The sequence below is a fragment of the Phycisphaerales bacterium genome, from assembly GCA_020852515.1.
Classification (GTDB): Bacteria; Planctomycetota; Phycisphaerae; order Phycisphaerales; family UBA5793; genus UBA5793.
The window spans coordinates 115,343-230,685 of the sequence record JADZAS010000016.1 but is presented as its reverse complement, the minus strand read 5'-3'; the positions used below and the strand labels follow the sequence as shown (position 1 = coordinate 230,685).

The 115,343-nt window shown below is 65.3% G+C and carries 93 protein-coding genes and 1 tRNA gene (2 of these 94 running past the window's edge); 44 read left to right on the top strand and 50 right to left on the bottom strand.

Features of this window, described 5'->3' with window-relative positions; translation table 11 throughout:
- Positions 1–887: the 3' portion of a hypothetical protein gene (locus tag IT430_12760; protein ID MCC6908807.1), read on the top strand. The gene continues 742 nt to the left of window position 1, outside the view; the window shows 887 of its 1,629 coding nt (coding positions 743–1,629); its start codon lies beyond the left edge, outside the window; it ends in the stop codon at positions 885–887.
- Between the two features lie 56 nt (positions 888–943).
- Positions 944–4,918: a hypothetical protein gene (locus IT430_12755; protein ID MCC6908806.1), complete on the top strand. Its 3,975-nt coding sequence runs from the start codon at positions 944–946 to the stop codon at positions 4,916–4,918.
- A gap of 87 nt (positions 4,919–5,005) precedes the next feature.
- Here the strand turns inward: IT430_12755 and IT430_12750 are convergent, their stop codons facing one another.
- Together IT430_12750 and IT430_12745 are read right to left on the bottom strand one after the other, a co-directional pair.
- Entirely contained in the window at positions 5,006–9,379 is a 4,374-nt protein-coding gene (locus tag IT430_12750; GenBank protein ID MCC6908805.1) for a hypothetical protein, read from the bottom strand.
- On the bottom strand, positions 9,376–11,022 hold the full coding sequence (locus IT430_12745) for an acyl-CoA carboxylase subunit beta (GenBank protein MCC6908804.1): 1,647 nt from the start codon (positions 11,020–11,022) through the stop codon (positions 9,376–9,378). Before IT430_12745 ends, IT430_12750 begins: the two co-directional genes overlap by 4 nt.
- Before the next feature lie 376 nt (positions 11,023–11,398).
- Between IT430_12745 and IT430_12740 the strand changes: the two genes are divergently transcribed.
- Positions 11,399–11,728 (top strand): hypothetical protein, encoded by a 330-nt coding sequence (locus IT430_12740; GenBank protein MCC6908803.1) that lies wholly within the window; start codon positions 11,399–11,401, stop codon positions 11,726–11,728.
- A 9-nt stretch (positions 11,729–11,737) separates the two neighbouring features.
- Here the strand turns inward: IT430_12740 and IT430_12735 are convergent, their stop codons facing one another.
- A complete protein-coding gene (locus IT430_12735; protein ID MCC6908802.1) occupies positions 11,738–13,324 on the bottom strand; it encodes a hypothetical protein in 1,587 nt (528 codons plus the stop codon).
- Between the two features lie 312 nt (positions 13,325–13,636).
- On the opposite strand from IT430_12735, the gene IT430_12730 reads away from it, so the two are divergent.
- Complete coding sequence (locus IT430_12730; protein MCC6908801.1) at positions 13,637–14,152, top strand: ferritin-like domain-containing protein; 516 nt, start codon at positions 13,637–13,639, stop codon at positions 14,150–14,152.
- 356 nt (positions 14,153–14,508) lie between these two features.
- Here the strand turns inward: IT430_12730 and IT430_12725 are convergent, their stop codons facing one another.
- A complete protein-coding gene (locus tag IT430_12725) occupies positions 14,509–14,841 on the bottom strand; it encodes a hypothetical protein (protein MCC6908800.1) in 333 nt (110 codons plus the stop codon).
- Between the two features lie 105 nt (positions 14,842–14,946).
- Positions 14,947–16,041, bottom strand: a complete 1,095-nt coding sequence (locus IT430_12720) for an SDR family oxidoreductase (protein ID MCC6908799.1) — start codon at positions 16,039–16,041, stop codon at positions 14,947–14,949.
- A 412-nt stretch (positions 16,042–16,453) separates the two neighbouring features.
- On the opposite strand from IT430_12720, the gene IT430_12715 reads away from it, so the two are divergent.
- Positions 16,454–16,855, top strand: a complete 402-nt coding sequence (locus tag IT430_12715) for a DoxX family protein (GenBank protein MCC6908798.1) — start codon at positions 16,454–16,456, stop codon at positions 16,853–16,855.
- Here IT430_12715 and IT430_12710 read toward each other — a convergent pair.
- Positions 16,845–16,994 carry a hypothetical protein gene (locus IT430_12710; protein MCC6908797.1) on the bottom strand — a complete coding sequence of 50 codons (150 nt, stop codon included), beginning with the start codon at positions 16,992–16,994 and terminating at the stop codon, positions 16,845–16,847. The two genes, IT430_12715 and IT430_12710, sit on opposite strands and share 11 nt — an antisense overlap.
- 865 nt (positions 16,995–17,859) lie before the next feature.
- A tRNA-Val gene (locus IT430_12705) sits at positions 17,860–17,933 on the bottom strand.
- Positions 17,934–18,091: 158 nt separating this feature from the next.
- Between IT430_12705 and pruA the strand changes: the two genes are divergently transcribed.
- The 3 genes from pruA (at position 18,092) to IT430_12690 (ending at position 21,850) form a co-directional block, all read left to right on the top strand.
- Positions 18,092–19,720, top strand: a complete 1,629-nt coding sequence (gene pruA, locus IT430_12700) for an L-glutamate gamma-semialdehyde dehydrogenase (GenBank protein ID MCC6908796.1) — start codon at positions 18,092–18,094, stop codon at positions 19,718–19,720.
- A gap of 580 nt (positions 19,721–20,300) precedes the next feature.
- Complete coding sequence (locus IT430_12695; protein MCC6908795.1) at positions 20,301–20,795, top strand: hypothetical protein; 495 nt, start codon at positions 20,301–20,303, stop codon at positions 20,793–20,795.
- Between the two features lie 845 nt (positions 20,796–21,640).
- A complete protein-coding gene (locus IT430_12690) occupies positions 21,641–21,850 on the top strand; it encodes a hypothetical protein (GenBank protein ID MCC6908794.1) in 210 nt (69 codons plus the stop codon).
- Here IT430_12690 and IT430_12685 read toward each other — a convergent pair.
- A complete protein-coding gene (locus IT430_12685; protein ID MCC6908793.1) occupies positions 21,847–22,167 on the bottom strand; it encodes a twin-arginine translocase TatA/TatE family subunit in 321 nt (106 codons plus the stop codon). The two genes, IT430_12690 and IT430_12685, sit on opposite strands and share 4 nt — an antisense overlap.
- Before the next feature lie 233 nt (positions 22,168–22,400).
- Here IT430_12685 and IT430_12680 point away from each other — a divergent pair, with 233 nt between their 5' ends.
- Both IT430_12680 and IT430_12675 read left to right on the top strand, forming a co-directional pair.
- Positions 22,401–23,261, top strand: coding sequence for a hypothetical protein (locus IT430_12680; protein ID MCC6908792.1), 861 nt, complete (start codon positions 22,401–22,403; stop codon positions 23,259–23,261).
- Positions 23,262–23,316: 55 nt separating this feature from the next.
- On the top strand, positions 23,317–24,078 hold the full coding sequence (locus IT430_12675) for a hypothetical protein (protein ID MCC6908791.1): 762 nt from the start codon (positions 23,317–23,319) through the stop codon (positions 24,076–24,078).
- A 42-nt stretch (positions 24,079–24,120) separates the two neighbouring features.
- On the opposite strand, the gene IT430_12670 is transcribed toward IT430_12675, so the two are convergent.
- Positions 24,121–25,146, bottom strand: coding sequence for an NAD(P)-dependent glycerol-3-phosphate dehydrogenase (locus IT430_12670; protein ID MCC6908790.1), 1,026 nt, complete (start codon positions 25,144–25,146; stop codon positions 24,121–24,123).
- 140 nt (positions 25,147–25,286) lie between these two features.
- Between IT430_12670 and IT430_12665 the strand changes: the two genes are divergently transcribed.
- Positions 25,287–25,763: a hypothetical protein gene (locus IT430_12665; GenBank protein MCC6908789.1), complete on the top strand. Its 477-nt coding sequence runs from the start codon at positions 25,287–25,289 to the stop codon at positions 25,761–25,763.
- A gap of 14 nt (positions 25,764–25,777) precedes the next feature.
- Here IT430_12665 and IT430_12660 read toward each other — a convergent pair whose 3' ends face one another.
- Positions 25,778–25,981 (bottom strand): hypothetical protein, encoded by a 204-nt coding sequence (locus IT430_12660; protein MCC6908788.1) that lies wholly within the window; start codon positions 25,979–25,981, stop codon positions 25,778–25,780.
- Between the two features lie 226 nt (positions 25,982–26,207).
- Here IT430_12660 and IT430_12655 point away from each other — a divergent pair, with 226 nt between their 5' ends.
- The 8 genes from IT430_12655 to phoU all read left to right on the top strand — a co-directional run bounded on the left by IT430_12655 (position 26,208) and on the right by phoU (position 35,310).
- The gene (locus tag IT430_12655; protein ID MCC6908787.1) at positions 26,208–27,965 is read left to right on the top strand and encodes a Na/Pi cotransporter family protein; all 1,758 of its coding nucleotides are present in this window, start codon (positions 26,208–26,210) and stop codon (positions 27,963–27,965) included.
- Positions 27,966–28,067: 102 nt separating this feature from the next.
- Positions 28,068–28,757, top strand: coding sequence for a response regulator transcription factor (locus IT430_12650; GenBank protein MCC6908786.1), 690 nt, complete (start codon positions 28,068–28,070; stop codon positions 28,755–28,757).
- A gap of 4 nt (positions 28,758–28,761) precedes the next feature.
- Positions 28,762–30,189, top strand: coding sequence for a PAS domain-containing protein (locus tag IT430_12645; GenBank protein ID MCC6908785.1), 1,428 nt, complete (start codon positions 28,762–28,764; stop codon positions 30,187–30,189).
- Between the two features lie 128 nt (positions 30,190–30,317).
- A complete protein-coding gene (pstS, locus tag IT430_12640) occupies positions 30,318–31,424 on the top strand; it encodes a phosphate ABC transporter substrate-binding protein PstS (GenBank protein ID MCC6908784.1) in 1,107 nt (368 codons plus the stop codon).
- A 250-nt stretch (positions 31,425–31,674) separates the two neighbouring features.
- Positions 31,675–32,667, top strand: coding sequence for a phosphate ABC transporter permease subunit PstC (gene pstC, locus IT430_12635; GenBank protein ID MCC6908783.1), 993 nt, complete (start codon positions 31,675–31,677; stop codon positions 32,665–32,667).
- Positions 32,668–32,692: 25 nt separating this feature from the next.
- Positions 32,693–33,598, top strand: coding sequence for a phosphate ABC transporter permease PstA (pstA, locus tag IT430_12630; protein MCC6908782.1), 906 nt, complete (start codon positions 32,693–32,695; stop codon positions 33,596–33,598).
- A 69-nt stretch (positions 33,599–33,667) separates the two neighbouring features.
- The gene (pstB, locus tag IT430_12625; protein ID MCC6908781.1) at positions 33,668–34,576 is read left to right on the top strand and encodes a phosphate ABC transporter ATP-binding protein; all 909 of its coding nucleotides are present in this window, start codon (positions 33,668–33,670) and stop codon (positions 34,574–34,576) included.
- Between the two features lie 29 nt (positions 34,577–34,605).
- A complete protein-coding gene (gene phoU, locus IT430_12620; protein MCC6908780.1) occupies positions 34,606–35,310 on the top strand; it encodes a phosphate signaling complex protein PhoU in 705 nt (234 codons plus the stop codon).
- An 11-nt stretch (positions 35,311–35,321) separates the two neighbouring features.
- On the opposite strand, the gene IT430_12615 is transcribed toward phoU, so the two are convergent.
- On the bottom strand, positions 35,322–36,347 hold the full coding sequence (locus tag IT430_12615) for a hypothetical protein (protein ID MCC6908779.1): 1,026 nt from the start codon (positions 36,345–36,347) through the stop codon (positions 35,322–35,324).
- 130 nt (positions 36,348–36,477) lie between these two features.
- Between IT430_12615 and trpD the strand changes: the two genes are divergently transcribed.
- Positions 36,478–37,512: an anthranilate phosphoribosyltransferase gene (gene trpD, locus IT430_12610; GenBank protein MCC6908778.1), complete on the top strand. Its 1,035-nt coding sequence runs from the start codon at positions 36,478–36,480 to the stop codon at positions 37,510–37,512.
- A gap of 376 nt (positions 37,513–37,888) precedes the next feature.
- Here the strand turns inward: trpD and IT430_12605 are convergent, their stop codons facing one another.
- Genes IT430_12605 through IT430_12595 form a run of 3 tightly spaced genes read right to left on the bottom strand, consistent with a single transcriptional unit; the run spans position 37,889 to position 39,539 of the window.
- The gene (locus tag IT430_12605; GenBank protein ID MCC6908777.1) at positions 37,889–38,476 is read right to left on the bottom strand and encodes an SLATT domain-containing protein; all 588 of its coding nucleotides are present in this window, start codon (positions 38,474–38,476) and stop codon (positions 37,889–37,891) included.
- On the bottom strand, positions 38,454–39,335 hold the full coding sequence (locus tag IT430_12600; GenBank protein MCC6908776.1) for a hypothetical protein: 882 nt from the start codon (positions 39,333–39,335) through the stop codon (positions 38,454–38,456). Before IT430_12600 ends, IT430_12605 begins: the two co-directional genes overlap by 23 nt.
- Positions 39,336–39,353: 18 nt before the next feature.
- Positions 39,354–39,539 carry a hypothetical protein gene (locus tag IT430_12595; protein MCC6908775.1) on the bottom strand — a complete coding sequence of 62 codons (186 nt, stop codon included), beginning with the start codon at positions 39,537–39,539 and terminating at the stop codon, positions 39,354–39,356.
- A gap of 891 nt (positions 39,540–40,430) precedes the next feature.
- Between IT430_12595 and IT430_12590 the strand changes: the two genes are divergently transcribed.
- Entirely contained in the window at positions 40,431–40,772 is a 342-nt protein-coding gene (locus IT430_12590; protein MCC6908774.1) for a hypothetical protein, read from the top strand.
- 125 nt (positions 40,773–40,897) lie between these two features.
- On the top strand, positions 40,898–41,260 hold the full coding sequence (locus IT430_12585) for a hypothetical protein (GenBank protein ID MCC6908773.1): 363 nt from the start codon (positions 40,898–40,900) through the stop codon (positions 41,258–41,260).
- Here IT430_12585 and IT430_12580 read toward each other — a convergent pair.
- From IT430_12580 to IT430_12570, 3 genes are all read right to left on the bottom strand, one after another.
- Positions 41,215–41,547: a hypothetical protein gene (locus IT430_12580; protein ID MCC6908772.1), complete on the bottom strand. Its 333-nt coding sequence runs from the start codon at positions 41,545–41,547 to the stop codon at positions 41,215–41,217. The two genes, IT430_12585 and IT430_12580, sit on opposite strands and share 46 nt — an antisense overlap.
- A gap of 97 nt (positions 41,548–41,644) precedes the next feature.
- Positions 41,645–43,285 (bottom strand): amidohydrolase, encoded by a 1,641-nt coding sequence (locus IT430_12575; GenBank protein ID MCC6908771.1) that lies wholly within the window; start codon positions 43,283–43,285, stop codon positions 41,645–41,647.
- Between the two features lie 70 nt (positions 43,286–43,355).
- The gene (locus tag IT430_12570; GenBank protein MCC6908770.1) at positions 43,356–43,604 is read right to left on the bottom strand and encodes a NifU family protein; all 249 of its coding nucleotides are present in this window, start codon (positions 43,602–43,604) and stop codon (positions 43,356–43,358) included.
- A 117-nt stretch (positions 43,605–43,721) separates the two neighbouring features.
- Here IT430_12570 and IT430_12565 point away from each other — a divergent pair, with 117 nt between their 5' ends.
- The gene (locus IT430_12565; GenBank protein MCC6908769.1) at positions 43,722–45,188 is read left to right on the top strand and encodes a hypothetical protein; all 1,467 of its coding nucleotides are present in this window, start codon (positions 43,722–43,724) and stop codon (positions 45,186–45,188) included.
- Between the two features lie 12 nt (positions 45,189–45,200).
- Here IT430_12565 and IT430_12560 read toward each other — a convergent pair whose 3' ends face one another.
- The 11 genes from IT430_12560 to IT430_12510 form a co-directional block, all read right to left on the bottom strand.
- A complete protein-coding gene (locus IT430_12560) occupies positions 45,201–46,682 on the bottom strand; it encodes a hypothetical protein (protein MCC6908768.1) in 1,482 nt (493 codons plus the stop codon).
- 236 nt (positions 46,683–46,918) lie between these two features.
- Positions 46,919–47,239: a hypothetical protein gene (locus tag IT430_12555; protein ID MCC6908767.1), complete on the bottom strand. Its 321-nt coding sequence runs from the start codon at positions 47,237–47,239 to the stop codon at positions 46,919–46,921.
- 66 nt (positions 47,240–47,305) lie between these two features.
- Positions 47,306–47,599 (bottom strand): hypothetical protein, encoded by a 294-nt coding sequence (locus tag IT430_12550; GenBank protein ID MCC6908766.1) that lies wholly within the window; start codon positions 47,597–47,599, stop codon positions 47,306–47,308.
- Positions 47,600–47,665: 66 nt separating this feature from the next.
- Positions 47,666–48,250 carry an HYExAFE family protein gene (locus IT430_12545; protein MCC6908765.1) on the bottom strand — a complete coding sequence of 195 codons (585 nt, stop codon included), beginning with the start codon at positions 48,248–48,250 and terminating at the stop codon, positions 47,666–47,668.
- Positions 48,251–48,278: 28 nt separating this feature from the next.
- On the bottom strand, positions 48,279–48,860 hold the full coding sequence (gene wcaF, locus IT430_12540) for a colanic acid biosynthesis acetyltransferase WcaF (GenBank protein ID MCC6908764.1): 582 nt from the start codon (positions 48,858–48,860) through the stop codon (positions 48,279–48,281).
- Positions 48,857–49,885 (bottom strand): glycosyltransferase family 2 protein, encoded by a 1,029-nt coding sequence (locus IT430_12535; protein ID MCC6908763.1) that lies wholly within the window; start codon positions 49,883–49,885, stop codon positions 48,857–48,859. The genes wcaF and IT430_12535 overlap by 4 nt, the downstream gene beginning before the upstream one ends.
- Positions 49,882–51,219 carry a glycosyltransferase family 4 protein gene (locus tag IT430_12530; protein ID MCC6908762.1) on the bottom strand — a complete coding sequence of 446 codons (1,338 nt, stop codon included), beginning with the start codon at positions 51,217–51,219 and terminating at the stop codon, positions 49,882–49,884. Before IT430_12530 ends, IT430_12535 begins: the two co-directional genes overlap by 4 nt.
- A 32-nt stretch (positions 51,220–51,251) precedes the next feature.
- Positions 51,252–52,304, bottom strand: a complete 1,053-nt coding sequence (locus IT430_12525; protein MCC6908761.1) for an NAD-dependent epimerase/dehydratase family protein — start codon at positions 52,302–52,304, stop codon at positions 51,252–51,254.
- Between the two features lie 114 nt (positions 52,305–52,418).
- Positions 52,419–53,795: an alpha/beta fold hydrolase gene (locus IT430_12520; protein ID MCC6908760.1), complete on the bottom strand. Its 1,377-nt coding sequence runs from the start codon at positions 53,793–53,795 to the stop codon at positions 52,419–52,421.
- Between the two features lie 25 nt (positions 53,796–53,820).
- Positions 53,821–55,140, bottom strand: a complete 1,320-nt coding sequence (locus IT430_12515; protein ID MCC6908759.1) for a hypothetical protein — start codon at positions 55,138–55,140, stop codon at positions 53,821–53,823.
- A gap of 39 nt (positions 55,141–55,179) precedes the next feature.
- The gene (locus IT430_12510; GenBank protein MCC6908758.1) at positions 55,180–56,076 is read right to left on the bottom strand and encodes an ABC transporter ATP-binding protein; all 897 of its coding nucleotides are present in this window, start codon (positions 56,074–56,076) and stop codon (positions 55,180–55,182) included.
- A gap of 144 nt (positions 56,077–56,220) precedes the next feature.
- Here IT430_12510 and IT430_12505 point away from each other — a divergent pair, with 144 nt between their 5' ends.
- Positions 56,221–57,270: a redoxin domain-containing protein gene (locus IT430_12505; GenBank protein MCC6908757.1), complete on the top strand. Its 1,050-nt coding sequence runs from the start codon at positions 56,221–56,223 to the stop codon at positions 57,268–57,270.
- Positions 57,271–57,354: 84 nt separating this feature from the next.
- On the opposite strand, the gene IT430_12500 is transcribed toward IT430_12505, so the two are convergent.
- The 4 genes from IT430_12500 to IT430_12485 all read right to left on the bottom strand — a co-directional run bounded on the left by IT430_12500 (position 57,355) and on the right by IT430_12485 (position 62,496).
- Positions 57,355–59,136 carry an endonuclease/exonuclease/phosphatase family protein gene (locus IT430_12500; GenBank protein MCC6908756.1) on the bottom strand — a complete coding sequence of 594 codons (1,782 nt, stop codon included), beginning with the start codon at positions 59,134–59,136 and terminating at the stop codon, positions 57,355–57,357.
- 79 nt (positions 59,137–59,215) lie between these two features.
- A complete protein-coding gene (locus tag IT430_12495; GenBank protein MCC6908755.1) occupies positions 59,216–59,944 on the bottom strand; it encodes a hypothetical protein in 729 nt (242 codons plus the stop codon).
- Positions 59,945–60,403: 459 nt separating this feature from the next.
- On the bottom strand, positions 60,404–61,723 hold the full coding sequence (locus IT430_12490; protein ID MCC6908754.1) for a glycosyltransferase family 4 protein: 1,320 nt from the start codon (positions 61,721–61,723) through the stop codon (positions 60,404–60,406).
- 110 nt (positions 61,724–61,833) lie between these two features.
- Complete coding sequence (locus IT430_12485) at positions 61,834–62,496, bottom strand: nitroreductase family protein (GenBank protein ID MCC6908753.1); 663 nt, start codon at positions 62,494–62,496, stop codon at positions 61,834–61,836.
- A 236-nt stretch (positions 62,497–62,732) separates the two neighbouring features.
- Here IT430_12485 and IT430_12480 point away from each other — a divergent pair, with 236 nt between their 5' ends.
- A complete protein-coding gene (locus tag IT430_12480) occupies positions 62,733–68,663 on the top strand; it encodes a c-type cytochrome (GenBank protein ID MCC6908752.1) in 5,931 nt (1,976 codons plus the stop codon).
- A gap of 106 nt (positions 68,664–68,769) precedes the next feature.
- On the opposite strand, the gene IT430_12475 is transcribed toward IT430_12480, so the two are convergent.
- From IT430_12475 to IT430_12450, 6 genes are all read right to left on the bottom strand, one after another.
- Positions 68,770–69,891 (bottom strand): PilT/PilU family type 4a pilus ATPase, encoded by a 1,122-nt coding sequence (locus IT430_12475; protein ID MCC6908751.1) that lies wholly within the window; start codon positions 69,889–69,891, stop codon positions 68,770–68,772.
- Positions 69,892–70,006: 115 nt separating this feature from the next.
- Positions 70,007–71,212, bottom strand: a complete 1,206-nt coding sequence (locus tag IT430_12470) for a phosphoglycerate kinase (protein MCC6908750.1) — start codon at positions 71,210–71,212, stop codon at positions 70,007–70,009.
- Positions 71,213–71,263: 51 nt separating this feature from the next.
- Positions 71,264–72,022: a hypothetical protein gene (locus IT430_12465; GenBank protein ID MCC6908749.1), complete on the bottom strand. Its 759-nt coding sequence runs from the start codon at positions 72,020–72,022 to the stop codon at positions 71,264–71,266.
- Between the two features lie 47 nt (positions 72,023–72,069).
- A complete protein-coding gene (locus tag IT430_12460) occupies positions 72,070–72,831 on the bottom strand; it encodes an ABC transporter ATP-binding protein (protein ID MCC6908748.1) in 762 nt (253 codons plus the stop codon).
- Entirely contained in the window at positions 72,831–73,817 is a 987-nt protein-coding gene (locus IT430_12455; protein ID MCC6908747.1) for an iron ABC transporter permease, read from the bottom strand. The genes IT430_12460 and IT430_12455 overlap by 1 nt, the downstream gene beginning before the upstream one ends.
- Positions 73,814–74,638 (bottom strand): ABC transporter substrate-binding protein, encoded by an 825-nt coding sequence (locus IT430_12450; protein ID MCC6908746.1) that lies wholly within the window; start codon positions 74,636–74,638, stop codon positions 73,814–73,816. The genes IT430_12455 and IT430_12450 overlap by 4 nt, the downstream gene beginning before the upstream one ends.
- Positions 74,639–74,918: 280 nt before the next feature.
- Here IT430_12450 and rsfS point away from each other — a divergent pair, with 280 nt between their 5' ends.
- The 3 genes from rsfS (at position 74,919) to IT430_12435 (ending at position 78,180) form a co-directional block, all read left to right on the top strand.
- Entirely contained in the window at positions 74,919–75,323 is a 405-nt protein-coding gene (rsfS, locus tag IT430_12445) for a ribosome silencing factor (protein ID MCC6908745.1), read from the top strand.
- Between the two features lie 7 nt (positions 75,324–75,330).
- The gene (locus IT430_12440) at positions 75,331–76,992 is read left to right on the top strand and encodes a HAMP domain-containing histidine kinase (protein ID MCC6908744.1); all 1,662 of its coding nucleotides are present in this window, start codon (positions 75,331–75,333) and stop codon (positions 76,990–76,992) included.
- Between the two features lie 165 nt (positions 76,993–77,157).
- Complete coding sequence (locus IT430_12435) at positions 77,158–78,180, top strand: hypothetical protein (protein ID MCC6908743.1); 1,023 nt, start codon at positions 77,158–77,160, stop codon at positions 78,178–78,180.
- Positions 78,181–78,259: 79 nt separating this feature from the next.
- Here the strand turns inward: IT430_12435 and IT430_12430 are convergent, their stop codons facing one another.
- The 3 genes from IT430_12430 to IT430_12420 all read right to left on the bottom strand — a co-directional run bounded on the left by IT430_12430 (position 78,260) and on the right by IT430_12420 (position 84,212).
- Positions 78,260–79,426 carry a hypothetical protein gene (locus tag IT430_12430; GenBank protein MCC6908742.1) on the bottom strand — a complete coding sequence of 389 codons (1,167 nt, stop codon included), beginning with the start codon at positions 79,424–79,426 and terminating at the stop codon, positions 78,260–78,262.
- A 95-nt stretch (positions 79,427–79,521) separates the two neighbouring features.
- Complete coding sequence (locus IT430_12425) at positions 79,522–82,671, bottom strand: DUF2339 domain-containing protein (protein ID MCC6908741.1); 3,150 nt, start codon at positions 82,669–82,671, stop codon at positions 79,522–79,524.
- Between the two features lie 173 nt (positions 82,672–82,844).
- Positions 82,845–84,212 carry an FKBP-type peptidyl-prolyl cis-trans isomerase gene (locus IT430_12420; GenBank protein ID MCC6908740.1) on the bottom strand — a complete coding sequence of 456 codons (1,368 nt, stop codon included), beginning with the start codon at positions 84,210–84,212 and terminating at the stop codon, positions 82,845–82,847.
- A 244-nt stretch (positions 84,213–84,456) separates the two neighbouring features.
- On the opposite strand from IT430_12420, the gene IT430_12415 reads away from it, so the two are divergent.
- Positions 84,457–86,061 carry an ABC transporter permease gene (locus tag IT430_12415; protein MCC6908739.1) on the top strand — a complete coding sequence of 535 codons (1,605 nt, stop codon included), beginning with the start codon at positions 84,457–84,459 and terminating at the stop codon, positions 86,059–86,061.
- Between the two features lie 10 nt (positions 86,062–86,071).
- A complete protein-coding gene (locus IT430_12410; protein MCC6908738.1) occupies positions 86,072–86,770 on the top strand; it encodes an ABC transporter ATP-binding protein in 699 nt (232 codons plus the stop codon).
- A gap of 39 nt (positions 86,771–86,809) precedes the next feature.
- Here IT430_12410 and IT430_12405 read toward each other — a convergent pair whose 3' ends face one another.
- Complete coding sequence (locus IT430_12405) at positions 86,810–87,685, bottom strand: HDOD domain-containing protein (GenBank protein ID MCC6908737.1); 876 nt, start codon at positions 87,683–87,685, stop codon at positions 86,810–86,812.
- 155 nt (positions 87,686–87,840) lie between these two features.
- Positions 87,841–89,292 carry an adenylosuccinate lyase gene (locus IT430_12400; protein ID MCC6908736.1) on the bottom strand — a complete coding sequence of 484 codons (1,452 nt, stop codon included), beginning with the start codon at positions 89,290–89,292 and terminating at the stop codon, positions 87,841–87,843.
- Positions 89,293–89,370: 78 nt separating this feature from the next.
- Here IT430_12400 and IT430_12395 point away from each other — a divergent pair, with 78 nt between their 5' ends.
- From IT430_12395 to IT430_12380, 4 genes are all read left to right on the top strand, one after another.
- Complete coding sequence (locus IT430_12395) at positions 89,371–90,012, top strand: sigma-70 family RNA polymerase sigma factor (GenBank protein MCC6908735.1); 642 nt, start codon at positions 89,371–89,373, stop codon at positions 90,010–90,012.
- A 10-nt stretch (positions 90,013–90,022) separates the two neighbouring features.
- Positions 90,023–91,225 carry a hypothetical protein gene (locus tag IT430_12390; GenBank protein ID MCC6908734.1) on the top strand — a complete coding sequence of 401 codons (1,203 nt, stop codon included), beginning with the start codon at positions 90,023–90,025 and terminating at the stop codon, positions 91,223–91,225.
- 98 nt (positions 91,226–91,323) lie between these two features.
- On the top strand, positions 91,324–92,421 hold the full coding sequence (ychF, locus tag IT430_12385) for a redox-regulated ATPase YchF (protein MCC6908733.1): 1,098 nt from the start codon (positions 91,324–91,326) through the stop codon (positions 92,419–92,421).
- A gap of 126 nt (positions 92,422–92,547) precedes the next feature.
- A complete protein-coding gene (locus IT430_12380; protein MCC6908732.1) occupies positions 92,548–92,997 on the top strand; it encodes a DUF2203 family protein in 450 nt (149 codons plus the stop codon).
- On the opposite strand, the gene rpmH is transcribed toward IT430_12380, so the two are convergent.
- Entirely contained in the window at positions 92,984–93,118 is a 135-nt protein-coding gene (gene rpmH / locus IT430_12375) for a 50S ribosomal protein L34 (protein ID MCC6908731.1), read from the bottom strand. The two genes, IT430_12380 and rpmH, sit on opposite strands and share 14 nt — an antisense overlap.
- A 321-nt stretch (positions 93,119–93,439) precedes the next feature.
- Between rpmH and rnc the strand changes: the two genes are divergently transcribed.
- Positions 93,440–94,204 carry a ribonuclease III gene (gene rnc / locus IT430_12370; GenBank protein ID MCC6908730.1) on the top strand — a complete coding sequence of 255 codons (765 nt, stop codon included), beginning with the start codon at positions 93,440–93,442 and terminating at the stop codon, positions 94,202–94,204.
- Between the two features lie 97 nt (positions 94,205–94,301).
- Here rnc and IT430_12365 read toward each other — a convergent pair whose 3' ends face one another.
- Complete coding sequence (locus tag IT430_12365; protein ID MCC6908729.1) at positions 94,302–95,663, bottom strand: hypothetical protein; 1,362 nt, start codon at positions 95,661–95,663, stop codon at positions 94,302–94,304.
- 182 nt (positions 95,664–95,845) lie between these two features.
- Complete coding sequence (locus IT430_12360) at positions 95,846–97,339, bottom strand: hypothetical protein (GenBank protein ID MCC6908728.1); 1,494 nt, start codon at positions 97,337–97,339, stop codon at positions 95,846–95,848.
- Between the two features lie 207 nt (positions 97,340–97,546).
- On the opposite strand from IT430_12360, the gene IT430_12355 reads away from it, so the two are divergent.
- From IT430_12355 to IT430_12340, 4 genes are all read left to right on the top strand, one after another.
- A complete protein-coding gene (locus tag IT430_12355) occupies positions 97,547–98,458 on the top strand; it encodes a hypothetical protein (protein ID MCC6908727.1) in 912 nt (303 codons plus the stop codon).
- A gap of 61 nt (positions 98,459–98,519) precedes the next feature.
- A complete protein-coding gene (locus tag IT430_12350; GenBank protein ID MCC6908726.1) occupies positions 98,520–99,098 on the top strand; it encodes a hypothetical protein in 579 nt (192 codons plus the stop codon).
- Between the two features lie 282 nt (positions 99,099–99,380).
- On the top strand, positions 99,381–100,856 hold the full coding sequence (locus IT430_12345; protein MCC6908725.1) for a PQQ-dependent sugar dehydrogenase: 1,476 nt from the start codon (positions 99,381–99,383) through the stop codon (positions 100,854–100,856).
- Positions 100,857–100,878: 22 nt separating this feature from the next.
- Positions 100,879–102,333 carry a hypothetical protein gene (locus tag IT430_12340; protein ID MCC6908724.1) on the top strand — a complete coding sequence of 485 codons (1,455 nt, stop codon included), beginning with the start codon at positions 100,879–100,881 and terminating at the stop codon, positions 102,331–102,333.
- 185 nt (positions 102,334–102,518) lie between these two features.
- Here the strand turns inward: IT430_12340 and IT430_12335 are convergent, their stop codons facing one another.
- The gene (locus tag IT430_12335; protein ID MCC6908723.1) at positions 102,519–104,423 is read right to left on the bottom strand and encodes a hypothetical protein; all 1,905 of its coding nucleotides are present in this window, start codon (positions 104,421–104,423) and stop codon (positions 102,519–102,521) included.
- A 235-nt stretch (positions 104,424–104,658) separates the two neighbouring features.
- Here IT430_12335 and IT430_12330 point away from each other — a divergent pair, with 235 nt between their 5' ends.
- Complete coding sequence (locus IT430_12330) at positions 104,659–107,838, top strand: tetratricopeptide repeat protein (protein ID MCC6908722.1); 3,180 nt, start codon at positions 104,659–104,661, stop codon at positions 107,836–107,838.
- 6 nt (positions 107,839–107,844) lie between these two features.
- Here the strand turns inward: IT430_12330 and IT430_12325 are convergent, their stop codons facing one another.
- Positions 107,845–108,303 (bottom strand): hypothetical protein, encoded by a 459-nt coding sequence (locus IT430_12325; GenBank protein MCC6908721.1) that lies wholly within the window; start codon positions 108,301–108,303, stop codon positions 107,845–107,847.
- Positions 108,304–108,477: 174 nt separating this feature from the next.
- Here IT430_12325 and IT430_12320 point away from each other — a divergent pair, with 174 nt between their 5' ends.
- The 3 genes from IT430_12320 to ligA all read left to right on the top strand — a co-directional run bounded on the left by IT430_12320 (position 108,478) and on the right by ligA (position 113,951).
- A complete protein-coding gene (locus IT430_12320) occupies positions 108,478–109,422 on the top strand; it encodes a tetratricopeptide repeat protein (protein ID MCC6908720.1) in 945 nt (314 codons plus the stop codon).
- 100 nt (positions 109,423–109,522) lie between these two features.
- Complete coding sequence (priA, locus tag IT430_12315; GenBank protein ID MCC6908719.1) at positions 109,523–111,859, top strand: primosomal protein N'; 2,337 nt, start codon at positions 109,523–109,525, stop codon at positions 111,857–111,859.
- A 34-nt stretch (positions 111,860–111,893) separates the two neighbouring features.
- Positions 111,894–113,951: an NAD-dependent DNA ligase LigA gene (ligA, locus tag IT430_12310; GenBank protein MCC6908718.1), complete on the top strand. Its 2,058-nt coding sequence runs from the start codon at positions 111,894–111,896 to the stop codon at positions 113,949–113,951.
- A gap of 5 nt (positions 113,952–113,956) precedes the next feature.
- Here the strand turns inward: ligA and IT430_12305 are convergent, their stop codons facing one another.
- Positions 113,957–114,313 (bottom strand): hypothetical protein, encoded by a 357-nt coding sequence (locus IT430_12305; GenBank protein ID MCC6908717.1) that lies wholly within the window; start codon positions 114,311–114,313, stop codon positions 113,957–113,959.
- Positions 114,314–114,372: 59 nt separating this feature from the next.
- Here IT430_12305 and IT430_12300 point away from each other — a divergent pair, with 59 nt between their 5' ends.
- On the top strand, positions 114,373–115,041 hold the full coding sequence (locus tag IT430_12300; GenBank protein MCC6908716.1) for a hypothetical protein: 669 nt from the start codon (positions 114,373–114,375) through the stop codon (positions 115,039–115,041).
- Here the strand turns inward: IT430_12300 and hscA are convergent.
- Positions 115,021–115,343, bottom strand: partial view of a Fe-S protein assembly chaperone HscA gene (hscA, locus tag IT430_12295; protein ID MCC6908715.1) — the final stretch only. 1,549 nt of this gene lie beyond the right edge of the window; the window shows 323 of its 1,872 coding nt (coding positions 1,550–1,872); its start codon lies beyond the right edge, outside the window — the gene reads right to left on this strand; the stop codon is at positions 115,021–115,023. The two genes, IT430_12300 and hscA, sit on opposite strands and share 21 nt — an antisense overlap.

Below are 115,343 nucleotides of genomic sequence, written 5' to 3'. Positions count from 1 at the left end.
AAGTCGATCCGTACTGGTTCGACAACCAGTACTTCTACCCCTGTCCGCTCGGCGCCAGCGACCCGAGGCGGCGCCTCTCGGCCGGCTACGTGGACATCATCGACATGTCGCTCCAAGACGTCATGGCCGGCGTGACCGAATACGGATGGCTGCGCAATCGACAGACCGGCCTGCTCGAGCGCGTGCCCGATCCGCTCGACATCGTTCTCCCGGGGCTCACCGGCTCGCTGGGTGGTCTGGACTGGCGGCAGGACATGGCCCTCGTCGATGCCCCGCCGAACTACATCTCCGACAACCTCGATCGCACTCAACTGGAGACGATCAACGAGCGGTGGGCGCGCCAGCAGCGTTACCGGATGATGTATTCAACCGGCCGCATCCGCGTCGAATCCGCGGTACCCTCGCCGAGCCGGTCGGACCAGATGCTCACGCACGCGACGCTCATGCAGGGTTGCAGCAACTTCGAAGTCGCGTGGAGCACGGGCCAGGTGAACTATCCCGAAGGCGATCTCGTCTGGTACGACATCAACAACCCCGCCAATCCGTACGCCTTCCACCCCGGCAAGACGAACCAGGATGTGGCTGAGCAAACGCCGCCCGATGCGCGGTCGTGGTTCATGACGGAGGCGCTTCCGCCGAGTTCCGGCATTTCCGATTCGTTTACCACGGTGCCTAACGTCGAAGCGCAGAACGATGATCTGTACTACGCCGTGTTCGGCGCCTTCGTGCCGCGCGACAACGACGAGAGCCGCAGCGCGGCCTGGCCGTGGCCCAAACTCATCCGCATCCGCGCCACGCTCCACGATCCGCAGGGCCGCATCCAGGGTGGTCGCCAGTTTGAATTCGTCTTCAACCTGCCTGGTTCGCCCGATTCGCTGGGCAGTTGAGGCGATGCACACCGCGCGGTGACGCGCCAGGACCTGAGCAGCACAGGAGATTGACCATGCACGGGCGAAAGAACAAGACCAGCAGGCATCGCGCCAGGCCGGCCTCGAGCCGGCGCGGCAGCGTGCTCATCCTCGTGGTCGGCGTACTGGTCCTTCTGGCCATCTCGGCCGCGGTCTACGTCGGCGTCGGCCAGCAGGAGCGACTCGCGGCCTCGGCCAGCGAAATGAAGAGCCACCGCGACGCGGTGGCGGCCAAGGCCGTCGATTACGTCGGCCAGATCATTGCGTACGACCCATTCGGTGGCGATCCCGGCGCGAGATTCCCCTTCGAAGATCTGACGGACAACCTCGGTTTCCAGAAGCTGTATCTCGGCGAGCGCTGGGACTATCCCTACACGCGGCCCGGCAATTCGTCGCAGTTCAACGTGCTCGCCGACCCATGGCTGGCTGATCTTGAACCTGTCGATTCCGATGGCGATGGGATCTGGGACATCTGGCGGCACATTTCCAACGTGCATCCGCAGGGTCGCTTCGTGTCGCTCGCGGGGTTCTTCAGCGGTGCGCGCGGCTTGGGGAACAACAGCGGCTTCTACGCCGATCTTTACATCGGCGGCAGCAACGCGAATCCCTACCGCCTCGACACCTACACCAATGCCAATCGCGCCGATCCGTTCGATTACTCCGTGCAGATGGGTCGGCAGTTTCTTGGCGAGGCTGATGATTCCATCGTCACCTGGGCCGACCGCATGCTCGGCGCCGACACCGACGGCGACGGCCGCATCGACGCCCGCTGGACCGAACTGCCCGACGTCTGGGGCCTGCCCAAGGAAATGCGCATCTTCGGCGCGTTCCGAATCGTCGACGCCTCGGCGATGCTCAACCTCAACGCCAACTTTGAACTGGGCGCCAGCAGCCCTGACGAATTCACCGACGCCGTGAGCCTCGGCCGCACTCCTGCTGACGTTGACCTCTACACGCTGCTGTTCGATGCGTTCCAGGACTGGGGTGGACCGAACAACGACGACGCGTTTATTAACGGCGCCATGAGCGGCCGGCCGGGCTTCAAGAAGCACCTCTTCGACACGGGGATCCAGTCCGGCATTCTCGGCACCCAGCCATATGCGCCGCTCAAGCGATCCACGCGCGAGCAGCGCGAAGCGTTCTGGACCTCATACGCGCGCAACCCGTACCGGCCCGGCGGCAGTTTCTCGCCCTACGGCGTCGCCGACGAGATGGAACTGCGCACCTTCATGTTCGGCATCAATGACCGCGCGACATCGCGCCTCGAGCAGACGTTCGACGGGCTCAACTTTGACCCCGCCGACTTCCGCACATGGCACAGTCCGCTCCGGAACCGATTTGTCTCCACCGAGCGGGTCGATCTTTACCGGGGCACGCCCGATCTTGCGACGCTTCAGGATGATGCGCGCCACCTGCTGACAACCTACAACGGAAGCAGGCCGGTGCGGCCATGGAACCGCGGCTATGCCGAGTCCGATTCGCCTTCGTCGGCGATCAATCTTAACGCGCTGCTCGAATCCAACAGCGTTTCGACGGCCCAGTCGCTCACCGGCGCGTTCATGTGGGCCCTGGCCCCCTATGCCGTGGACGTCGGCATGCGCGACGGCAGCGGCAATGACAGCGGCTACAACCTCTTCAACTCGCCCGTCGTCTGGACGCCCACCAACCCCAACGAGCAGCTGCACTATGGCGACGGCGACGCCGGCTACGCCTTTTACAAGTCTGCTCTGCTCGCGCTCAACGCCATCGACTCCTACGACGAGGACAGCGCGCCGACCATCCGCACGCTCGTCATGGATCGCGACTACTCGATCCAAGGCACCGATCGCCAGGGCAAGGAGATCATCGGCACGTTCGAGCACGGCAAGATCCCGACCACGCTGCCCGGCCCCAGCGGCAACCAGCGCGGCGCGACGATCACACTCATGGGCCTGGAGCGTCAGCCGTTTATTCGCGAAGTGTCGTCGGTGAACGTATACGGCAATATCGATGACAATGAGTTCTGGAATTACGATCCGGTCGAAGGGGACGCGGGCGAATGGATGGTGCGCATCCTCGCCATCGAACTGGGCAACCCCTGGCCACACCCGGTCAAGGTGTCGAGCGGATTCAAAATCAAGTACGGGGATGACCCGCTCAACTCATGGACGATTCCCGCTGGCACGCCCGACATCCAGCCCGGAGAGGGCGTCATCCTTTACATTGCTCAGGACAACCCGTCCGGACAGGCAAACGGCGTGAGCGATTGGGTGACCGCCGTCAGTGGTCGGCGCGGCTGGACGGTGCAGCGAATTGGCGATGACAGCACGCACCTCGAATTCTCGAACGGCGCCACGGATTTCGACGAAGTGACGCTTTGGCGGACGGCCTCCTACGGCTCGCCGGGAACGCCGGTGGAAGTTTTGATCGACCGCATTCGACCAGCCACGTCGAACGACGATTTCCCGAACATCATTCCGCTGAGCGGTGAACTCGTCTCCAACCCTGCTCACATCCCTGGCGAATCTGAGTTCACGGTTCGTGTGGGCTCGATCAGACGCTACAGCGACAAGGGCGCCAGTGGCAACAGCATGCCCGGATATCTCTTCCAGTCACCTGTCGCGATCGCCACAAGCGGCAGAGGATCCAAGGACGCGCGCCAGGACGATCCATTCGGAGGAAGCAATATTCCAATCGGGTTGATTGGCGCCGGACTTGGCAGTCCGGGTGAATTCATCAACGACTCGAGTGACTCAAAGGGCTATGCGGCGGCTCCGATCTTCGCCCCCTTCGAACTCATTGTCGGCGACCTTCAGGGCAACACGGATGAGACCGACGAGAATTTCCGCTCATCCGTCGATCTCCTTCTGCTCTCGTCGGTTGGCACGATTCATTGCCAGCAGGTGCCTGGCATCGATCCCAACTTTGCTGAGAAGCACTTCTACGTGACCGCGAGCGAACTGCTCGGCGACGAATCGCTGCGCGGCCGGATGGTGCAGGAACTGAGCAACGCCGGCGTGGCTAACGCGGCCGTGCTGGCTGACATCATTCGTCCGGCGACGCCGACGGGCGGAGTCGTGGGCTATCCCGCCGACTTCCGCCAGCACTCCAACGGCGCTGCGAACCGCTTCGTCGGCCGTCTCGACTTCACGCGCTTCATTCCCCGCAGCGGCAACTTCGCCATGCCCACCTGCGCCGTGCCGCTGGCCACGCGCATCATTGACGCCTTCGACACCGTCTCGGTCGATTCAAACGTGCCCCTGGCGCAGGGGCGCATCAACATCAACACCGCGCCATTGCGCGTGCTCCAGGCCCTGCCGTTTCTGCACCCGCGCTTTGCAGCGGGGCCGATTCCCGATCGCACCAACAACAACCTCCGTATCGCCGAGTCGCTGCGGGCGTACCGGGACCGCGGCAGTTTCACGATGCAGTCCGTGGACTGGTCGAGCGCACCTCGTTACGAGGTGAGCAATCTGCTCGTGGGCGGCAACAACTCCGGCCTGCGCGACGATGCCGCCTCGCGCGGCCTGGCCGTCAACGATCGGGCGCCTGGCTTCACTTCGCTTGGCGAACTGCTCCTGGCCACAGCCTGGACGCCGGACAGCAGTGGCGTGTCCTACCAGGTGGATCCTGGCGTGCAGCCCGGCGAGTCGGCCTACTGGACCGGACGCGATACTGGAAATCTCACGTATTCGCCGCTGAACCCCAACGGTCTGAGTGTGGATGCAACGTGGGAAGGCAGTTTCGACCCCTCGGACGACCCGACCGAACACCTGGCGCTCATCCGGGCTATTCGCAACTGCGTCTCGACGCGCAGCGACGTGTTCATCGCCTACATCACGCTCGTGGGCTTCACTCCTGGCGACATTCAGCGGGCGGATGCGCCCGGCGGCAGCACGGTTCAGAAGTTGACGCGGCTGCAGGCGTCGATGGAGCAGCGCTACGTGGTCGTGTTCGATCGGTCCAGCGTGAAGAGCCCGTCCGATCGGCCGCGGGTGCTCTTTGCCGCTCAGGAGGTGCCTTCGCGCTGATGGCAGCGCCGTGTGACTGCACATTTCAGACGACCGCGCCGCTCGCTCATCCGGACGTCGGCGCGGTTCGTCCTTTTCTGAGCGCCATCACTCCGGCCGGGGCCGCACTATCGCCGTGCCCTCGCGCGCCGAGGCGGCGCCGGCGGGTCGGGCGGCCGAGACGGCCCGGTCGGCGTGCGCCTCGAGCCTGGCGTGAGGGCGTTCGAGCGTGCCGGTGACGTGGATGCTCATGAACAGATCGCGCAAGGCCTCCCACAGCGGCGTGAGCAGTGGGGCGCGCAGTTTGGACGCCGTGTTGAATCGCATGTCCAGGGCTTTGGTTTCGTAGTTCAGAACGCCGCGCCCGACGAGCGACATGGAAGGCGAATCGAGCACGAGGCGCTCGAAGACCACCTCGCTGCCTTCGACGAAACACTCGATCTCAGCCTCACGGAAGCTCGTGGACACCGGCAGCGTGAGCGCGCTGAGTTGCAAAGCCCACATGGCCAGCGGCACATCGTACAGCTCCGCATCCCGCACGCGGATGACGCCGCGTCCGATGCGCGACCGCGCCTCGCCGAACTGGCCGGCGATGGAGAGGCTGGCCTCGAGCCGGCCGGGGCGCGCCGTGGGCGGGGGCGGTGTGCTGCTGGCGCCGGCGTCGCCATTGGCTTCAGCGGACGCGGTCGGGTATCGGCGCAGGACGGGCGCCACGGCGACCTGCGCCAGGGCCAGGTTCAGCTCATACTGGCCGGGTTCGCCCTTCCAGGGCACGCGGAGCCAGCCCTCCGCCGAGACGCGTCCGCCGTAGCAGTCGCCAGTCAGCCGCGGCATCTCGATGACGCTCGGCTGCGTGCCCGCGATCAGATCAGCGCGGACGCCGGTGACGAGGCGGCCAAGCACGAGCATACGCGGCACGGTCATCGACACTTCGCCGTGCAGCCAGGGTTCATCGGAGCGGCGCTGCACTTTCAGATGAAGCGAGCCGTCGAGTTCGGTGATCGGGATCGACAGGTTCGCCGAAGCGTCGCGCACGTTGAGCAGTCCGTCGAATGAGAGCGACTCAAGGGGAGCCTGCTGGGCGTCCTGCTGCGGCTGGCGCGTGTAGTGGATTTCGGCGTCGCTGAGATCGACGCTCTGGCCGACCTCGAGATCGATGGCGTCGATGAGCTGGTTGGCGGCGCGCGGCAGGAGCACGCGCACGCGGTTTGTAATCGTCTGCGACGACACACTCAGGCGCAGCGCTGCATCGATGCCGCTGCCGCGCTTGACCACCCCGTCGAGGTGAATCAGGCCATCCTGATAGGCGCCAAAGAGATTGCTCATCTGCACGGCTTCGGGTGAGATAATGGCGCTGCCCTCGATCCGTCGAAGTTCGAAGCGCTCGCCACTGAGCGACAGATCGAGCGTGCGGGGCCGGAGATTGACGACATAATCCGGCCGTTCCGCGCCGGCAGGTCGGGAGTACTTGAGTGACGCGTCGAAGACGCCGCTCGCGGAGACGGCATCCGGCTTGGCGCCGGCGAACAGGCGCGATACGCCTTCCGAAAACATGGCGTACACCGGCGCTTCGAGACTTCCGCCCTCGATTTGCGCATCAAGACTCGTGGCGAGTGTCGGAGCCCACGCCAGGGGGCCATCGAGCGCGATGTGACCTGCATTCACGCCGCCGCTTGTCGCGTCGGCGCGCAGCGCATCAAACGTAACCGAGCCAGGCACGAAGTGCAGCGAGCCGATGGGATTGGCGATCTCGACGCGGTGCTCGCTGATCAGGACCGAGCCGGCTCGCGGCACGAGGCGCAGGTCGAATCCGGTGGCGCCGTCGTTGGCCTGGGTATAGGTGAGGGCCGCATCAGCAGTTCCCTGTGGCTGGAAGCGATCCCAGAACCGCTGCATCTCCTGTACGCCGCCGTCTTGCCCGATAGCCGACGCCAGGTCGATGAGATGCGGCTTGAGATCGATGTTCTCACCATCCACGTGCAGTTCGATTGCCGCCTGGCCGCTCGACCAGTCAACGGTTCCATCGGCGCGGAACTGCTGTGCATCGCTGACGCCGCTGAACTCGTTGATTTCCACGCTTCGGCGGTGAACAGTCAGGTTTGCCTGCACGTGCGAGAGTGGCAGCGACGTGGGCCACGTCCACTCAAGCTCCGATTCATAAGGCACTCGCTCACCCGCATCCAGCGAAGCGGTGTCGGCGGCTGACACTTTGATGTCAAAGGCCGCCTTGCCGCGCTCGTCGGTGGTGATCGCGCCATCGGCGCTCAACTGGCCCGCCAGCCGGAGTCCGGCAACCACGCGCGCCCCTTTCGACAGCAGGGGAGTGGAGTCTGGATCGAGGTTCTTCCAATCCGCATCCGGGATGGCGCGAAGCAGGTAGGTGTCGATGGGCAGGTGCGCCGCGCGGATCGTGAGGTGCGGTTCCTGGCGGCGCTCGGGCACGCGGACCCGATCGACGTAACCGTTGATCACGCCCCGGGCGCCTGACAGGCCCTCAACGACCAGATCCTTGACCACGTCGATGCGATCGTACCCGATGAGAATCTCGCCGGAAATGAGACGCACCGGATAGGGAAACTCGTCGTAGACGATCCCAAGAGGTGCCGCAGGGTCGCTCAGGCTGATGAGATTCGACACGCGCGTCGGCTCGCCCGGGCCGCGATCGCGCCGCACGGTCGATCGGATGTTGATGCGCCCGCCGAGTTCGAAGGTGGGGCGCTTGAGCACCTGCTCGATGCTCTCCATCCGCCCGCGTATGACGTCCTGGCGCTGGCGCGACGCGGCGTCGAGGGGTTGCCCTTCGGGTCCGCTGAGTTCGCGGTACTCGCGCATGAGCGTCATGACTTCGTCGCTCAGTGGCTGAACATCATCCATCTGAAGAAACAACTCGTCGTCGTGCAGGCGGCGGGCCCAGTCTTCGTTAAAGAACTCGTCGAGCGCGCCGCCGCGACGTTCGCCGAGCGCACGGCGCAGGTGGTCATCGACGGGCACATTGATGGCGTAGAGTTCGATGTTGACGAGCGGGTCGTTGAGCGGCGGCGCGATCGTGCCTGAGACGAAGATCTGCCCGCCCGACGGCCCGCGACCGGCAAGCGCGATGACGCGGATCTCGTCGTCGTCGAATTCGACGGCGCCGTTGAGACCGGTGAGCGGATAGGGAAAAGCGCTGTAACTCCCCTCGGCGTTGAGCAGTTCGACGCGGCCGGATGCGCGCACCGGTCGGCCCGCCTCGCCGCCGCTGGCGTCTTCGCCTGCAGGAGCGCGCGTGAGCGTGACGTGAGCGTCGAGCAGTCCGGTCGGTCCGCCGAGTTGAATGAGCTGGTTGTCCACGAGCCGGCGCACCGAGATGGGCAGCGCGGTAAGCAGGTTCAAGTTGCGCGAGAGATCGAACCGCTCGACTTGGAACGTGAGGTCGAAGCCGGGCGAGCGGTCTACTGAGGCGAACGAGCCTGCCAGGCCGTATCGGACGCCGTCGATCGCGCCCGAGAGACCGATGAGATCGACGATGCCATCGTGAATGACGACGCTGCCGTGGACGTCGGTCATCCGCGGCGCATTGGTGTCGCGCTGCGGGTCGAAACTGGGCACCGGGAGCGACCAGTCGATGCCGTCCATGGCGATCTCGACTTCGTAGCGGCCGTCCGAGTCGAGTTGAAAAGCGATGGGCTCGAGAGAGCCGCTCGGATCGATTGCGTTCCACCACTGACGCGCGACGCGCGGGAGCAGTTGGGCCCGTTCGGGTTCAAACGTCACACCGCTGAGAATGCACGAACCCTCGGTCGTGGCGATGTTGAATCGGCCCGCAATCTGCATGGCGCTCGGGGACGACAGCCCCTGGACCGGAATCTCCTCCAGATCGAAGCTGTACCATTCGGGAAGGGCTGAGCCCCGCGGCGACTTCTCCGGCTTGAGCGAGCCGTTCACGCGCAGCTCGCCGGACGGATAAAACTTGCCGTCGCGATGCTCGCCGATCTGAACGACGCCTGAGCGCAACTCGACGCGTGGCCAGACCATGCTCGGCGATGCGCCCGTGGGCGCGGGCATGGTCAGGCCGCCGACGTTGAAGCGTCCGGAGTCGAGGTCTTCGCTGAGCCTGAGCAGCGCATCGTCGATCGTGAGACCCTGAACGGTAAAGCGCCCGGCGAGCAGTTCATCGCGGTCAAGGTTCATGGAGACGTCGGGGACGTGCACGAGTTCGCCGGCGGGCCCCTTGATTGACGGAACCAGCAGTCGCACATCCGTCAGGTGGAGATGGCCGTGGAGGTCGAGTTCGGCCGTGCGGATCGTCACCTTGCCCCCGATGAGCGAGGAGAGCATCGACTCGATACGCGGAGCCAGGAACCAGGAACTGGTGAGCGCCTGCCAGGCGATGACCGTGAGCGCTCCAAGCGAGAGCAGAACGATCACCAGCCGCTTGAGCCAGCGCCGCAGGCGTCGCGGGGCCTTCGCGGGAGGGGCGGTCTGCGCGCGCGGATCGGTCATACCTGGAGCACACCGGTCTTGAATTCACGATCAATCGGGCACTTGCTGGCGATCCGAAGCGCATCGATCATTTCGCGTCGCGTCTCGTGCGGCGCGATGAGGCGGTCCACCCAGCCGCGGGCGGCGCCGTAGCGGATATCCGCCTGCTCGGAGTAACTGGCCTTAACGGCGGCGAGCACCTCGTGGCGCTCCTTTTCATCGACGATTTCGCCGCGGCGCTCCAGAGCCGCCAATTGGATCTGCGCCAGCACTCCGGCGGCCTGGTTGGCGCCCATGACGGCGAACTTGGCGCCCGGCCAGCCGTAGGTGAGAAACGGGTCGAAGGCGCGGCCGCACATGGCGTAGTTGCCGGCCCCGTATGAGTTGCCCACGATCAGCGCGATCTTGGGCACGACGCAGTTGCTCATCGCATTGACCATCTTCGCGCCGCTGCGGATGATGCCGCTCTGCTCGCTGTCGCGCCCCACCATGAAGCCCGTGGTGTCGTTGACAAAGATGATCGGCAGCCGCTTCTGGTTGCAGTCCATGATGAAGCGTGCGGCTTTGTCGGCGCTCTCGTGGTAGATCACGGCGGGCATCTGGGCGCCGACGTTGGCGCTCTTGGTCAGTTTGCGCTGATTGGCCACGATGCCGCACGGCCAACCGCCGATGCGCGTGTAGGTGCAGATGATCGACGGCCCGTATTCGGCTTTGTACTCGTTGCTCGTTCCGGCATCGACGATGCAGTCGAGCAGTTCGTTCATGCCGTACTGGTCGGCCGGGCTATCGCGATAGATGGCGTAGACATCCTCGCCGCGCCGCGCCGGCGCGACAGCGGGGTTGGGCGGATCGGCTGGCGGGCTCACGCTCTGCACCGCCTCCATGAGCGAGCGCAGCCGGCGCAGGCAGTCTTCGTCGGTCTTCTCGTGGTAGTCGATCGTGCCGCTGACCGCCGCGTGCATCTCGGCGCCGCCGAGCGATTCGTGATCGACGTTCTGTCCGATCGCGGCCTTGACGAGCGCCGGGCCGGCAAGGTAGAGCCCACTGCCGTCGGTCATGAGCAGCGTATCGCAGAGCACGGGCAGGTAGCCGCCGCCGGCGACGCAGTTGCCCATGATGGCCGCCATCTGCACGATGCCTTCGGCGCTGATCACCGCGTTGTTGCGGAAGATGCGGCCGAAGTCGTCGGTGTCGGGGAACACGTCTTCCTGCAGCGGCAAAAAGACGCCGGCCGAGTCCACGAGATAGATGAGCGGCAAGCGCGCCTGCCGGGCGATCATCTGCGCCCGGATGATCTTCTTGCAGGTCATCGGGAAGAACGCGCCGGCCTTTACGGTGGCGTCGTTGGCGATGATCATGCACAACCGGCCGTCCACGGGCCCGATGCCGGTGACCACTCCCGCAGCCGGCGCGCCGCCGTACTCGCGGTACATGCCCCAAGCAGCGAACAGGCCGAGTTCGACGAATTGTCCGTTGCCGCGGCCGGGCCGATCGACGAGCAATTCGATCCTCTCGCGGGCGGTGAGACGGCCGCGCTCGTGCTGGCGTTCGATGGCTTTGTGCCCTCCGCCGAGGCGGATCTCCGCGGCCTGCCGCTCAAATGCCTCCATGGCCTGACGCAGCGCGTCGTCTGCGGCTCGCGTGTCCTTCGTGCGTGTGAGCATGCCGGTCGGGTTCTCCGTCGGAAAAATGGGCTCAGGCCCTGGCTGCGGACGTACCCGCCGGGCCGGGGGCACCGGAAAGAATCCTAGCGCGGCGGGCTGTGGCGCGAGATGGAGGGACCATCGCGCCCGAGGCAGCGCATTTCGCCGCCTCAGTTTCACCCATGCGAGCCGCTGCCCCGCGCCGAGACACGTGTAACACGCTTTCGGCAAGCATCTTCGAAGCGCGCGACTTTTTCGCAGGCCGCGGATCGCAAAACGCCTCCATCGGTTAAGGGCATTTGCGGTGTGGCGGGTGAACGGGCTCCATCTAGCCTCAGGCGGACATCCACACTGAACGAAAGACGGGTTATGCGCGCGCTTCTGCGAGCGCTCCATCATGGGAAACTACGTTGTCAATCGTACGGATGATGGTCGGTTCCACTTCAGTCTTCTTTCCGACGACGGTGAGGTGCTTCTGGTGAGCCTCGTCGAACACGATTCGCATGATTCGGTGCGGCAGGGTATCGACCTGTGCTGCACGAACGCAGCCGTCCGGGCCCAATACACGCGCCATGCAGCGCCGGGCGGCCAGTTCTTCTTCACTCTCAATGCGCGCGGCCGCGTGCCCATCGCCCGCAGCCGCACCTTCGCCACGGCTCAGGATCGCGATTCAGCCATCGAGCAGTGCCTCGCCTGCGGAGGCTCGGCCAGCGTCGGCGGTGACTGACGGCGCCCGTCAATTCCCCGCGTCACTGTTGCTCACCTGGCGGACGGTCGGCGCTTCGGGCGTCTTGTCGAGCATTGAGTCGAGCATCGTTCCTATGAGAGCGGTGGTTTCCGTCGATGCGCCCGCGCCCATTCCCGTGTTCCCGACGACCATGACGCGCGGCGTGATGTTGATGCCGCTCTCGCCGATGATGCGGAGCAGTTCGACGAGCGCTGCGTTGCCCTGGCCGATCTGGGCCGCCACGAGTTTGTAGGCGTCCGCCTGAGCGCCTGCCTTGATCTTGATCGCCTCGGCTTCGGCGTTGGCCTCGATGATCCGGCGCTCCTTCTGCTGCTCGGCGATCTGCACTTCATAACTCGCCGTGGCCAGGCGGCGTTCTTCCTCGGCTTCCTGCTCGGTGCGCGTCAACTCCTTCTTCTGCTCGGCAGCCCTCTGCTGTTCGCGGTAGGTCTCCTGCTCCTGCACCGCGATCTCGCGATCGGTCTGAGTCTTGAGCAGATTTCCCAGCGAGTCCTCGTCACCCACGTCGCCGATGGCCACGGAGGAAACGGTGACGCCGATCTTGCGCATTTCTTCCTGAAGCATGGTCATCGACTGCTGCTCTTGATGGCTGCGCTGCTGGACGTAGTCGAGCGCCTTGACGCTCTCGGCGTTGTTGCGGAAGATGGCGCGAACTGCCGAATTCAAGACATCGCGCAGGCCCTCCTGATCATCGCCGACCTTTGACACGACGAGTGGCGCATCCTCGGGGCGGATCGCGTACTTGATGCGAACGTCCACCGGGAAGGTGAAGCCGTCGCTCGTTCGCACAATAATCTCCGTTTCTTCGCCGGCGGCATGGCCCTTGGTGTAGCGGAGAATGCGCTCCTTGGTAGAGATGACGGTCACCTCGTAGGCCTTGGTGTTGAGGTAGAGTTTGTCCGGCATGAGCGGCGTCGTCCAGATACCGCGCTGGCCCTGCTGGACCAGCGTGCGGTCGCCCTGGGTGGCCAGGTCGCCGACGTTGGACTTGACGACGCCGACCGTGGCCTTTTGAATGTTCGTCACCGCGACTTTCTCGATGCGGTAGAGTTTGGGATTGAAGCGGTATTTGCCCGGCTTGAGCACCGAGGCCTGCGGGCCCTTGAAGCCCTGGCCCTGCGTGAGGAAATACTCTGCGTCGAGCATCTGCCGAAACCGCTCCTCATCCCACTCCTCTGCAAACGCGACGCCCGTCGGGAGCGGGTGGCCGTCGGCGGTGGTGATGAGCCCAACCTCGTCGTTGTCGACTTCAAGAATGGGCGAGGTCTCGATGTCGAAGATCACCGGCCAGAGCCAGAAGTGCCAGCCCGGCCCCAGGATCGAAGCCTGCGGCCCCTTTTCGCCTCGGGTGGCGATGATCGAGCCCTGCGGCAGGTCTGAGCCGAAGTTGCGGATCACCACGCCCACTTCATTCTCGCCCACGTAGCGGATCGAACTGAACGCGAAGAAGACAAAGAACACCATGAGCGCGAAGAGCAGCGCGGCGGTTCGAAGCAGCGCATGCTGAAGGCGGATGGCGCCGACGACGATGGCCGCGGCGGCGATAAACCCCAGTGCAAGCAGGATCATGGTCATGGCAAACGTCCTCTCTTCGCGGTTCCCACGAAAGCTGCGGCGGGTGGCGCGGCGGCCACGCGTCGTTGTTCATTATTCCGGAGCGAGTGCGGCAGTACAGGTCCCAAACCAGCCTGATCAGGACACGCCAACCCCGGTGCGCCACGTCTTGTGAGAATTTGCTGAGCACCATGCGGCCGGGTGGACAGGCAAAATGCCGTTCAGCGGCGTCGGTGCCCCGCGGTACGATCTTTGCAAACACTTCGACCCCGAACGTGAGGCGCGCATCTCGGTGCTGCGCGCTGTTCGACAGAACTGAAAAGGAGGTAGTCGATGAACCTCTTCAACGACGAATTTCACAGTCTCAAGGATTTGCTCATCAACCAGGTCGGCGACCTGTACGACGCGGAGAAGCGGCTGGTTGAATCACTTCCGCATATGGCCGACGCGGCTCAATCGCCCGCGCTGGCCTCGGCGTTCCGGAGCCATCTCCAGGAGACGCAAGGGCACGTGCGTCGACTTGAGCAGGTGTTCCAGATGCTCGGCCACGAAGCCGAACGCGAAACCTGCGACGCCATGAAGGGCTTGATCAAGGAGGGTGACCACATGATCAAGGCCAAGGGCGATCCATCCGTGCGCGACGCCGCACTGATCGCGGCGGCGCAGCGCGTCGAACACTACGAAATGGCCAGCTACGGCACTGCCCGCAACTTCGCGCAGCGCATCGGTCGGGATGATGTCGCCGACTTGCTCCAGCAGACGCTTAACGAAGAGAAGCAGGCGGATCGGAAGCTGACCGAAATCGCCGAGTCGGCGGTCAACGTGAGTGCTGCACATGCCGTGATGTAGGCAGCGAAGGATTGAGAGACCTTGATGCACTCGTGGCGGAGATGCACCACCCGGCGCCGACTCGTCGGCGCCGGGTGGGGAGCCGATGACTGCGTGGTCGGCGAATCACATCGACCATGTGCGATCCGATGAATCCCGCGCCTCCGGTAACCAGAACGCGCGACGGGTGCCACTTCACGAGCATGTGCTCCCTTCCTCTTGTGCCCGTCTCTGCTCATGCAGGGACGACGGGTGCTGATCGCGCCCGGAGCGCAAATCCTGGAATGCTCGCGGCTCGATGATGCTCGGCAAGACGATGCATCTGCGGTGCGTGATGACTCTACTGCTGCATTAAACCACGGATGCGCTGCCGGCTGTCACGGCGTGAGTACGACTTTGGTGCACTCGTCGGGCTGATAGCGGAAGTGGTGATACGCCTCGGGCGCTTCGTCCAACGAACACCGATGCGAAATGATGAACGACGGGTCGATCTCGTCGTTCTCGATGCGCTCAAGCAGCGGCTTCATGTAGTTGTGCACGTGCGTCTGGCCGCAACGGATCTTGATTCCCTTGCCGAAGATCGCCCCGACGGGGAACTTGTTCGCAAATCCACCATAGACGCCGGGAACCGAGAGCGTTCCGCCTTTGCGGAGGGCCCGGGTCGCCTGCCGCAGCACGTGGATCCGATCGGTCGCGAGCCGAGCGCCCACCTTCACGCGGTCGTAGACGGCGTCAATTGTGGTGCCGTGCGCCTCCAGGCCGACTGCGTCGATTTCTTCTCATGATGAAGTTCCTGTTCGTGATGCGGGCGCCGCTCAATCGACGGAGAAGCACCGCCGCCCGTTGTGCCGCCTGGCTGGATCCAGTTCGTTGTTGCGGCGAGCCGCTCGATCGCCCAGCACTGTGAGCAGCGAAGGCGACCACACCGACTGGCTTTCCAGCCCTTTGGCGACCTGGTCGTGAATGCCTCCATCGCCGGGCAGCGCCCGATTCACGAGTTCGAGCAGCCAGCTGGTCGGTCCGGGCGCGACCGCGTTGGCCAGCGCCGCCACCTTGGCCTGGAATGTGAGCGTCACCCGCGCCTTGCCGTATCGGCAGGCGTTGATGATCTGCGCTGCGGCACGCTCGGCGCTCTCGGAGGCCAGCGGCAGCGACGCGCTGATGCTGAACCACGCGTACTCGCGCCGGTGCTGGCCCTTGAATTCCGCCTGCGCCTGGCTGCCGGTGCGCATCAGGCCGGGGCAGGCGGTGGTCACGACGATGCCGTTTTTCTTTAGTTCCAGTCGAAGGCCCTGCGAGAGCCCGACGAGCGCGTGCTTGCTTGCGCAATAGGGGGTGAGATGGGGGATCGGCATGAGACCGCCGATCGACGCGACGTTTACAATGCGGCCGCCGCCTCGCTGCCGCATTCCGGGAGTGACCGCATTGATCGTGTTCAGCGGCCCGCGCAGGTGCACGTCGAGCATGTATTCGTAGTCATCTTCCGTCATCGCCTCGATCGGCCCGACGCGAATCACGCCGGCGCAGTTGATGAGCACGTCCACTGGTCCCCATCTCTGCTCGATCCAGCGCACCATCTCGCGCACATCGCGCTCCTCGCTGATATCGCACGTGCAGGAGAGGACTTCGTATCCCATCTCATTGAGTTCGCGGTGCGCGCGGTCGAGTTCTTCGCCGTCGCGGGCACACAGGCAGACGCGTGCGCCCTCGGCGGCGAGTTGCCGGGCCATGACCAACCCGAGGCCGCGCGACCCACCTGCGATGAGCACGATCCGTCCGGCGAATTGGTAGCGGTTCAGGTGGCGCCAGACGGCCATCCCGCACAGCGCGATCAAACCGACCCCGCCGAGCACAGCCATCGCACCCGCCGCACTCGATCGCTTCGTTTGTAATGCGGTTTGATCCGTCATCGCCCTGAGATCCTCTTGTTCACCATGACGCTAGTTTGCAGCCGTGAACCACCTGTGAATTCGAAGTGAAAACGGCTTTAGAGGATCGTCGCTCATGCGCGTTGTCGGCGAAGCTGACCGAACTCGCCGCCGATGACCTGGAAGTCGCTGAGAATTTCCTGCCGTTGCGAAGAGGACTTTGGCCGCGGCGCTGATCCGCATGCTCGAATCGTTTCCGCAATTCATCGTCGTCGGTCAGGCCGTTCGACCGCAACGACCTCGCCATAGTCATCCAGGATGACGCCCAGAGTCGGGTCACCCGCTTCAATAAGATAAGATCGTCTCGCGCCAAAGCGTGCAAGGGCGGCGATAGAAGCGCGACGGCGAATGTCGGTCCAGTTGCGGGCACAACGCGATCGCCTATGATCGCGTCATGACCGCTGCCCCGCACGGATTTGTCGCAGTCGTGGGATGGGTCGCGCGCATCCTTGCCGCAGTCATTCTCCTCCAAACGCTCTTCTTCAAGTTCAGCGGCTCGGCTGAGAGCGTGTACATCTTTTCGACGCTTGGCGTGGAGCCGTGGGGCCGATGGTTGTCAGGGGTGGCCGAACTGGCCGCGGCCGTGCTGCTGCTCATTCCCTCCACGGGGTGGCTGGGCGCGCTGCTGGGTCTGGGCATCATGCTCGGCGCCATTGCAAGCCATCTCACCCGCCTGGGGATCGTCGTTCATGACGACGGCGGCCTGCTCTTCGCTCTGGCGCTGACGGTCTCTGCATGTTGTGCGATCGTCGCGTGGATCGACCGCCGCCGCTTCCTCCGCCAGATCAGAGTATGAGCCAATCAGAACCGCGAGCGAAATCTGTCGCCTCAAAGTTGGCGGCGAGGGTGACGATCCAGCCATGCATCGCGCGGCATTTGGCTGCCAAGATCGCGATGGCCAGTGCGGCAACGTCGACCGTGCCGAAGTCAGGCACAGGGACCTTCATCCCCCCAGCGCGTGAAGTCGCTGACTTCGGCAATGAGGGCGTGACTGACATCGGCGCTCTCGGGAATCACGGCAGCCGTCGTCCTCCGCCGGCGCTTGCGGCGGGGCATCAACGCGGACAGGTTTCACGCCCACTCTCCGTGGAGAATTGGGTCACCCTCTGATCGGCTTGGCTGAACCGGTGACCTTACCTCCCGGATGTCGAAGGCCTCGAACTGCCCATCCGCCAGAGCGGGCGCCATTTCCGTCGAGAGGTATCGCCGCCCACGCCAGAGCGCAAACCAGCGCGACTCGAATTGCCAGTGGCGGCGTGCTCATCCGCGACTCTAGTCGCTCGCGCGGCGCGCGGCCACGCAGCACATCTTCCATGAGAATCGGCACTCGGTGTCCCAGTACCGTCCGCAACATGCCCGCCAGTGCGTCCCATCGGGACGCCGGTAACAGGACTTGGCATGTCTCCAGAACGTCGATGACTTGCGCGATGGTGGCGTCTCAGCCGCGCTGCACGGGCATGGCGCGTTCGTTCGCCTCCAACTCAGCGATGAGCCGGGCGTAGCGCTCGCGGCTGATTGAGGAGTCGAATGGTCCGAGGTAGTGGTGGTGTCCGTTGAGTCGAACCACGGCCTGGCCGGAGGCCTTGTGGAGGCTGCAGGAAGGGAACCGCGCCTCGCGCTAGGCGCGTGAGGAGTGCGCGCGGCGCTGCGCGATTGATCGATCGGCGTTGCGTTTTTTTCGGTGACACGGGCGCGAGCTCCAACTCTCAGTAGACTACTGAAACTGGAGCCGCGCCATGCGTGCATGGCGATGGCAAAGCGGTACCCGCAACCTCTTTGCTCGGCTGAGCTTGTCGAAAGTGGGCGATACTGGACTCGAACCAGTGACCTCACGGGTGTGATCCGTGCGTTCTAGCCAACTGAACTAATCGCCCGGTGAGGGATGGTAGGGCGGCGGCTACATCGGTCAAACGTCGGGCTTGGCTCGGCTTGGGCGCCGGCTGGCTTGCCCGGGTGTGCTGGTCCGTAGAATGGAACAGGGCCCGCCGCTGGTGCGGAGCCGCTCATGAACATTCGCAGCGGAGCACTTTGCATGGCACATGGCGTGGGCAGCTTTCCCGAGCCGGTCAACGAGCCGGTCCTCTCATTCGCACCCGGCACGGCGCAGCGCGATTCGCTCCAACGCGAACTTGATCGCCAGCAGGGTGAGCCAGTCGAACTGCCGCTGATCATCGGCGGGCGGGCGGTGCGCACCGGTCGCATCGCCGAGGCGCGCGTGCCGCATCGGCTCGCGCACGTGCTGGCAACGGTGCATCAGGCCGGCGAAGCGGAGGTGGTGGCGGCGATCGAAGCGGCGCGAGCGGCCAAGGCTGACTGGGCCGCGATGTCGATGCAGGATCGCGGCGCCATCTTCCTGCGCGCTGCCGATCTGCTCGCCGGGCCGTGGCGCGATCGGCTCAACGCGGCGACAATGCTCAATCAGTCCAAGACCTGCCACCAGGCCGAGATCGATGCCGCGTGCGAACTCATCGATTTCTTCCGGTTCAACGTGAAGTACATGGAGCGGCTGATCGAGCAGACGCAGCCGGACGTCTCGCCGCGCGGCACGTGGAATCGAGTCGAGGCGCGGCCGCTCGAAGGCTTTGTCTACGCGGTTACGCCTTTCAACTTCACGAGCATCGCCGGCAACCTGCCGCACGCTCCGGCACTGATGGGCAATACCGTGATCTGGAAGCCCTCGCCGCACGCGCTCTACAGCAACGCGCTACTCATGCAGTTGTTCGAGGAGGCGGGCCTGCCGCCGGGCGTGATCAACTTCGTGACTGGCGACGCGGAGATGGTAACGCGCCTCGTGCTTTCGCAGCGCGACTTTGCCGGGCTGCACTACACCGGCTCGACCGCCGTCTTTCGCAGCCTCTGGCGCATGGTCGGCGCGAATCTCGATCAATATCGCGACTACCCCCGGCTCGTGGGCGAAACGGGCGGCAAGGACTTTCTCATCGCGCACGAGTCGGCGGATGCAGATGCGGTCGTCGCAGCGCTGATCCGCGGCGCGTACGAATTCCAGGGGCAGAAGTGTTCCGCCCTGTCGCGCGCTTATCTGCCGCGGTTGATGTGGAGCCGGATCCGCGACCGGCTGGTCAGCGAGATCGGGACGATCCGCATGGGCGATGTAACCGACTTTGGCAACTTCATGGGAGCGGTGATTCACCGGCAGTCTTTTGAGAAGTGCGCGCATTACATTGGAGCGGCGCGCGAGTCGAAGGGTTCAACGCTCCTCGCCGGCGGCGGCTGCGATGGGCGCGAGGGATGGTTTGTACAGCCGACGCTCATCGAGGCACGCGATCCTCAGGTGCCGAGCATGTGCGAAGAGATCTTCGGTCCGGTGTTGAGCGTGCATGTATACGACGGGTCGTTTGAAGAAGCGCTGGCGCTGGTGGACCGCACGTCGCCCTACGGCCTGACGGGCGCGGTGTTTGCGAATGATCGCCGGGCGATCGCAACGGCGGCGGAGACGCTGCGCTACAGCGCGGGCAATTTTTATGTTAATGACAAGCCGACGGGCGCCGTGGTGGGGCAGCAACCCTTCGGCGGTGCGCGGGCTAGCGGCACCAATGACAAGGCGGGCTCAGCGCTCAATCTGCTGCGCTGGACCAGCGTGCGGACGATCAAAGAGAACTTCGACCCGCCCCGCGACTATCGCATGCCGTATATGGAGTGAGCGGTGAAGGGACAATTGGCGAACATCTGACCAGCGAGTACCGCGTCAAGACGCAAGGCCGCGGGCGGACGGTCGACGAACGGAAACTCCGTGTCGATGGCCTGGACAACCACTGGCTCGACTGTCTGGTGGGTTGTGCGGTTGCGGCGTCGATGCAGGGCGCCGTTCTCTGTGGCACCGACGCGCAACCGACGCCACGCCGCCGCATCCGTCTCTCTGATCTCCAGGGAGGGCGGCGATGAGGGAAATGGCGACCAGGCCGAAGCGCGACCCCGAACCCCGTGGGATTTTGTGCCCGAAGTGCGGGTGCGCTCACTTCGAGGTCATCTACACCCGGCGGATTCCACTTGGAGCGATCCGCAGGCGGGAGTGTCGGCACTGCGGGCGAAGAGTGACGACGACGGAGCGGATCGCCGGGATGGCGATGTAGGGGGATCGGACCGCTCGCAATCCCACAAGACGCCCGTTACACTCACTCAGTTTGGGACTCACTATGCCGGCCCGCAGGGTGAGACGCCATGTCATTGCCCGCCCTCTAGGCAGGCTAGCGTTCCCTGCCTTTCTCCCCGGAGGTACCGCCATGATGTCTGAGTTCAGCAGTGATCAGCAACCCGAGTCTACCGCGACAACTTCTGAATCCCCGGCGTCCAAGCCAGTCACAATGAAGGACTACATCCTCGGTGGGGTCGTACTAGTTGTCCTGCTCTCCGGGTGCTGTGGAATCTGGTCATGGCTGGGCGGGAATTCCCGCGTTGACGACGACAAGGCATACGCGATCGCAAAGGCCCATGCTGCATTGCTCGCTCAACACGAAGTTATGAATTCGGGCGTCAACGCCGGAGACCCGGATGCTTGGATCAAGCAATTGGCCACAATGGACGAGTCGAGCCAGCGATCCAAGGCACAGGCATACGTGGATAAGTGGTTCGAAGAAGAGATGCACAAACTGCTGAAGCCGAAAGGGACCGAGCAGTACGAGGACTGGCAAGATGACCCGGCGATGGTGGATCGTGTGAAACAGTTCATGACGACGATGCTCGTATCGCTCGCGAAGGATTGGAAGCCCGGCGGATGACGGTGAAGTTTATCATCCCAATTGGCGGGCTGCGCGCTTCCTTCAGATCGCGAAGGCGTTACCATCCGCTGATCGAAGCCGTACGGGGTACTTTTTCCAAGTTGCGGCTACATTCAACTGGACGGGACACAAGATGGCACATCACTCGGTAATTCCAGATCGTTCAATCATCCAAGATCGGTCAATTCGTTCAATCCCTCTGGATCATGGAATTCCGCTCAGCGCACTGAGACGAGAGTTTAATCCAATCACGATCAAGCGCCAAACCCGCGATTCGATTGAATGGAAGTCCGACGCTGAAATCCTCTCCGATATCTTCCGCGGTGGAAAGTTGCCGAAAGGGTGGACCGGACTTCCAAAGAAAGTGGAATAGCGACTGTTTCAGGGCATTGTCAAACTAAGCAGATTGGATCGACGCCAATATCTCAGCGCCATTCATCTCATGTCCCCTAACGGCGAATCGCCGCGACAATTGCTCGCGGCAGTTGCTGCGCGGCTAGGCCGGTCTCGTCGTGGAATCCTGCCTCGCTTTACGCTGATCTCCTCGTCAACGTCTACCCGTGTAACGACTTCGCCGTCACCCCTCCCCATCCGCAATCCCTGAGCCTTTCATCCGTCCGTACCTGACGGATGGACCATGTGCATCCACCTCTGGATCACCCTGGCCGACTCGTGATCGAGCTGCGCTTTGTCCCTGCGCTGGATCGTGAAGACGCGGTGCAGGAGGCGTGGGTGGCGCACCTGGAGGGGCGGCCGGTTTCCACCGCGGTCAATACCTACGCCCAGCGGCAGCGGCGGTGGCGCAAGCGCATGGCAGTTCTCATCGAAATGTACGAGGACAAGGGATGGCTGAGTCCGACATCGAGCAGGCGATCAAACAGAGCGCCCAAGGCCCCGCCAAGGCGAGCGGCGACTCGGGCAGCGTCGAGCAGCACAGCCTCACCGAGCAGATCGAAGCGGACCGCTACCTCGAGAGCAAGAAGGCGAGCCGGGGCAAAGGGCTCAAGGTGAAGTTCGTGCAACTGGAGCCGCCGGGTACGGCGTTCGACCGCTAGGCCGACGGTTCGCTGGCGGCACGTTCCTGTTTGAACTGGGTGGGGGCGGCGCCTTGCTCCTGGAGGCGGCGGAGTTCGGCTTCATCACCGCCGAGGCGCTTGTCGTAGGGCTTGAGCGGCGCGTCTTCGTCGCGGCGGTTGGACGCGGATTCCACCTCGTCCTCGATGCCCTTGAGGCCCTTCTTGAACTGCACGATCCCCTGGCCCAGCGAGCGGCCGACTTCGGGCAGGCGCTTGCCGAACACGAGCAGGGCGATGAGGCCGATGACGATCCATTCCGAACCGCCGGGCAAGCCGAACAGAGCGAGGCTGAGCATGACCTTCCGCCTTTCCTGGCCATCGGTCGAGGCGGCGGCGAACCGTGCAGAAACGTGGCACATCGGCCGCCGCTGCGTGAAATCCTGCATGAAGTATACGCAATCAAAGCACTGGCATTGCATCGACTTTCCGCCCGCCTGTGCTGCAGCGGCTCGGGCGGGTCGGGCCGGATTGCGGCTACGATCGTCCGGCCGCTGCCCGTGCGAACCGGTGGCGACAAAGGAAGCTCCTCATGATCCCCGATCTGCTCGACAGTGTGCCCTGGAGCGTGCATGGCGCCGTGGCGCTGGCCCTGCTGGCCGGGTTCGTGGTGTGGATCTTCGGCCGGCGGCTGTTTCGCCCGATGCTCGTGCTGGCGGCGCTGGTGCTCGGGGCGGCGGTGGGGTTCGTTGCGGGCGCGGCCCTGCCGCATGAGTGGTCGATCCTCTGGCCGGTGGGCATCGGCGCTGCGGTCGCGGGGCTGATCTCGATCGTCGCGTATCGCTTCGTGATGGCGCTGCTGCTGGCGCTGAGCCTGGGCCTGGCGGCGCCGCTGGGATTCTTCACTTATGCCGAACTGACTGGAATGTACGAAGGGCAGCAGGGTTCGCCGATTTCCGATGGTGAACTGCTGCTCAAAGAGTTGCGCGAGCCTAGCGATACGCTCGATCGCGCGGCCGAGCAGTTGCTCGAGCGGCGCAAGAAGGCGCGCGAGGCGACCGAGGAGGGGCAAGTCGACGAGGTCGAGCAGCCCGCGTGGCGACAGCGTCTTGAAGACACCGTTAGCTTCATCCTCGAGACGGCCGCGCAGAACTGGAGCGATGCGCCCGGCAGTCAGAAGTGGATGACGATTCTCTTCGCGGCCGGCGGCGTGATCGGCGGCATCGTCTTCGGCATTCTTGCGCCGGCCCTTGCGGCGGGCGTCGTCACCTCGCTGGCCGGGTCGCTCATTATCCTTACCAGCGGCTACTGGCTGGCGACGCGCTCGGGTCTCTCGCTCGATTCGATCGCGCCCAAGTCTGCGGCGATGACGCTGGCGCTGTGGCTGGGGGTAGCGGTTATCGGGCTCTTCATTCAATTGAGCCTCGGCGTCAAGAAGGCCGATAAAGGGTAACCGGTGGGCGGGGCGCCAGTCCCGCGATGGTAACCCGAAGATCGAGGCCAGAGACATGCACCTGTTTACGCTTGCGACGGCGCCAGCCGGTTCGACCGCCGGACTGCGCGAATCCCTGTCCGAAGTCGGGCTCAACCCGTTTCACCTTTTCCTTGAGAACATGCACCGGCTGGACATCCTCAGCCGGCCCGATGAACTGCTCGATGTGCTGCAGCAGTTGCACTTCGTCTGGGCGGGCATCTTCGTCACCGTCGGCCTGTTGAGCGTGATCAACGGCTATCGCTGGCACAAGTGGATCGTCATCACCGTCGCGTTCCTGACGGGTATGGGTCTGGGCTTTCTACTCAGTAAGTCCATGGAGAGCAGCCTGATCATCGCCGCGTGCGTGGGCGTGCTTACAGCGGTGGTTGCCTGGCCGCTGATGAAGTACGCCATCGCGGCGTGCGGCGGTCTGGCAGGCGCGTTCGTCGGCGCCAACGTGTGGTCGATCTCGAACATGCCGCCGGACACGTACTACGCCGGCGCGCTCATCGGGCTCGTCACGTTCGGGCTGCTGTCATTCATTCTCTACCGGGTGGTGATCGTGGCGATGACGTGCGTGGCGGGCGCCGTGGTGCTCGTCATTGGGGTCGTGACGCTGCTCATGCAGGTTGACGCATGGCAGCCGGCTCTGCGCCAGGACTTCAGCGGCAATCCGGTGATCCTGCCGCTCATCGTCCTCGTCACCGCTGTGATCGGCTTCGTCATGCAGCAGGACGCCTTCGCGAGCAAGCCCGGCGCCGAAGGTCAGAAGCACGGCAAGCCGGCGGTGGCCTGACCGAAACGACGGGAAGCGATGCCCGCCGCAGCACCGGATGCGCTATCCAATGCGCTCGGGCTTGGATTCCCGCTCCATCAGCATCGCGATCGCCTGCTTCGGAGGCAGACGCTCGAAGAGGACGGCGTGCACCGCTTCGGTGATCGGCATCTCGACGCCGTGCTGTCTGGCCAGCGCCGTGACGGACTGCGTCGTCGCCACGCCTTCCACGACTGACTGCGTCGAGTGAAGATACTGCGAAAGCGAGCGGCCGCGTCCGAGCGCTTCGCCGCAGGAGCGGTTGCGCCCGAGGGGGCTGAAGCAGGTGGTGGCGAGGTCGCCGACGCCAGCGATGCCGAAGAATGTCTCGGCCGAAGCGCCCATGGCGACGCCCAGTCGCGTGATCTCCGCCAGGCCGCGCGCCAGCAAGGCGGATTTGGCGTTGTAGCCCAGTTCGAGCCCGTCCACGATGCCTGCCGCGATGGCGATGACGTTCTTGGTCGCGCCGGCCAGTTCAACACCCAGCATATCCGTCAGCGTATAGATGCGCATCCACGGAGCGCTGAAGAGCCCCTGCACGACCACGGCGAAGTCGTGCGACTCGCAGGCGGCGACCATCGTTGCGGGAAGACGCCGCGTGAGTTCTTCGGCGATGGTGGGTCCGCACAGCGTCGCGAGCGGCCGAACCGAACCGTCGCCGATGACCTCGGCAATGACGCAGGTCGGCCGCAGCAGCGTGCCGTTTTCGATGCCCTTGGAGGCGCTCACCACGCCGACGCCGGGCGGAATGCGGCCGGCGAATCGCTTGAAGACGGGACGGATGAATTGCGTCGGCACGGCGCAGACAACGAGGTCGGCGTCTCGCAGCGCTTCGTCTTCATCAGCGGTAGTGGTGATGGTCTCGGGAATCCGCACGCCGGGCAGGTGGCGCTCCGATGTGCGATGGCGCTGCAGGTCGGCAATGTGCTCGGCACTGCGGCCCCAGAGCGTGACGGGCACCTGGCCGAAATCGAGGATCATCGCCAGCACGATGCCCATCTGGCCGTCGCCGATGACGGCGACCCTGCGGATTGCAGAACGATCCTCCACCTTAACCTCTTTCCTCAAGCGGCCCCGGCTGATGGCATTCTACGGTCGCTCAGCACGCGCGGTGAAAGGGGAGGCGCGCAACTCGGAACAAGGGGGAGACGGTGGCATTCAGCCCCCAGACTTCAGAGTCGGAGAGTCCCATGAGACGCAGAGAGTACGTTCCGCAGCCTACGGCCGCCGCGATCGACACGGCGATGGCCAAGGCGCTTTCGTTCGAGTCAGAACCAGTCCCGCCGACAGGTTCGGCCGGCGTGCGAGGTCGAGTGGCCGACGTGGTCGGGGAAGCCGGCTCATTCGAACGCGGCTTTGTGCAGACGGCGGGGCTGATTGTCGGCGGTCTGCTTCTGGGCCGCCTCGTGACCGACAACACGGCCCTGCTTGGCGCAATGGTGCCCCTGGCGCTGCTGGCGTCGTTCATCACCCATAAGGCAGTCCGTGGCCTGCAGCCAACGAAACAGTGGCTGGGCAGCAGACCGCGGCAGATCGCCCTTGGCGTGGCGTGCAGCCCGGCGCTGACGTGGCTCAGCCGGGGTTCGTTCAGCCGCAGCGAGAGGGCGACGGCTTGGACCGCCTGGGCCGCAGCGCTCGTCGGGATATTGGCGCTGCTGGCCTCCTGATCGCCGCCTGACCATCAGCGAAAGCGCCGCATCATGTGCACCCACCGGCCGTAGTCGAGAAGAGCCCGCCTCTTCTCGCGCGGCGGCACCTCAAAATCGCCGAAAGCGGTTGACCGGCGCCACTGCCAGTACCGGTTGTGCCTGCCCAGCGCGCCCATGGTCGCGAATCGGGCCAGGGCCAGCAGCCCACCGATGAAGTTGCAGAATCTGTGCCACATGACCAATCCGAGGCATCCCCGGTGAAGCGGGGCAGACGATGATAGCGGGCTGGGCATCGGTCCGGGCAAAGTTGAGTTGACCGCCGCATGACTCGCCGGAGGCGATTGTTAGAATCGGAACCGAATGCTAACGTGGCGTCGGGGCCGTGCCGGCGGGTGGACGCCGGGCGGACTTCGTGGATGGCGGCCTCTTTCACCCTTTCTGACCGATGGGAACACGTCTGGCATGTTGACCGGCACCGCCCCTGGCGACGCGATGGCGCTACTCACGCTGGCCCAGGGCGAAGTGGATGCGCTCGCTGGTCTGGTGCTGATGGTCATCGGCGGGCTCGGTCTGTTCCTGCTGGGGATGAAAAATCTCTCCGACGGAATGCAGGCCATCGCCGGCAACAGCCTGCGCAAGATGATCAGCGCTGTGACCGACAACCGCCTGCTGGCGGTGGGCACGGGTACGGCGGTGACCTGCTTCCTCCAGTCGAGTTCGATCACGACCGTGCTGGTGGTGGGCTTCGTCAACAGCGGGCTGATGCTCCTGCATCAGGCCATCGGCGTCATCATGGGCGCCAACATCGGCACGACGATCACCGGCTGGATCCTTGTGCTGCACGTGGGCAAGTACGGCCTGCCGATGCTCGGCGCGGCGGCACTGGCATTTCTGTTCACAAAGCGAGAGCGCGTCCGCTACGCGGCGATGGCGATCATGGGCCTGGGCATGGTGTTCTTCGGCCTGGAGCTCATGAAAGACGGGTTCAAGCCCGTCCGCGAGATTCCTGCGTTCGTCGATGCTTTCGCGTGGTTTGCCGCCGACTCGTACTTTGGGGTGCTCAAGTGCGCGGCGGTCGGGTGTCTGCTGACGCTCATCGTCCAGTCGTCCTCGGCGACGCTGGCCATTACCATCAGCCTCGCATCCACGGGCGTTATCCCCTTTGAAACCGCGGCGGCGCTCGTGCTCGGTGAGAACATCGGCACGACGATCACCGCGGTGCTGGCGTCGATCGGCGCCACAACCAACGCCAAACGGGCCGCGTACGCGCACGTGCTTTTCAATGTCATCGGCGTGGCGTGGATCACCACCATTTTTGCGCTCTACCTCAGGGGCGTGGATTGGTTCGTCCACAAGGATGCCGGCTATCACCCCCTGGGCCTCACGCACGAGGGCGTCGCGAGTGAAGCGGAATTCGAGCAGGTGATGACGCTGGCGATCGCCACGACGCACACCGGCTTTAACGTACTCAATACGATTCTCTTTCTGCCGTTCGTCAGGCTGTTTGCTCGCGCGCTCGAGCGGCTCGTTCCCGCCAAGGCCACCAAGGAAACGGCCCATCTCTCGTCGCTGGACGTGCGCATGCTCGAGACGCCGCTGATCGCCATTGAACAGTCGCACGCCGAGATTCTCAAGATGGCGGCCGGGGCGTCGAAGATGATGACCTGGGCGGCGCGGATCATCTTCACCAACGAGAAGGATGACCGGCGAATCGAAAAGCTCTTCCACCGCGAGGAGGTTCTCGACGCGATGGAGCACGAAGTCGTGCACTTCCTCTCGGATCTGCTCTCGGGCGGCGTGCCGCACAGCGTGATCGAAGAGAGCCGGCGCCAGCTGCGCGTTGCGGACGAAATGGAGTCGATCAGCGACACCATCGCGGTCATCGTCAAAGCCGAACTGAAGATCCGCAACGCCGGGTTCGAACTCACCGATACGCAGCGCAAAGACCTCGAAAGCCTGCACATGCTCGTCTCCGATTACTTGTTGCTGGTAATCGACGCGTTCGAGCACAACCGCGTGGATGTGATCAGCCGGGCCCATTCCGCAGGCGCCGCGGTGACCAAGCGCATCAAGGACCTGCGCAGCATTCACCTGACGAGCCTCTCGGCGACGCGCATCGAGCCGATTGTGAGCACTTCGTATCTGACCATGCTGCTCAATTACCGCCGGCTCAAGGATCACTGCCTCAACGTCGCCGAGGCAGTCGCGGGCGATAAGTGACGCCCTCGCCGGGCGCCCGGCGACACCGATTCCTGACGGCGTCCTAACCGAACCGTTGCGCACTCTCCCTAAACTTGGGCAACCGAAACATGGGAGACCGACATGTCCAAGGGGCACATCTTGGTGGTGGATGACGAGGAGGACCTCCTCGAACTTGTGGCGTACAACCTGAGGCGGGAAGGCTATGAAGTGGACTGCGTTACGACCGGCGAGACCGCCCTGCGCGCCGCCCGGTCGAAGCGCGTCGATCTGATTCTGCTCGATCTCATGCTGCCCGGCGCCGATGGGCTGGAGGTCTGCCGGGCCCTGCGGAGCGATCCGCAGACGCGCGACATCTCGATTGTGATGCTCACCGCCAAGGGCGATGAGGCAGACATCGTGGCCGGCATCGAACTCGGGGCCGACGACTACATTACCAAGCCCTTCAGCCCGCGGGTGCTGCTGGCGCGCATCAGGGCGGTGCTTCGCCGCCACAGCCAGTCGGAGCCCATCGACGACAGCGCGCTGGTCCGTGTCCACCAGTTGGAAATCGACCCGGTCCGCCACGAAGTGACCGTGGAGAAGCGGAGACTCGACCTCACGATCACCGAGTTTCGCGTGCTCTCCTGGCTGGCGCGTCATCCGGGACGCGTATTCACACGCCAGCAGATTATCGACGCCGTGCGCGGCGACGATTATCCGGTGACGGAGAGGTCCGTGGATGTGCAGATCGTGGCGCTTCGCCGCAAACTTGGCAAGTGCGGGGACTACATCGAGACGATTCGAGGGGTAGGCTATCGCTTCAAGGAGTGAAGTCGTGCCTCACCTGTTTCCCGCCCCGGCGACTCTCAATACGGCTCAGATCGGCGCCACGCTGGTCGTGACGGACGCCGGCGCCGACTCGCTGCTCGTCGCGTGCATCGCGCTGGCCGCGCTGGCGATCGTGCTCGCGGGCCTGCTGATGGCCCGCGCGCGGCGCGAGCGGCGCGACCTCGAGCGGCTGCAGTGGGGGGCGGAGCGGTTTGCCCGAGGCAAACTCGATCGACGCATCAGCACTATCGGCTCTGAAGCGGTGGCCCGGGTCGCGGAAGCAATGAACCACATGGCCTCCCAACTCGACGAGCGATTCCAGGCGGTCGTCCGGCAGCGCAACGAACTTGAAGCCGTCCTCTCGAGCATGGTCGAGGGCGTCATCGCCGTAGACGCCGAAGAGCGCGTGATGACCATGAACCGGGCGGCGTCGAAACTGCTCGGGATCGAGCCGGCCTCGGCAATCGACCGCAGCATTCAGGCCGTGGTCCGCAGTTCAGCGCTGCATCGGCTCGTTTCCGAAGCGCTCACGGCCGCCGGGCCGGTCGAGGGTGAAGTGATCGTACGAAGAGCCGAGGGAGCCGGCGAAGCCCGCGAAGCCGAACGTATCCTGCTCGTGACGGCGACCGTGCTCCACGGAGCGGCGGAAGGGCGGATCGGCGCGCTGCTCGTGCTCAACGACGTCACGCAGTTGCGCCGACTTGAAACCGTCCGTCGCGACTTCGTCGCCAACGTCTCCCATGAGATGCGCACGCCGATCACCGCAGTCAAGGGCGCGGTTGAGACGCTGCTTGATCATTCCGAGCACAGCCCCGAAGACGTGCAGAGACTGCTTGAGATCATCCGCCGCCATGCGGACCGGATGTTCGCCATCCTCGAAGACCTGCTCACGCTGGCCAGACTCGACCAGCAGGAAGGCCGCGCGGCTCTGGAGGTTGAGCCGGGTGCGGTGTCCTCACTCATCAACAGCGCCGTCGAGGCGTGCCAGATGCTGGCCGACGCGAGGCAGACGAAGATTCACACCGAGTGCGAGCCGGAGTTGCGCGTGCGCATGAACCGGCAACTGCTCGAACAGGCGCTGGTGAACCTCATCGAGAATGCCATCAAGTACAGCCCGCCGGGCAGCGAGGTGCATGTCGTGGGCGCGGCGGTGGATGGGGGCGTGGCAATCTCCGTCGTCGATCGGGGCGAGGGGATCGAGCCCCAGCACCTCTCGCGCATCTTCGAGCGCTTCTACCGCGTGGACAAGGGCCGCAGCCGGCAGGTCGGCAGCACCGGCCTGGGGTTGTCGATCGTCCGCCACATCTGCCAGGCGCACGGCGGGCGGGTCGAAGTGCAGAGCGCGCCCGGTCGGGGCAGCACTTTTCAGATGTTCCTGCCAGCCCTGGGCAACGGGCCGCAAGCCGATGAGCAGCAGCCCCTTGCACGATCGTAACGGGCGGCTCTCCATGCGGTGACGCTGGTTTATGCGAAACTATCCACGCGCTCATCGAACGCTAACACAGCGGCTTTATGCTCTGGTGCGTGACTGAAGATGCGATTCAAACACACAGGAGATTGCAGATGAACCTGATTTCACGTGGGGCCAGTGCGGTGGCGTGTGCCGCGACTCTGCTTGTGGCGGCGGGCATGCCGGCCGGTGCGGCTGGGGCGGAAGCGGCCGTCGGGTCGGAGATCCGGCTGGCCGGCTCGGGCGCGACATTCCCTGCTCCGTTCTACAAGAGGCTCGTCGCCGAGTACCAGCTGTTGCATCCAGACATCCTCATCGACTACGCGTCGATCGGCTCAGGCGGCGGCATCAAGAACATCACCGACAAGACCGTCGATTTTGCCGGCAGCGACGCCCCCATGAGCAAGAGGGAGTTGGAAGCCGCAGGGGGCGCTGACAACCTTATCGAAATCCCCTCGTGCGCCGGCGGCGTCGTACCGACTTACAACCTGCCGGGCGTCGAGGGCGACATCCGCTTTACTGGCGAACTGCTGGCCGAGATCTACATGGGCAAGGTCACCCGGTGGAACGATCGCGCCATCGCGTCGCTCAACCACGGCGTGAAACTGCCCGACACGGCGATCACGCCGGTGTGGCGGACCGACGGTTCGGGCACGACGTTCATCTTCACCAACTACCTTGCCACCCAGAGCGACGAGTTTACCTCGACCATCGGCATGGGCAAGCAGGTGAAGTGGCCTCTGGGCCAGGGCGGCAAGGGCAACGAAGGTGTGACGGCGGTCGTGCAGAAGACGCCCGGCGCGCTGGGCTACGTCGAGCAGGGCTACGCCGACAACAACGATCTCGCCTACGGCTACGTGCAGAATCGCGACGGGAACATGGTCAAGGCTTCTCCCGAGAGCGTCTCGATGGCCGGCGCCGGTGCCGTCTCGAAGATGAGCGGCGCGATCCTCGCCGCAGACATCTGGAATCAGCCCGGCAGCGACGCCTACCCCATCGCCTCGTTCACGTACCTGATCGTCTACCGGGATCTGAACAACCTGGAGAACAAGGAAGAGGCGCAGGCGCTCGTGGACTTCCTCTGGTGGGCCACGCATGACGGGCAGAAGTTCGCCGAGGAACTCGACTACGCTCCCCTTGCGAAGCCGGTGCAGAAGAAAGTCGAAGGAGCCCTGCGGATGCTCACCTACAAGGGCGAGCGCCTCAAGGTCGGCCAGTAAAGCCTGAGCCGGCGCCGACGGCGACCGTGCAACATCCCGCGGAAGCGGCAGAGTACGCGATTGCGACTCTGCCGCCTCCGCTGTATTCAAAGTCAAAGCGAAATCGGGCCGCTGAACAGTGTCACAAGCCGCTTCATCCTCGCCGATCAGTGCGCTGCGACCCGGCGCTCGCCGGCGCAAGCCACTTGAGGCCAGGCGCAGCCCGCTCAACAGCGATGCACTCATGGCCGGCCTCGCACGGATGGGCGCCGTGAGCGTCCTCTTGATGCTCGCAGCGCTGCTCGTCGTCCTGTCCATTGCGGCGTGGCCGAGCATCGAGGAGTACGGCCTGAAATTCCTCGTCACCACCGACTGGCGGCCGAACGAACTCAATGTGCCCATGAAGGGCGCCGACGGACGCGTCCTCATTGAAGACGGCGAAGTCGTGATGGAGACGATTCCGCCGAGTTTCGGCGCGCTGCCGGTGATCTATGGCACCGCGGTGAGCTCGCTGCTGGCCCTGCTGATTGCCGTGCCGCTCAGTTTCGGCGCCGCGCTGTTTCTGGTGCGTCTGTGTCCGAGGCGGCTCGTCGGCTCGATTTCCTTTCTCGTTGAGTTCCTCGCGGCCATTCCGTCGATCGCATACGGCATGTGGGGGCTTTTTGTGCTCGGGCCGGCGATGCGGAACTACATCGAGCCGGGCTTGCGAGCTGCGCTTTCGTGGATTCCCGGCGTCAACGCCTGGCTGTTTGAGAACACGGCACGCCGCGGCTCGACGGTGATCACCTCCGAAGTGCCGCTCACGGGCAGCGACATGTTTACGGGCGGCGTCGTGCTGGCGATCATGATCCTGCCGATCATCACGGCCATCAGCCGCGACGTGCTCCGGAGCGTGCCGCGAGCCCAGATCGAAGGCACGCTGGCTCTGGGCGCCACATGGTGGCAGAGTTCCTGGGAGATGCTGCGCTACAGCCGCTCGGCCTTGTTCGGCGCGGTGATGCTCGGCCTGGCGAGGGCGTCGGGCGAGACCATGGCCATCACGATGGTCATCGGCAACAACAACCAGATCAACCCATCGCTCTTCGCGCCGGCGCAAACCATGAGCAGTCTGCTGGCCAACGAATTCGCCGAGGCGAGCACCGAAATCCACCGCGCCGCTCTGTGCGAGGTCGCGCTCATCCTGCTCGTCATGTCACTGCTGTTCAACGTCGTCGCCCGCTGGCTCGTCGTTGGAAAGGGATCGAGAACCGCGGCGGCGTTTTGACCGCTCTCAGCCCGGTGGGATCATCATGCCTGCAACCGGTCGCATCAAGTACGAACGCAACGCCAGGCCGCTCTACCAGGCGTACCTGCGCGTGAGCAATCGCGTGTTTATGAGCCTGTGCGTTCTGTTTACGGTGCTCATTCTCGGCGTGCTCGCGCTCGTGACGCTCTACCTGCTCTCCAAGGGTTTCAGTCACATCAGCCTCGCCTTCTTTACCGAGGTTGAGATCGCCGAAGGCATGGAAGGATCGCCCGGCGGCATGGCGCACGCGCTGGTCGGCACCGGCATTCTCATCGCGCTGGCCAGCGGCGTCGGCATTCCGCTGGGCATGCTCGCGGGCATCTACCTCTCCGAATACAGCAGCAATTCGTGGCTGGGCGCGCCCACGCGATTCATCGCCGACGTGCTCTCGGGCGTGCCGAGCATCGTCGTGGGCATTCTCGGCTACGAACTGCTCGTGGTGCCCATCGGCAACGCCAACGGGTTCGCCGGCGCCATGGCGCTGGCGTTCATCATGGTGCCCATCGTGGCCCGCACGACCGAAGAGATGCTGCGGCTCGTGCCGGGCAGTTATCGCGAAGCGTCGATCGCGCTTGGGGCCACCAAGGCGCGAACGATCTTCAAGGTGGTGCTGCCGGCCGCGTCGGGCAGCGTCATCACGGGCATTATGCTCGCCGTGGCCCGTGTCGCCGGCGAGACGGCGCCGCTGCTCTTCACGGCGGGCGCCAGCCGCCTGATGACGCTCGATCCGAGCGAGCCGTTTCCGTCGCTCACGGTCGCGGTGTTCCAGTTCGCCACCGGCCCGTTCCGCGACCAGCAGGAGCTGGCGTGGGCGGGGATCGTCATTCTCATCGTTCTCATCTTCATCGTCAATCTCACCATCCGGCTCGCCGTGCACCGCCTGCAGGCGAAGCGCTTCGCCACGGCGTAGGATGCGTCATGGAGCAAGATGAAACAACCGCTGCTCATCCCGGAAGAACGTCGGCCGCAATCCGTTGACATGAGTCACGTCACGAGATCCCGCGCAGTTCCCGAGCCAGGCGGCGTTCAGCGCGCCGCCGGCGCGGCTGCCGAGCCGTCGAACTTGGGGCTTCTCGCAGCCATCGCCCGCGGCGAGGCGGTGCAGACGGACACGCACGAGCAGTTGCAGACCGAGAGCGAAGTCGTGGGCATCAACGCCTTTTCGCTCTTTTACGGCGCCAAGCAGGCGCTCTTCGACGTGACGATGAAGGTCCCCGAGGGAAAGGTCACGTCGCTCATCGGTCCGTCCGGCTGCGGCAAGAGTACGCTGATCCGCTCTGTGAACCGTCTCAACGACCTCATCGACAACATCCGCATCGAAGGCTCCATGTCCTATCGCGGCGTCGATATCTACGGACGCGATGTGAATGTGATCGAACTTCGCAAGCGCCTGGGCATGGTCTTCCAGAAGTCCAATCCGTTTCCCATGAGCATCTTCGAGAACGTCATCTACTCGCTGCGCATCGACGGCGAGCGCGACCGGCGCGTGCTGGCCGAAGTGTGCGAGCGCAGCCTGCGCGGCGCGGCGCTGTGGGACGAAGTGAAAGACCGGCTGCACGAGACGGCCCTTGGCCTCTCGGGCGGGCAGCAGCAGCGGCTGTGCATCGCGCGCGCCATCGCCGCCGAGCCCGAGGTGCTGCTCATGGATGAGCCGTGCTCGGCGCTCGATCCGATCGCCACGGGCAAGGTCGAAGACCTCATTCACGAACTCAAAGGCGAGTACACGGTCCTCATCGTGACGCACAACATGCAGCAGGCCGCCCGCGTGAGCGACTACACCGCCTTCATGTATCTCGGCCACGTGATCGAGTATGGGCCGACCGTCGATATCTTTACGAACCCGCATGTGCCCGAGACGTCCGACTACGTGACGGGCCGCTTTGGCTGAGCCGCCCCCGCCGGGCGAGAGGTCATCTTATGTCGCAGCACTTTGTTCATGAGATCGAACGCCTCAAGAAGCGCCTGCTGGCCCTCGGGGCGCTCGTCGAAGAGAGCGTCCACCGGGCCGTGTTGTCGGTGCAGAACCGCGACTCGCGCCTCGCCACGCAGGTCATCAAGTCCGACGCCGAGATCGACCGGGCCGAGGTCGAACTCGAAGAAGAATGCCTCAAGGTGCTCGCGCTGCATCAGCCCGTGGCCCATGATCTGCGCTTCGTCGTAGCGGTGCTCAAAATCAACAACGACCTCGAGCGCATCGGCGACCTCGCCACGAACATCGCCAGCCGGGCGTTTTATCTTTCGAACCAGCCGCCCACGAAGATGCCCTTTGACTTCTTCGCCATGTCCGGCAAGGTCGAGTGGATGCTCAAGACCACGCTCGACGCCATGGTGAAAGAAGACAAGTCTCTGGCCTACCAGGTGCTCGCCGCCGACGACGAAGTCGATGCCATCAACCGCGAGATGTACACCCGCGTCGAGTCGGGCATACGGCAGTCGCCCGATGAACTCGAGCGCCTCATTCACATGCTCGGCGTGTCGCGAGCGCTTGAGCGCATCGCCGATCACACCACCAACGTCGCCGAGGACATCATCTACATGCAGGAAGGCCAGATCGTGCGGCACCAGACGATCCAGCCCGGCGCGTCGGGCCCGCGCGTGTCCGCCGGCCAGAAAGCCGGCTGAGGCGTCGACCTTCACCGCTCGATGCGCGACGTGACGAGCAGTTCCACCGTGCGGTCGTAGAGCATCTTGCCGGCGAACGTCCAGGTCACGACGTTGTTCGTCTTGCTGTCGCCGTTGTGCGAGACGATCGTGCCGGGCATCTGCACTGAAACTTCGAACCGCTCGTCCCCGAGGTCTTCGGTGATCTCGAACGCCTTCTTGTGGAACGCGAAGCGCTGACGGAACGCGCCGGTGTCGCGCACGTAGGGGCTGCCGCTCAGCGCCGAGATGATCGTGTCCGTCGTCACCTTATCGAACTCCTCGGCCAGTTGCTCCATGAGTTGCGAGTTGTCCTGCTTGTCGGCGTTCTGGAGAATCACCGCCATGCGGTCGTAGTTCGCGCCCTTGCGCAACTCCTCGAGGGCGTCGTGCACATCGAGCCACGTGTCCTGTGGCGTGTTCGGGTTGGTCTCAAGAAACGCCTCGCGCGCGAAGATCTCGATCTTGCCGATGGCCACCTTCACGAGCACTTCTGATACGCCCTTGAAATCGACCAGGCCGATCTCCTCGCCCGCCTGCTGCTTGGCGGCGAAACTGCTCGCCTGTTCGCCGGCCGCATCCTGCAGAAAGCCGACCTGCGCGTAAGCGCGCGGCTCGTAGGTGCGGTGAAAGTGGTAGTACCACCCGTCGGGCCGCTCCTCCATCGTGACCTGCGTCGGAAACTGCAGATACGCCTTGGCCATCTGGTCGCTGACATCGGCGAAGTTGGATGGCAGATCGAACCCGGCCGGGTAGCGCGCCACCGCCGCGAGCCGATGCACCGTTTCGCCGTCAGGCGTCTGCCGTTTGGAGCGCTCGACGAGCCACTGGCCGCCGTTGCGAGGCAGTCGGTCGCCCTCGTTGAGATCAGTCTCATCCTCTCCCTCGACGATCAGCCGGATCTCGCTCGAACCGTCTGCGTTGACGATGATGCGCTCCTTGCGCTCGAGGCAGCCGCCTGCCAGCACAAGCACACAGGACGCGAAGCAAAGCGCGATCATTCGAATTCGCTGCTGCATGGCATTTCTCCGGGTGCACTGCACAACATCGGCCGCTGGGCGGGTGTCAGATCATACGAACCGCGGCGCCGACCTGTTGCATCACCCTCCGCCCGTGCTCCTCGGGTCGCACACCTAGAATGGCCGGATCATGTCCGCCGCACCCGCCGCCGATCTTGAGCCGCTCATTGCCCTTGCGCAAAGCCGCCCTTCGCTGAGCGAAGACGAGGCGCATCAGGCGTTTTCGCTCATCATGACCGGCCGGGCCCAGACGGAGCGGATCGCCCAGCTCCTCACCGTGCTCGCGCAGCGCGGCCCGGGCGTGGATGAACTCGTCGGCGCGGCACGCGTCATGCGCGAGCACGTGACCCGCGTGCCCGTGCCCGACGATCTCCGCGATCGGCTCATCGACACCTGCGGCACCGGCGGCGCGCCCAAGACTTTCAACGTCTCCACCGCCGCGGCCGTCGTCGCCGCCGGCGCCGGCGCCGTCGTCGCCAAACACGGCAACCGCTCGCGCACCGGCCGCGGCTCGGCCGAAGTCCTCGAGCATCTCGGCGTCAACGTCAATGCTCCGCCCGACGTCCAGGCCCGCTGCCTGCAGACGGCCGGGCTGAGCTTTTCGTTTGCGATCCATCACCACCCCGCCACGCGCCACGCCATGCCCGCCCGCCGCTCGCTGGGCTTTCCCACCATCTTCAATCTCCTCGGCCCGCTGACCAACCCAGCCGGCGCCCGGCGTCAGGTCATCGGCGTCTACGCGCCGCAGTTTGTCGATCTGCTCGCGCAGGCGCTCACGCGGCTGGGCGCCCATCGCGCGATGATCGTGCACGGCTGCGGCGGGCTCGACGAACTCTCCACCGCCGGCCCCAATCAACTCGCCGACTGTCGGGCCGGCGCTGTTCACGCCGGCAGGTGCGACCCGGCGTCGCTGGGCATGGCGCCCAGCGATGCTCCGCCCCCAGCCGCCGACGTGGCCGACGCAGCCCGGATCATCACAGAAGTTCTCTCAGGCCGGCCGGGGCCGCACGCGGAAATGGCCGTGCTCAACGCAGCGGCGGCGCTGGTCGTGGCTGACCTCGCGCCCGAGTTTGCAGTGGGCGTTGCCATGTCGCGCGACTCGATCGCCAGCGGCAAGGCAAATGCCGCGCTGCAATCGCTCATCGACGTGTCGCACTCCGCCTGATCGCCGCTCGGCGCGTGCAGTGCTGTACACCGCAACGTTTTCCACGAAGGACACAAAGAACACGAAGCGCGCACGAAGGAATCCAACGAGCTGTGCTTTGATGGTGCGGGTGCCGTAGTCAAGCGAGGCTTCCAGCCTCCCGCCGAACGAAGTCGTCGCAATCGTGTCAAAGGCGTTGATGCTCACAAAGGGCTGCTGGAGCACGGAGTTGAGCGACGCCTGCTGGTTGTTGTTCACCAGCACGCGCGGCACATTGAGCGATCGGCCATCGTTGACCGTCTCGAGGGCGCGCACGACCACGCTGAAGTCACCCGGGCTGAGCACCAGCGCGCTGCTGCCGCGCGCGATGCCGACGCGAGCAACTGCTGCCGGTTTGCTAGCCTTTGGCCTTTCTCAGGCACTGAGGAAGAAACTTATCGATCTCGCCGTCGTCAAACGTGAGTTCGTCAAGTTCTTGAAGCGCGGTTTGCGCAGCTTTATACGCCTTGCACATCGTGCTCGGTGCGCCTGAATACACTGAGTGCAATTGAGCCAGGAGATCATCGCGTCGCGTACGACAAACATCGAGACCCGCGGCCTGCCCACGAATATCGGTCAGCAGCGACAAGTACCCTTCACGAACGAGCCACAAATCAGCCGCTGCCTGTCGATGTCTTTGAGCTATCTCACCTAGATCGTAATCCTTGGTATACGCGTTCAAGACGAGCAGCGACGTGGTGATAATGGCACCAATGATCGCGGTTGGCCGCCCCTCCCCAAATAGAATAACAAGGAAGCCTCCAGCAGCTAGCGCCGAGAGTACAATTTGCGCCAGTTTGATCTTACCGAGCCGATCGAGCAGAATGTCGGCACACTTCTCGTGCGTCTTATGTGAGTAAACCACTCGCCCGAAACACTCTCGAATCTGATCCTCAAGCGCGCCTCGGGCGCTCTCGATGGGCTCAGGAGGGGAAGGATGATCCAAAGATTTCTCTCCACTTCTGCTTCGCTGACCACTCCCGTTTGGGATCGGCCTGCTCGTGCGCTATTGCTTCCAGCGCGATATTGTAGCAACGCTTGGCCTTGTATTGAAACAGCCCCTTCCCGTAGACATACGCACCGCTGCCCGGCGCTCGCCACCACTCTTGCGCCTCGCTTTGATTAGCCATCCAGTGAAAGAAGTCCCTGCACATGAAGTCATAGTACAGGTACGACTTGTCTCGGTGCTCGTAGTTCTCAATGAACTGATATGCAAGCGTATCGATCAGCAATCCACCGATCGGAACGCCCCAGCAGCCCTTCCATGCGCGCATCATCTTGCATAGAGGTACGAGATTAGAGTTACAGGCAGCATTCCGCAGTCGAATTGCCTCGATCTCCCGCCGTGGATCTGTGGTCTCCCAACTTCCGCCGCCGTTCGCGTTCGGGTAGGTGAAGCTGCTGTTCTTGTTCTCGAACGCAGGCACAACTTCAAACGTGATTCCATCTGTAAACGGTACAAGGATGACTTGCCCGTCAGCCCTGATGCTGGTCGTCGAATAGGTCTTTTCGATCGACGCCTTTACCGCCTGCAGAAGGGCGGACTGGCCGTTGCCGCTATGATTATTATATTGCTCGTATACTGCATAAGGCAGCTGCATGAGCATGTCAAGGTCGCTAAAGCCTCGAATGGCTGTGTTCCGGCCGTAGGAGCCGACATACAAACTGTGCGAGGTATCGGAGGTCGTCGCCCAATAATCCGTATTCAGGCGTCGCGTGATTGCCTTATACCGATCCGAGATGGTGTCGGCTCGCGTCACTTGCAGTTCACTATTGAAAGATCGAAACCAGTCGGTAACGCTCATCGCGATTCCTTACTTGCCTCACATCTTCTGCACCCACTCCTCATCGAGAATCTCTTGAACAGTGAGGAGTTTGATGATTCTACCCGTTCGTTTGTGGAACGCAGTCGCTTCGCGGTCGGCGTCGGCTGAGCAGGAGGACTCAGCCTCCTCAGCGGCCGCCTTGCCGCGCGAAGCCGATTTCGGGCCGCTTTTCCGTTTGGCCATCGTGGCGCAGTCTATTGTCAGGAGCCTGTTTGGTCAAGGTGGCTTGTGGGCGGGTCCGGCCCGGGGTGAGGGGTCAGTGGGCCGACCAGTGGGCGCGATCGGGGCTGGTGTATGTGATTTCGTGGTGGGCTCGCGGAGCCGTCCGATCACGACTGGATGAGGCCCGGACGTTGGCGAGGCGCCCTGGGTCCGGGAAGTGCGCTGCGATCTTCAAGCGGAAGATTTCGATGGATCCTTGGAACCTTCGCGGGACACCTTCGAGGGCCCGCTTGCATAGATGGAGGAGGGAAAAAGCCAAGCGGAAGATCCGCTTGCATGCGCAGTGCGTTCTCTTCTTCAAGCGGAAGTTCCATTAACGTATAACTGGGTCCGCCGTGCGCAAATGGAGCCTCCAACGAGTCAAATGAACGCTCCAAAGAACTCTTTGAACGCCTCTCTGGAACAACGCGCCGGCCGGCGGCAATGGTCCATCGCCATTATGCCGCCGCAATCGCCGACTCACGCCCGTGAACGGTCGATGGCCGGCGCTGCGGGAACAGCGCGCCATCAGGTCCGCAGACCTCGCAAAGCGACCCGATTGACGTCCGAAAACGCCTGCGCGTTGGCAGCGCGGTTCGATTCCAACTTCCTCCGGTCTGCACCCGCGCGGCGCGGCGCGATTCCAAGGCGGCGCTCATCCTGCTCTCTCGCTGTGTCCGGGTTCTTTGCAGCAGCCGAAGTACAACGTGAGCCGGTTGATTGAGGGGGATGTGCGGGTGAGGGCGGAAGAGGTGCGGATGCTGCGGGCGGGGTAGTCGCTTGTTGCCGTCGCTTGACCGGAGCGGATTCGGTTGCACGCTACCTCCCGGGCGGGCGACGAAACGCGGAGTGAGGTGTAGCATTGGATCACGCTTGCGCCTGTGCCTGGCGGCAGAGGGCAAGCGCGAAATCTCTTTTCTGGAGTCTGAAATGAAGCGTTGGATCGGCAGGTTAATGCTGCTCGTCGGTTCTCCATTGGCGGCGTACGGGTTGCTCGCCATCGGCGCGGAGTGGCGTGAGTCCCTTTGGGGGCGGCTGATTCAGGTCGCAGGCGGCTTCGTCGCTCTGGTGTGGCTGGTTGCCTCCTTTCTGATCGTGGGAGCGATTTTCTCCGGCGGAAGCGGCTACCGGGCTGCGAACGTGACTGCCCCGCCTCCCGTTGCAGACACCGCGATCCGGCGCACGAACAAGCCGCCTGAAGAGACGGAAGCCTGAGTCTCCCGGGCGACAATCGCAAACCCGCCGGGCAATAATTCGAGCAAAAGCCTCATAAAGCGATCGGGCGGGCGCGTCGATGACGATATAGACTGGGAGTTTCCGCCCGCCTAAGGAGTTGAACCATGACGTTCGACCTGGCGCGTGTAGCGAGGAATCGGCTTGCCGAGGCGCGAGTCGATTCCGCGCTCACGCTCGATGCGATCCTCGAAGCGCTGAGCGATTTTCCGCCGCCGGGCGCGGGAACTCTCGCGAGCGAGCGCGAAATGGCTCACCTGCGCGGAGCCGTGCAGCGCGGTTTGTCTCAACTGCTTTACGTCGAGCATCGGCGCAACCTGGCCGACGCCCAACGCGGTGGCGAGCAGCCGGACCGGTGCCGCAGACTGGCGGAAGTGCAGGGGATGCTGATCGACCTCTTGAATACGGTGACCCACGGTGGAGGTCAGCCACCACCGCCCGAGCAGGACTCCGGGGAGGCCGATGGTTGATGCGACCCGTCGGTCACTCCGGGAGTCTTGCCGGCGTAGAGCGATGCGGCGGCCCAGCGGTAGCCATCTGGTCCGCTGCCGATGAGCCACTCGAAGTCGGCGTCCGTGATAGCGCAGACCGTCAGCGATCGGTGCAGCGTGTCGCCGTCGCCTCGCTCATGGAGGCGTATGGCGCCCAGGCCCCGCGATTTGAGCAGTTCGCGCAGATGTGGCGCGTCGCGCGCTTCGATGAGCGTGACAAGCTCGGCCCCCGGCATTTCCTCGTGGAGCGAAATCGACGGCATCATGGCCCCTGTGTCGGACAAACCGACGATTTGAGACTCTACACCCCATCCGCAGCGAACGGGGATAAGCAAAATGCTTAGGAGCGAACTGCGAAGTCTTTCATTCCCCCGCCTCATACCTCATCACCCCATCCACATACACCGCGACGGGATGAATCTCGCTCCACTTCGGCTCGGCGTCGAAGGGGGAGGCGCTCAGGATGACAAAGTCGGCGCGGTAGCCGGGGGCGATGCGGCCGAGGCGGTCGTCTTCGAACATGGCGTACGCGGCCCGCGTCGTGTAGCAGCGCAGGGCTTCGCCCACGGTGAGATTCTCCTGCGGCTGCCAGATTTCGCCCGCCAGGGTGCGGCCCGTGACCGCCGCTTCGACGCCGAGCATCGGGTTGATCGACACCACCGGCCAGTCGGAGCCGAACGCGAGCACGGCGCCGGCGTCGAGCAGCGACTTGTAGGCGTAACTGGATCGCGCGCGATAGGGGCCGATGATGGCTTCGGCGTAGCGGCCGTCGTCGGCCTTGTGATAAGGTTGCATTGAAGCGATCACGCCGAGATCGCCGAAGCGCTGGATGTCATCGGGCAGCAGGTGCTGCGCGTGTTCGCTGCGGCAGCGGGCGGCGCGGAGATGGTCGAAGTGCGCCGCATACGTGCTGAGCAGGAAGCGATTCGCCTGGTCGCCGATGGCGTGCACGATGGGCTGAAGGCCCGCGCGCTGCGCCGCGGCAAGGTTGGCGTCGAAGCGGCCGTCCTCTACGCCCTCGCGAAACAGGCCGCGCCACTGCGGCTGATCGGGCCGGTTGCCCAGGTAGGGATCGCGCATCATCGCCGTGCGCGAGCCGAGGCTGCCGTCGAGGTACGTCTTGAGACCATTGACTTCGATCCAGTCTTCGCGACCCTGAAAAGACTTGATGATCTCGGCGGCATCGGCCCAGTCGTCGGCGGTCGCGTAAACGAACAGCCGCATGGGCAGGTTCTCATCCGCGGCCAGAAGTTCATACGCGGGCAGGTCGCCGATGGAGGCAACGTCTGAGACGCTGGTGATGCCGTGCGCCAGGGCGTGGTGCATGGCGGCGCGGAGGGCATCGACTTTGTCATCAACGGTCGGCTCGGGGATGAAGCGCGACACGAGGCGCATCGCCGACTCGCGGAGGATGCCGGTTGGCTCGCGCGTCTGCGGGTCGCGATCGATCACGCCGCCTTCGGGGTCGTCGGGGCCGTCGCGCGTGATGCCGGCCAGTTCCAGCGCGGCGGAGTTGACCAGCGCCGAGTGACCATCCATGCGCGGCAGGTAGAGGGGATGTCCGGCGGTGACTTCGTCGATCCACTCCTTGCGCGGCGCTTCCGGGCTCGTCCAGCTCTCCACCGACCACCGGCCGCCAAGGATCCACTTACCGGGGCGCAACTGGTCCGACCACCGGGCGATGCGTGCGATAAATTCGTCCTTGTCGGCCGCGTCGCGCAGTTGGAGTTGGGCCAGGCCCGTGCCGCCGCCGAGCATGTGTACGTGCGAGTCGATGAGCCCGGGCAGCACGAGGCGCTGCCGGGCGTCGAGGACCACCGTCTGCGGGCCGATCCACTCGGGGGCCGCATCGCCGACGTAGACGAATTCGCCGTCGCGCACGGCGGCGAAAGCCGCGAAGCCGGGCAGGCCGTCGCTCCAGATCCGCGCGTTCTGGATGACGACGTCGGCGGGGGGAACGGGCTGGAGCGTGAACAAGGCGGCGGCGGCAATGGTGGTGAGCATGCCCATACCTTCGCCGCAACCGGCCGCAAGTCAATTCGTGCGTGGGCGGCGGCGTCCGTGAAGGGGTTGCTCAGGCGACGGACTCGACGCTCTTGATCACGGGCAGGCGCTGCTTGAGATTGCGCTCGATGCCCGACTGGAGCGTGAGCGTGCTCGACGGACAGCCGAAGCAGGCGCCGTGGAAGCGGATGCGCACGACGCCCTGCTCGGTGACTTCGACGAGTTCCACATCTCCGCCGTCGGCCTGCATCGCCGGGCGGATGAGCTGGATCACGCGCTCCACCTGTTCGAAGAGGGAAGGTTCGGCAGTCTGCGCCATCGTGCAACCGTGTCAGGAAAGTGAAGTCAGGCGGCTCCTCGCGGCCGCAGTCAATGGTAAACGAGTGCGGCCCGCGGTTCCAGAGAGGCTCGCGGCAGGCGGCTCCTAGAATCAGCGATGAACTCCAGCCGACACCTGAAAGGACGCTGTCGCGCGCTTTTGCTGCTGCTGTACGGTGGCGTTGCGGCGGCGCTGGTGAGTTGCGCCGAACCGCGCGAATTCGACGATCCGGTCGCCGCGATGGTCGATCCTCGCCTCACGGCGCGCGAGCGCGACGCGGCGATGGAGCAGGCCCGCGCCGTGTCGCCCGACGATCCCCGCCGCGTCGAACAACTCAAAGAGATCATCAGCGGCCCGTCGTATTCCGTTGCGTACCGCGCCTCCGCCTGGCAGCAACTCGAAGAGCACGACCCGGCCGAAGCCAAGGCCGTCATCGAATACCGCATGCCCACGCACCCGACGTGGGGCTTTGTCGAGTGGGCCTGCGAACTCATCGCCGATCGCGGCTGGGTGGACATGACGCCTTCGCTCGTGCGATCGCTCTATCGGCCATGCGCGCTCTACGACGACGAGACGCGGCCCGAGCGGCTGGCGCTGCAGGCGCTGCACCCGGGCCACGACATCCGTGAGATCGTTTTCGACGTGGTGGCGACCGAGCCGGAGAACGTCGTTCACGCGCAGTGGCGCCTTGCGGCGTGGGAACTGCTCAATCGCCTCGGTGAGCCGGATGTGTGGCAGGACCGGCTCGCGTCGCTGCAGACGGAAGACGCCTTCCTCAGCGACCTGAGGCGCGGCTACGTCGAGCTGGGCGTCATCGCACGCACGCGCGAAGAGGTGCTCTGGCTGCAGGATCTGAGCCGGCCGGAACACGAAGCCTGGTGGGCCAGGTGCCGCGACATTGTCGCCGGGCTGCCGAGCGAAAATCGGCGCGGCTTGCGGCTGCGCCACTTGGCGGTTCTCCAGCGCATCGCTGAGCATCACCCGCAGTGGCTCGCGCTTTCGCCGGCGGCGCTGCTGGCGGACCTCGACTCTCGCTGGGCGGGGCGTGGGCACGTTCATCCCGAGGCGGTCATGTCGGGGCGGTCGTTGAACGACGGGCCCCAGAGCCTGAGCGAGTGGGGGCCGAAACTGACGTGGGCCGATCTGCTGTGCGTGCGCCTGGCCGACGCCATGGTCTTCGACCCGGCGATGGCCAGTGAACTGTTCCCGCAGGCGCAGCGCGACCGCGAGGACACGAGCACCGAGTTTGGCGGGCTGGTGGATTACGTTGACGGCCGGCCGCGGCCGATTCTCTATCCGCCGCTCCAGCGGGCTCACGACAAGAAGTTCTACGCGCCGGGCACGATGGTGCAGGCCGGGCACTTCGCGCCGTTTCACTATCACTTCCACGTGCAGGAAGTGAGCAACGCCGACTACGCCGGTCCGGGCGGCGGCGATCGCGAGTACGCGGCGGCGATGGCCATCAACGGGCTGGTCTTCACGAGCGTGCGCGAAGGGCAACTCAACGCCGACTTCTACACAGAAGGCGACGTGGTGATCGACCTGGGGACGATTACGCGCCAGGGCAACTCAGCGGCGAACTGAGTGTGCGCTGTTTCAGCCGGGATCGGCAGGCGGAGGCGCATCGCCCTCGCTGCCGCGGCGCTTGCGCTTGCGGCCGCCGCGCCGCCGCCGCTTTCTCTTTTGACCGCCGGCGTCGCCCGCATCGTTGCCGGCGGAGCCTTCAGGGCGTTGTGCGCCTTCGGGCGCCGCACCCTGGGGCGCGGCGGGCTCGCCCTGACTGGAGCGCCGTCTCCCGCGTCTGCGGCGGCGGCCGGGCGTCTCGCCGAAGACCTCGCCCGGCGGCGGGGTTTGGCCCGGCTGAGCCGGCGCATCGGCGGCGCTGGCCGGCGGCCGCTCCGCGCCTCGCCCACGCTGGTCGCGGGCCCGGTGCTTGCGCTGGCGCGGCAGGGGCTGGTCGCCGCCGGACTCGTCGGACCCGGCCGAGAGCCGCCGGGCCACCTCGTCGGCGCCCAGGCCGCGCAACGCCTCGTCGGCCGAGTCGGTGCGCTCGCGCGGCCCGCGCGGGCGGCGCTGCACCTCGGCCTCGCGCGGCTCGGGGGGGCGAACGGGGATGGCATCTGGATCGCAGAGTTGTTCGACCGGCACCGCGACGCGGCTGCCATCGGACTCGAGTTGCACGAGTACGAGTTGCGTGAGGATCTGCGAATCCATCACGATGCCCGGGCCGTCGGGCGTGCCCACGCGCGTCTTGCGGTGGGGGAGGTTCTTCTTCAGCTCAGCATAGGTCTGGTCTTCGTAGCGCAGGCAGCACATGAGCCGGCCGCATCGCCCGGAGATCTTGAGCGGATCGAGCGTGCCCTTCTGCACCTTGGCCGACTTCATCGACACCGGCTTGAGCACCTTAAGGAACTGCTGGCAGCAGCAGTGCTGGCCGCAGCGCTCGTAGTCGGCCGTGAGGCGGGCCTCCTCGCGCGCGCCGACCTGGCGCATTTCGACCCGCGAGTGAAACTCTTCGGAGAGCCGGTGCACGAGGTCGCGAAAGTCGATGCGGTTCTCCGACATGAAGTACACGGTGAGCACTTCCTCGCCGAGGATCGGTTCGATATCGACGATCTTCATCGGCAGCGAAAACTCGGCGACAATCTCGCGGACCCGCTTGAGCATCGGCCGCTTGAGGTCGCGCAACTGCTCCATGTGCTGGAGATCTTCGACGGCGGCGATGCGCAGCACGCGACCGCTGGTCGTGAAGGGATACTGCCGACCGCCGGAGTTTTCGATGTACTCGAGCATCTCCCGGCGGGTCAGACTCTTGCCGCACCCGCCGTTGGAGCAGGTGGTGGTGAGCATCTCGCCGATCTCGGTGCCGCGCGGCGTCTTGAGGACGAACTTCGTGCCGCAGCCGGGCACGCGATCGAGCCGCGCGGGAAACTCCCCAATGAAGCCCATCTGGCCGTACTTGACGACGACGGTGTCGGGAGGCGCGAGGCGCTGGTAGGCGCTGATTTCTTCATCGCTCAGGCCGCGCGCCTTGGGGTCGGCTTCGGCCTCGAAGCGGGGGAGGGGAACGATGGGCATGAACACGATTCCTTCCGCGCGTCTCGGAAGTGATCACGATCGCAGCGGCGCGCCGGCAGGCGCGCACCGTCTCTTGCGTCGAAAATCATCGAAATGACGTCAGGGAAGGGTATCAGACGCGGCGCCCTCCCTGACGGGGGCGCCGGTTTTAGACGCGGGCATTGTCGGGCTGAGCCGACAAGTACGGACTATAGCGCGCTGGCGGGATCCGCGCGTCAGGTGGAGGTCGTCGCGGCTCAGTTGTCGTCCTGTTTGGTCATGCGGCTGACCCACTCGCCGACGTCCTGGAAGTCGAGCAGGTCCATTCCGCCGCCGGACCGGGCCTCGTAGACGAAAATGCGCCCGGTGCGCTTCTCGAGGACGTAGAGCATTTCCTGGTTGCCGCCCTTGGTGGTGACGAGGGCGTACTCGCCGCCATCGATGGCCATCTCCGCCCGGGCTGTATTGCCTGCAAGCCGGCCCGCGCTGGTGAGAATGAGGGCTCCGACGATAAACGCCGCGGCCCAGAGCGAGGCAACCGCGGTCCGCGTTTCATTCTTGTTCAACTGGTCTGACATGGCGTGTTCTGTCCGATCGGGTGTTCTTCAGGTGTTCGGGAATGCGACTGGACGGTGGGGCGGCGCTCAGCGCGAGGGCGCGGCCCGCTTGCCGTCGTTGACGACGCTGCGCACGGCAATGCCGTTGAGCCTCTTGGACGAGCGGTCGTAGAGGAAACTCAGCAGCGCACCGCTGCGCTGGTCGAGCACGTAGACGGCGTTGCTCGTCGCGCCGTTCAGGCTGCCGCCGACGATCACGTAGTCGCCCGCGACGCTCGAGCCTTCCGCTCTGACCGCTGGCGCGAACTGAATGAGCGCCAGCACGGCCAGCAGGACGATGTTGAGCGCGATCAGGCCGCTGATCGGATTCCGCTTCTTCATGTGGAGCCTCCTTGGTTTTCCGGATGCCGCAAACGGCCCTTCCGGTCAGGTTTCTGTCATCGAATTCTAGATCGAACCTGCCGCGGCCAGAGCGCGGTCATTGATGAGCCGGTGCACCTCGAAGGGCCTGCTGATTCGCCGGAACGCCTCCGTCGGCACCGCCCACGTTCGCCAGCGCTCGCTTCGACGCACCATGTGCTCCCTGAAATCGGCGAGATCGACGCAGCGGAGCACGTACCAGCGGTCGTGGAAGGTGAAGACCTCCTGAAAAAGTGAATCGGGCGGCTGGGCCTCGCACCAGTAGAGAAAAACGAACACGGCCCGAAAAGCATCGCCGAAAAGATGCTGCCAGGCCGCGAGCGACTCGACGTCATCGTCGGTCACCCAAGACTCGAGCCGGCCGACCGTGCGCCCGGACGCGGGCGAGCCGCGCAGGGCGCATTTGCGGCCCTTGACGTCGAGCAGCAGGTTGCCAGACGGGCTGTACACCACGAAGTCGAACGACTTGAGCGCGTCGCCGCTCACGGCAGACGGATGCATGTGGGGTTGCGTAAGGGCCTTGCGCGCTTCGTCCACGGCGACGTAGGGCACGCGATTGGCGCGGAGGTAGTGCTCGAAGGCCTGCTCGTAGTGGAATCGCCGCTGAGCCATGCCACTCAAGCATAGCCGCGGGGGCGGGTCAGTCGCCCGCGAAGCGCGGCCGCTCTCTGACGCGCCGCGCCGGGTTGCCCACGCAGATGCTCCACGCCGGCAGGTCCGCAAACACGCTTGAGCGAGCGCCCACCACGCACCCGGCGCCGATGGTCACTTCCGGCCCGACGAAGACATCGGCGGCGATCCACGCCTCGTCTTCGATGGCGATCGGCGGCCGCAGCAGCGGCATGTCGCGCCGTGTGAAATCGTGCGTTCCCGCGCACAGATGCGCATACTGGCTGACGGTCACGTTGCGCCCGATGCGGATGGTCCCGAGGCAGTACAGGATCGCAAAGTCGCCGACAGATGAACTTGCGCCGATGCTCAGATGCCACGGTACTTCGATGCGCACCGTCGGACGGATGCGCGCCGTGGAGTGGATGTCCGCGCCGAACAGGCGCAGCAGCCAGCCCCGCCAGCGGTACATCGGCCGGGGACTCAGGCGAAACAGCGTCGCCTGCACCCAGTACCACAGCGTGCGGCCGATCTTCTCGCGCGTCGTCCACGTGCTCACGTGACGGTGCTCGGCGGGAGGTGATGCGGAAGTTTCATTGGTCGCCGTGGTCATCGCCGCGTCGGGTCCTCGCGCCGGTGCACCTGCATCTCCCGGTACTTGGCGACCGAGAGAAACTCGTAAAACGCCAGCAGGCGGCAGAAGACGAACCCCGCATAGCCGTCGAGAATGCCGCCCTTGAGAATGTACGAGTAGAGAAACCGCAGCGCCGGTCGCAAGGGCAGATGGCGCGAGCGCGACTTGATCCACCGCCGCCGCGCGATCGGCCCGCCCAGCAGCGACGGCTCCACTTCGCCTGCGTCGCCGGCGTCCATCGCATGCGCTTCCCACGTCGAGTAGCGGTTATGCTTTTCGACCCAGGTGGCGATGTCGGGATAGGCGTAGTGCAGGAAGTCGTTCTTGAGATAGCCGGCCTGGCCGGTGGAGAGAACGATGTGCTCGTGCACCTCGTTGTCGCCCGAGCCGGTGTCGCCAAGAGCGCCGATGCGCTCGTAGCGGCCCCGCGCGTGCTTGAAGAGCCGGATGTTCCACGACGGGTAGTAGCCGCAGTGCCTGATCCAGCGGTTCATGAAGATGAACCGGCGGTTGAGCCAGTAGCCGTCGCCGCAGCCGTTGCCCTGCGGATACTGCCCCGTCACCACCTGGCGCACTTCTTCGGTGAGTTCGGGCGTCATGTGCTCGTCGGCGTCCATGATAAGCACCCACGGCGTCGGCCAGGGCACGTGCTCGAGCGCCCAGTTCTTCTTCTTCGGCCAGCCGGCCTTGGAATAGTGAAACTGGTACACCTCCGCGCCCATCGCCTGCGCCAGCGCGATGGTGTCGTCGCTGGACTGCGAGTCGATCACGGCGATGTGCTGCGCCCAGCGGACGTGCCGGATGCACTCGACGATGTTGCGCTGCTCGTTGCGCACGGGAATGAGCACGCTTACTGGAACGCTGCCCACCGCCGGCCAGCGGCCGGGCGGATAACGATCGGGGTGGAGTTGGACCGCCAGTTCATCGGCGCGCGGGTCGCGCGGCATGGGGCGCGGCGGGGCCGCCTCGGAAGCCGGCGCAACGGTGGGGGAGACGGCGCTCACGCGACGTCACTCGCTGCGCGGCCGGAAGGGGCGGTCGCATCCGGCGTCACGCGCATCGGGCCGACCTCTCCCCTCTGCGATGGCTCATGCCTCGCGGTCGGCGGCTCGCTGCGGCGGCGCAGGACCTCGTCGATCACGCGGTCGAACGCCGGAAGCGTGTGCGTGTCGCAGTAGGCCGCATCAAACGCCGCCCGCGCCGCCTGCCGCAGCGCCAGGTGCCGGGCCCGATCGGCCTTGAGTTCGCGCACGAACTTCACGACGCCATCCACGTCGCCATGGCGGAAACCAGCCCCGCAGTTGAATTGCGCAATCGCGTCGTCCACGTTGCTGCCGCGCGGGCCGACGTAGAGAATCGGCAGGCCGGCCGCGAGATTGGCGTGCAGTTTGCTCGGGCTCATGACGCCCAGAACGATATCGCGCAGGGTGATCAGAGCGCAGTCTGCGCCCGCCATCACGGTCGGCGTCTCTTCCTTGGGCACGTAGTCGTGCATGAGGACGTTGCTCAGGCCGCGCTTCTCGGCGTCGCGCCTGATGTCATCCCACCGCGAGCCGCCGCCGACGAAGAAGAATGTCACCTTCTCATCGCGCAACTGCTCGGCGGCGTCGAGCACGGTCTCGAACTGGTGGCCGTAGCCGGTGTTGCCCAGGTAGAGCACGACGAACTGGTCGCTCAGCCCGAGCCCCTCCGCCTGGGCCCACTTGCGCTTTTCGCGCACGAGCGGAAACATGGCCGCCGGCTCCCAGTTCGGAATGATGGTGCAAGGCACGGGCCGTCGGGGCGGCGCGTACTGCGTGAGCAGCAGGTCGCGCATCGCCGAGTCGAGCACGATGAGATGATCGATCTTGCCAAAGAGTTTGCGGTTCATCCCGCGCATGATGCGGCTGGCCCGGCTGCCTTCGCGGAGGACGCCCGTGCGCTCGGCCGCCTCGGGGTAGCAGTCCATGTTCCAGAGGATGACGCGAGTCCAGGGGTGCAGGAACTTGTGCAGCAAGGCAGCCCAGACGATGAAGGGCGGAGTCGTCAGCGCGATGATGATGTCCTGCCGCGGCAGGATGGCTGTGTTCCATGCCGCCAGAAGGTAGAACACGCCGTAGTCGATGCAGCGGCGGATCTTGCTCGACTTGCCCAGGTTCGGCGACCAGATGCGATGGATGCGAGGATTGTCGAACATCGTCGGCTCGGGGGCGCCTTCCTGCGGCACGTACCCGCCGGCGCTGGCGATGATGCGCACTTCGTCCTTGAGTTTCACCCGGTGTTCGGCCAGCGAAGCGGCGAGCTGAGCCGTCGGGCTGATGTCGGGCTTGTAGAACTGATTGATGATCGTCAGACGCATCGACCGTCGCTCCAAAGCAGCCATGCCCGAGGTTACGCGCGGCGCTGATCCGAGATGACCTGGATCATCTCATCCACGATCCGGTCGAGGCTGTACGTGAGGCGCCAGGTCGGATAGTGGGACTGCAGTTTGCGCAGATCGCTGTAATAGCAGATGTGATCGCCGATGCGGTTGGTGGCGCTGTAGGTCAGTTCGGGCTTTTTGCCGGTGCGCTGGCGAATCATCTCCACGCACTCGAGCAGGCTCGCCGCGTTGCCCTTGCCGCCGCCGAGGTTGTAGACCTCGCCCGGCCGCGGATGCTGCGCGAAGTGCCAGAAGGCGTTGATGACGTCGTGGCAATGGATCTGGTCGCGCACCTGCTTTCCCTTGTAGCCGAAAATCGTGTACGGCCCCTGGCGCAGGGCGACGAGCACGAGATAGTTGAGAAAGCCGTGCAGTTCCACGCCGCTGTGCTGCGGCCCCGTCAGGCAGCCGCCGCGGAAGATGCCGGTCTTGAGCCCGAAGTACCGCCCGTACTCCTGCGCCAGCACGTCGCCGGCCACTTTGGAAGCACCAAAGAGCGAGTGCAGCGTTTGGTCGATCGAGAAGTCCTCGGCGATGCCGTGCTCGTACGCCGGGTCGGCGTAGTCCCAGCGCGTGTCGAGTTCCTTGAGCGGCACATGGTTCGGCCCGTCGCCGTACACCTTGTTCGTGCTCATGTGAATGAACACCGCCTCCGGGCGATGCCGCCGGCACGCCTCGAGCAGGTTCAACGTTCCCACCGCGTTTACGTCGAAGTCGTCAAACGGGCGCGAGGCGGCGAGATCGTGACTCGGCTGGGCTGCGGCGTGAATCACCAGATCAAACGCGTTCTCCTTGAAGAGCCCCTCGACGCCGGCGCGGTCGCGGATGTCCAGTTCGCGGTGCCGGAAGCGCCGACAGGTTGATTCGAGCCGCTGGCGGTTCCAGGTCGTATCGCCTTTGGGCCCGAAGAAGTCGGCGCGCATGTTGTTGTCAACGCCGGTGATGTCAAAGCCCATCCGGTCGAAGAACGTCACCGCCTCCGATCCGATCAGGCCGCTGCTGCCGGTAACCAGAACTCGCATGTGGACGCGTACTCCATCGGCGCTGCCGGGCGCCGCTCAGTCTTCATCGGCAATGAACTCAGTCCGAAACACTCGCTTCCCCCACGCGGCCCCCACCGGGGCCGGCGCTCCACGCTAGCCGCCTTCTTCGGCCTCCGCGCTGCGGTCTTGCCTGAGGCGGTCGAGAATGATGGGCACGGCGGGTGGCACGCGCTGGCTGTGCGAGGTGACGTTGCGGATCATGGAGAGGTGATTCGCCGGGAGGATGATGTGATCCGTCACCCCGTCCAGCCGAGTCGATTCGAGCGATACGCAGCCGTCGCCGAGACCGTCGATGAGATCGTCGGCGGCGTCATGGAGGTTGCTGCCGTCAAAGAGTTTGCCGTACTTGGAAGTGCCCAGCGTGTCGAGGCGCTCGGCCATGGCCTGCAGTTCTTCGGCGCTGATCGGGCTCGCTGAGCCGGCGATGATCGTGACGGCCAGCCCGGCCGGCAGGGGCCGGGCGTTGAGGCTGGCCAGAAAAGTGCTGCCCGGCACGAGGTCGTCCTGGGCTTCGCCGGCGCCGTCGAAGAACCCGCCCACGAGCAGGCCGTCGCCGCTGAGGGCCCGCACCACCTGGTCGCGCGCCTCCGAGCCGATGCGTAGCAGCGCCATGCGCGAGCCGTGGTTCGGCGGGCCGAGCATGATCAGCCGCTGCACCCGCGGGAAGCGCTCGCCCCCGTCGCTCGTACCGGCATAGAACTCCGGCCCGGTGAGCAGGTCGCGACTGATGAGTGAGCCCATCGAGTGGGCGACGATGGAGATGCGCTCCACCCCGCTGGCGCGCATCTGTTCGAGCACCGACGCGACGAATGCGGACGATTCGGAAATCGCTTGATCGTTTGGGTAGGTGACTTCGCACACGCCGTAGCCGGCTGCGAGCAGCTCAGGAATCAGCGCCGTCCAAAGCCGGCCCGGATCGTCCAGGCCGTGGATGAGCACCACGGCATCGCTGGGTGCGTTCTCAGCCGAAAGCGGCTGAGTCGATCCGCCGGCGAGGTGAACCGAAACGCCGAACTTCGCCTTCGCAGCCGCAGCCGCCTCGGGAAAGAACGTCTCAACCAGTTCGCGCAGGTAGCCATTGAACTGCGTCTGTTCGCGGCGCAGGCGCACGCGATCGATCGTCAGCGCCACTTCATCTCCGCTGACGTTAAATTTGACGATGCCGTCGGTGATCGAACTGATCAGCCGCATCGTGCTCGATCCCACGGGCGTGCGCACGGGGACGGAGTAGTCGCACATGCGGCGGAGGGCCTGGCCATCCATGCCGACCTCATCTGCAAGTTTGCCGACGACCTCCCCGAGTTGGAGTTCGCCGTCGCGAAGTGGAATGGAAACGCGCCACTCGGTCTCGGGCGGCTGCGGGCCCTCGACGGCCTGCCGGGCGTGGGCCGCGGTGAAGCCGAGGGCCGATGCGAGCGCCCACAGCAGCGCGAGCCAAGAGTACTTCGGGCCGCCCCGCCGTCGGTGCACCCGTGACCGCGACGCCGACCGTCGATCAGGGCTTGAGTCCGGCGCCAAAGAGAATTTCTCCCCAGCGTTTGTCTTCCTGTTTGTATTTTTCATACCGCGTCTCGAACTCGCTTAGTGCCTGCTGGACGATCTCGCTCTCCGGATCGAGGTTTTCGCCGTAGCGCTCGTGCAGCGATCGCAGACTCGCCACGGCCGCCTCCAGGTCGCTCACCGCCGATGCGTAGGTCCGCACGGCGTCATGCAGCAGCGACTGTTTCGCCTCCTCCTTTGAGGGAGTGTAGAGGAGTCGCCACGGCTCCGACCGGACTTCGATCGTCGCCAGTTTCAGGTTGTCCGAACTCAGCCGCAGGTTCGCCAGAATGCGCGAGATCTGCGGCATCTCCGTCGTCAGGCTTTCGTTGAGGATCGTGAACGTCTCGGTCGCCGCGGCCAGGCCCTTGTCGGCCCGGTCGAACATCTGCTCGATGCGGGCGATGCCTTCCTCGCGCGTCCAGCGCGTCACTTCCTTCACGTTCTCGGCCGTTTCCCGGACGTTGGGCGACACGTCGTTCACCAGCGTGCGCACGTCGCTCACACCTTCATCCACGTTGGCGAAGATGGCGTCGGCCTTTTCGGCCAGGCCCGGGCCGCGCTCGGTCGTGGCGCGGATGTCCTCGATAATCTGCGCGATGCGCTCGCTCCACTGCGGCCACTTCTCCTGGATCGACGCGATGAGCGCCCGGACGTCCTGCGTCGAAGAGCGGATGTTGCCCACGATTTCAGGCCCCTCTTCCTTGACGGTCCTGCTCGCGAAACTCGACACCTCCTGCACGTCGGCGGTGATGCCATCCACCCGCTGAATGATCTGCTTGACGCGCGCCAGGTCTTCCGGGCCGATGCCGGCGGTCTTGAGCAGCACCGACGGCGCGTAGCCGCCCCGGATGGTCCCGCCCTGTTCGAAGAAAACCTCGGTGAGCGGCGGGCCGTGCTCTCCCAGCGGGGCGATGTCGATGGCCGTGGCGCCGCCGATGAGCGGGACGACCATCCCTGCGAATGCATCCTCGCGGATCTCGAATTCCTCGGGGATCGACACGGTCACGATGAAGCGCGGATTCTCGGTCTGGTTGAGTTCCGCGGCCATGTCCGTCACCTTGCCGACGCTCATGCCGCCGACCATGACGTCCGAGCCGACCTTGACGCCCGGCACGCCGACGTCGAGCGGAAAGGCGATGCGGATCTGCTGCGTGCTGGCGAAGTTGTCCAGATCGGAAAGGGTCACGATCGTCGCGACGAATCCGACGATCGCGGCGATGACGAAGAACCCGGCGATCGTGTTGTTACGCTGGCGCGTGTGGCTGCTGCTCATGTTCGACTTGCCCATCCATCCGGTCGTGTTTGATCCATGTCACTTCACGATGCGAGTCGATTCGATGCTGGGGCCGGGCGCCATGCGAGGCACATCCGGCGCGCCCAGGAGGTCCTCTTCGTAATTCGTGGCGGTGCGGCGCTGGGTGATCGGCCCTTCCGCATCTCCGCGGATGAACTGCCGCACCAGCGCCTGCTCGGGCGTGAGATCGCCCACGTCGTGCCCGCGCAACTCCTCGAACCACGCGCGGTCGGCCACGACCATCATCTTGCCCTTGTCGAGCATCGCCATGCGATCTGCAATCGCGAACGCCGAGTCCATTTCATGGGTGACGACCACGCTTGTCACGCCCAGTTTTTTCGTCAGGTCGATGATGAGCCGGTCAATGCCCGCCGACGTTACCGGGTCGAGTCCGGCCGACGGCTCGTCGTAGAAGAGGATCTTCGGATCCAGCGCCAGGGCGCGGGCCAGCCCGGCCCGCTTCTTCATGCCGCCCGAGATCTGAGCCGGGTACTTCTCCGCGTGCTCGCGCAGCCCGACGAGTTCGAGCTTGATCTTCACCTGGATATTGATGATGTTCTGGTCGAGGGTGGTGTGCTCCTGCAGGGGCAGGGCCACGTTTTCGGCCACCGTCATCGACTGGAAGAGGGCGCCGGACTGGAAAAGAATTCCAAACTTTTTCCGAACTTTATTGAGCCCCTCGTCGTCGAGCGAGGCGAGATCCTGCCCGAAAAGCGCTACCGAGCCTTCGTCGGGTCGGAGCGAGCCGATCATGTGGCGCAGCAGAGTGGACTTGCCGCTGCCTGAACCGCCCATAATGACCACGATTTCGCCGGGCAGGACATCGAGGTTGATGCCCGCGAGCACGGTTCGGCCCTCGAACCGCTTGACGAGATTCTGGACCCGGATGATGGGTTCTGCGCCGCTTGGAGTCATGCTACCTACACAAATCGGCCAAAGACTTTCGGGATTCAACCCAATCCGGTGCGCCGCTCATCAGTATACTCCGGTATGATATGGGCGTTGGCGGCCCGCTTGTCCGAATCGAACCAGAGCCCCCCCCGAAGCAAGGAGATCAACATGAAGCGACTGATGTCAGGTGTTGCGGCCTTGGCCATGATGGCCGCGATCGCCCCCGCAACTCAGGCCGACGTCAACGTCGGCGACAAGATGCCGGAGATGAAAGTCGGCCAGCTCTACAACAACGAGCACAACATCGATGTGAGCGACTTGAAGGGCCACATCGTAGTCGTCGAGTTCTGGGCCACCTGGTGCGGACCCTGCCGCGCCCAGATTCCGCATCTCAACGAGCTGAACAAGAAGTTCAAGGAAAAGGGCGTGCTCATCCTGAGCATCAGCGATGAATCCGAGTCGCTGGTGGCGCCGTTCGTCAAGCAGCAGAACATGCAGTATCTCGTCGCTTCTGATTCGAAGATGGACGAGGTGTTCGGCGTTCGCGCGATCCCGCACGCCGTGCTGTTCAACCCTGAGGGCATCGCCGAATGGAAGGGCCATCCCGCGGAACTGGATGCGCAGCTCGAGAAGGCGGTGGGCAAATATCCCAACGCGCGCCCGCTGGGCAGCGGCCCGGACTACAACGAAAAACTCTTTGCCTCCATCGAAGCCTCGCTGCTCAAGGGCGACAACCCCGGCGCCATCTCGCTGCTCCGCCGTGTCGATCGCAAGTCGCTCGACGCCCGCGAAGGCCATCGCGCCCGCTACGACGGCATCGTCAATCGGATCACTCCGATGGCCGAGGCAGACTTCAACCGCGCCATGAGCAACGTGAAGAACAAGCAGTACGCCGACGCACTGGCGACGCTCAGCCGGGTCGCCAGCGAGTACCGTGGCCTGCCCATCGCCGACAAGGCCGCTGCCGAACTCAAGCGGCTCGACGGCGATCCCGAAGTGCTCAAGGCCAAGCGCAGTGACGCGATTGAGCGTCAGGCGGACAACATGCTCCGTCGCGCCAAGTCCCAGGCCGAGGACGGCGACAAGGTCATGGCCTACCTCCGTCTCAAGAACATCGTCGAGAAATACCCCGGCACCGCGGCGGCGACCGAGGCTCAGACGATCCTCACCGCCTACGAGGCCGACGCGGAGCTCATGAAGAAGGTCAACGACCGCTGATCTTCGACGCAGGTCGATAGAAGGAGAGACCGCCGGCCGTGAATGGCCGGCGGTCTTTTCATTCGTCGCGGCATTGCCTGCCGTTCAGCGGAAATCAACAACGAGCGGCAGGTGGTCCGAAGCGCGCGAGTCGTCCGCGTGCAGGCCGAGGCGTTGCAGTTCGACTTCGCTGAGCCGCTCGGTATCGAGTAGAAAAGACTGGGTGACGCGAAGGACCGAATCGGAGATGACCGCGTAATCGAGACGCGCAGGCAGGAACGGCTGCTGCGGATCGCGCCACGTCGTGTTCGTCGCGTCGCCGCGCACGTACGGTTCGGCAATCAACAGATCAGTCGCGTCCAGATCGTTCTGGAACGTCACGATCTGCATCGGCTCGTAGGAGCCGACCAGGTTGAGATCGCCCATGATCAGAAGCCCCGACGGCTGCAGATCGTACTGCGCCGAGCGCAGCAGCCGACGGATCGCGTCCGCTTCCCTGATGCGCTTCTGGTCGCTCGAATCGCCCGCGCGGCCGCAGCACTTCAGGTGTACGCTCGTGACGAGCACCCGCCGATCCGCAGCGGCGACGAGCAGCGACGCGGCTCGAACGTGCGGGGCCTCAGGCCCGGCCATGCCCGAGAGCGAGTCAACCGGCACGGCGCTGAGCCGACTGGCGACTCCGACGCCCTGCTCGGGCGTAACGCGCACCTCCCAGCCAAAGTTCGTCGGCAGGTGCTGATTCAGCCATGATTCGAGTTGCCCGCCGTCGGCGTTCTCGCCGAGTTCCTGAAAGCAGATGATGTCCGCATCGATGGCCCGCGCCACGCGAACGAAGGGTTCGGGGTTGCGGAACATGGCGCCGTTGAGCACGTTCCAGGTCAGGGCCCGCACATCCGTTGGGGCGCTCCGGGCGATGCGCCCTGGCGGCGGCTCAACATGCTGGCCGACTGCAGCCGGAGCAAGCGCCTCGCCCGATTCCGGCTCGGCTGCGGCGGCGCTGGCCTCCGCTTCGGGTGCAGCCAACTGCTCGGCCGGCGCTGCGGGTTCGCTCGTCTCACCCGCCGGCGGGTTTGCCTCGGGTTGATCGGGCGAGGCGTCCGGGATCACGTACTCCTCCCGTGGAAGCGGCGGCAGCGCAATCGAGAACGGCTGCGTGCGATCGACGATTGACCCGACTTCGTCGGTAAACGTCAGCCTGGCGGCGAAACTCGATCCGCTCAGCGGCGTAATTGTGGCTCCGGGCACCAGATCGCCGCGCGCCAATCGCAATTCGATTTCGTCACTGGCGTAAGTGGGCGCGAATGAAGCGCCGAGCCAGTAGGGATTGACCGGCGCCGTGGGCAGACCGGCTTCGATCACTTCCGCTCCCACGCCGCCGAAGTCTCCGTTGACGCCGCGCGGCGAGAAGTTCAGTTCAAAGTCGATGCCCGCGATGCCCGTTTCGCCGCTCCCTCCGGTCCGGATGTCGCCGGTCAGCTGGTTGCCGTCTGCATCAAGTTGCAGCGAGAGCGTTCCGGTGAGTCCCTGCACGTTGACGACGCGTCCCAGTTCAATCCGGAAATAGACCCAGTGGCGATCGAAGGTGGTCCAGATCCGCCCGAGCCGAACGTACCGGCTTCCTTCGTAGGTCGAGTTGCCCACCGCCACTGCGCTGAGATTCTCCCAGTCGTCGAACTTGCCGTCGATCGCGATCGTGCGGCTCGGCACGCGCTGTGGGGAGAGTTCGGCGATCGTCAGCGGCTCGCCCTGCTGCGGCGTCGATTCCGCAACCTCGGCGTCGTCGGCGAGCGGCGGCAGCGAAGATTGCCGGCACGAAGCCATCATCGCCACAGCCGAGAGAAGCGCCAGGCGCAGGCCGGGCCACGTGGAGCGGTGATCCCTGTTCATGGGCAAAGTGTCGGCCATCCGCGCGCGATTGGCAAGTGCGGGCCCGCCGATTCGTCGCCGGACCGCGCGGCGAGTGCGGCTACTTCTCGTACTTCGAAAAGATCTGCTGGCGCCACTGCTGGCCCCGTCGGATGCGGTTGGTCACGTTGCGCGGCACCGGCAGGTGAATCGTGACCGGATGCAGTAACTCGATCTCGCCCGAGAGTTCGTGCATACCGGTTCGGAAATTCTCACCCCAGTCCACGTGGAACGTGCCGCAGGGCAGTCCCTTCTGCGAGCGCAGCCGGTCGCCCTGGCTGTGCGGGTAGTTCACGGCCGCGGCGAGTTGCACGTCGACGACCGAGCCCTGCAGCCGCGGGTGAACCGCCACGGGCTGCTGAATCACGCCCACCCCGCCGCCCGGGCAGGAGAACGAGAAGTGGATGTCGGAGGCGTCGGGCCGGTGCTGCATCGAATCGGGAGGCGGGCGCAGGTGCACGATGGCGTTGCAGTTGTTCTCATAGCGGTTGGCAAAGTAGATGTGGATATACGCCTGCTCGCCGTCCTTACGCATGACGGGTATGAAGCACAGGCCACCCTGTTCGTAAAACAGTCCGCCGGCGTATTTGCCCAGCGCATCAGGGAGTTTGTCTTCACAGCACAGAGCCCAGAAGAGGGCCATTCCAGTTGCGATGAACAGCACGAGCGAGGCGACCCGCTGGTAGAAGAGCTGCGGCGTCTCTGGCGCGGCCATGAACCAGGCCCAGAAGCCCCACCCGAAGAACGCAAAAATGAGAATGACGAGCAGGGCATTGCGTTTCTCTCGCATGGAGTGAAGCCTCCTGAGAAGTGCGAGGTGCGCTGCGCGGTCGCTAAATGCGACCGAGACCGGGGGCGGCCAGCCGTCAAGCCCGTTGAATTGTCACCCCCGACGCGGCTGGCCCGGCCAACCGTCCTCGCCAGTTTACCACGGAATCGGCCCGCCGAGGGCGTCCAAAGCAGAATCCGCGCCAGATAGGAAGCGAAATCAAAAGAAAATGTCAGCCGTGGGGAACCAGCGGGGGGGAGACCGCGAATGTGTCTTCGGCAGTCCGGCACTGTAATCCCCCTTCACCTGAGGGCAGCCACACGCAGTGCCGATGCCGAAAATCCGTTCCCGCCGCACGGGACACTGTCTGGGGGTGTCACCCACGAGCATCGCCAAACAGGGCGGTGGGGATAAAGACGGTACGGAACGAGGGCCCGATTTGCCACGGATCGGGTTCCTTCCGTTTTTGGGTCATTACTTTTAGAATCGCGCCAGTTCAGGCTTCCGAGGCTCCACCAGGACCGGTGCGATCCTGCGCTCCCGGGGGCCGGTCACCCGGCCCGCCGCCGCGTGAGCCAGCATCGGCGCCATCTCAGCGGCCCAGGCGCTCCAGTTAAGCCGTGTGCGGGCCCGTGACATTGCGGCCGCCGACATCGCGCGGTAGCGCTGCGGATCGTCCGCGAGGGCTTCGATGGCATCGGCGTATTCCTCCGCCGCCGCGCTCAGCGGAAGCACCAGCCCCGTCTCACCGTCCACAACCACCTCGCGCAGGCCGCCTGCCGCGCTGACGACGCTTGGCCGACCAAACTGCGAGGCTTCGCACGGCGCGATTCCAAACGCCTCGCCGACCGAGGGCAGAATCATGAGGTGACTCCGCGCCATCGTCTCGGCGATGCGCGCCCGGTCCTGCGGCGAGGACAGCCTCCGGGGCCCGCTGGAGCGGACCAGCGGGGAGCGCCGCAGCGACGCGTTGATCTGTCCGATGTGATTGAGCCTCGCGTTCCAGCCGCGACGCGCCAGGCGTTCCACAACCGCCACCGCAAGGTCGGCCCGCTTGCGCGCCGGATCGGAGGCGACGAGGCACAGTTGCAGATCGCCGCGGACCGGCGGCTGGGCGTCATTTTGGCGCCACGCAGGCAACTGTGCAGCCGTGATGCTGGCGCCCATCGGAACCACGCGCGACCGGCGGTGGTCGAGGCCGTAGTCGCGAATGGCAGACTGTCTCGCGAGTTCCGTGGCGAAGCCGGCCAGATGAACGCGCTGCATCGTGGCGTGTTCGTAGGCATCGCAGACTCGCTTGTAGCCCGCGCCGCGCCGGATGTATGCGGGATAGGTCTCGTTGATGATTCGAGCCGTGGCGTCGCTGAAGTACACGATCGGCACATCCGTCTCGAGCCCGAAGAGCATGCTGCTGATGCAGCAGCCGAAGATCACGTCGGGCTCGACGGCCCGGATGCGCTCGCAGAGCAGCGCGGCGCGATGCGCTGCGGCGTGCAGTCGCTCCCGTTCGCGGCGGCGTGATTGGAGCCGCTCCATAGCACCGTCGATGCGGCCGCGCGCGGTGCGCCACGCCAGCCGCAACGCCCACGGCGCGCGCTGCCCCAGCGGCGCGGGCACCATGCGGGCTCTCGATCGCGCTGGCGGCGCGCTGCAGCACACGACCTCCAGGCCGCGGCATTCGAGCGCCCGGCGCATCTGAAACGGCATCCCCGAAAGGGCATCCGGATCGAATGGATCGACCGGTGAGACGAAACCGACGCGCAGCCGGGGCTCGCTCAGCCGCAGGTTCTGATCTGCCACTCTCGCCCCCTTCGCCGCCGTTGCCCGGGCGCGCCATGTGAGTCGACCGGCCGGCCGCGCTGCAGAGCATCATACCGGCTGGGACTACGGCGCGATACGCGTCCGGCGGACTACTGAACCCGGTCCACCGCCATGATGGCTGACAACGGCTTGCGCTGAATATCGGGGACAGTGCAGTCTTCCGCAGCGTATCCGAGCGGGATGAGCAGGAATGGTCGCTCATGCGCCGGCCGGCCGAGGATGCGGCTGAGAAACTTCATCGGACTGGGCGTGTGCGTGAGCGTGGAAAGCCCGGCCAGGTGTGCGGCTGTGAGCAGCATGCCCACCGCGATGCCGATGGACTCATCGACGTAGTACACCTGCCCGCCCTCATCGGTGTGCATCAGTTTGAAGACAGCGATGAGCCAAGGGGCCGTCTCGAGGAACTCCTTGTGTTCATCCGTACCCAGCGCGTGCAGGTCCTCCAGCCAGCGGCGGCTGGCCCGGTGCTGGTAGAACTCGCGCTCCTCAGCCTCGGCGGCGACGCGGATCTCCCGTTTGAGCGAAGCCTCCTGCACCGCGACGAAGCGCCAGGGCTGCTTGTTGGCGCCGCTGGGAGCCGTTCCCGCCGCGGCGATGAGGGTCTCGACGAGTTCCCGCGGCACCGGTCGATCACTGAAAGTGCGGACGGAGCGCCGCCGGCTCATCGTGTCCAGAAACGCGCGAGCGGCGGCGAGCGGCTCGCCGGGCGGCTCGTAGGGGCGGTAGAGGATCATCGGGGGTGTCTGGATCATGAGGCCTCGCTGGGGTGGGGAAGGGTCCGGATGCGGCCGGAATCGACGCGCCGCGTATTCGTACTTTTTTTCACGATTTCACGGGTCGCTTCTTTGGAGCGATTCCAGCCACTCAATATACTTGCCGCCGGGCTTCCGGTCCGCGCAGGCAGGGCTCGCTCCAAAAACAGGGTGGGATTCCCTCAGCGCGGCTTACGGGTTGATGAGTTGAAGCGAAGCGCCAGAGGAGCCGCCTCGTGCCTGTGACCACCAAGACGTTCCGCGACCAGAACAAACTCCACGTCATCTTTGCCGTCTCGTCGCTGCTGCTGGCGATCTGCTTCATCGCGGCGGTGCTTCAGGACTGGGCCAACGAGTACCGCGCCCCGCAGGTCGAAGTGGTCCGCTGGGACACCGAGATGACGCGGTGGACCAAGTCCGTGGCGGACCTGCGCGTGCAGATGGCCAACGTGGATGCCCTCGAATCGCAACTCAGCGCCGCAAAGAGCGCACTCGAGGCCGACCCGGAGTACCAGCGCATCGGTCAGGAGATCGACCGCATCCAGTACGACCGCGACAAGCGCATCAAGCAGCTGCAGCTGTTCACCGACGGCAACATCGCGCCGCAGCAGCAACTCGTGGAGCGCCTCAAGACGCTGGTGCAGGTGAACCACGGAACGCCTGAACACGCCGCACAGCTCGAGCGCGAGCGCGAGAAGCTCGAGGCGCTGCTGGCCGAGAAGCGCAGCGGTGAAAATGAGGTGCAGGCCGCAACTGCTCAGATCGAGGATCTGAAGGCCCGGCGCCGCGAGATGGAAACCGAGATCACTTCGCTTCAACTCGAGATCAAGAACCGCCGAGCGGATCTCGAGAAGGCCACTGACCATCTCGAAGAACTTGAACCCGGACTCGCCGGAGCACTCGGCGGCTGGCTGCGCGACAAACCGATTCTGGACGCGTTCAACCCGTCGATCAAGATCAGACAGCAGAAGGTCGAGAACGTCCTCACCGACGTCAATCTCGCGCAGGTGCCAACGCTCGATCGCTGCATGTCCTGCCATGTGACCATTGACAATCCGCTGTACGCTGAGGACGCCGTCCTGCGCTTCCTCGAGTTCCAGGCGCTTGGCGAGGAGTTCCCCGGCGGCAAGGAAAGCCGCACGCTCGATCTGGTCCGGTACGACCTCGAGCCCGCCGCGGTGCTGGGCTTCTGGGAGCAGGCCGTGGCGAATCTGCCGTCGCAGAGCGGCGAGCCGCAGGAGCGCCTCGCCGCGGCGCAGGAAGCGCTCGTCGCCGTCTTTGCCGGGCTCTACGACGCGGCTGAGCCGCAGGGTCCGATCCGCACGGGCTGGACGCCGCCCTCGGGCCAGACCGGCGTCACCAGCATGGCCGATGTGCGCGCGATTCGCAAGGTGCTGCTTGCGGCGTGGCCGGCTGACTGGCAGACGTGGTACGCGCCGCTCATCGAGTATCGCCTGGCGCTGGGTGACATCGTCAACCAGACGCTGTCCAAGCCGGATCGCCGCGCTTTCCTCGACGAATACCGCCACGCGCTCGTGGACCAGTACAACGAGGGCGCCGCGTCCCGCGGGCGCCACCGCCTGAGCGCCAGCCGGCTCATCCTCGCCCACCCGCGCCTGGATCTCTTTGCCGATCCGGATTCGAAGCATCCGATCGCCACAATGGGCTGCACGAGTTGCCACGAGGGCTCGGGTGAAGAAACGCAGTTCGTGCACACCGCCCACACTCCTGAAGATCGCTGGGTCGATGCGCGCACCGGTATGCTCGTGGCCGATTTCCTCGTGCGCGAAGAGGGCACCGACAGCGAGATCATGAAACTCATCCGCGAGTCATCTGCGGCGAGCCGCTCGGTGCAGGCGGCGCCGGCCGACGACCAGCCGCAGGTCGTGCTCGCCGGCTTCAGCCCCGAGGGCGAGCAGGGCGCGGCTCCTGAGCACGGGTCAACCGAACACGGTTCCGACGCGGCCGGCGATGCCCACGCCGAGATGTTCCACGACGATCACTGGTACGCTGACAACGAGAAGTACGACGATGCGTTCGGCTTCCCGAGCGAAGCGCATGACGTGACATCTGCCGCGTATCTCAACCCGCGCACGGGTGAACTGTCGCGGGCCGTCAAGCAGCAGCGCCTCTGGGAAGATCGCTATGGCTGGGAGCCGGTTGCGTTTCACTACTGGGAACGGCCGATGCACGCGCTGCGCTACATCGAGTCGTCGTGCAATCGCTGCCACGCGCAGGAGATGGAGATTGCCGACACCGCGCCAGTGCTGGCAAGCGGCCGCCTGCTGTTCTCGGAAATGGGTTGCGTCAATTGCCACGCCGTCGATTCACTGGGCAGCCCGTTGCCGAACCAGCCGGGCATGCCCGACGTGCGCCAGGTGGGCCCGAGTCTGGTGCACGTGAAGGACAAACTGAGCGAAGACATGATCGCGTCGTGGACGTGGGCGCCCAAGGCGTTTCGCCCCAACACGCGCATGCCGCACTTCTTCATGACGGAGAACAATTCGTCGCCGCTGGATATCCGCCGCACGCGCGCCGAAGTAGCGGCGATGGCGAAGTACCTCGTCGTCGCCCCTCCTGACCCAGGCAAGTCGGCCTATCAGCCAGAAGCCCTCCCGCCGGCCGACGCCGAGGGCATCAACATCGCCGGCGACGTCGAAGCCGGCCGTACGCTGTTCAAGGAAGTCGGCTGCCTTGCGTGCCACAGCAACGTGAATGAGACTGGTCTCGAATGGGTCGCCATCGACCTGCAGGAGCGGTTTGGACTTGATCGCGACGACGCCCTCCAGCGCATCGCTGAAGATTCGCAGGCGAACGAGGGCCACAGCGGAGTCGAGACCTCCGAAGACAACGTCGGCTTCTTCGCGCTCGATGGCTCGGGCAATCCGACGCCGCGCATCAAGCCCGAACAGTACACCCGGCTGCACTGGTACCTCATGCACTACCAGCCGGATCGCTATTCGAACTTTGCTCCGGAACTCTCGGGAGTGGCGACCAAACTGCTCCACGACCGCACGCCCGACGAGGCGCGAGCCTGGCTCTACGACTGGGTCCGCAACCCGTCGCACTACTCCGACTACACGCGCATGCCCAGTCTGCGCCTGACCGAACAGGAAGCGATCGACCTCGCGGCGTATCTGCTCTCGCAAAAGCACCCGACCTATGAGCCCCAGCACTTTGACGTCGATGAGACGATGGTCGACGCGCTGCTGGTCAATCTGCAGAAGAACGCGATTTCCGAAGGCGCCGCGCGCGAAAAAGTCGCCGCGATGAGCCTCGAAGAAAAGCAGTTCGACCTGGGCAACCGCATGATCCAGCACTACGGCTGCTTCGGCTGCCACCAGATTCCCGGCTTCGACTCGTCGCTGGCCGTGTCGGCGAACCTCTCCGCTTACGGGCGCAAGGACCCGCACAAACTCGACTTCGGCTACTTCGAGCATATCTTCGACCACCAGCGGCCCTCCACCGTGGACGTCTGGTTCGTGGAGCGCGAAGGGCTGACCGAGGACGCCGTCAAGGTTCACGGCGATCCGGACGACCCGCTGCTCAGCGAGCGAGTGCTGGAGTGGGAGCACGTCGAAAACGATCGCCGCGGCTACCTCTACGCCAAACTGCACAACAGCCGCATCTTCGATCGCGACAAGCTCACCATCGAAGGCGAGATGACCGAGTCCGGCGAGATCGTCTATACGAGCAGGAACGATCGCTCGCTGCGGCTGATCGAAGTCGATGGCCGGTACCTCGAAGTCGAGACGCGCGAGGATTCCGGCCTGAGCGCCGACGAGGTTGAGATCCGCTCCGTGGGCGAACCCTACCTCAAGTTGCGCATGCCGCGATTCTTCCTGCGCGATTCGGACATCACGGCACTGGTAACCTACGTCACCAGCCTCAAGACGCCGCTGGTGCGCGGCAACCTGCAGAAGACCACCGACGACATGGGCATGATGCGCGCCAAGGGGCGGCTCATGGCCGAATCGCTCAACTGCGTCGGCTGCCACGACGTGCACAACAACGTGCCCAACATCCGGCAGTATTACGAGGTCCGTCGCAGAGATGGCAGCATCGATTTCCAGCAAACCCAGGAAAACCTGCCCAACGCGCCGCCGCGGATCGTCGGCAACGGCGCCAAGGCCCAGCACGACTGGTTCTACTCCTTCCTCAACAACGTGGAAATGCTGCGGCCCTGGCTGAAGATCCGCATGCCCAGCTTCGATCTCCAGCCGCAGGAAACGCAGTGGCTCGTCGAGTACTTCGCGGGGCAGACGACGATGGATGCGCGGATGATCGCCAGCCATCTCAAACCGGTCGACGCGGCGCTTTTCGACGAGTTCGAGAAGCAGTACAACGCGGCCTTCGAGGCAGCGCGGCAGGCCGGCAACAACGGCGCCAAGGCGGGTGAGATCGCCAAGGACGCGGCGTCCAAGGCCGTCGGGCGCATGCTCATGCCCGAGCAGTTCGACAAAACGCGCGAGCAGTTGATCCAGACCGCACGCGAATTCGGGCTCTATTCCGAAAGCGCCTATCCCACTCGCCATGATCCGGCCGACGAGTTCGCCGCCAAAGCCGGTCGCATCTGGTACGACCTGCGTTTCCTGCGCGACACATACAACGGCGTGGACTATCCGTTCCAGGCCCCGCCTGTGGATGACATGGCGCCCGAAGAGTTTGCACTGGGCGAAGGCATCGTGACCGACCTGGGCTGCTTCGCCTGCCATCGGCTTGGCGACTGGACGAAACTCGAGAAGATCTTCGACCTCCAGCAGGCTGAGATGATGGGCGACTTCGGCGGCGCCGATGAAGCGGACCCATATGCCGAGGAAGATCCATATGGCGGCGCGGAAGAAGATCCGTACGGCGGGGCCGAGGAGCAGGACCCATACGGCGGCGAAGAGGATGCCTACGGAGGCGACGAGCAGGACCCGTACGGCTCGAGCGAAGCGCCCGTTGAGAAAAAACCGACCATCTACGACCAGATCAGCGCACCGAACCTTGGCATCTCCTATGAGCGGCTGCAGGAAGACTACATCAAGCAGTGGCTGCGCAAGCCACAGGCGATCATGCCCGGCACGAAGATGCCCAGCCTCTTCGGCGCTGATGGGCGCACCAGCGCGTTTGCGGGCTATCCAGACACCGGACCGATGAGCCGCGAGCGAATGGAACTGCTCTATGGCGCTACGGCTGAAGAGCAGATCGACCTGATCACGAAGTGGATCATGGTCGCCGGCAGCCGGCACTACACAGTGGGGGAGAGCGCGCTGAGCGGCGATTCAACCGCCGCGCCGGCCGTGGATCTTGATGAAGTGCTCCGGCAGCGGCGCGAGGCCGCCGTAGCCGCCGGCGAAGCCGAGCCGGCCGCGGCGGGTAACGGCGAAGTTGCGGCGCCCGGCGAAGGGGGCGAGGTCGGCGCGCCTGAGGAACCCAAAGCCGAGCCTGAGCCGAAGAAGATCGAGACCAAACGTCTCACTCCCGAGGAGCAGACGGCGGACCGCGAAGCGGCGGTGACCGAGGTGCTCTCGAGCCCCGACGCAGCGACGGGCGCCGTGGCCGGCATCGCGCTCGTTGAGGGTCCACTGCCGCGCCCCAGTCGCATCAACGTCAACGCGGACGCCTTCTGTGCGCAGGCCAACCGCGGCACTCCGGTGTACAAGGAAGACATCGTCCGCAACGGCAACGGCTCGCTGCGCGACGTCGTCGTGTTCATCCGCAACGCGCCCGCGGGCGCGGGTAATCCGCTCGACGGCGACAAGGAGATCGACCAGATCGGCTGCGTCTACACGCCTCATGTGGTCACCGTGACGACGGGCAAGACGCTGAGCATGAAGAACACGGACAACACGGCTCACAATCTCAAGTTCACGAGCCAGAACAACGGCCAGTTCAATGAGGGCCAGCCGGTTGCCGGGATGGTCAAGGACGTGGAGTTCGCCAATCCGGAGATGCAGATGCACCTGGGCTGCAGTGTTCATGCCTGGATGCAGGCGTACATCTATGCCTTTAGCCACCCGTACCACGCCACGACGGGCGAGCGCGGCACGTTCAAGATCGCCGGTCTCCCGCCGGGCCAGTACGAACTGGTTTTCCATCATCCGGAACTCGGCGAGCAGGTGCAGAACATCACGATCGAAGCGGGGCAGGCCGCCCGCGCCGACGCGACCTTCAAGCGCTGACGCCCGCGAACGAGTCGACGTTCAAACAAAGCGAGGGCGCATCACCAGGAACAACAGTTCCCGGTCGTGCGCCCTCGCTGCTGTAACGTTGATCGGGCTTCTATCGCTATCCGCGAATGCGGTTAACCAGCGTCTGGGTTTTGACTTCGACGCCCTTGAGCGAACTCTCGAGCGCGTTGCGGTTCGGTGCATACTCCATGGCGACGCTCTTGCGGACCCACTCTTTCTCGACAAGTTCGGTGAGCGAGTAGGTAAAACTGCGCATGCCATCTTCGGTGTTCTGCGCGATGATGGCCGGCAGGTCTTCTTCTTCGCCCTCGCGGATCTTCTCCTTGACGATCGACGACGTGAGCAGCACTTCAGTCGCGGGCACGGAGGAGGTCTCAAAGCCCTCCATCGCCGGCAGCAGGCGCTGGGCGCAGATCGCTTTGAGTGTGTTCGCCAGCGCGCTGCGGATGAAGCCGTGCTCCGCCTGCGGGAAGAACTCGAGGACGCGGCTCATCGACTGCATCGTATCGGCGGTGTGCATGGAGCCGAACACGAGGTGCCCGGTCTCGGCCGCCTGGATCGCCGCCAGCACCGTGTCATGGTCGCGCATCTCGCCGATGAACACGACATCCGGATCCTGGCGCACGAGGTAGCGCAGCGCGCTCTTGTAATCGGGCACGTCGATGCCCAATTCGCGCTGCGAGATGATCGAGAGTTTCGGCTTGAACTGGTACTCGACCGGGTCTTCGATCGTGATGATGTGCTCGGCGCGGATGTGGTTGATGTGCTCGATCATCGCCGCCAGCGTGCTCGATTTGCCGCTGCCTGTCACGCCGACGACGAGGATCAGGCCCTCGTTGGTCTCGGTGATGAGGCGCTCGTAGACCTGGGGGAGATGCAGCGACTTGTACGTCGGGATCTCTCCCTTGACGCGGCGGATGGCTGCGCTCGCGTGTCCGCCCGCGCGAAACATGTTCACGCGAAACCGGTCCCCGATCTCGTTGAACGTCGCGAAGTCGAGATCGCCCGACTGCTCGTAGCGCGGCCGCAGCCGCTCGGGCACGATCGGGTCGAGCAGGTGGTCAGCCTCCTCGGCAGACAAGGGCGGGCAGTCGATGGTGCGCAGCAGCCCGCCGACGCGATAGGTGGGCGGCAAGCCGACCTTCACGTGCAGGTCCGACGCATCATGTTGCTTCATGCCCAAGAGCAGACGCTGGATCGACAGTGGACCGGTGAACATGTCACCTCCCTGCGCGAACGCGCTTCGCGTGGCTGGAGCATCATACAGCGCGCGGGCCGGCAGACCACCTCCGCGAGGGCGGGCGGATCAATTGAGGGTGGTTTCCGCGGTTCGCTCAGGCGTCGTCTAAGGCGTCCAGGCCGGGCATGTCACGCCCCTCCAGCAGCCGCAGACTCGCACCGCCGCCCGTGGAGACGTGTGAAAACTCGTCGTCCATGCCCAGGGCCTCGACGGCCGCGGCCGAATCCCCGCCGCCGATCACGGTCGTGGCGCCTTTGCTCGTCGCCGCCGCCATCGCGTCGGCGATCGCCTTGGTTCCGACGCTGAACGGGCCGACCTCGAACACGCCCATCGGGCCGTTCCAGATGATCGTCCGGGCCTTGCTGATTCGCTCGGCGTAGCGATGCTGCGTCTGCGGACCGATGTCCAGCCCGATCCACCCGTCTTCGATGTGATCCTCGAAGACCTGAATCGGCGTCCCGTCCGAGATCTCCTTACCGCAGACGTGATCATTGGGGAAGAAAAGATCCGCCTTCTTCTCCGCCGCCAGTTCGATGATCTCTTTCGCGTCGTCGAGGCGGTCGTGTTCGACGCGGCTCTTTCCCATGCGCCGGCCGAGCACTTCGAGGAACGTGTAGGCCATCGCGCCGCCGACGAGCACATCGTCGACGACGTCGAGCAGCCGCCGGATGGCGCCGAGTTTATCGCTCACCTTGGCTCCGCCCAGCACGGCGACGAACGGGCGCTGCGGGTTGTCGAGAATGTCTCCAAGGTACTTGACCTCGGCCAGCAGCAGCAGCCCGGCGGCGCGCCTGGCGCCCCCCATGGCGCGCGGCACGGCCACGATGGAGGCGTGCGCCCGGTGAGCCGTGCCGAATGCGTCGTTGCAGTACACCTGCCCGTACTTGGCCAGTTCGGCTGCAAACGCCGCGTCATTCTCCGTCTCGCCGGCGTGAAACCGCAGGTTCTCAAGCAGCAGCACCTGCCCCTCGCCCAGCGACTCTACTGCCGCCGCCGCCGCTGCATCGACGCAATCCTGGCTGGGGAAGCCGACCGGCTGGCCGAGCATGCGGCTGAGCGCTTCCGCCGCGGGCTCGAGCGAGTACTTCGCCTCGAATCCATTTTCGGCGGGCCGGCCGAGGTGCGACATGAGCACGACTTTGCCGCGCCGCGTGATGATCGACTGAATGGTGGGAAGGGCAGCGCGGATGCGGCGATCGTCGGTGATGCGGCCGCTGTCATCCAGCGGGACGTTGAAATCAACGCGGGTCAGCACGCGGCGGCCGGCAACATCGACGTCTTCGATGCTCAACTTGCTCATGGCGGAAGAAGGCTCCGTCAGCGGGTCAGAATCGTGTGAATGGGGCGGAAATCAGAAGGGCAGATGATAGCCGGACGAAGAGCCGGCCGTGCCGTCGCGCAGGCCCACCGGCGGATCGAGCAGTTCCTTCATGATGAATGCCTGGCGGAGCGACTTGGCGTCGAGCACCAGCGGCGCCGGCCCTATGCCACGTTGCGCCGGCGCCCGGCGAGCTATCGATTCCGCGGCCCGCGGAGGCGCCAGGGACGCCACGATCTGCTCGACGACCGGCGCGGCCTGCTGCTGGCGGGCGGAACGGGAGGAGCGCTGACTCGCCTGCCGCCGCCTCTCAAGTTCCACCGCCGCCTGCTGGCGGCGCGAAGTCGCCTGCTGCGGCGCCTGACGGCTGCGCGACTGGCTCTGCGAGGCTCGCGCACGATCGGCTTCAACCTGCCGGCGGCGAAGTTCCTCCATCGCCACGCGCCGTCGTCGAGCAAGCTCATCCTCCGCCGAACGCACCGACTCCGCAGGCTGGTTGGTGCGGCGCATCGCCGCCTCGCGGGCTTTCCACATCTCGATCTGCGCCTGGCGCTGGGCGGCGAGTTGATCCTGACGGCTGGCGGCCGACGGACCGGCCGTGCTCTCTGCGCCGCTGACCATCACCGGCTGGCCCGGCGCCGAATGCGACTGGCCGGCCGACTCGCGGAGGCGCTTCGCATCCGCTTCGCGCTTCTTCTCCGCGAGGACTTTGAGCCCTTGCGCGACGGCAGGAATGAGCACCGCGAGGACGTAGATCAGCGTGGCAAGATTGTTCTGCAGCCAGTTAGGCATGGATCATCCTGAAGGTCTGAGTTGCTCTTCAAGTATAGCGAGTCGGCTCACCTCTCATCGGCCGACTTCACCGAAGGCAGCAGCACGTCGTGCGCCGCTTCGAAGCCGACCCCGTACACGCGTTCGAGCAGTGCCGGCTCGAGTACGTCCGCCGTGGGGCCGGCCGCGACGATGCGGCCTTCGTGCATGACCCAGAGATCGTCGCTGAGCCGCCGGGCCAGGACGAGGTCGTGCACGATCACGACCACCGTTCGGCCGGCGTCCGCGAGGTCGCGCAGGATCCGGCTCGTCTGCTGCACGTGGCGCGGGTCCAGCGCCGCGGTGGGCTCGTCGAGCAGCACGGCGGCCGCAGCGCCGCCGTGCACCTGCGCCAGGGCCCTCGCCAGCGACGCCCGCTGCTGCTGGCCGACGCTCAGCGCGTTGAAGAGGCGATCCGCCTCGCTCGCCAGTTCGCAGCGTTGCAGTGCTTCGCTGATCGCCCGGTCCGAGTGCGGAAGCGCGAAACGGCCAAGTTGCACGACCTCGCGCACGGTGAACGGCGCATCGACGCGCGGCCGCTGGGGGACGTACGCCAGGCGCGACGCCCGCTGCCGCGCCGGCATGGCGGAAAGGCTCTCCCCGTTGAGCGAGACACCGCCGCGCGCTGGCGCCAGCACGCCGGCCATGAGGCGCAGCAGCGTGGATTTGCCTGCCGAGTTCGGTCCAATGATCGCAGTAACGCGACCGCGCGGGGCCTCTGCCGTGCAGTCGTCAACAGCGGGCGGCCGGTGCGGCTCGTAGGCGAACGAGACGTGTTCAACTTTGAGCATCACTGAATCCAGTCCGACTGGCGTCGGCGGAGGAGGTAGATGAACACCGGTCCGCCGATGGCGCTCGTAAGGATGCCGATGGGCAGCAGGCCGCGCGGCTGCGGCAGCCACTTTGCATGCGGGATGAGCTGGACGGCGGTGTCGGCGGCGAGCAGCAGGGAGGCGCCGATGATCGCCGCGCCCGCCAGCAGCGCCGCATGTCGCGGCCCGACGAGCAGCCGCGCCAGATGCGGGGCAATGAGGCCGACGAAACCAATCGGTCCGGCCAGGAGCACCGACATGGCTGTGAGCACCCCGGCGACCGCGAACATCCCCAGGCGCAGCCTGCGGAGATTGACGCCGACGCTCGCCGCTTCGTCGTCGCTCAGCGCCGCGGCGTCAAGCGCCCTGGCCCACAGCAGGCCGGCCGCGAGTCCCATGAGCGCCACGACCACGCCGCCGACGGCCATCGCCGGCGGCGACTCGGGCGCGATGCGTCCCATCATCCAGCGCAGCAGCAGATCGGCATCGCGGCCGAGCATGAACTGCACGAGCATGAGCAGCGCCGAGGCGATTACGCTGATCATCACGCCCACCAGCAGCATCGACATCGGGTCGATCACGCCTCGCCGCAGACTCAGTCGGTAGACCAGCAGCAGCGCCGCACACGAGCCGAGCACCGCCGCGATCGGCGCGCTCAGCCACGCGCCCGCGACGTCGGGTACGAGATCGAGTTCGACCATGCCCACCCCCAGCGACGCGCCCGCAGCCAGGCCGAGAATGTACGGGCTCGCCAGCGCGTTGCGCAGCAGCGACTGCAGCATCACGCCGCTCACCGAGAGGCAGATGCCCACGGCAATGGCACTGGCGACGCTGACGAAACGCAGTTCGCGGATGAGACTGTCCGCTGGCCAGCCGAGCGTGCGACCCACGAGCACGCGCAGCAGCGCCAGGGCCGCAAGCAGGGCCGCGAGAATAACGATTCGACTCGCCGCTCGCCTGCTCATGGCTCGGGCGGCTCCGGCTGGTCCGGGTGTCCCGCGAGGCGCGTAAGAATGCCGCGCATTTCGCCGGCCACTCCGATGACCGATGCCCCCGGCAACTGCGAGTGCGGATGGCGCAGCACCGCCAGGCGACCTGCGCGAACGCAATCGAGATTCAGTCGAGCGACCGAACCCAGCGCACTCTCCGGATGGGCGGCTGTCCAATCGTCCGCGCCCGGCTTGGCAATGATCAGCGCCCAGGGCTGAGCCGCGACGACGCGCTCGAGATCGATTTCCTGCCAGGCGCCGCCCGACAGCGCGTTTTGCGCGCCGAGCGATTCGAGAATGTCGCCGATGTAGCTCCCCGGCCCGTACGCGGACGGCGGATCCGTGAAGTAGAGCACCATGATCGGCCCGAGGCGGTCGGCCACCTCGCGCGGCATGGGCTCGAGCGCTGCGCGCATCTCCGCAATGAGCGCCTCGCCGCGCGCGGCGACGGCCGCGCGCGAGTCGCGCTCAGCGGTGAACGAGAGTCCGGCCGCGAGGTCGCGAACGGCGTGCTCGATATCGGCCACGCCGTCAATCTGGAGGTTGATGAGATTCCAGCCGCGCTGCCGGGCGATCTCCTCGATTCGCGCCGGTGCGCCCTGGCGCGCCGCCTGCAGCACCACGTCGGTCGGCTGCAACTCAATCAGGGCCTCGAGATCGATGCTCGTCAGATCGCCGACGCGCGGCACCGAATCGGGCAACTGCTCCTCCCACGAATCTCGGCCCACGATGCGGTCGCCCAGATCCAGAGCCAGCAGCAGGTCCGTCACCGCCGGGCTGAGACAGACGATGCACATCTGCCGGGGAGTCGGGGCAGGCGGATTGGAGCGCGAGCAGCCGGCCAGGCCCGCGAGGATGGCGATGATCCAGCCCGCGGCGGTCCTGAGCCGATGTTCCCGTGAGACAGGATGGCGTGCATTGGCGGCAAAAATGGCGATGGATCGTACGCTCGCGGCCTGCGGGCAAGAATCTCGCCGGGGAATCGGTAATGAAGTGCTGCCCCATCCGGCAAATGGTGGTATCGTTTGCTGATTGCCGCTGATGCGGAGAGGAGAATCTGGGAGCAATGAGAGCCGAATGAGTAGTCCAACCAACGCAGCAGCCACCGACGCCCGCCACTTTGCCATCGAGGCGGCCCGGCTGCTCGCAGACACGAAGTGCGAAGATGTCGTGGCCCTGGATGTGCGGGGTCTGAGTCAGGTGACGAGTTTCGTGGTCATCGCCACCGGCACCTCTGACCGGCAGATGGCGTCCGTCAGCGAAGATGTCGTCGAACTGGGCGAATCCTCGGGCCACCCGCTCTTTCGCATGAATCGGGAGCGGTCGTCCACCTGGACGGTGGTGGATTTCGTAGATGTGACAATCCATCTCTTCGAGCCCAACGCCCGGGCGTTCTACGATCTCGATCACCTCTGGATGGACGCCCAGGCTGTGCCGTGGAAGCGCAATGGCAAGGCCCCGGCCGGAGGCGATTCGGGCTGAACTACTGATGGCCACCTTCCGATCCTCCGGACTCTCGCTTGCGAACAAGTGCCAACTGCTCTTCGGCCTGGCGGTGGTGCTCATTCTCACCGCGGCGCTGAGCGTGCCGTGGATCCGCATGCAGGAGATGGTGGATGAGGGGCAGTTCGAAGTGGCCAGCCAACTCGCCGACGGCTGGAGCGACGGCCTCTTGCAACTGGCTGAAGTGGTCGCACCGCCGCTGGATGCGCCGCTGCTGCCGCCGCAAACTGCCGGGCAGGCCAGCGAGCCGCCCGACGCGGCGCTGAGCATCCGCTTCGTGCCGCTGGGTGACATCGAGACGGGAGCCGTGCAGGGCGACGCGTTCCTGGCCAATGCGGCCGCAGCCGCTGCCGAATCAGATGAGTACAAGCGCGTGGACCGGCAGAGCGACGGCCCGATCCGCTATCGATACGCGCGAGTGCTGCGCGCCGAGGATGTGCAGAATGTCGCGCTGCCTGAAGCGGCCACATCGGCCGTGGCGCAAACGGTCGCCGCCGCGCCAGAGCCCAACCCGCCCGTCGGGCTGCTGGTCATCGATCGCGATGCCCACTCGGCGGTGCGCGAAGTGTTCGTTAACCGCGCCTACATCCTCGGCTCGGGCGTGATGGCCGGCGCGCTGGCCTTTGGCGTGTTCTACCTCATCACGACGCGCATCATCCTCTCGCCCGTACGCGTACTGCGCGAGACGGCCGAGCGCGTTTCCAAGGGCGAACTCAACATCCGCTCGGACATCCGCACCGGCGACGAATTCGAGGAACTCTCCGAGACGTTCAACCTGATGCTCGCCAATCTCAAGAGCAGCCAGGACCAGTTGCGCCAGATCAACAAGAGCCTGGATCTCAAACTCAACGAACTGGCCGCGTCCAACGTCTTCCTTGAGCAGTCCAACCGCCTCAAGTCGGAGTTCCTCGCCAACGTCTCGCACGAGTTGCGCACGCCGCTCAGTTCGATCCTCGGCTTTGCCGAGGTGATCAAGGAACTCGACGACGAGTCTGAGCAGCCCGATGAGGCGCCGCGGCGCGAGAAGCGCCTGCGCTACGTGCACAACATCATGACCTCCGGGCGCAGCCTGCTCGAACTCATCAACGACCTGCTTGACCTGGCCAAGATCGAAGCCGGCCGGCTCGAAGTCGCGGTTGAGCAGACCAGCGTAGCCGACGTCTGCGAAGGGCTGATGACGCTCGTGCGGCCGCAAGCGGAGCGCAAGGGCATCGAACTCGTCGTGCAGGTCAGCGCGCTGCTTCCGCCGGTTGAAACCGACCCCGGCCGGTTCCAGCAGATCATCTTCAACTTTCTTTCCAACGCGGTGAAGTTCACGCCACCCGGCGGGCGCATCACGCTGAGCGCCGAGCGGCTGCGCACCGCCGAAGCCGGCGACCAGGTGCGGGTGTCGGTGAGCGACACCGGACCGGGCATCAGCCCGGAGGATCAGCAGATCATCTTCGAGAAATTCCGCCAGGTGGACGCGAGCCACACCCGCCGTCATGCGGGCACGGGGCTGGGACTAGCCATCTGCCGCGAGCTGGCGGCGCTGCTGGGCGGCTCGGTGTCGGTCGCCAGCGAACTGGGCGCGGGCTCGACGTTCAGCTTGCTGCTGCCGCTGCGGCTGGAGGTAGACAAGCCCCAGCCGCTCATGCCGACCGGCTGATATCCGCATTCAGGTCGATTCAGGGTGGTTGAGCCATTGACAAGTCCGCCCCGGCGCGTCATACTGCTGAACCTGGCCATCGGGCGCGGCCCGCTGAACCTGGCGCACGGCCACTGTGGCGTCACAGGCCGTGCGGTCGCATCATTCAACGAAGTGGAGGAAGACATGAAACTCAGAATGGGATTGGCTTCGGCTTGTCTCGGGCTCGCAGCCGGCATCGCGCAGGCCGGCACGCTGTACACGATCCGCACCGGCGATGACATGCTTCGCGCGCTCGACACGCAGTCGCTGACGTTCACGGACATCGGTCCGCTGGGCGTGGCGTTCGACTTCGGCGATCTCGGCTACGACCCGAATTCGGGCAAGATGTACATGGTGCAGGGCTTCGCCGGCACCGGGCTGTACACGGTCGATCTCAACAACGGCAGCGCCGCGTTCGTCGGCACGCACGGCTCGCCCGACATGTTCAGCCTCGTCTACGACCCCAATGGCGGCAAGATGTACTGCGGCGAATCCACTCGCAACTTCCGATTCTGCGAGATCAACCTCAGCACGGCTCAACTCTCGGTCATCGGGCCCACCAGCATCGGCATGGACGCGATGACGTACGACCCGAATCAGCAGTTGATCGTCGCCGCGTTCGCTGGCCCCGGGGATCTCTATTCCGTCAACCCGAGCAACGCAAGCACCACGCTGCTCCACGACGGCGCCTTCTTCAACAACTGCGGAATGGCCTACGACGATGACACCGGCCTGTACTGGCTCATCGACTGGAGCGGCAACCTCTACAGCATCGATCCCAACAACGGCTACGCGCGCACGCTCCGCCTTTCGGGCCTGGGCGCGCACGACGGCCTCGCAGCCGTCACCGGCGGCGCGGGTCGCTACACGCTCCGCATTTCCGGGGCCTGCCCCGGCACCCTGACCCTCTCCTGGAACAACGCAACGCCCAGCGTGCAGCAGGGTATCGTCTTCGGACAGAACCAAGGCAGCACCATCATCCCCGGCGGGCCGTGCGCGGGCACGATGCTGGGCGTGCAGGGCAGCGTGCAACTCGTCAACACCGTCGGCACAGGCAGCGGGTCGGGCTCCGTCAACGGACGCGCCGGAACGGCCGCCTGCGGCCACTACCTGCAACTGGTTGAAGCGGGATCCTGCAACACGAGCAACGTCGCGCAGATCCCGTAACGCATCGAGTCGGTTCCATCTCGTTCCAACAGTCGCGGCCCCGCACGTTCGATGCGGGGCCGCTCTTTCTTCCAGCCGATCATTCTGAGGGGCGAGCGCCGGCGAAGGCCGCCACCGTTTCTCCGCCGGTCCATACCCGCAGCACTTCGGCGTCGAAGTCGAGCCAGACCGGCGCGCGGCTGAGCAGCCCCACGCCAATGATCGCATCCACGCGCACATCGGCCATCTCAACAGGCGGCTGCCAGTTCATCTCGACTTGCACATCGTGGAATGATCGATCACCGATGGCGAGAGGCGCTGCGAGCTTCCGCCTTTGCAGCGGTGTCGGCTCTGCGCTTTCCGGCGGTGACGTCAGTGCTTCGCCGCCGACAAGCGGCCACTGCACGCCTTGGCTCAGCCACACGTCGCCGGCGTAGCCCGTGCTCACCAGAGCGGAGTACTCCCGGTCGCCAACTCGGATAGTGATGCGCGGCCACATGCCGCGCGAGATGATGAACACGTGCCGCAGACTCTCGATCGAATCCGCAGTGGCGCCCAGGCGCAGCGGCGTGCTCGTCCAGTGCGCACTCGCCGCCAGCGTATCGATCGCGGCCCGCGAAGGCGGTGAATCAGCCGAGTAGAGTGTGCGGCGGACCACCAGCAGCAACCGGCGGCGCGGCCAGTCGATGATCATGCCTTCGAACGCCGCGATCGCGTCGATGCCCAGTCGCGGCATGGTCTCACCCGTGACGGCGCGGATCGGCACCGGCTCCATCGACACTCCACCCAGACGCAGCCCCCCAAGCGCGCCGGAGAGGAACTCGGCGGGCCCCAGCACACTGCAGGTGCGCTGCAGCCCGATCTCGGCCGACATCCACGCCCGGCACGCGGCGGCGTTGCCTTCGGACAGCAGCAGCGAGCCCTGGGCGGTCGTGTCGAGCAGCAAATCGAGGGAGTGCTCGGCGCCGGGCGCTGTCGGCTCCAGAACAGTCACATTCGTCAACACGATGCGCCCGTCGCGCCACTCGAACGGCAACGACGCCACGCCATGCGGCGCCGAGCCGCGCAGGCGCGCGTTGACGTGCAGTCGAGACGGCTCGCCCTGCGGGTGCTCGATGCTGACTTGGCCCTTCAATGACGAGGGGATGTCGCTTCCGAGTTCAAGCGACTGACCGAGGCCCGCGCGCATCGGCAAGGGCAGCATCGCCGCCACCAGCAGCTGGCCGATGCGTCTGAAGCGAAAGTGGGTACGCGGGCAAGGGGACAACGATCGCTCTCCACGCGAGCAGAATCTCCCCAGCCCCGCTTACTTCGACACTTTGCGGCACAAAGGATCGGAGAATCCGTCCCGGATGGAACGGTTCACGGCGCTTCCGGGTCCGGCTTGGCGTCGCCTGCCGCGTTCCCGAGCAGGCGGGGGGACATCTTGGCATAGGCGATCGAAGTGAGCACGAAAAGCACGCCAATGCTCATGAACGACGCGACGCGGTAGATGTACTGCACGTCGCTCATGTCAACCGCCACGACCTTGATGAGCGTGATGACCAGCAGCGCCAGGCCGGCGTATCGACTCTCGGCGATGCGCCAGGCAAAGCCGTTCACGACGAGTGCGATGCCATACACGCCCCAGTAGATGCTCAGTCCGGTCAGCCGCGCCATGGCGGCATTGGCCAGAGCCGAGGTCTCTGGATTGAAGAAGCGGTCAATCTCCAGCGAGCCCAGCCACAAGCCGATCGCGGCAATGAGCGCCAGCGCCACGTTGAGAAAATCACCGCGCGCATCGATGGCATTGCTGAATCGGCCCTCGCCGCGGCGGTAGCCCATGAGGCGCACGCCGACGCCAAGGCTGATCGCCAGCAGCAGGCCCACGAAGAACTGCAGGTTGAACACGACGGCCGCGCGCCCCCCGCCAACGGCAAAGCGGAAGTAGAGAGTGTCCACCACGAGCCACGCCGCGCAGCACAGCGCCGCCGCCCAGGCGCCGGTCCACATCACGCCCGCCCGCCGGCTGCGCGCGCCGAATACCGCCGTGAACACTCCCGTCAAACCCCAAAGCAGCGTCAGCCACAGTGCGAGCAACTGCCCGGGCGCCCATCGCTCACGCATCGCTTCCCCTTGGCCGTGCTCATAGATGGCCACGGCGCGGTCAATCTCGAAACTGAGCAGGATCATCAGCATCAGACCGATCCCATACAGGACCGGCTCCGAGATTCCGCGGCCGCCGCCGGGCGCGCCGCCCGGGCGGCGCCGATCGATCCACGCGAGCAGGCCGCCGGCCGCCATGATGAGAACGCCCACTCCCGCGGTGGCGTTGAGCACCGGCCACACGGCGATCCAGTCTTCGAGCGACTCCGAGCGGCGGTCGATGAGATCGACGCCGAGCCAGTGCAGCGCTGCGCCCGCGACCATCACGCCGCCCACCTGGAGATAGGGCAAGCGCGTGACGGCGGCTCCAGCGCAAAGCAGCGCCACCGCCCCGGCCAGCCAGGCTGCTGTGACGAGCACGCCGTAATCGCGCAGATCGAGTTGGGTGGCCATGAACCAGAGCGCTGCGGCAATGGCAATGAGCACCGTCGGCGCCGCAAAGGGCAGCACCGTGCCGCGCCGCTCCACGAGCCAGGCGGCGAAGTTGAGCACGACGATGGCGCACAGCGCCACAACCGACCACTGCGAAACGGCAAAGCTGCCCACGGAGAAGGCGCTGTCACCGCTGCCGCTCTGCAGCAGGTCCACCGCCGTCAGCCGCAGCACCGTCAGCAGAGCCAGGCACACGCCCGTGCTGAGATAGGGCAGGCGAATCACCGCAGCGCCGGCTGCGATGAGTGCCGCGGCGCCGAGCAGCCACGCGCCCGCCGCGATCAGGCCGTCGTCAAAATAATCGATCTGCATGGCCAGCACCCAAACCGTGGCCGAGATGACGACCAGTGCCCCCGACGTCCACCGGCGCATCGGGCTTCCGGTCTCCCGCAGCCGCCACGCCGCGAGGTGAAGCGCGGCCAGCGCGCCGAGCACCAGCAGGCCCCATTGAGAAACGTCGATCGGGCCCAGGTTGAACGCCAGGACGCCCGCGCCGCGAAAGAGGTCGATGGACATGAGGCGCAGCACGCCCAGCGCGCCCACGATCAGGCCGAAGCGATCCAGCGCGACGGACCGAACGTGCCGGCCGACTTCGATCGCCGCCAGGCCCATGACCAGCCAGGCGATCGTCATGCCGAAGTCGCGGAACTGCAGGGCCGCAGCGACGACCAGCAGGCTGCCTGCCTGGACCCACAGCGATGCGGCAAGTTTTTCGATGGCAATCTCGGGCCGGCGGCGCAGCGTCTCGATCCCTGGTCCGAACTGCATGGCGATGGCCGCGGCCAGCACGCCCACCCCTGCCGCGAACGCGCCCGTGAGTCCAGCCGGCAGCGTCGTGGTCGTCGTGAGAAGAACGCAGCCGAAGATCGCGTACCACGCCGTGGTGAACAGGCTGATGATGGGATTGCCCAGCGACGACTGTCGGCGGATGGCGGCCCAGACCGCCTCGCCGGTGATCATCATCCACCAGCCCGTGATGAACGAGAGTTCGAGAATGGCGCCGGTCCAGCCCGCGTTGAAGAGCCAGAGCGTGGCCAGCGCGCCGTGCGCGGCGACGGTCACGATGCGCAGCGGACGGAACGGCCGCGGTCGAAGCGCCGACAAGCCCAAACCGATGAGCAGCATCATCGTGAGATAGCCGGGCAGAGCCGCGCGGAACTCTCCCGCGCCGGGAACGAGCAGCGGCGCTGCGTAGCCGGCAATCATGGCGATCACGCCGATGCTGAGCATTTGCGCGCGGAGCGCGGTGCCGATCCCGATGGCCGCCACCATGGCCAGCAGCACGAGCGTCAGCCCCGCCGAGCCGAGCACTTCGAGGCGAAACGCGACAAGCGTGGTCACGTAGAGCGTGCCGAGCCCTGCGCCGAAGAGGCCGACGGACGCGGCGCGACCGATCTTGCGCAGCGCGAACTCGCCGCAGCCGAGTAGGATGGCGCCGAACAGCGCTGAGATGGCGCAACGCGTCGCGATGCTGACGGCGGTGAACCATCCTGCGTCGTAGGCGACCTTGATGAACAGCGCGCAGGCTACCACGATGACCAGGGCGCCGATCCACGCCGCCCCTTTTGCGCCGATCGCCACTTCGAGTGAGCCCCGCTTGTTGGTCGGCTCGCGATGCGGCCGCTGCTGGACCTTGGCGGCGTACGCGGCCGGCTTGTTGGTCGCCGTACGCTGCGGAGGGGCGCCCAGGCTTGCCGTCGCCACGGGCTCGAACGTCACCGCCGGCCGCGTCGGCGGCGGTGGTGGGGGCTTGGGAGATGGCGGGGCGGGAGCGACGATCGCCGGCGGCGCCGGCGCAGGACGCAGCGGCTCGTTTGGCGCTGCGATGTCGGCCTTTCGCTCTACCTCAATCGGGTCAAGGTCGAGCAGGCGCTCAAGGCGGTCGAGCCGCTCCGACAGCCGGCGCAGTTCATCGCTGATGTCGCGTTCGGTCAACGGCCTTGCCCTCGCGTGCCTCGAGCCGACGACGTCTGAACTCTACAGCGTATCCGCGGGAGCGGGCCTGGTCCGGAGAGGTGAAGCCAATCGCGGTGGAATCCCCCAATTGAAAAGCCCGGCACGACGGTGCGGGGCTTTGAATTGACTGTTGATTGAGACCGAACGCGGGCTTATTTCCCGCCACCCTGATCGGCGGCCGTGCCGCCTCCAATATCCGCAGGCTGCTCCGTGCCGATGTCGAGCACGCCCTCTTCGTTTGTGAAATCAAAGAGCGACGGCGTCCAGTCGAGCAGTTCGAGTTCGTAGATGAAGCCGCGATCGTCGGGAATCTGGCGGAAGTCCTGGCCCTTGTCGATGTTGGGGGGGACGATCATCTTGCGCTTGCCACCCTTGCGCATACCCACCAGGCCGCGCTGCCAGACGCTGGGATAGAGGCCGGGCGAATAGTCGATGGGCTGGCCGCCGGGTTTCAGGCTGCTGTCAAAGAGCGTGCCGTCGTCGGCGTTCCACGAGGCAAAGTTCAGCCGCGGCGTCCACGACTTCTTCTCCTCGCCGGGCGGCGTGGCGGGAGGATAGACCTCGCCGTCGCCGATCACGAGATCGACGATCCTGATGCCGTCGCCGATATCCACTTCCTTGGTAGGATCGTGCTCGGTCATCTTGATGGGCGGCGTGACGATGAGGCAGTCCACCATCATCCGCCAGCGGTGTTTCCTGTTCACGTCAACGGCGTCGAGGCCGGCGTTCTGCAGCCGCATCTTGCGATACGCCTCGGGCTCGTCGAATTCGATGATGCGCGTGCCGCCGGGCTGCATGCCGTGGGCGTAGCGCACCCAGTAGCGGTCCGCGTCGCCGGCGACCTGGAGCGGCACGCGGGTGATGGAGGTCGAACCCATCAGTTCGCCGAGGTGGTTGAAGACGTTGATGTGGCAGGTGGCAAACCCGTTTTCATCAAAGGCTTCCCCTTCGCCGAGTTTGAGATCCATCCACGTGCTGCCATCTTTGCCGCGCTTGGCGATGATCGGATCGACCGGAGGGGCGACGGCAAACAGGCCGACCTCGAGGACGATGTCCTTGTCGCCGGGCAGCGGACCCATCCCGCCTTCGGGCATGAGTTCCTTGGGCATGAGGATCTTGCGAAACTCGCTGCGCTTCATCCCCATCATCGCCTTTTCGAGCGCCGGCCACATCTGCGTGCCCGGGATTTTCACCCCGGCGGGCTTGTTGCCCGGCTCGCGCGACGAGTAGAGCAGTTCGCCCTTGGTCGTGAAGCAGTTGAGTTCGAAGGCGATGTCGGTGCCGTCGATGACGTCGGTTCCGTTGCCGGGTCGAAGCACGACGTACTTGAGGCCGCCGCCAAGGTCCACCTCATCCTGGGGCCGGTGCATGGTCATGACCGGCGGGATGAAGCCCTTCATGTCGATCTGGTAGGCGTCGCGACCTTGCGGCTGGGCGAGCGCCGGCGCCGCGGTCGCGCACAGGACCGCTGCCAGCAGGGGCGCGGCAAAACGTCCACATCGGGTAGTGTTGGTGATCAATTCCTGTTCCTCCGTCAACTCGCTATGACGCGGCCGGCCAAGTGCTTCCGGCAGCAGATTGTGGAATGAATCCGAAACAGTAGGGGGGATGCGACTCCCAGTGTAGCCGACTGGCGGCGCGGCCCGATACCGTCATCGACGCCCCGCGCGTGCCGGATGAGGATCGCTACCCCCGCCTGCCGTAGGATTGCGTTCGGACCGGTCAGACGCGTTTATGGGGCCTGTCCCGGGAGTCTCCGCCGCCTTGTATCAGGCCTCGCTCACAAGCCGCTACCTGCTGCGCAAGATCATCCCCCTTCTGGCGATGCTCTCCGTGGCGCTGTGCACCGCCATGGTCATCATCGTCTTTTCGGTGATGAACGGCTTTCTGGATCTGGTTACCCAGGCCGGCCGCAAACTCATCGGCGACGTGGCCATCGACGGCCCCGTCACCGGGTTTGCGTGGTACGAAGAAGTCCTCGACGAACTGCGGCGGCTGAAGTCCGTCGAGGCCGCCTCGCCGATGATCGAGACCTACGGCCTGCTCAAGATGCCCTACAACCAGATCGCCCAGGTCCAGGTCGTCGGCATCGATCCCGAGTCCTACGACGCCGTCACCGGCTACGCCTCGACGCTCTACTGGCGGCCGCTGACCGAAGCGGAGCAGAAGCGGCTGCCCGTCACCGACATCCGCCAAGAGCAGTGGGAGCCGGCGGATTCGCTCCTCGAATGGCGGCGGATTCTGCACGGCTCGCTGCTCAACCCTGAATTCGAGAGCCTCGGACCCATCGGCCCCGAAGGGCTGCGCAACCACACCGCCGAGTGGCAGAATCCGCAAGGCGCCAACGAGGCGCTGCTCAAACGCCTGCAACAGGCGGGACGGAGCCTCAAGACGCCGGCGGGATCGCCCGGACTTGTGCCGGGCATTCGAGTCAGCGTCGTCAACGAGCGCGTCGCCGGCCGATCGTACGACTTCAGGGGCACGTGGTTCATGCCCACGCGCGAGGTGACGCTGACGGTCCTGCCGCTGACGGATGAGGGCGGCGTGCGCAACCCCGAGAGCCGCGTCTTTCCCATCGTGAACGAATTTGCCGTCGAGAGATACGATGTGGATTCGGCCTACGTCTTCGCTCCGGTTGATGTCGTGCAGAAGATGCTCGGCATGCAGCCGGTTCGGGAAACGAGCACGACCGAGTTCGACGAATTCGGCGACCCGCTGCCCACCGGCCGCATGACGCCCGGTCGCGTGACGCGCATCGTCGTCAGGGCCAAACCCGGCGTGGCGCCGGTGCAACTGCGCGAGCAGGTGCAGGAGGTGTACGCGAGGGTTTTCGAGCGACACGTCGGCGAGATGCCGCCGCCCTCGCAGATGGTCATCCGCACGTGGGAAGAGCAGATCGCGCTGTTCATCGGCGCGGTCAAGAACGAGACGGCGCTGGTGATGACGCTGTTTTCAATCATCAGCCTGGTGGCGGTGATTCTTGTGCTCTCGATCTTCTGGACGGTAGTGCAGCAGAAGACGCGCGACATCGGCATCCTCCGGGCCGTGGGCGCTTCGCGCCTGGGAATCACGTGGCTCTTTCTGCTCTATGCCCTCATCCTCGGCATTCTCGGCGCCGCGATCGGCTGCGGGCTCGCGGTGCTGATCGTGCACAACATCAACCCCATTCATCACTTCCTCGGCGAGCAGTTCGGCATCGTCATCTGGGATCCGAAGGTCTACATGTTCGACGAGGTGCCCAACGACGTGAATCCCGTCTTCGCTGCGATGATCATGGCCGCGGGCGTGCTGTTTGCAGTCCTGGGCGGGCTGCTGCCTTCGGTGCGCGCTGCGATGATCGATCCTGTTTCCGCGCTCCGCTACGAGTGAGATCCGTTCCATGACGCACCTGCTCGAAGTCCGCTCGCTTCGCAAGACCTACCGGCTGGGCCGGGTGGATGTGCCGGTGCTCAAGGGCCTCGATTTCGACGTGCACGAAGGCGAGTGGGTCGCCGTGCTGGGCGCTTCAGGCTCGGGCAAATCCACGCTGCTGCACCTGTGCGGCGCCCTCGACCGGCCCGATCGCGACGGCGGCACCGTGCTCTACCGGGAGCAGGACATCAACAAGTGGTCGGCCAAGGCGAAAGACCGCTACCGCAACACCGCCGTGGGATTCGTCTTTCAGTTTTATCACCTGCTGCCAGAGATGAACGTACTGCAGAACACGGCGCTCGCGTCGATGGTGCGTTACGGCCATCTCGGCTACCTCAGCCGGCGCAGCGAGCTGATGAGGCGAGCGACGCAACTGCTCGACGCTTTCGGCCTGAGCAGCCGCGCCCGCCATAAGCCCGGCGAACTTTCCGGAGGCGAGCGCCAGCGCGTCGCCATCGCGCGGGCCCTGATGAACGAACCCGCGCTGCTGCTGGCCGATGAACCCACCGGCAATCTCGATGCCGTCACTGGCGGGCAGATTCTCGACGTGATCGCCGAAACGCACCGCAAGGGTCAGACCATTGTCATGGTCACGCACGACCGCGCCATCGCCGGCCGCGCCGATCGCGTCGTTGAACTCAAGAGCGGCCGCCTGGCCGACTCATAGATCGCCGTCAATCCGGCCCGGCGAGGGTCCGGCTTCCGATCACCCGCCGAGGAACGCGTTGACCTGGTCGATCGCGTCGGGCAGTTGCTCTTCGACGTTCTCGAGTTCGGATTCAGTCAGGCGCAGTTCGTCGAGGATCGCCGCTTCCACCTGCTCGGTCGTCACGTCGGCGGTGAAGCCGACCTGCGACTTCTTGGCCAGCCAGTCCGCGACGTAAACCACGTTGGTGAGCGTGCGCGAAGACGGGTCGAGTTCGAGCGGGCGGTGGTGATAGCCGGTGACGTAGGAAAAACTCTTGGGGAACTTCCAACGCTCGCACAGCGCGCGGCCGAAGTCCTGATGGTTGGCGCCGAGCACTTCGTCTTCGAGGCCGATGAACGGCGCGTTGGCCTGCCCCATGCGCTCGAAAACCTCGATGAGTTTGTGGCGGCCCGCCTGCATCTCGACCATGATGCCCACGTCGTGCAGCAGGCCGGCGAGGAAAGCCTCGTCGGACAGGCCGATCGAGGCGGTGTCCGCGAGCAGTTTCGACGCCGCGGCAACGGCGGTGGAGTGAATCCACAGATCGCGAGCCGAGAAGGTCGGACAGAGTTCTCCGCCTCGGAACAACTTTGCCAGGCTCGTGGCGATGGCGATGTTCTTGACGGCGTTAAGGCCCAGGAGCACGACGGCCCGATTGATCGAGCCGATCTGCCCCGGCAGGCCGTAGAACGCCGAGTTCACGACCTTGAGGATACGGCTGCACAGCGCCGGATCGTTCGTGATCAGTTTGTTGAGGTCCTGCGCCGTCGAACTCGGGTCTTCCACGAGGTCGATGATGCGGAGCGTGACTTCCGGCAGCGTCGCGATGTGGCTGATTTCCGTGACGGCCTTGTTGACGACGGCTTCGCGACTCTCCTGGGTGATGATCGACATCACGCCCTCCCTGGCTTGGGCCTCACTCTGACGTTCAGGATTCGTACACCCTGCGATATCGGCACCACCGCCGCCCGACTTGACCGCACCGGGCGTCAAAGCACCCGATCTGGTGAACGACGGTTATCGAACGATGGGAGTGGCCTGAAATCCGGTCAGACGCGAGGCTCGGCCGGCCCGTGCAGGCTGTCGGCGTATCGCCGGCGGATCGGCTCCACCACCTGCTCGATGAACCGATCCGTTTGCTGCGGGGCCAGGCCGACGTACTGCCCCGGCTGCATGACGCGGTCGAAATCCACCCCCGCAAACGCCGGCTCGGCCCGAAGGCGGTCGATCAGGTCGTTGGCCTTGCCCTCAGCCTTGACCCGCTGCCCGGCGGCCTGGCTATGGGTTCGAATGAGTTCGTGCACTTCCTGCCGGTCGGCGCCGTTGCGGACCGCGGCCATGAGCAGGTTCTCAGTCGCCATGAAGGGCAGTTCGGCCAGCAGGTTTGCCGCGATCACCGGTTCGTGCACGACCAGCCCCGCGGCAACGTTGTGCATGAGATCGAGCGCGCCATCGAGGGCGAGAAAGGTCTCGGGCAATGTCAGCCGCCGATTGGCAGAATCATCGAGCGTGCGCTCCATCCACTGCGTCGCGGCCGTCTGCAGGGCGTTGGCGGGCATCGACATGACGAAGCGCGACAAGGCGCAGATGCGTTCGCAGCGCATCGGATTGCGCTTGTAGGGCATGGCGCTCGACCCCACCTGCGAAGCGCCGAATGGTTCTTCGAGTTCCTTGCGGTTGGCCAGCAGCCGCAGGTCGGTGGCGATCTTGTGCAGCGCCGCGGCGACCACGGCTGCGGCGTTGAGCACCTGCGCATCCACCAGGCGCGGATAGGTCTGGCCCGTGACGGCATACGCTCCCTTGTCGGCGAATCCCATCTTGCTGATCACGAGCCGATCAAGCTCTTCGACTTTTCCGGCATCACCATCGAAGAGCGACAGAAATGACGCCTGGGTTCCCGTGGCGCCTTTGGCGCCTCGAAGGCGCAGCCGGTCGATGCGCACTTCGATCTCATCCAGTGCCAGGGCCAGGTCGTTGGCCCACAGCGTGGCGCGCTTGCCGACAGTGGTCGGCTGCGCCGGCTGGTAGTGGGTAAAACCCAGCGTCGGCAGCGCGCGGTAGCGCAGCGCGAAGCTCCCCAGCGCGTCGATGATGCACGCGATCTTCCCGGCGGTCAGTCGCAGCGCATCGCGCAGGAGAATGATCTCGGTGTTGCAGTTGACGAACTGGCTCGTGGCGCCGAGGTGGATGATCGGCCGCGCCGTGGGCGCGACCTCCCCCAGGGTGTGGATGTGGGCCATGACGTCGTGCCGCAGCCTGGCTTCGTGTTCGGCCGCCCGGGCGAAGTCGATGTCATTGAGGTGGGCCCGCAACTCCGAAACCTGCTCGTCGGTGATCGGCAGGCCGAGTTGCTGCTGGGCTTCGGCCAGGGCGAGCCAGAGCCGCCGCCAGGTGGAATGTTTGCGCTGAGGGCTCCAGATCGCCTGCATTTCCGCCGAGGCATTGCGTGAACCAAGCGGCGAGACGTAGGTCGTGTATGATTCGCTTGAGGGTGAGTTCATGAATCGATTCAGCACCTGCGGTGAGTCAGAGACCGTTCGCGATCGGTCAGGCCATGGTAGGGCGTCGGCGGGAGACAGGTGAGTCCGGAGAACAAGGCCCAACCCGATCCCGAAGCAGATGAAGCCCGCCTGGTCGAGCGCGCACGCGCCGGCGACGCCGCAGCCATGGGTCGGCTTCTCGAGTCGTACCAGCAGCGGGTCTTCAGCCTGTGCAGCCGCATGGTGAATCATCGCGAAGACGCAGCCGACCTGACCCAGGAAGTGCTGACCAAGGTCATTACCGGCCTGAGCGGGTTCGACGGCCGCTCGTCGCTCTCCACCTGGATCTACCGCCTGGCGATGAACACGAGCATCTCGCACCTGCGCAAGCGCCGAACCGCCCGCGCCGGCGGCGGCTCCGTCGTGCAGGGCGGGCTGGATTCCCCCGATTCCGGCGATGCCTGGCCCAAATCTCCCGTCGACCTGGAACCAAGGGCCGATCAGAGCGTCCAAACCAATGAGCAGCGGCGACTGCTCGTCGAAGCCCTGCAGAACTTGGGCGACGAAGCCCGCGCCCTGCTCGTGCTGCGAGACGGCCGGGGTCTCGACTACGAGACCATCGCCGACGTGCTCGATCTGCGGATCGGCACGGTGAAGAGTCGACTGTTTCGCGCCCGCGTGGCGCTGCGCAAGGCCCTGCACGAACTGGAGAAGCCCGCCGTGAGATCCGCCGCGAACTGAAGTGCCCAAAATGCAACGTCCCAGCGCCGGACAATTCGATGAAGCCACGCTGCTCGCCTACGTCGAGCAGACCATGCCGCCTGAGCAGCGAGCGGAGTTCGAAGCGGAGCTGGCGTCTGACACGCGGCTGCTCGCCTCGCTTCGGCTGATGCAGGCGGATTGCCAGGGACTGCGCTCTCTGCCAGAGGAGCAGTCGCCGGAGTCGCTGGTCGCCGACGTCCTCGCCGGGGTCGAGCGCTCGATGCTGATCGAAACCGATCTCATCGCACCGCCAGTCGACATGCGCCGATACCGCGCTTCGCACTGGCAGCGCTATGCCGCGGCGGCGGGCTTCGTTCTTCTGCTGAGCGGCGGCGGGTTCATGCTCTTCAACACGCTGCAGTTCAACTCAAGAGACAACGATTTCGCGCCGGCCCCTCTGGTCATGGATGATCCGGATGACCTGCCCATTCCGGCGGAATCGACGACGGCGCCTGGCGGCTCTACCGATGGTGAGGAGTTGCTCGCGGCCGCGCCGGATGCCCAAGCGGACTCGCACGCGATCGAGTCGTCTGCCGTGGAGTTTGAGCAGGCGCTGGCCGCCGCAGCCGAGCCTGCCGTGATCGCCGCCATGGCGCGCGATTGGCCGACTGACATTGACCTCGCGGCCGACGTGGTGACTGCCGATCCCTCCGCTGCGCTGGAAACTCTTGCCTCGCGGCTGCGCGAGCGCGGTGGCGATCTGATTGTCAACGCGACCTTGAACATTCCCGGCTCGTTCGGTTCGGGGCGCGGCCCTGATCAATTCGCTGGTCGCGATCCCGCCGCCCCGACCGGGGTCGGGCCGGCCGGGAATATCCTCGTGCCGCTGCCGCCCAGCGCCGGCGTGGTCGCCGTGCCTGATGATCGCGTGCCGATCGAAGAGCAGTCGCAGTATGCGGCGCGCGGCTACCAGTTCACCCTCCTGGGCACGCCCACTGACATCCTCAACGTTCTGCGCGAACTCGGTGCCGACCGCTCGCTGCGCATTTCCTGGTCGCGCCGAGGCGCCGGCAGGCTGCTGGTCGATCTCGTCGCGCCGAACCTGCCCGGCGAGACGCAGTGGGATCACGTCATGTTCTGGTGGCTCGATCCTGCGAATCGATTCGACGAGGCGCGTGCTGCCGTAGCCCGCTCGGCGACCGAGCCGTACATCCGCATTCCCGTGCGCCTCATCGCCTCCGAGCGCCGCTGAATCAGGTGAATCCGGCGATCGCCCTTGCGGGGCGTCCTTGCCCGGACGCCTACGATTGCCGCTTTACAACTCTTGAGCAGCGGGGAGCGCGCTTCGCCATGGAAATCGGGATCGTGGGACTGCCCAATGTCGGCAAGAGCGCCCTGTTCAAGGCCATGACGGGCATGCACGTCGAAGTGGCCAACTATCCGTTCACAACGACCAAGGCCGTCCACGGCACAGCGCCCGTGCCTGATCCGCGCCTGGCGCTCATCGGCCGGTACATCAAGACGCGCAAGTTCGTTCCCGCGACGATCGATCTCGTGGACATCCCGGCCATCGTCGCGGGCTCGGCACAGGGCGAGGGCATGGGCAACGCGTTCCTGGAAAACGTGCGCCAGGTCGATGCGCTCGCCCACGTCGTGCGGTGCTTTGACGACCCCGATGTCTCGCACGTCTTTGACACGCTCGATCCGGTGCGCGACGTCCAGGCGGTCGAGACCGAACTGCTCCTGGCCGATCTGCAGGTGCTCGAAGGCGCAATGGACAAGGCCCAGCGGCGGGCGCGGACCGGCGATGCGGCTGGAAAGAGGCGCGTGGAGATCGCCGCCAAGGCGGTCAAGGTGCTCGAAGACGAGCGGCCGCTGCGTACCGCTGAGTGGTCCGCGGAAGAGCTCACTGATCTGCGCTCGCTGGGCATGATCACGTTGCGGCCGGTGCTGTACGTGGCCAACGTGGGCGAAGACGATCTGAGAGGCGAGAGCGAAGCGGTGGCCGCGTTGCGCAAGTGGGTCGATGCGCGGCAGGGCGGGCAGACGCGGATGGTGCTCATCTGCGCGAAACTGGAAGCGGAGATCGCCGAACTGGATGCCGGTGAGAGACAGGAGATGCTCGAGGGCCTGGGTCTGACCGAGCCGGCGCTGGCGGTCCTGGCGCGGGCGCTCTACGACCTGCTCGGGCTTCAGAGCTTTTACACCGCCGGCGAGCCGGAAATCAGGGCCTGGACCATCCGCAAGGGCGAGACGGCGCCCGAAGCTGCCGGCGCCGTGCACAGCGACATCCAGCGGGGCTTCATCCGCTCGGAGACCTACAGCATCGACGACCTCGTGAAGTACGAATCGGAGCAGGCGATTCGCGCAGCCGGCAAGATGCGCTCGGAAGGCAAGTCATACATCATGCGCGATGGCGACGTGTGCCACTTCCTCTTCAACGTTTAGCCAGACCTTCGATCTTGCCCAGATTGGAATCTGCGGCAAACGCGCGAAAAAGCAAGCGATTCGAGCCTTTGCCATTGACGCGCTGGGCTGTCTTGCGGCATAATGTCGCGCGGGAGAGAGGTTGGCATGGGGCGCAGATCGACAAGACGTCACCGCGCGCCTTGGGGCGCGGAACTGGTTCGTGCGAGGCAGGTCTCCGCCGCCTTCGAGCCGCGCCGCTGGTTCAGCCACGATGAGGCGCTGGCGGCTCTGGTCTTTCTGCGCCCGGTCGTCGAGGAAATGCACGGCGCGTTTCAGGCCGCGATGGAATGCCACCGGCTGCTTCGCTGCGCTGTGTTTGCCGAGCACATCGCCCAGCTCGGGGCTCAACAGGACCGCGCCATCGCGCGCTTCGACCGCGCTCTCGACGACGTCGAGTTGACGGGAGCCCAACTGCTCGATGTGAGATCGTTTGCTCTCGGTTTCCCGACGCTGCAGCAAGGGCGCGTGCACCGCCTCGTCTGGTCGCCGAAGGAAATCGGGGCCCTGCGACTGGAGGCGCTCAAAGAGCGCGAGTCGCGCGTCAATAGGTGTTGATGCAGCGGCCGTTGCGGCGCTTGGAATTGATGATGCGGCGACCGGCGCTGGTCTTCATCCGTGCGCGAAATCCGACCTTGCGCAGCTTCTTAATCCGGCTTGTCTTGTGGGGGTAATGCATCGTTGCGACCTGCCTTGGCACCGACCCCGCTCGGGGCCGGAAGTGTTCGATTCCACCTGCACCCGGCGCGGCCGGGGGGACTGGCAGTATAGATTCAATCCTCGCCGCAGGCCAGCCGATGCATTTTAGAGCGTGCCGTGGGGGCAGCGGGACTGCCCGGCCCCACAGGGCTAGCCTTTCTGGTCCGATCGGGGCATCTGCTCATGCCAGCCTGCCACGTCTATGAGGCTGGCACGATCACCTGCCCGGTCGTCCAGGCCGCTTCGGCGGTTTCAACCGGTGCCCGGCGACCGCCCTTGGCGGCCGCCCGAGGGAAGTTCCATGGACGAGCAGGTGCGCGAGCAGGCTGAGGCCATACTCGAATATCGCTTCAAGGACCCGTCGATTCTCGAATCGGCTCTGACCCATGCATCGGTCGCCGACTGCCGCCTGGCGAGCAACGAACGCATGGAGTTTTTCGGCGATTCGGTGCTCGGCATGGTGGTGTGCGAGTATCTCTACCACCGCTACCCCGACTACTTGGAAGGCGACCTGACGAAGATCAAGTCCGCGGCGGTGTCGCGGCGCAGTTGTGCCAACGTAGCGCGGGCGCTGGGGCTCGATGCGCTGCTCGTCACCGGCAAGGGCATGGGCGGGCCGTGCGATCTGCCTCGCTCGCTCTCGGCGGCGGTGCTCGAGACGCTCGTCGCCGCGATCTACCTCGATGGGGGACTGGAGCCGGCGCGAGACTTCATCCTGCGGCACCTGAGCGAACCTATCGAATCCGCCGCGAACAGCGGGCACCACGAGAATTTTAAATCGGTGCTTCAGCAGCATGCGCAGCGGCGCTACGGCCACTCGGCCACCTACGTCCTCCTCGACGAGAAGGGGCCCGATCACGCCAAGTGCTTTGAGGTCTGCGTCGAGATCGATGGCCGCCGCTTCCCGTCCTGCTGGTGCCCGAGCAAGAAGCAGGCCGAACAGCGAGCGGCGCTCAACGCGCTGCTGGAGATGGGTGTGGCTCGTATCGACGAGGAGACCGAGGAGCCGTACCTGGTGGCCGAAGAGGAGACTGCCGATCGCCTTTCGGGCCCGGCGGCTACCTGAATTCCGCGGGGCGAACCCCTCCCCGTCGCAAAGGACAGGGCCTTGGGATCCGCCCAAGGCCCCGCGGGATTGAGAGATGTCCTTGCTCGCTCGGCTGTCAGTTGCCGTCTCGCTCCCTCTGGAAGCGTTCCCGCATTTCACGGCGCTGTTCGTCGGTCATGCGGCCGCCGAATTCGCCGCGCTCGCGACTGGGGTTCGCTTCGGGCTTGGGAGCGGCGGCCAGCTGTTCGGGGGAAAGCAAGGCCGCGATCGAGTCGAGCGTTCGCGACACGAGATCGCTCTTTTGCTGCATGAGTTCGACCCGCGGATCGGCCTGACCCTCGCCGCCGGCGCCTCCCGGGCCGCCAAAGCCGCCTCGCCCGCGCGGATCCTGGCCGCCTTGCGCGAACCCGCCGCGGTTAAACCCGCCCTGAGCCATCATCTTGATCCGCTCGTACATCCGCTGCTGGTCTTCCAGTTCCTGCTTCTTCTGGAGATCGGCCAACTGCCGATTGATCACTTCCGACTGCGCCTGGAAGTCGCTTGCAATGGCCTCGACGGCGCCAAGCTGCGATTCGTTGAGTGCGCCGGACTCGCGCACCGTCTCAATGTAGCGGTCCGCCTGCGTCGGCGAGTAGATGCGGCGGAAACAGCGCTGTCGATACTCGAGTTCGAGCGCGCGGGCCTTGTCCGGATCGAGGCTCGACGCGAGCACCTGAACGTACCGGTCATTGACGTCCCGCACCTGCGCCCGGAGGCGCTGCAGGTTCTTGAACTTCGAATCGAGCTGCTCGATGTCGGTCTTGCCCTCGAGAACCGAAGAGGTGAGGTCCGTCATGTCAGAGACTGCCCGATCGCGGTTGGTCAGCGCCGGATCGAGTTCGATGGCGTAGGCGTCGAGGATCGGGCTGAGGTTGGTCTGCGCGGTTTCGTCCAGTTCCAACTCTTCGACGAGTTCGAACAGATCGATGTTCTCGCCGGCGAGCGCGCCGACCTGGCCACCACCCCGCAGCGAACTGCGCCGGCGCCAGTCGCGTTCGTAGCCGGGCCACAGCTTGAGTTGATCTTCCGTGAGGACCGCCTTGACGTCGCCAAAGAACGACTGTTCAAGAGCCTTACCCTGCGCCTGCCACTCGCGGGCGAACGTAATGCCGGTGGAAGCGGCGGACTGCCAGTCACCCGAATCGCGCATCTCCTGGAACGCATCGCGCACGCGCTGGCGCGACTCGTCGGACGCAGCTTCATACGCGTCGCGGAAGCCGTCGTAGAGAGCATCGACAAGGGAGATCTGGCTGTCATCCAGTTGGAACGTCGCGACCATGCGATCAATCTCGCCGTCGTTGATTGCCGTGCGGAAGTCGGCTCCGCCGCGACCGCCGAACTGAGCCCGAGCCGCGCTCGTGGCCACCGCGATCGCCAGCGCGGCGATGCCCGCGCGACCCCATCCGCCAAGCCGTGATGTCCATGAAGAGCGTCTCATCTGCCTTCCTTTCGCTGGCCAGACCACGATCGGCGACGCGGCAACAGCCGGCCGCCGCACCCGGGGTTGAGTGCCCGCAGGTTGTACCGGTGCAACGAACAGCGGTTGGCGCTATTGCCCAACTACACGGCAGGATCCGGGAACTGGTTCTCTCTCGCCGGGTTCGCAATCCCGGCGGGCAATCAATTGTCGTCGGAAGATGGACTCAGCGTGATGGTGATCGACTCGCCGCCCTCGCCCGTCGCCTCGATGACGGCATTCTCCAACGCCTTTTCAACCTGCCGGCGCATCCGCTCCTCGGGCGCAAGTTGCTGCCCTTGATCGGGCTTCGGCGCGAGCGCCAGCTGTTCAGGCGTGAGCAGGGCCGCCACGGCGTCGATCGTGCGGGCCACGAGTTCGCGCTTGGACTTGTTCAGCTTGCCGCGCGGCGTGTCATCTTCCGGTTCGGAAGGGCCAAACGAGAAGGCCGTCTGCTCCGGCGCGAGATGAACCGCGCCTCCTTCGACGGCACCGCCGTCTCCCGCGATCACGAACATTGCCACGGCGTGCTCTTCTTCGCCGGAAACTCCAGAGGCTGCCGGCGGAGGCGGAGGAGGAGGCGGAAGCATCGCGAGGTCGCCGCCGAAGAAGAAGCCCTGATCTTCGCTCTCTTCTTCACTCTGGCGGATGACCGCGGCCAACTGGTCGTTGATCCCACTCACCTGCCGGGTGTAGTCGGACTTGATGTTCGCCAGCGCCTGCGACTGCTCTCCGGTCAGCGTCTCCAGAGACTCGACGGTTTTGATATATCGATCGGCCGCAGTGGGGCGGTAGACGCGGGGGAAACAGCGCTGCTTGTAGAGCGTCATGAACTGTTGCGCTTCATCGCCGCTCATCCGGCCGCAGAACAGCGCCACGTATCGCCCGTTGAGGTCGCGCACCGCGATGCGCCGCTCATGCACGCGGGTCTGCTGCTCTTTAACCGCTTCAAAGTCGATGGAGCCGAAGTCGCCTTCGGTCTTGGGGGCCGAAGCCTTCTCCAGGGATTCGATCGCTCGCGACCGCTCGGTGAGCGCCGAATCCATTTCCTCGGCATAGAGCGAAGAAACAGGCTGAATCTGAGCGAGCGATTCATGTGGAATCTCTATCGCTTCCGCCACGTCAATCAGATCAACGCCTTCTCCGCTCAGCTGCGACTGGGACGCCAGCAGCGTGCGGCGGCGGCGATCGCGCTCGAAGCGCGGCCACGCGGCCATCTGATCGTCGGACACCAGACCCTTGACGCTGGCGAAGAAGTCGGTCTCCAGTCGCACGCTCTCGGCTTCCCATTGCTTCTGGAGCTGCTGCGTCTTCTTGCCCATGCCGGTCCAGTCATTGGAAGCGCGGCTGGCTTCGAACGCCGCCTGCACGCGCTCCTTGTGGGCTGTGGTGGCATCGTTCCACGCGGCGCGGTGGCCGTCGTAGAGCGCTTTGACCAACGCCTCCTGATCGCCGTCCAAATTGAGCGTCTCGACGAGCGAGCGGACATCGACCTCGTTGATGCCGCCGGCGGAGTTGTCAACCCGGGAACTCGTGGTGAACCGCATGACCTGGGCGCTCGCGGGAGCGGGGCAGGCGACGGCAAACGCCCCTGCCAGCACGAGAGCACCGGCAGCCGAACCTAACACCATGTGTGCAAACGAGTTGAACGTACGCATGGGGACTCTCCATTCGGGGGGGACGGGCGGGCGCAATGCGGCAGGAAAGCCGGCGCCAGACCACCGGGACGCACGAGCCCGGCGCATCAGGCGAAAATCCGACGGAAAACAACAGTGCGGCCCGCCGACTCCCAAGAACATGGCAATGATATCAGCCGGGGTCCGCGGGCGGTTGCTCACGCCGGCCAATCTGAAGGAGACGAATCCATGTTGTCCATTCCCTCGCGCGCTGTTGTGGCCGCGGCGATGACGGCCGCCCTGTGCATGTCCGGGTGCGTTGAACTGGCGGGCTTTCGATCAAAGGGTCAGCAGACCATCACCGCGAGGCACGTTCCTGACGCCGCGCTGCACGTCGCCAATGAAAACGGCTCGGTCAGCGTAAACGCTGATGAAGCCGCCGGACAGGTCACCGTCATCGCCTCCATCACCGCGATGGGAGACACGCAGGAAGAGGCCGACGAGCGCCTTGCGGGCGTCGAAATCGTCGCCGAGCGCCTGCCTGACGGCGTGCTTTCGGTTCGCTCGGTCTTCCCCGGCGGGCGCCGACCGAGCGATTCCTGCGCTCTTGAGATCAGCCTGCCCGATCTGAACGGTGTTACGGTCGAGACTTCTAACGGCGGCGTGACGCTTACGGGTCTGGGCGGCGATGCCGACGTGCACACGAGCAACGGCAGCGTACGCGTGCGCGACCAGGGCGGCAGCGCGCGCATTCGCACATCAAACGGCCGCATCGAAGTCATCGACGCCGCGGGTGCCATTGACGCGCGCAGTTCCAACGGCTCGGTCGAGATCGCCGGAATGGCAGATGCGGCGACCGTCGAAACATCCAACGGGCGCGTCACCTGTCGCGCCGCAGGCAGCGCCGCCGGGCCCATCCGCATCAAGACTTCCAACGGTTCGGTATCACTGACCGTCCCGGCCGGCCTCGGCGGGGTCATCACCGCCTCGACCTCCAATGGAAGCGTGACCGTCCACGGGCCGAGCGCTGCCGTAGAGGGCAGCAAGACCCGGCGGACCATCCGCCTCTCGGGTCCCGGTTCGGAATCCAGCATCGAGACATCCAACGGCGGCGTCAGCGTCACGATCGAAGAGACTCCGGCCGACCAGCCGCGCCGATGAGGCGGCGTTTGCGGCGGAGCGTTGTTGTCCCTCGCGGATGTGCCGCTAGCATTGCCGCCATATGGGAAGACTCATCTCTTTTCTCGCGTGCGGTGTGACGGTCGGCTTCTTTGCGGGCGCTTTCCAGATACCGAACATGATCCCGATCATGCTGGTCATCTTCTGGCTCGGCATGGGTGCCGGGCTGCGGCTGGGCTACGCGCTTGTTGGCGCCGTCCTCATGCCCCTGGCGGTTGTGGCGCCGATGTGGTTCCTGCCCGGTCCAACCGCCGTCGGCCGGATGTACCCGCCTGACGACTCGCAATTGGCGGAGATGTTCATCGTCCGCGGCGCCGACGAAGTCTACGCCAAGCGGCTTGAGGCCTACGAAAAAGACGTGCAGGCCCAGGAGCAGGCAGTGAAGTCCGGGCTGGTGCCTTTGCCCAAGAGCAAGCCGAGCGAACTTGTTCCACCCACCCTGCATGACGCCAACACGGAAGTCCTGTCCGAGAAGATGGGACACACCTCGCGCCCAGAATTCGACATCTGGCCGCGCCGGACCGCCTGGGCGGCCGGCCTGCTCGTGACAATTCTCGCTTTTGCGTTCAACACAGTCACAACGCGTCCGTTCCGTGAGGCGCGCCCGCTCGGACAAGCTTGATCGCCGCGGGACCCCCTCATGCGAGATGGCGGATAGTTGCGAGGCAAAAGCCGCCGATCAGACACCGAAAAACGGTAACTTGCTGCGTTATCCGGGCTTTGCCGCTTGCAGAGCAGCGGATCCGGCGGTATCTTGGAAGGTAACAGATCGGAGCGGGCTCTTCAAAGGGCCTCGCGTTTCACCCGGCGGCGGGGCGCTATCCACGTGAATCGGAACAAATTCCGGGCGTGTGCGGTTGTGTTGTCGCCGAATTGCATCGAACTGACCTCGAAGGGAGAGATCATGTACCGCAAGTCCATTCACCGCGCGATGGCGTCTGCCGTCGCGTGTCTTGGCGTCACCGCTGCTTTGCTCACCGGTTCCCAAGCCCAGGCCCAGACGCTCGCGGTCGAGCAGGTCGCCAGCGGCCTGTCAGGCGCCCTGTACCTCACCTCGCCCCCGGGCGACACGCATCGCCTGTTCGTTCTCCAGCAGAACACCGGGCAGATTCGCATCATCAAAGACGGCAACGTGCTGACCACGCCCTTCCTCGACGTGCGCACCCGCATCAGCACCGGCGGCGAGCGCGGTCTGCTGGGTTTGGCGTTTCATCCCGACTACGACAGCAACGGCTACTTCTTCATCAACTACACGAACACTTCGGGCAACACGGTCGTCGCCCGTTACGAAGTCACGGGCGATCCCGATGTGGCGGACTTCAACTCCGAGGCGATCGTTTTGACCGTCACCCAGCCGTACTCGAACCACAACGGCGGGTGTCTGCAGTTCTCGCCGATGGATGGATACCTCTACATCGGCATGGGTGATGGCGGCAGCGCCAACGACCCGGGTAACCGCGCCCAGAACGGCCAGGAACTGCTGGGCAAGATCCTTCGCATCAACGTCGATCAACTCCCCTACACGATTCCCGCCGACAACCCGTTCGTGAACGACCCGGCGGTCCGCGATGAGATCTGGGCCATCGGGATGCGCAATCCGTGGCGGTTCAGTTTCGACCGCATCACCGGCGACATGTACCTCGGCGACGTGGGACAGGGCTCCAACGAGGAAGTCGATTTCGAGCTTGCCGGCGACGGGGGCCAGAACTACGGCTGGCGCTGCATGGAAGGCACGCGCTGCACCGGCTTGAGCGGCTGCACCTGCAACGCGCCCACTCTCACGCTGCCCATCTACGAATACCTGCACTCCGGCGGCCGCTGTTCGATCACCGGCGGTTACAACTACCGCGGGCAGTCCATCCCGCTGCTCGACAACACCTACTTCTTCGCCGACTACTGCAGTCGCAACATCTACTCGTTCAACTATGACGGCCAGCAGGTGACCAACTTTACCGACCGCACCTCCGAACTCGGCGGCGGCTCGATCAGCTCCATCGCATCGTTCGGTGAGGACGCCAACGGCGAACTCTACATCCTCAGCCTCGGCGGCACGATCAACAAGATCGTGACGAAGATGAAGCTCGAGGCGACCGACCTCATCGCCGGGCAGCGCGCGACGCTTCGCGTCACCAACGCCACTCCCAACGGCAACGTCTACTTCGCCTACAGCCTTGCCGGAACCGGGCAGACGCCCATCCCGCCGCTCAACATCACCGTCGCGCTGCAGAGCCCGGTGCTGGCCGGCCGCGTGCAGGCCAACGGCTCGGGCGTGGCGATTCTCAGCCGCACGGTGCCCAGCGGCACCTCCGGCCAGCGGGTCTGGCTGCAGGCCGGCGAGCAGGGCGAAACGACCAACGTGATCACTACGGTCATCCAGTAACTTTCTCAAACGTGGAGCGAACATGAACGGACATCATCTCGGCCGGACCGGCCTCACCCGTGGTCTCTTCCTTTCCGCCATACTGGCGCTGCCGGCTGCGGCCTTGGGTCAGGCTCAGCCGGTCCCGAGCAAGCCCGTGGACCTCAACTCCGATTCGGGCCTGCTGAGCAACGGCGGCGACGAGCCGCGCGTCGTCTGGTCGGAGATCATCGAAGCCCGCGGCGCCGGGTGGCTGCGGCTGTACTTCGAGTCCGTCGATCTCGACCCGGACTACGCCACCGCCGAGAGTTCCATTATCCGCATCATGTCGCTTGAGGACGGCGGCACGCAGCACCTCAACGCGTGGACCATCAAAGAGTGGTACAACAGCACCGCCTACTTCAACGGCGAGATGCTCTCCGTGGAATTGATCGCCCGCCCCGGCAGCAGGAACAACCGCGTCGTGCTCGACCGCGTCGACGTGGGGATCGTCGATGAAACGGTCGAACCCGCCTCCATCTGCGGCACGACTGACGACCGCGTGCTCTCCACCGACGCTCGCTCGGGCCGGGCCATGCCCATCGGCTGCTCGGCGTGGATCATCAACGATCCCAATCACCAGTTCATCACCGCCGGGCACTGCGCATCCAGTAGCCTGCAGGTGATTCAGTTCAACGTGCCCTTGTCAGACGGCAACGGCACGCCGCGCAACCCCGCTCCCGAAGACCAATATTCCGTTGACATCGCCTCCAAGCAGAGCCAGAGCGGCAGCATCGGGCAGGACTGGGGCTACTTCGGCGTGTTCCGCAACACCGAGACGGGCCTTTCGGCCTATCAGGCGCAGGGCGAGTTCCATGTTCTGGCGTCAACCCCGCCGCAGGTCAACGGACAGACGATCAACATCACCGGCTACGGGACGACGGGCAGTGGCGTGCCGCGCGAGTGGAACCAGGTGCAGAAGGTCCACACCGGCCCGTTCTGGCAGTTCAGCGGGACGACAATCCGCTATCGCGTGGACACGACCGGGGGCAACTCCGGCTCGTGCGTGCTTGACGAAGATACCGGATTGGCCATCGGCGTGCATACCCACGCCGGCTGCGACAGCAGCTCGAACAGTTCCAACCAGGGCACGGGCATCAACCATACCGGCTGGCAGAACGCGCTGGCCAACCCGCGCGGCGTGTGCGCTCCATTCACGCTGACGGCCCCCTCGCTCTTCGCTGGCCAGCAGGCCACGTTCCAGGCGTCGCAGGCATCGGCGGGGCAGACGGTCTACTTCCTCTACAGCGTGCAGGGCCAGGGAGAGACGCTGCTGCCCAACATGGGCGTGACGCTGGGCATTCTCAATCCCAAGCTCGGCGGCTCAGCCGTGGCCGACGGCAACGGCAACGTCAGCATGACCCGCGTCATCCCGCAGATGGCCCGCGGCGCCACGCTGACACTCCAGGCCATCGAAGCCGGCCGCGTGTCCACCATTGCGACGAGGCTGGTGAACTGAGGAAAGTCAATGACGCCAGTCGCGGCGCAAGAGTCGCTGGCAAAGTAGGTGATCAAGGGAGCGAGGCAGCCGCCTCGCTCCCGTTCGTTTTCTGGATGCGTCGGTGGTGAAGGGTTCCGTCGATCAGCCGAGGCGCGGCGCCGGGGTCCCGCGACGCTCAGGAAGCGCGGCAGATATCAACCAGGCTACGGCAACTGCGCGATGTTGCTGGTTCGACAGGAGTTGGCTTCGATGAGTTGGAGGTAGGCGCCGCAGGCGCCGCTGCTTGTGTTGCCGGTGAGTGTACCGCTGCCGTTGGCGCCCGTGGACACGACGCGAACAAGCCGGATGCCGCCGCTAATGCCAAGGCTCGTTCCTTCGCACGCCGAGCCGGGCGGGATGATCGTGTTGCCCAGGTTCATCCCGAAGACCAGGCCTTGCTGGCTGCTGGGCGCTGCATTCTCCCACGCCACGACCACCTGGCCCGGGCACGTGCCCGTGACCGAGAGCGTGTACTGAGAGACATCGCAACCGCTGCCGGAGATGATCGAGCCTTCGAGTTCGAAGGGGAAATCGACCGGCAGGCCCGAATCCATGTTGGGCGCCCACGTCTGGTTCGAGACGAGGAAGCGGCGCGAGTTGTCGGTATTGAGCGAGCGCGGCACGGTGGGCGGCGCGAAGGGCCCGGTGAAGTTGGGGGTGCCTTGCGTTGTCAGCTCGACCCAGTATGTCCCGCCGGAGAGATCCGGCGCCCACGACATATCCAGAGTGATGCGCTTCACGGCGCGGCTGCAATCAGCCGGGTTGCTGCTGGTGACGCGGTAGATGTCCATGAACTCGGAGCCGACGAGGCGATTGGTCGTCAGGTCGCCCGCAATGACCTGCCCGCCGGCGCCGGGCGGACCGTCCCACAGCCGGGCGAAGCCGGCGTTGATCGGCTCGTTGGGCGGAGACGCGGGCTGATAGAGATACCACTGCATGTTGTCGAGTCGCCACGTCTGGCCGGTGGGCACGGTGAAGTCGTCGGCCTGGCGCGCGATGGCGCGCGAGGCGTCGAAGCCGAGCACGACGCCGGGCGATTCGAGCGTGCTGATGTCTCCGCCATTGCACCCTGCGATGAATTGCGTGACGAACGTGCCGTTGTCCCAGAGGTTGATGATGCCCTGCTCCGAGCCGCCCCAGAAGTCCACGGCAGCGGCGAGGGACGACGGGCAGCCGCTCTCAAGCGAGATGCACTCGCCCGGCGGGGTGAAGGCGCCGTCGTAGTCGAGGTCGATGTAGCCGAGCGCGTCCGTTGAGCCCTGTTCGAGCCGGTCTTTGGCGCCCCAGAGCACGGCCTGGTTGTTGGCGGCGCGGGCGCTGCGCTGATCGTCGTACCAGAAGGCGACTTCGTAGCCGAACTGCACGGCGGGGCCGGGAATGGTCATGCACACATCGGCGAACTCGCGCAGGTTGAGCGTCGAGTAGTAGTAGGTATCCGAGCCGCACTTGCCGTCGAGCGGACCGAAGTTGACGAGCACGCCGCCCACAAGATTGGGTTCGAATGGTTCGCAGTTGGATGAGAAGGGCGCATCGTAGAGGAGCACCTCGATGACGGTGTCGCCGATGATGCGCGGCGGGACGAAATCGTCAAGTTGGCCCGCGCTGCGCTTGTTCGTCCAGGCGAGAAAGACCTGGCTGACGTTGCCGCGTTCGCCGCGGCTGTTGATGGACGACGTGGCGGAGATGCGCATGCCGCCGTAGGTGAAGGCGCACGACTGGAGGATGCGGCGGGTCTGGGCGCAGAGTTGGGTGCAGACGGGATCAAAGCCGCCGCACTCGATGCCGTCGGTGGGCACGAACTCGGGCCCCGGTCCGCGCAGCTTGGTCGTTTCGGCCGAGCCGAAGGTGAGATCGGACGCCTGAATCTCGCGTTTGAGATCGCTGATGATGTACGGATGCCACTGTCCGACGGAACCGTCGCTGAAAATCTGCGCAATGGCGACAGGCTCGACGTGCTCAGCGCCCGAAAGCGAAGCGATGGAGATCTGGCCCCATGCGGTCGGCGCAAACAGCAGGGCAGCCGACGCCGCAAGCAGCAGCGGCGTGGCGGAGAAACGGGCTCGTGGCATGTCTCGCTCCCTTCAGTCGACAGGACGGGCTGCGATCACTGACTGCACGCAGACCTCGCAAAAACCGACATCAGTATGCCTGCAATTGCCGGAAAACGCAAGCAAATTCCGGCCAAGGGCCATTTAAACCGCTGTATGGGCGGCAAAGCGGCCATTTCGGCGGCCTTGCTGCGGGGAGTTGTGCCCGGTACGCTCATCCTGCTTCTGTCCCGGAAGGTCCGAGAGCCCTGTTCCCATGCCCGCCACGCCCTCGCCAACTCGACTGGTCGTCCTGCTCTTTTCCGACATCGTCGGATCGGTGCAGCTCAAGAGCCGGCTTGGCGATGCAGAGGCGGCCCGCATCATCGGTCGGCACGATGCGATCTTCAGGCGGGTGTTCGAGCATGCCGGGGACGGCGAGATCCTCAAGGACACGGGCGACGGCTTTCTCGCCCGGTTCAATACCGTCAGCAGCGCCGTCAACTTTTCCCTGCTCTTTCAGGATGCCATGCGGCGCGAAGGCTGGCCCGGTTCGCCGCTGCGGGTTCGCGTTGGCCTGCACCTTGGCGAAGTCTCCGAACTCGATCCCGATCCCGAAGGCGGCGCGAAACTCTCGGGCCTGGCCATCGACCTCACCGCGCGTGTCATGGGCCTGGCCGAAGGCGGCCAGATCCTCCTCACGCGGGCGCTCTTCGACAGCGCCCGGCAGTACGTGCGCCAGCACCCGCCCATCGAGAACGGGCCGGCGCTGACCATCCGCTGGATGGCGCATGGGCCGTACAAGTTCAAGGGCACGGATGAACCGCTGGAGGTCTTCGAAGTCGGCGCGGAGGGGCAGTCGCCGTTGCACGCGCCGCGCGATTCGGAGAAAGCGCACCGCGCGCTCGCGCCCGGCGAGGATGAGACGCTCGGCTGGCGTCCGGCCAGCGGCCTTGAGGTGCCGACGCGCGGCGGGTGGAAACTCGAGCGGCGCATCGGCGAGGGAGGCTTTGGCGAAGTCTGGCTCGGCGTACACGAGAAGACCCGCGTGCACCGCGCTTTTAAGTTCTGCTTCGATCAGGATCGGCTGCGCTCGCTCAAGCGCGAACTCACGCTCTTTCGCGTGCTGCGCGAAGTGCTCGGTGACCGGGACGACATCGCGCGCCTGTACGAGGTGCAGCTCGACGAAGCGCCGTACTTCCTCGAAGTGGAATTCACCGAGGCGGGCGATCTGAACAACTGGGCCAAGGCGCAGGGCGGCATCGACAAAGTACCCATCGAGACGCGCCTGGACCTCGTGGCGCGAACGGCCCGCGCCGTGGCGGCGGCGCACTCCGTCGGCGTGCTGCACAAGGACATCAAGCCGTCGAACATTCTGATTCACCAGATCAAGGGGGGGCAGCCCCGGCCGCGCCTGTCCGACTTCGGCATCGGCATGCTCGCCGACCGCACCGAACTCGAGGCGCGCCAGATCACGATTTCGGGCTTCACCGGCCTGCTGACCGAAAACGAATCCAGCCGCACCGGCACGCGCCTCTACGCTCCGCCCGAGATGCTCGTGGGCAAGGCTTTTACCGTGCAGGGCGACATCTACGCCCTGGGTGTGCTGCTCTATCAGATGGTCGTCGGCGATCTTGAGCGACCGCTCGCGGTGGGGTGGGAGCGCGATGTTGATGATCCGCTGCTGCGCGAAGACATCGCCAGGTGCGTCGAAGGCGACCCGGACCGGCGATTCCGGACGGCTGCAGAACTCGCCGAGCGGCTCGAAACGTTGCCCCAGCGGCGGCGCGAGCGGGCGCAGGAGTTGCAGCGTCTCGAGCAGGCGGCCCGCCGCCAGAGGCTTGTGCGGCTGTCCGTCGCGGCGCTCGTTGTTCTGGCGGTGCTGCTGGCGATACTGGGCGTGGGCTTCCTGCGCGAGCGCGATCTTCGGCGCACGGCGCAGAACGAGGCCGCCAAGAGCCAGCGCGTAGTCGCCTACTTGCAGGACATGTTTAAGAGCGCGCGCATCAACGAACTCGGGCGCAACGCGCGCATCGTGCAGGTGCTCGATCCCGCCGTCGCCGCGCTCGACGCGGAACTGGGCCGCGACGCGGACGTGGCGGCGACGATGCAGTTCGCCCTCGGAAGCCTGTACCGCTACACCGGGCTTCACGACGAAGCCGAGAAATTGCTGACGCGCGCCTTTGAAGAGTCCAGCCGGATCAACGGCCCCGATGCGCGACTGACGCTTCAGGCCATGAACGGACTGGGCCTCATCCGCCTCGATCAGCATGACCTCGACGGAGCAGACGCGCCGCTTACGCAATCCTTCGAGCGCCACAAACGCGAGTACGGCGCCACGGATCAGTACACGCTCGAGTTCGCCAACGCCCTCGCGCAGCTGCGCACCCTGCAGCGGCGCTTTGACGAGGCGTTCGCACTCTTCAAGGAGACCATTGCCGCGCACGAGGAAATCGAGGGCGGATTCGGCTCGGAGACGGTGATTGTCACCGCCAACTACGCCGCGGCGCTCGCGGCGTCAGGCGCGGTGGCGCAAGCCGAAGCGGAGTTGCGGCAGGCCTACGAACGCGCCGCGGCGCAGTGGGGTGGGAAGTCGATCATCACCTTGTCGGCCGCAAACAACCTCGGCGCCTGGCTCGTCGCTCAGCGCCAGCCCGAGCAGGCAGCGGCGCTGCTCGGCCCGCTGCTCGAGACGGTGCGCGAGGTGCTTGGCCCGTACCAGGCGGACACGGTGATGTTCTCGGCCACTCTGGCCCGGGCAATGGTCGATCTGCGCGAGTTCGAGCAGGCCGAGGCGCTGCTTGGGCGGGTGCTCGATGATGCGCAGAACCATCTCGGCGGCGATTACCCGGCCGTGCAGGATGCGCGCTTCACCTACGCCGATCTGCTCAACCAGAGCGGGCGGCCCGAGGAGGCGGAGGAGGAGTTCAAGCGGCTGCTGGCCGATCGAATCGCCGTGTATGGTGCGGACGATGCGCGCACGCTGCGCGTGAAGGGGGAACTGGCATTCATCCTGGATGATGCGGGCAAGGACGAAGAGGCGCTGGCCATGTACTCCGATGTCGCCGCCGCCACGAAAGCGTCCCTGGGGGAGGATGATCCCGAGACGATCTTTGCCGGCAACAACCTGGCCGCATTCTTCCGCAGCCGCCAGCGCTACGCAGAGGCCGAGCCGATCTACGCGCAGGTGGTGTTGGCGGCGGACCGCGTCCTGCCCGAAGACCTCTGGAGGCGGTGGTTCATCCACGGCCGCTACGGCATGTGCCTGCTGAGCATGGGTCAGACGCAGCGCGCCGAGGCGGAACTGCTGCTGGCCAGCACGGGACTCGAAAACACCATCGGCGTCGACAAAGCCCCGACGCAGGAGGCCATCGCCCGACTCGTCGATTGCTACGAAGCGCTGAATCGGCCCGAAGATGCGGCGCGGTTTCGCAGCAAACTCCAATCAAGACCGTGAGCGATCTCACACCTCGACCGGCTCGAAGCGAATGCAGTTGTCGATGAGCCGGGCGAAGTAGGCGTCGATGTGGTTCACCTTCGTGACGCTCTGCACCATCGCCGTGGCGCGGACGAGATCGGCCTTCTGCACGAGTTCGAGGCGGCGGTCTTGCAGTTGCAGACGCGTGGAGTAAAACGCGCACCCCTGGTGGGCGATGAGGATTACGCGCTTAAGGCCGTGCACATCCACCAGGAACTGCAATTCGTCGATGACGCTCTTCTCCTCAAACATCGCCTGCGGGTGGCCGGCGAGGCACGCCGGCCCGCCGGGCAGCGCGACCCGGTCGTAGCGCGGCAGTTGCAGGCCGTTCTGCAAAAAGTCGTCGAAGTGCTCACCCACGCGGCCGTCCGAGCAGTAGATGGCGGCGGCGTGGATACGGTGCTGCTCGTAGGGAATGCGGCTGTCGTAGTTGTGCTCAGGCATGACGGGGCCAGTATAGAGCCGCGGGGCTGGCGTCGCAGGCCTGTGTCGGCCGTGGAACGATTCGGGTATTCACCGGATGCGGCTGCCGCGCTATGATTGGTGTCGTGAGCGCTGCCGCCACGCCGCAGCCGTGCGGCCCTGGCAGGCGCCAAGCCCCAAGTGGAGACCATGCGTATGCCCCAGGATGTGATGGATATTCTGATCGGCTCGTCCGGACAGGCGGTCAACCGCGACCCGCAGGCCAGTCGCGAGCATTTCGTGGCCGGCAGCAACGCCGAGAAGGCGGGCGACCGCTACGGCGCGATTGAGCAGTTCCGCCGAGCCGTGCAGTACGATCCCGAGAACGCCGAGGCGATGTTCAAACTGGCATTCGCGCTCGATCTCGTCGGCGAGGAAGACGAGGCGATGGCGACCTACGAGCGCTGCGTCGAACTTCAGCCGGCCCACATCAACGCGCTCATGAACCTGGCGATCTGCTACGAAGATCGCGGCAGTTACCGCCGGGCGGAGAAGTGCCTGCGCCAGGTGCTTGAGACCGAGCCCAACCACGCCCGGGCTCTGCGCTTCATGAAAGATGTCGAAGCGTCCTTTGACATGGAAGTGGATGAGGACATCGAGCGCGACATGACCAAGCGCAACGCGCTGCTCGATACGCCGGTCACGGATTTCGAACTCTCGGTGCGAGCCCGCAACTGCCTCAAGAAGATGAACATCCGCTCGCTGGGCGATCTGCTTCGCATCACCGAAGCCGAACTGCTCGGCTACAAAAACTTCGGCGAGACGAGCCTGCAGGAGATCAAGGACATGCTCGCGGCCAAGGGCCTGCGCCTGGGCCAGGGCCTGGACGAGCAGCACAACGTCCTGCGCAATGCCGTGTACGAACAGCTGCGCGGCACGCCGCAGGAGCACCTGCTCAACAAGCCCGTCTCCGATCTCGAACTGTCCGTCCGCGCCCGCAAGGCGCTGCAACTGCTCGACGTGCAGAGCATCGGCGACCTGTGCGCCCGCACCGAGGCGGAACTGCTGGGCGTCAAGAACTTTGGCACGACGAGCCTGGTCGAGGTGCGCGACAAACTCTCGGAACTCGGCCTGGGACTTCGCGAAATCGGCAACGAGTGAACCGCAGCGCCGCGCGCTGCCTGATCAAGCCGGTACACTTGCATCACCACACGCACGTCGCGTGTGGTGATGTTCGTTGCGCTGCGCGCGGGAGCCAATGGTGAGTACGCTCTTCGAAGATGAGGTCGATGCTTCGGCGGGCGTTGCGCAGGTCGTGCCCGAGCGCGGCATGGATCGCTATCCACACGGTCTGACGTACGTCATCCCGCCGGCGCTGGCTGGTCTGCGCGTGGGTCAGCGCGTCGTGGTGCCGCTGGGGCGAGGCGACCGGCCGGCTCCGGGGTTCGTCGTGGATGTGCAGATGGACGCCGACGCGATCGGCGGCCGCCGCCTCAAGACGATTCTTGATCTCGATCCGTTCGGCGGAGCGCTGACCGAGCCGCTCATTGAACTGGCGCAATGGATCGCGGGCTACTACTGTGCGCCGCTCGGTTCCGTCTTCGCCACCATGCTCCCGGCCGCGGTCAAAAAGGGTGTCGGCCGCTCCACGCGAGTGCTCATCGATCTTCCGGCTGAACCGCCGGCGGAGGAGCCGCCTCGTCTCTCGGCCAGCCAGAAGCGCGTGCTGCAGGCAATGGCGCAAGCGCCGCAGCGGCCGATTGAAATCAGAGCTCTCGCGGAACTCGCTGAACTCAAGACGACAGCTCCGATCAAGCGCCTCGTCCAGGCCGGGATGCTCATCCAGCAGCGTCAGACCACCGTGCGCGCCGCGTGGGAGGCGATCGGCATTCGTCCAACCGATTCGTTCACCGTGACGGATCGGCAAAGTCGCGCCATCGAGGCGATCTCCGCGGCCGTTGCAGACTCCTTTGGCGTGCACGTGCTGCACGGCGTGACGGGAAGCGGCAAGACCGAGGTCTACCTGAACGTCATTGAGCGCGTGCTGGCGGCGGGCCGCTCTGCCATCGTACTGGTGCCCGAAATAGCGCTCACGCCGCAGACCGTCGGCCGGTTTCTGGCGCGATTCGATCGCGGCATCGCGATCCTGCACAGCGGGCTGACGGCAGCACAGCGCCACGAGCAGTGGGCGATGATCGCGCGCGGCGAAGCGCGAGTGGCCGTCGGGGCTCGCTCTGCAGTCTTCGCCCCGTTTCCACCGGGGGCGCTGGGGGTGATCGTCGTCGACGAGGAGCACGACTCGTCCTACAAGCAGGATCAGTCCCCGCGCTACCACGCGCGCGACGTGGCCATCCGCCGGGCCCAGATCGAGAACGCCGGCGTCATCCTCGGCTCGGCCACGCCGTCGCTGGAGACGTGGTACAACTCCTCGCATCGCGGCGCCTTTCACTGGCACGAACTGCCCGAGCGCGTGCCGGGCGCAAAACTGCCGCGCGTCGAGATCGTCGACATCCGCAAGCAGCAGAAGCAGGCGGCGCAGGAGGGCGATCGCAGCGTGCGCCTCATCGGGCCGCGGCTCGAAATGCTGCTGCGACACACGCTCGAAAGCGGGGGCCAGGCGATGCTGCTGCTCAACCGGCGCGGCTACGCCAACTATATCGCCTGCCCCGATCAGACCTGCGGCTGGGTCATGCAGTGCGAGCACTGCGATGTGGCCATGGTCTACCACCGCGACCGCGACCTGCCGCGCGGCGGACTTGTCCGCTGCCACCACTGCCTCGCTGAGCAACTCCTCCCCGAGCGCTGTCCGACCTGCGGCAAGCGCATCGTCACGTTCGGCATGGGCACGCAGCGCATCGAGGAGGAAGTGCTGCGCCTGCTGCCGGGCGTGATCGACGAGCATGAGATGCAGCGCATGGACTCCGATTCGATGCACAGCGCCCGCGACTACTACGACGTGCTCGATCGCTTTCGCGTTGGGCAGATCCGCTTGCTCATCGGCACGCAGATGATCGCCAAGGGACTCGATTTTCCCAATGTGCGGCTCGTGGGCGTGGTAAACGCGGACACCGCGATCAGCCTGCCGGACTTTCGCAGCGCCGAGCGCACGTTCCAACTCGTCTCCCAAGTCGCAGGCCGGTGCGGTCGCGGCGAACATCCGGGGATCGTCGTCGTGCAGACCTTTCAGCCCAACCACCCGGCCGTGCAGTGCGCGGCCAGGCACGATTACCTCGGCTTTGTGCAATCGGAAATCCCGCAGCGGCAGTACGCCGGCCTCCCGCCCGTCGGGCGCATGGCGCGCATCGTGGTGCGCGACTCCGATCACGTGCAGGCGACGCGCCGGGCCGAGCAACTCGCCGAGGCTCTTCAGGGCTTTGTAAACGCGATGAGCGGTGGGGATGGAAAGCCCGCCGCGTGGATCAAGGGACCGGCGCCGTGCGCGCTGTCGCGCATCGCCGATCATTACCGCGTGGGCATCGAAATCATCGCGCCCTCGGCCGCGACGGTGCAACGTCTGCTCACCGACCTGCGCAATGCTGGCCTGGCGGTTTCGGATGTGAACACGGCAGTGGATGTCGATCCCGCCAGTCTGCTGTGAAAGAATTGCCGACCTGATCACCGGTGGAGTGCACATGACCGCCAGCGCCGCCAAACGAATCGAGCAACTGCGCCAACTCATCCGCAAGGCGGACCGCGCCTACTACGTTGATGCAGCGCCGATCATGGCCGACTCCGAGTACGATCGCCTGCTGCGCGAACTGCAGCGGCTTGAGGAGGAGCATCCCGAACTGGCCGACCCCAACAGCCCGACCCAGCGCGTCGCGGGCGAGCCGATCAAGGGCTTCAAGACCGTCCGCCACACCGTGCCGATGCAGTCGATCGACAACACCTACTCGATCGATGACCTGCGCGCCTGGCACGCGAGAGTGCTCAAAGGCCTCGGCCTCGACGGGCAAGAGACGGACTCGCTTTACGCGAAGTCGCCTGACGTGGAGTACGTCTGCGACCCCAAGATTGACGGCGTGGCGATCAGCCTGCGTTACGAGCAGGGACGGCTCGTCTCCGCCGTGACGCGCGGCGACGGCGAGAAGGGCGATGACGTAACGGCCCAGGTCCGGGCCATCCGGGCGATCCCGCTCGAACTTGCCTCGCACGGCAAGGAGCAGCCGCCGGACGTGCTCGAAGTGCGCGGCGAGATTTTCATGCCCAATGCCGAGTTCGAGCGCCTCAACCGCGAGAAGGAGAAGGCCGGCGAGGCGCTCTTTGCCAACGCGCGCAACTCGACCGCGGGAACGCTCAAGAATCTCGATCCGAAAGTCACCGCCGCGCGCCGGCTCAACTTCGTGGCGCACGGGCGCGGCGAGATCGACGGCCTGGACGAAGTGGAAACGTACATAGGCTTTCTAGATCGCGTGAAGTCCATGGGCGTGCCGGTGAGCCCGCACGTGAAACTCTGCCACGGCATCGCGCAGGTCGAGAAGACCATCGAGAAGTTCAAAGGTGCGCGGACTGAACTCGGCTACGGCGTAGATGGCATGGTCGTCCGCGTGAATCGGTTCGAACAGCAGGAGACCCTCGGCTCGACCAGCCGCGCGCCGCGCTGGTGCATTGCATTCAAGTATCCCGCTGAGCAGGGCGTCACGGTGTTGGAGAAAGTTGACTGGATGGTCGGCAAGGGGGGCACGCTCACGCCTCGGGCCACGATGAAGCCCATCTTCATCGCCGGCACCACGGTCATGCACGCGACGCTGCACAACATCGAGGAGATCCGCCGCAAGGACATCCGCGTCGGTGACACCGTCATCATCGAAAAGGCCGGGGAGATTATCCCGCAGGTCGTCGGCGTGGTGCGTGAGAAGAGGCCGAAGAACTCAAAGCCGCTTGAGCCGCCGAAGCACTGCCCGGCGTGCCGGGGCACGGTCGAGCAGGAGGGGCCCAAGGTCTTCTGCGTCAATCCCGAGTGCCCCGAGCAGTTTCGCGAGAAGCTGAAATGGTTCGTCGGGCGCGATCAGATGGATATCGACGGCCTGGGCGAGAAACTCGTCGATCAACTCGTCGACGCCGGGCTTGTGCACCATTTCGCGGACCTGTTCACGCTGCCTGAAAAGCGCGATCAACTGCTCGCGCTGGAGCGCCTCGGCGAGAAGTCGGCGGACAACCTGATCGCCGGTCTCGAAGAAGCCAAGAGCCGCGGCCTGGCGCGCGTGCTCGCGGGGCTGGGCATCCGGCACATCGGCGTGTCCACCGCCAAGACTCTCGCCAAGAACTTCCCCGACGCCGATGCACTGCTCGAGGCGTCGCGCGAGGATCTCCTCGCGCTGCCGGACTTCGGGGAGGTGACGGCGACGACGCTGCACGATTACCTGCAGTCGCGGCAGGGGCGCGATGCGTTCGCGCGACTCAAGAAGGCCGGCGTCGATCTCACGAGTTCGACGTACCGCAAGCGTGAAGCGCCGCCGGACTCGCCATTTGCCGGCAAGACCGTTGTCATCACCGGAACGCTCGAAGCATTCACGCGGCCGGAGTTGACGGAGCGGCTCGAGACGCTGGGAGCCAAGGTCTCAGGCTCGGTGACGAAGAAGACGGATCTGGTCATCGCCGGCGAGAGCGCGGGCTCAAAACTCGATAAAGCGCGCGAGCTGGGCATCGAAGTGTGGGACGAGAAGCGCCTCACCGCCGCGCTGAAATAGCCGCCTCACCCGATCACCGACAGGCCCATGTAGACGAGTTGGCCCAGGACGACGGCGCTGACGAGCAGCACGAAGATCGCCGCGAGACAGCGTTCGAGGCGCCACAGCCACGCCCGCGCATTTCGGGTTCTCCGTGACGGGCTGGGCAGGGCCGGCTCCACCGACGTGTACGGGATGCCGCACAGCCCCTCCATCTCGGCGTAACTCAGGGGCGGGCGGCGGCGGAAGTCGCACCCGCAGTTCGGACACCACGGATCGGCGCTCCGAAACACGCCCTCGCGCACGCCGCGCCCGTCGTAGCCGCAGCGCACGCACATGCGGCGGTGAATCGACGTGTCGTGCGTGGGTCCGACGATCGCCATGAGGTGAGTATAAACGGCCAGGTTCGTGCGTGAAGTCAGGAGATCGAGTATGATCGGAAATGGCAGAAAAGCAAGGCGATTGCTCCGTCGGCGGCAACCTGCCGAGGTGGGTCGAACACTTGCGGCTTCTGGCCGCACCTGTCGTCAGCGGCGTCGATCTTCTTGCTCAGTGGCAGGCGGCAACCGGACATCCGCACTCCTCTGCCGCCGCATTCCTGGCGTGGCGGCTGGCGTCGCGGCGTCGCGGCCCGCAGCCGGGGCTTGCCGAGGCCGTCGCCAGAGAGCGCCTGCAGCCGGCCCGAGATGATGCCGCACTGTGGTGGGGGCTGCTGGATGAAGCGGCCGGGCTCATTGACCGCTGGATCGACCTCGCAGGCAGCGGGCCGCTCTTTCGCCAGGATCTCTACCAGACCATCGAGGTCTGGACCGAAACCGAGCTCTCCGCTCTGCACGCGCTCTGGCACGCCGCCCGCCGATCACGACCGGAACTTGCATCCCGCGTCTCCAGCGCCGTGTCCTGGCATCTGCAGCACACCCAGCCCGACAACGCGACCAACCGCCCCTGGGCGGCACATGTGTTTCTGCTGCACGGCAGCGCAGAGTCGAGGCACTTTGCTGAGACGCTCGTGAGCAACTGCATCGTGCTCAACGGCCGGCCCGACCCGCTCAGCGCGCAGATCCTGCTCGACGCAGCCGAGGCGCTCGAGTCAACCCTCATCGCGCAGTGACCGGGCGATGCTCAGTTCGTGCAGCCGCACCGACGCCCGGTCCAGTTCTTCCTTGGCCGCGTGGAAGGCGTCGGCGTTCACCGACTGCGGTTCGAGTTCACTGTCATCCACGAATCGTTGCAGGGTCGCGATGCGGGCGTCCAGTTCGCGCCGGTAATCCGCCGGGATCTCGCTCTCCACTCGCTTGATGGCATCGCAGATCCACTTGAGATCGAGCGCCGCATTGACGCGCAAGTCGATGATGCGGTGCAGTTTCATGTCGCTGCGCGCGTGGGAAATCGAGTCGCGCTCGATGCGATCGA

What these genes read in the sequence shown, in the direction of transcription:
- IT430_12755 (MCC6908806.1), top strand. Translation starts at nt 944, where the DNA reads ATGCACGGGCGAAAGAACAAGACCAGCAGGCATCGCGCCAGGCCGGCC.
- IT430_12750 (MCC6908805.1), bottom strand. Translation starts at nt 9,379, where the DNA reads ATGACCGATCCGCGCGCGCAGACCGCCCCTCCCGCGAAGGCCCCGCGA.
- IT430_12745 (MCC6908804.1), bottom strand. Translation starts at nt 11,022, where the DNA reads ATGCTCACACGCACGAAGGACACGCGAGCCGCAGACGACGCGCTGCGT.
- IT430_12740 (MCC6908803.1), top strand. Translation starts at nt 11,399, where the DNA reads ATGGGAAACTACGTTGTCAATCGTACGGATGATGGTCGGTTCCACTTC.
- IT430_12735 (MCC6908802.1), bottom strand. Translation starts at nt 13,324, where the DNA reads ATGACCATGATCCTGCTTGCACTGGGGTTTATCGCCGCCGCGGCCATC.
- IT430_12730 (MCC6908801.1), top strand. Translation starts at nt 13,637, where the DNA reads ATGAACCTCTTCAACGACGAATTTCACAGTCTCAAGGATTTGCTCATC.
- IT430_12720 (MCC6908799.1), bottom strand. Translation starts at nt 16,041, where the DNA reads ATGACGGATCAAACCGCATTACAAACGAAGCGATCGAGTGCGGCGGGT.
- IT430_12715 (MCC6908798.1), top strand. Translation starts at nt 16,454, where the DNA reads ATGACCGCTGCCCCGCACGGATTTGTCGCAGTCGTGGGATGGGTCGCG.
- pruA (MCC6908796.1), top strand. Translation starts at nt 18,092, where the DNA reads ATGGCACATGGCGTGGGCAGCTTTCCCGAGCCGGTCAACGAGCCGGTC.
- IT430_12695 (MCC6908795.1), top strand. Translation starts at nt 20,301, where the DNA reads ATGATGTCTGAGTTCAGCAGTGATCAGCAACCCGAGTCTACCGCGACA.
- IT430_12690 (MCC6908794.1), top strand. Translation starts at nt 21,641, where the DNA reads ATGGCTGAGTCCGACATCGAGCAGGCGATCAAACAGAGCGCCCAAGGC.
- IT430_12685 (MCC6908793.1), bottom strand. Translation starts at nt 22,167, where the DNA reads ATGCTCAGCCTCGCTCTGTTCGGCTTGCCCGGCGGTTCGGAATGGATC.
- IT430_12680 (MCC6908792.1), top strand. Translation starts at nt 22,401, where the DNA reads ATGATCCCCGATCTGCTCGACAGTGTGCCCTGGAGCGTGCATGGCGCC.
- IT430_12675 (MCC6908791.1), top strand. Translation starts at nt 23,317, where the DNA reads ATGCACCTGTTTACGCTTGCGACGGCGCCAGCCGGTTCGACCGCCGGA.
- IT430_12665 (MCC6908789.1), top strand. Translation starts at nt 25,287, where the DNA reads ATGAGACGCAGAGAGTACGTTCCGCAGCCTACGGCCGCCGCGATCGAC.
- IT430_12660 (MCC6908788.1), bottom strand. Translation starts at nt 25,981, where the DNA reads ATGTGGCACAGATTCTGCAACTTCATCGGTGGGCTGCTGGCCCTGGCC.
- IT430_12655 (MCC6908787.1), top strand. Translation starts at nt 26,208, where the DNA reads ATGTTGACCGGCACCGCCCCTGGCGACGCGATGGCGCTACTCACGCTG.
- IT430_12650 (MCC6908786.1), top strand. Translation starts at nt 28,068, where the DNA reads ATGTCCAAGGGGCACATCTTGGTGGTGGATGACGAGGAGGACCTCCTC.
- pstS (MCC6908784.1), top strand. Translation starts at nt 30,318, where the DNA reads ATGAACCTGATTTCACGTGGGGCCAGTGCGGTGGCGTGTGCCGCGACT.
- pstA (MCC6908782.1), top strand. Translation starts at nt 32,693, where the DNA reads ATGCCTGCAACCGGTCGCATCAAGTACGAACGCAACGCCAGGCCGCTC.
- pstB (MCC6908781.1), top strand. Translation starts at nt 33,668, where the DNA reads ATGAGTCACGTCACGAGATCCCGCGCAGTTCCCGAGCCAGGCGGCGTT.
- phoU (MCC6908780.1), top strand. Translation starts at nt 34,606, where the DNA reads ATGTCGCAGCACTTTGTTCATGAGATCGAACGCCTCAAGAAGCGCCTG.
- IT430_12615 (MCC6908779.1), bottom strand. Translation starts at nt 36,347, where the DNA reads ATGCAGCAGCGAATTCGAATGATCGCGCTTTGCTTCGCGTCCTGTGTG.
- trpD (MCC6908778.1), top strand. Translation starts at nt 36,478, where the DNA reads ATGTCCGCCGCACCCGCCGCCGATCTTGAGCCGCTCATTGCCCTTGCG.
- IT430_12600 (MCC6908776.1), bottom strand. Translation starts at nt 39,335, where the DNA reads ATGAGCGTTACCGACTGGTTTCGATCTTTCAATAGTGAACTGCAAGTG.
- IT430_12595 (MCC6908775.1), bottom strand. Translation starts at nt 39,539, where the DNA reads ATGGCCAAACGGAAAAGCGGCCCGAAATCGGCTTCGCGCGGCAAGGCG.
- IT430_12585 (MCC6908773.1), top strand. Translation starts at nt 40,898, where the DNA reads ATGACGTTCGACCTGGCGCGTGTAGCGAGGAATCGGCTTGCCGAGGCG.
- IT430_12580 (MCC6908772.1), bottom strand. Translation starts at nt 41,547, where the DNA reads ATGATGCCGTCGATTTCGCTCCACGAGGAAATGCCGGGGGCCGAGCTT.
- IT430_12575 (MCC6908771.1), bottom strand. Translation starts at nt 43,285, where the DNA reads ATGCTCACCACCATTGCCGCCGCCGCCTTGTTCACGCTCCAGCCCGTT.
- IT430_12570 (MCC6908770.1), bottom strand. Translation starts at nt 43,604, where the DNA reads ATGGCGCAGACTGCCGAACCTTCCCTCTTCGAACAGGTGGAGCGCGTG.
- IT430_12565 (MCC6908769.1), top strand. Translation starts at nt 43,722, where the DNA reads ATGAACTCCAGCCGACACCTGAAAGGACGCTGTCGCGCGCTTTTGCTG.
- IT430_12560 (MCC6908768.1), bottom strand. Translation starts at nt 46,682, where the DNA reads ATGCCCATCGTTCCCCTCCCCCGCTTCGAGGCCGAAGCCGACCCCAAG.
- IT430_12555 (MCC6908767.1), bottom strand. Translation starts at nt 47,239, where the DNA reads ATGTCAGACCAGTTGAACAAGAATGAAACGCGGACCGCGGTTGCCTCG.
- IT430_12550 (MCC6908766.1), bottom strand. Translation starts at nt 47,599, where the DNA reads ATGAAGAAGCGGAATCCGATCAGCGGCCTGATCGCGCTCAACATCGTC.
- IT430_12545 (MCC6908765.1), bottom strand. Translation starts at nt 48,250, where the DNA reads ATGGCTCAGCGGCGATTCCACTACGAGCAGGCCTTCGAGCACTACCTC.
- wcaF (MCC6908764.1), bottom strand. Translation starts at nt 48,860, where the DNA reads ATGACCACGGCGACCAATGAAACTTCCGCATCACCTCCCGCCGAGCAC.
- IT430_12530 (MCC6908762.1), bottom strand. Translation starts at nt 51,219, where the DNA reads ATGCGTCTGACGATCATCAATCAGTTCTACAAGCCCGACATCAGCCCG.
- IT430_12525 (MCC6908761.1), bottom strand. Translation starts at nt 52,304, where the DNA reads ATGCGAGTTCTGGTTACCGGCAGCAGCGGCCTGATCGGATCGGAGGCG.
- IT430_12515 (MCC6908759.1), bottom strand. Translation starts at nt 55,140, where the DNA reads ATGAGCAGCAGCCACACGCGCCAGCGTAACAACACGATCGCCGGGTTC.
- IT430_12510 (MCC6908758.1), bottom strand. Translation starts at nt 56,076, where the DNA reads ATGACTCCAAGCGGCGCAGAACCCATCATCCGGGTCCAGAATCTCGTC.
- IT430_12505 (MCC6908757.1), top strand. Translation starts at nt 56,221, where the DNA reads ATGAAGCGACTGATGTCAGGTGTTGCGGCCTTGGCCATGATGGCCGCG.
- IT430_12500 (MCC6908756.1), bottom strand. Translation starts at nt 59,136, where the DNA reads ATGAACAGGGATCACCGCTCCACGTGGCCCGGCCTGCGCCTGGCGCTT.
- IT430_12495 (MCC6908755.1), bottom strand. Translation starts at nt 59,944, where the DNA reads ATGCGAGAGAAACGCAATGCCCTGCTCGTCATTCTCATTTTTGCGTTC.
- IT430_12485 (MCC6908753.1), bottom strand. Translation starts at nt 62,496, where the DNA reads ATGATCCAGACACCCCCGATGATCCTCTACCGCCCCTACGAGCCGCCC.
- IT430_12475 (MCC6908751.1), bottom strand. Translation starts at nt 69,891, where the DNA reads ATGTTCACCGGTCCACTGTCGATCCAGCGTCTGCTCTTGGGCATGAAG.
- IT430_12470 (MCC6908750.1), bottom strand. Translation starts at nt 71,212, where the DNA reads ATGAGCAAGTTGAGCATCGAAGACGTCGATGTTGCCGGCCGCCGCGTG.
- IT430_12465 (MCC6908749.1), bottom strand. Translation starts at nt 72,022, where the DNA reads ATGCCTAACTGGCTGCAGAACAATCTTGCCACGCTGATCTACGTCCTC.
- IT430_12460 (MCC6908748.1), bottom strand. Translation starts at nt 72,831, where the DNA reads ATGCTCAAAGTTGAACACGTCTCGTTCGCCTACGAGCCGCACCGGCCG.
- IT430_12455 (MCC6908747.1), bottom strand. Translation starts at nt 73,817, where the DNA reads ATGAGCAGGCGAGCGGCGAGTCGAATCGTTATTCTCGCGGCCCTGCTT.
- IT430_12450 (MCC6908746.1), bottom strand. Translation starts at nt 74,638, where the DNA reads ATGTGCATCGTCTGTCTCAGCCCGGCGGTGACGGACCTGCTGCTGGCT.
- rsfS (MCC6908745.1), top strand. Translation starts at nt 74,919, where the DNA reads ATGAGTAGTCCAACCAACGCAGCAGCCACCGACGCCCGCCACTTTGCC.
- IT430_12440 (MCC6908744.1), top strand. Translation starts at nt 75,331, where the DNA reads ATGGCCACCTTCCGATCCTCCGGACTCTCGCTTGCGAACAAGTGCCAA.
- IT430_12435 (MCC6908743.1), top strand. Translation starts at nt 77,158, where the DNA reads ATGAAACTCAGAATGGGATTGGCTTCGGCTTGTCTCGGGCTCGCAGCC.
- IT430_12410 (MCC6908738.1), top strand. Translation starts at nt 86,072, where the DNA reads ATGACGCACCTGCTCGAAGTCCGCTCGCTTCGCAAGACCTACCGGCTG.
- IT430_12405 (MCC6908737.1), bottom strand. Translation starts at nt 87,685, where the DNA reads ATGTCGATCATCACCCAGGAGAGTCGCGAAGCCGTCGTCAACAAGGCC.
- IT430_12400 (MCC6908736.1), bottom strand. Translation starts at nt 89,292, where the DNA reads ATGAACTCACCCTCAAGCGAATCATACACGACCTACGTCTCGCCGCTT.
- IT430_12390 (MCC6908734.1), top strand. Translation starts at nt 90,023, where the DNA reads ATGCAACGTCCCAGCGCCGGACAATTCGATGAAGCCACGCTGCTCGCC.
- ychF (MCC6908733.1), top strand. Translation starts at nt 91,324, where the DNA reads ATGGAAATCGGGATCGTGGGACTGCCCAATGTCGGCAAGAGCGCCCTG.
- IT430_12380 (MCC6908732.1), top strand. Translation starts at nt 92,548, where the DNA reads ATGGGGCGCAGATCGACAAGACGTCACCGCGCGCCTTGGGGCGCGGAA.
- rpmH (MCC6908731.1), bottom strand. Translation starts at nt 93,118, where the DNA reads ATGCATTACCCCCACAAGACAAGCCGGATTAAGAAGCTGCGCAAGGTC.
- rnc (MCC6908730.1), top strand. Translation starts at nt 93,440, where the DNA reads ATGGACGAGCAGGTGCGCGAGCAGGCTGAGGCCATACTCGAATATCGC.
- IT430_12365 (MCC6908729.1), bottom strand. Translation starts at nt 95,663, where the DNA reads ATGAGACGCTCTTCATGGACATCACGGCTTGGCGGATGGGGTCGCGCG.
- IT430_12360 (MCC6908728.1), bottom strand. Translation starts at nt 97,339, where the DNA reads ATGCGTACGTTCAACTCGTTTGCACACATGGTGTTAGGTTCGGCTGCC.
- IT430_12355 (MCC6908727.1), top strand. Translation starts at nt 97,547, where the DNA reads ATGTTGTCCATTCCCTCGCGCGCTGTTGTGGCCGCGGCGATGACGGCC.
- IT430_12350 (MCC6908726.1), top strand. Translation starts at nt 98,520, where the DNA reads ATGGGAAGACTCATCTCTTTTCTCGCGTGCGGTGTGACGGTCGGCTTC.
- IT430_12345 (MCC6908725.1), top strand. Translation starts at nt 99,381, where the DNA reads ATGTACCGCAAGTCCATTCACCGCGCGATGGCGTCTGCCGTCGCGTGT.
- IT430_12340 (MCC6908724.1), top strand. Translation starts at nt 100,879, where the DNA reads ATGAACGGACATCATCTCGGCCGGACCGGCCTCACCCGTGGTCTCTTC.
- IT430_12335 (MCC6908723.1), bottom strand. Translation starts at nt 104,423, where the DNA reads ATGCCACGAGCCCGTTTCTCCGCCACGCCGCTGCTGCTTGCGGCGTCG.
- IT430_12330 (MCC6908722.1), top strand. Translation starts at nt 104,659, where the DNA reads ATGCCCGCCACGCCCTCGCCAACTCGACTGGTCGTCCTGCTCTTTTCC.
- IT430_12325 (MCC6908721.1), bottom strand. Translation starts at nt 108,303, where the DNA reads ATGCCTGAGCACAACTACGACAGCCGCATTCCCTACGAGCAGCACCGT.
- IT430_12320 (MCC6908720.1), top strand. Translation starts at nt 108,478, where the DNA reads ATGCCCCAGGATGTGATGGATATTCTGATCGGCTCGTCCGGACAGGCG.
- ligA (MCC6908718.1), top strand. Translation starts at nt 111,894, where the DNA reads ATGACCGCCAGCGCCGCCAAACGAATCGAGCAACTGCGCCAACTCATC.
- IT430_12305 (MCC6908717.1), bottom strand. Translation starts at nt 114,313, where the DNA reads ATGGCGATCGTCGGACCCACGCACGACACGTCGATTCACCGCCGCATG.
- IT430_12300 (MCC6908716.1), top strand. Translation starts at nt 114,373, where the DNA reads ATGGCAGAAAAGCAAGGCGATTGCTCCGTCGGCGGCAACCTGCCGAGG.